Genomic DNA, 115,343 nt, shown 5'->3' on the forward strand with positions numbered 1-115,343 from the left:
CGGAAGTGGGGCGAATTATAGAGACATTAAATCGCCCGTCAACCGTTAATTTCAATTTCGCTGAAATTAGCTGTCACGGGCGCTTCATATATAGAAGAGCCTGCCATTCTCTCTATATAAGCTGCTAAAGCACCCCGGCCTCACGCAGCGCCATGACATCTTCGACCTTGAGCCCCAGGATGTTATGCAAGACCTCGTCGGTATGCTCCCCCAATAAAGGAGGAGCACGCCGGTATTCAACCGGGGTTTCAGACAATCGAATCGGGCTGGCCACCTGCGCGACGTTACCACCCAGAGCATGCGGCATGTCTATAGCCAGGCCACGCGCCCGAACCTGCGGATCTTCAAACACCTGGGCCAGATCATTGATCGGCCCACACGGCACACCTGCCGCCTCAAGCTCCTCGACCCACTGCGCTGTAGTCTTGAATACCGTCGCCTGGCGGATCAGGGGAATAAGCTCGGCCCGATTCGTCACTCGCAGCTTGTTGGTAAGGAAACGGGGATCATCCGCCCACTGCGCCTGCCCGGCCACTTCAGCAAACTTTCTGAATTGACTGTCATTACCGACCGTAAGGATGAAGTCGCCATCAGCAGTAGGAAAATCCTGATAAGGCACGATATTGGGATGCGCATTCCCCAAACGGCGCGGAGCAGTGCCCGTCGTGAGATAGTTCATCGCCTGGTTTGCCAGGCAAGCCACCTGCACATCCAGCAAAGCCATATCGATGTATTGCCCCACGCCACTCTGATCTCGATAAGCCAAGGCAGCCAGAATAGCGCTGGTCGAATAAAGGCCCGTCAGAATATCCGTCAACGCGACACCCACTTTCACAGGCCCGGCACCGCTTTCGCCTTCAGGTCGCCCGGTAAGGCTCATCAACCCGCCAAGCCCCTGGATCATGAAGTCATAACCCGCACGCCTGGCATAAGGCCCGCTTTGCCCGAACCCGGTAATGGAGCAATAGATCAGACGCGGGTTGATCGCCTTGAGCGCTTCGTAATCCAGCCCATAGGCAGCCAGGCCACCGACCTTGAAGTTCTCGATCAGGATATCGGAGCGCGCCGCCAGCTCACGCACCAGCTTCTGCCCTTGCGGCCGGGTGAAGTCGATGGTCACGGATTGCTTGTTGCGGTTGGCAGAGAGGTAATAAGCCGCTTCCGAGGTGTTCTCTCCTGCCGGGTCCTTCAGGAACGGCGGCCCCCATGATCGCGTATCGTCTCCATTGCCAGGACGCTCGACCTTTATGACGTCAGCCCCAAGATCCGCCAGGATCTGCCCCGCCCATGGCCCGGCCAGGACCCGTGACAGGTCCAGTACTCGAATATGCGAAAGCGCGCCCATTGCAGACTCCTTAATAGAAAGCCTGAATACCGGTTTGCGCACGCCCCAGAATCAACGCATGCACATCATGCGTACCTTCATAGGTATTCACGACTTCCAGGTTGACCAGATGGCGAGCAATACCAAACTCGTCCGAGATGCCATTGCCGCCCAGCATGTCGCGAGCCATCCGGGCGATATCCAGCGACTTGCCGCATGAGTTGCGCTTCATGATCGAGGTGATTTCCACCGCCGCGATACCTTCATCCTTCATGCGCCCCAGTCGCAGGCATCCCTGCAAGGCCAGGGTGATTTCGGTCTGCATGTCAGCGAGCTTCTTCTGGATCAACTGATTGGCAGCCAGAGGACGCCCGAACTGCTTGCGATCCAGCGTGTATTGCCGAGCGGTGTGCCAGCAGAACTCTGCCGCTCCCAAGGCCCCCCAGGAGATTCCGTAACGGGCCGAATTCAGGCAGGTAAAAGGGCCTTTGAGACCACGCACATCCGGGAAGATGTTTTCCTCAGGCACAAAAACGTTATCCATCACGATTTCGCCGGTGATGGATGCACGCAACCCCACCTTGCCGTGAATCGCCGGAGCACTCAGCCCGGCCCAGCCCTTCTCTAATACGAAACCGCGAATGTCGCCCTCATCATCCTTGCCCCAGACCACGAACACATCCGCGATCGGGCTATTGGTGATCCACATTTTATTGCCGGTCAGCCGATACCCGCCGTCGACCTTGCGGGCTCGGGTCATCATCGCGCCCGGATCAGAGCCGTGGTCAGGCTCGGTGAGGCCGAAACAGCCTATCCATTCGCCGGACGCCAGTTTTGGCAGGTATTTCTGTTTCTGGGCCTGGGTGCCGAACTCGTTGATCGGCACCATCACCAGAGAAGACTGGACGCTCATCATCGAGCGATAGCCTGAATCGACACGCTCCACTTCCCGAGCAATCAATCCGTAGCTCACATAATTCAAACCACTGCCGCCGAACTCTTCCGGGATGGTCGCCCCCAAAAGCCCTACTTCGCCCATTTCACGAAAAATCGCGATATCGGTCTGCTCATGACGGAAGGCTTCAAGGACCCGAGGAGCCAGCTTGCTTTGGGCGAACTGTTCAGCACTGCGCATAACCATGCGCTCTTCTTCTGTGAGCTGTTGATCCAGTAGCAGTGGATCGATCCAGTTGAAGCTTGCTTTACCACCCATGACTCACTCCTCGCGTTGTTCGCAAATGTTGTGGAGTGATCCTAGCCCCGCTTTCAGAGAGCGACAAACGACGATTACTCAAGGTCTTGTGCTAATTTCTCACTCCGTAACCCACAAAACAGCAATAGCTCCCAACAATGAGTGAGGCCAACGTACATGCGGCGAAAAATCCCCAGCACAGCCGCACTCGTCAGTTTCGAGTCTGCGGCTCGTCACGAGAGCTTTACCAAGGCGGCAAATGAACTTTCCCTGACCCAAAGCGCCATCTGCCGTCAGATCGGCAGCCTGGAAGAGTTCTTGGGGGTAGAACTGTTCCGACGCTCCAAGCGCGGCGTGAAGCTGACAGAAGCCGGCCTTTCCTACAGCCGTCGCGTTGCCGCACAACTGGATGCCGTTGAACGCGACACACTTTCGATCATGGGCCAGCAAGGGGCCAATGTGATTGAGCTGGCGGTCGTGCCCACCTTCGGCACGCAATGGCTGCTGCCACGGCTCAAGGATTTCCAGCAACACCACCCGCAAGTCACGGTCAACCTTACCAACCGCACTCGCCCCTTCCTGTTTGCCGACACCGATTTCGACGCCGCGATCTACTTCGGCGATGCCGACTGGCCAGGCACCGAGGCTTATCGCCTGATGGGCGAGAACCCCATGCCGGTATGCAGCCCGGCACTCATGCAAGGCCGCGATAGCCTGGATGCCCGGCACATAGCCGAGATGCCACTGCTGCAACAGACCACACGCCCTTACGCCTGGCGACAGTGGTTCAACGCGCAGAACATGAATATCGCACGTGACATGACGGGCCCTCGGTACGAGCTATTCTCAATGCTCGCCCAGGCAGCCATGCATGAGATGGGGATAGCCCTGATTCCGCCCTTCCTGATTCAGCGCGAGTTACAGGAAAAACGACTGGTCATTGCCAACCCTCACGCACTGCCGAGCATCAAGGCTTATCACTTGATGATTCCGGAGCGAAAAGTCGAATCAGCCTCTCTGCGAGCATTCAGAGACTGGCTGATCGCTCAAGCAGAGGGCTACAGGCTGCCGCCAGCAAGGGATTGAGCCCCGGAAGCAGAAAGTAGTGGCTATTCAAAAACACCTACAAACATAAGGTTTTGTCGCATAAAGACAACCTTGCGTCACGGTGGGAAAATTACACAAAGTGCTTTATTTACGTGCCCTTTAGCTGTTTTTGAAGAGTGAGGGCGCAATGCCTGAAAAAATCCTCTTTTCCACATTTTTCAGATGGAATCTCCTACAAGCCTTATAGATAAAGGCTTTCAGCCATTAATTGCGACAATAGGTCACAGGATGACTTGTAGTTAATTTATAGTCTCGTTACAGAATGTGTTGAAGCGCCCAGACTTCAATTGCAGAATGCTCCGCCCCCTGGCTTTCAAGGCCCGGGGACATGCTGATCGGCCACCCCAGACGCACCAGCCGTAGTGCGCTGGCCTATTTATGAAGATAAAGAGATCACGCAGGAGATTTGACGTGCACATTGGTGTTCCTCTTGAAACCCAAACGGGTGAAACACGGGTTGCTGCCACCCCGGAAACCATCAAAAAGCTGATCAGCCAAGGCCATAGAATCACTGTGCAAAGCGGAGCAGGCATTCATGCCAGCGTGCCGGACAGTGCCTATGAAGCCGCAGGCGCCACCATTGGTGGAGCAGGCGAAGCCTTCGCAGGTGAGCTGATCCTCAAAGTCACAGCCCCCAACGACAGCGAGCTGGCTCTGATAAAGAGCGGCACGATCGTCATCGGGATGCTTAACCCGTTCAACAACGAGACCATCGCCAGACTGGCCGAACGCGGCATCACCGCTTTCGCACTCGAAGCGGCACCGCGTACCTCCCGCGCCCAAAGCCTCGACGTGCTGTCTTCTCAAGCCAACATTGCCGGTTACAAGTCCGTGCTGCTGGCAGCTCATCACTACCCTCGCTTCATGCCAATGCTGATGACCGCTGCCGGCACAGTAAAAGCGGCTCGGGTTCTGGTACTCGGTGCAGGCGTTGCAGGGCTGCAGGCCATTGCTACAGCCAAGCGACTGGGCGCAGTAGTAGAAGCCTCTGACGTGCGACCTGCCGTCAAAGAGCAGATCGAGTCTCTGGGCGCCAAGTTCATCGATGTCCCGTACGAAACCGATGAAGAGCGCGAGTGCGCCGAAGGGGTTGGCGGTTACGCACGGCCAATGCCTGCGAGCTGGATGCAGCGTCAGGCTGTCGCCGTTCATGAGCGCGCCAAGCTGTCGGACATTGTGATCACGACCGCATTGATTCCCGGCCGCAAGGCACCGGTACTGCTCAGCGCCGAAACCGTGGCGCAGATGAAACCCGGCTCGGTGGTCATCGATCTGGCAGCGGCACAAGGCGGCAACTGCCCACTGACAGTGGCCGATCAAGTGGTGGTCGAGCATGGCGTGACCATCGTCGGGCACACCAACCTGCCCGCGCTGGTCGCAGCGGACGCTTCGGCGCTTTACGCCCGTAACCTGCTGGACTTCATGAAGCTGCTGTTCGACAAGGACGGCCAGTTGCAGATCAATCTCGAAGACGACATCGTCGCCGCGTGCCTGATGTGCCGCGACGGCCAAGTCATTCGCAAGAACGGCTGAGGACAAGACAATGGAAGAGTTGATCTCCCCTGGTATCTATAACCTGATCATTTTTGTACTGGCGATCTATGTCGGTTACCACGTGGTCTGGAACGTGACACCTGCCCTGCATACGCCGCTGATGGCCGTGACCAACGCCATCTCCGCCATTGTGATCGTCGGCGCCATGCTCGCCGCAGCCCTGACGGTCACGCCTCTGGGCAAGATCATGGGCACGCTTGCCGTGGCTCTGGCTGCCGTGAATGTGTTCGGTGGTTTTCTCGTCACCCGGCGCATGCTGGAAATGTTCAAGAAGAAAGCACCCAAGGCAAAAGATGAGGTGCAGAAGTAATGAGCATGAATCTGGTCACCCTGCTTTATCTGATCGCTTCGATCTGCTTCATCCAGGCCCTTAAAGGGCTGTCACACCCCACCACTTCCCGTCGCGGCAACCTGTTCGGCATGCTGGGCATGGGCCTGGCGGTGATTACCACCGTGGGCCTGGTCTTCAAGCTGGCTGCGCTTTCGACCGTCGAAGGCACCAGCGCGGGGATTGGCTATATCGTTGTCGGCCTGCTGGTCGGTGGCACGGCGGGGTCGATCATGGCCAAGCGTGTCGAGATGACCAAAATGCCGGAGCTGGTCGCCTTCATGCATAGCATGATCGGTCTTGCAGCGGTGTTCATCGCCATTGCCGCCGTTGTGGAGCCACAGTCTCTGGGCATCGTGCGCAATCTGGGCGACGCGATACCGGCAGGCAACCGTCTGGAACTGTTCCTGGGCGCAGCCATTGGTGCAGTCACTTTCTCCGGCTCGGTGATCGCCTTCGGCAAGCTGTCAGGCAAGTACAAATTCCGTCTGTTCCAGGGCGCACCCGTACAGTTTGCCGGACAGCACAAGCTGAACCTGATTCTCGGGCTGGCCACGCTGTTCTTTGGCCTGACGTTCATGTTCACCGGCAACCTGACAGCCTTCGCAATCATGCTGGCCCTGGCCTTCGTGATCGGCGTGCTGTTGATCATCCCGATTGGCGGCGCAGACATGCCGGTGGTCGTATCGATGCTCAACAGTTATTCGGGCTGGGCGGCAGCAGGTATCGGCTTCTCGCTGAACAACTCGATGCTGATCATTGCCGGCTCGCTGGTGGGTTCTTCGGGCGCGATTCTGTCCTACATCATGTGCAAGGCCATGAACCGCTCGTTCTTCAACGTGATCGGCGGCGGTTTCGGCGGCGCAACAGAAGCAGGCGGCCCGACAGGTGCCAAGGAAGCACGCCCGGTCAAATCCGGCTCGGCAGACGATGCCACCTTCCTGCTGACCAACGCCGACACCGTGATCATTGTTCCAGGCTATGGCCTGGCGGTAGCACGGGCACAGCATGCGCTGAAGGAGCTGACTGAAAAGCTGATCCATCACGGCGTCACCGTAAAATACGCCATCCACCCGGTTGCCGGACGGATGCCGGGACACATGAACGTGCTGCTGGCCGAGGCAGAAGTGCCTTATGACCAAGTGTTCGAGATGGAAGACATCAACTCCGAGTTCGGGCAGGCCGATGTGGTGCTGGTACTGGGCGCCAACGACGTGGTCAACCCGGCAGCCCGCAACGACCCCAAATCGCCGATTGCCGGGATGCCGATTCTCGAAGCCTTCAAGGCCAAGACGATCATCGTCAACAAGCGCTCAATGGCCAGCGGCTATGCCGGTCTGGACAACGAACTCTTCTATATGGATAAAACCATGATGGTGTTCGGAGATGCCAAAAAGGTGATCGAGGACATGGTTAAGGCTGTGGAAAACGCTTAGCCTCAATTCGCTTCAGAAAAGCCCCAGTGCGTTCTGCGCCTGGGGCTTTTTTACATTCCGCGTAACAGTGTTTTGCCTTGAAAGGCCCTGATTAGAGCCCTCCAATGCGACCTTGGTCGCGGGACGAAAAAAACCTGAATCTCTAGACTTGACCCTCGCTTCCACCTTCGAGACAGAATCCATGTACCGCGACCGTATCCGCTTGCCTTCTTTGATGAGCAAGGTAATGAGTGCAGCAGATGCCGCTGCCTTGATTGAAGATGGCATGACCGTCGGCATGAGCGGCTTTACCCGCGCCGGTGAAGCCAAGGCCGTTCCCCATGCCTTGGCCGAGCGCGCCAGAGTGTCGCCCCTGAAGATCAGCCTCATGACCGGCGCCAGCCTGGGCAACGACCTGGACAAGCAACTGACCGAAGCCGGCGTGCTGTCGCGTCGCATGCCTTTCCAGGTCGACAATACGCTACGCAAGGCAATCAACGACGGCACGGTCATGTTCATCGACCAGCATTTGTCCGATACAGTTGAACAGTTGCGCAACCGCCAGATCAAGGCGGTCGATCTGGCGGTCATCGAATGCGTGGCAATTACCGAAGAAGGCCACCTGGTGCTCAGCACCTCCGTCGGCAACTCGGCCAGCTTCGCAATCCTTGCCAAACAGGTCATCGTGGAGATCAACCTGTCCCAGCCGCTGGAGCTGGAGGGCCTGCACGATATCTATATTCCCAGCTACCGGCCGACCCGCCTGCCCATCCCGGTTCTGGAGGCCGATTCGCGCATCGGCAGCGGCGCCGTCAAGATCGACCCGGCGAAGATCGTCGGCATTGTCATCAGCGATCAGGCCGACTCGCCTTCTACAGTCCTGCCACCGGATACCGAAACCCAGGCCATCGCCAACCATCTGGTGGAATTCTTCAAGAAAGAAGTACGCGAAGAACGGCTGACCAACCAGCTAATGCCCTTGCAGGCCGGGATCGGCACCATCGCCAATGCCGTGATGCATGGCCTGCTGGACTCGCCGTTCCATGACATGACCATGTATTCCGAAGTGCTGCAGGACTCGACTTTCGACTTGTTCGATGCAGGCAAACTTAGCTTCGCATCAGGCAGCTCCATGACCCTGTCGGCCGCCAAGCACGAACAGGTGTTCTCGGACTTCAACCGCTACAAGTCACGGCTGGTGCTACGTCCGCAAGAGATTTCCAACCACCCTGAAGTCATCCGCCGCCTGGGCATCATTGGCATCAACACCGCACTGGAATTCGACCTGTACGGCAACGTGAATTCGACCCACGTGTGCGGCACCCGAATGATGAACGGCATCGGCGGCTCCGGCGACTTCTCGCGCAATGCCCACCTGGCCATCTTCGTCACCAAATCCATCGCCAAGGGCGGTTCGATTTCCAGCGTGGTGCCCATGGTGAGCCATGTCGACCATACCGAGCATGACGTGGACATCCTCGTCACCGAGCAAGGCCTGGCCGATCTGCGCGGCCTGGCACCTCGCGAGCGCGCACGGGTCATCATCGACAACTGTGTGCATCCAGACTATCGCGAGGCTCTGAATGAATACTTTGCAGCAGCCTGCGCCGTCGGAGGACATACCCCGCATATCCTGCGCGAAGCACTGAGTTGGCACATCAACCTTGAAGAAACCGGCCGCATGCTGCCAGCCTGAGGAACACAGTTGGAAGTGAGCAAGAGATTTCTTTGCTCACTTTCCGGCGTCATTCGACAAGGCTGAAAGAAACTGTACTTCTGTACCGGTCAAAAACCGGCTCAAAACACCCAATATCACCAAGACGGAACACAAAACGCACCAAATAAGTGCCAACCGGTACAGTTGCCCCATTTACGAACAAAACAGTGCCTATAAACAGTTAACTGAACCATCACAATACAAATGAACTGTGTCTGTAGATACTGGCCGACTGAGAGGAAGATAGGCACCAGTCAAGTCATTCTCTAAACCCGCCACAAGCGGAAGGAAGTCACACCATGGAACGTACAGTCAGTTCCGACCTGTTCAACGAAAGCACCGTCAACACTGCACAAGCTGCATGGCCTCTGCGCGTATTCGCCAACCTGATGCTCTGGCAGCGTCGCCTCTCCAGCCGCCATCAACTGGCTCGCCTGGACGCACGTTTGCTGGCCGACGCAGGTATCAGCGAAGCACAGCGTTACGAAGAGCTGAGCAAGCCGTTCTGGCGCTAACTCAAGCGCCCGCTGGTCCAGACCTCACCGGTCTCTCACCAGCACCCCGAATTGCTTAACACAAGGCCCGTCTCAGGCAACTGAGACGGGTCTTGTCGTTTACGGGCTGAAATATCCTGAACAGGTACAGTTTTAAAAATCAAAACAAATACCTGTACAGTTCCCACACAGATCGCGATTCGCCCAACGGCCCGTACAGCACAATGACAAGCTCATTACCGCTGGGATAGGCTAATGCCCACTCCGTCACACTCTGGAACTCCACCATGACTCTGCTCCGTATCATTGCCGCTGCCGCACTGCTGACAGCGGCTGCCAGTGCAAACGCCACCAGCTTCATAGTCACGACTGATGCAGTCGTCGGCGCAGTCGCTGCATCCAGCGAGGCAACCTCCGATGCTTCTTCCTCTTTGAGAGACGACAAGATCGTGCGAGCAGCCCGTGACGAAGCCGCCAGCTTCGTGGCCAGCGAAGGCGACATCCGAGGTGCTCAACTTGAAGGCGCGTTCCAGCACATCCGTCAGCAGTACCCGAACCTGGGTGCGACAGATACACAACTGGCCCAAGCCATTCTGGCCATCTGAACCGAGGCCTCAGGGGTAGCTCTAAGCAGGGCATTGCGCTAGCCTTGGGCCTCGTTTTGCCAGTCATTGAAAGTTATGCGTTTACTACCTCTTCTGTTTGCTGCTCCAATCGCCAGCCTGATCTGGGTCTCCCAGGCTCAGGCCTTCGATACGACGACACAGAGCCTGGTCATTACCGGATACGTCACCAGCCAGGTCACCACTGCTCCCTTTGACAGAAAACTGATAATGGCCGCTCAGGACGATGCGGCGGCGTTTGTGGCCACTGACGGCCAGATTCGCGGTGCGCGGCTGGAGTCGGCGTTGCGTACCCTGCGAAATACCCAGTCAAAACTTCATGCCAGCGACCTTGAACTGGCAGAAACAATCCTCGTCCAATAGTCACTTTTGACCTCTTTGCGTAACTGGAGACGTTACATGCGTACCCCGCTGATTGCCGCCACCCTTGGCCTGCTAGTCATGGCAGACATTGCCCAGGCCCAGACTGTCGTGGCCACGAGCAATATCATCGTTCGCGCTTTCGGTCGTTCCATCGACTTTACCTCGGATACCACCACTTCGATCCGCGACTCCAAGGTCGTGATCCAGGCCAAAGACGATGCCGCCAGCTACGTAGCCAGCGACGGTGATATTCACGGCGCTCAACTCGATGCCGCTTTCGATACCCTGCGCACCCGCGTGCCTGAAGCGCGTGATGCCAGTGACCGGACACTGGCCGAAGCCATTCTTGCTCTGTGAGACGTCTTGGCGCCTGGCTGCTTGCCGGCGCATTGTCGCTGGTCGCCCCGCATGCTCTTGCCAGCCTGACGCTTGAGCTGCAGACCGACGGCCTGAACCCTGCACAACAGCGTGCGAGTCAGACACTGCTCGATGAAGCCATGCGTGCCTTGCCGCCAAGCTTCATCAAGGACCTGGACCGGCGCGTTGAAGTGCGCTGGTCCGGCGATATGCCTGAAAACGCCTACGGCCAGGCTGCCGGACCCTACAGGCTTTATCTCAATACAAAACTGCTGGAGCCGTTGACTGACGGTTCGGCAGCCACCACTCAGACAGGACGCCCCCACGGCACAGTCCGGCGCGAAATGCTCGCCACGGTCCTGCACGAACTGACCCACGCCTACGACCGCGCCCGTCTATGGTCCTCGACACAACGCGCCCTGATATTCCGCTGCTCACGCCAGAACAGTTCAGCAGGCAACATTGGCCTGCCCGACAACTGCCGTGGCGAAACCGAGCGACGCTTTACCCTGAGCGATGACGCGCGCCTGCTGGACCTGGCAGGCTGGCAGCAATATGTCGGCCGACGCGGCGAGCGCGAGGAACACAACGGGCAGGTCGTACGCAGCCCGGACATCTACGAAACCACAAGCCCGCTGGAATTCGTGGCCGTGAACATGGAGTACTTCCTGCTCGACCCGGCCTATGCCTGTCGCCGCCCAGCGCTATATAACTACTACAAGGAACACTTCGGCTGGGCTCCGCCGCAGAAAGACGAATGCCCGGCCTTTTTCCCGTACCTGAATGCCGGCAGCGATTTCGGACGCGAGCCTTTGGGCAAGCTCGATCCGGAACGGGTCTATGAAGTCGATTACCTGCTGGCCGAAGCCAATCAGAACTGGGTAAGCCGCTGGGGCCACAGCATGCTGCGTCTGGTGATCTGCAAACCAGGCCGTCCGCGAGGCCCGGATTGCCGGCTGGATCTGGATCAGCATCTGGTCCTGTCTTACCGGGCATTCGTGGGCGATGTTCAGCTTTCCAGCTGGGACGGCCTGATGGGAGCCTATCCATCACGGCTTTTCGTGCTGCCGCTGGCCCAGGTCATCGACGAATACACCAAGACCGAACTGCGCAGCCTCGCTTCCGTGCCGATCAAACTGACTCGCCCCGAAATCGAAGGGCTGGTGCAGCATGCGGCCGAGATGCACTGGAGCTACGACGGCAACTATTACTTCCTGTCCAACAACTGCGCAGTGGAAAACCTCAAACTGCTGCGCAGCGGTACCCACAATCCCAAGCTCGTCGGCCTGGACAGCATCCTGCCCAACGGCTTGCTGGAAGTACTCAAAGGCCGGGGGCTGGCCGATACCAGCGTGCTGGACGATCCAAAGGAAGCACTGCGCCTGGGTTATCGCTTCGACTCCTATCGCGACCGCTATCAGGCGATGTTCGAGGTTTTGAAGAAACACCTGCCCATCAAGCAAGCCACTGTCGAAGACTGGCTGACACTGTCGGCCAAGGAGCGCAGCCAGTGGTTCGATAAAGCAGACCTGCGCACCAGCGCCGCCATTCTCCTGCTGGAGCAGGCAAGCTTGCGTCGACAACTGCTGCTGGCCCAGGACGAAGTGAAACAACGCTACCTCGGCGCGCGCGAACAGAAAGACGGTAGCGTCTCCCAGGCCTCAAAGACGCTACAGGAAATTCTCGCCAGTAGCGGTTTCCTCAGCCGTCCTGCCGAATTGCTGGGCAGCAGCGGCTACGGCTTGCCGCAGACTGGCGAGTGGCAGCGGCTTGAAGCGGAGAGCAGTCAGCGCCAGAAACAACTGAAGCGCCTGACCGGTGATCTCGACAAGGAAGTACGCGCCCTGCTTGAGCCCGAACGCGCCAGCGAGATCGCGGCCAACGAAGCCAACCTCAAACAGATGGGCGAGCATTTGCGCCAGCTACATAAAGCGGCGGGCGGATTGCAGTTGCCTTGAATCAGCGGGGCTTCTTTTTCGGTTTCAGGTACTTGGTCAGGCCCTGAAACCACATCACCAGAGCCGCGTTGCCCTTGATCTGGATATCTTTGTCCTGAATCCCTTTCATGAACGCCAGTTGCTTGTTACTGGCCTGCATCGTGGTAAACCCGAAGGCGGCGTCTCGAAAGGAAATGGCGAATGCAGGTTCGGCAACCACGCCACCGGCACTGCGAATACGCTGACCACTGACGATGAAATGGCGAGCAACCTTGCCATCGGCGGTCTGTAACTGGAAGGTCAGCTCCTTGTCGGCAAGCTGCTGCTGAAACGCAGGATTGGTACGGCTGGCCCGAGCCATCAGAAGGCCCAGCATCCAGAGCAGGAAACGAAACTTCATACACATTGCCTCAGCAAAAAGTCAGCCCGGTCAGAGCGAGTGGTGAGGCAGTGTAGCGGGTTATAGAGAGCAATCCTGTAGGACAATCGTGTTTTTTCGGCGAAGATCGAATCATTAAGCCAGAAACGCTGCCCCGCATGGAGAGCAGCGTTACCGTACAGAATCAGATCAGCGGATGCTGTTGATGCTGCCTTTGTTGCCCGTGACCTTCACATTCACCTTCTTGAAGATGAAGTAGTCCTGAACATTGACTTCATAGCGTGGCGCTACGATCAGATCGGCACCGGACGATTTGACCGCCTTGTAGGCAGCCGCAGCCTTGGTTGCCGAAACCGGGTCAGGCAGAGGCAAGCTCAGACTGCTACCACCACTTGCGCCACCATAAACAACGCCATCCGCGTAGCGATTATCGCCACCAAAGCTCAGGAAGTTGAACAGAATGTTGGTCGACGACTCGCCACTGATAGTGTCGCCCACTTTGACGTCAGCCTTGAGTTCCGTTTTGACCACACCTTCAAGCGGTGCAGTCGGCTGGCTCACGTTGTAACTCACGCAGCCACTGGTTGTGGCGATCAGGGTTGCAACGGCAGCAGTCATCCATAATTTTTTCATTCTTGATTCCAAGGGTCATTTTTAATGAGGTGCAGCAGGGGCGGCACTTTAAGGAAATGAGCCATTGGAAAAAGTCAGGAGATTCCTACACAAACAAAGACAAATAACACCTTGCGGTAGGAAATTTCTAACAATCAATCAAAAGCAGTGAGCGCAATCAAAAGCCCACTCGTACGGCCATATCTTGTTGGTCCAGGCGTAAAAAAACGGGCACCCCATCCAATGGGTGTGCCCGTTTCGATGACTGCTCGCCTCCCGCCAAGGCGCGCAGTGAGTGTTATGGATTGACGCTGTCTTTGAGAGCCTTGCCAGGCTTGAAGGCAACGGTATTGCTTGCTTTGATTTTCACCGGTTCTCCCGTTTGCGGGTTCTTGCCGGTGCGGGCACCGCGATGGCGTTGCAGGAATGTACCGAAGCCAACCAGAGTCACGCTGTCCTTGCGGTGCAGTGCGCCGGTGATTTCTTCAAGGATGGCGTTGAGGACGCGGTTGGATTGCTCTTTGGTGAGGTCCGCTTTTTCAGCAATAGCAGCTGCGATATCTGGTTTACGCATGTATGAAGCCTCTTTACGGTTTTTTGTTTTTATGTCCCGTACTGCTTATGCAAAGCAGCGACAAGGTGCCGCGACGGCTCTACGTAGCGGCAGACGTGAACGAGAATGGCATGCCGATGAAGCACGCGCCAGTACATGCGCAACGTTTATAGGACGAAAAAAGCGACCTATCCGACAAAACGACCCATATTCAGGCCAATAACGCGGGTAACGTCTTGTTCAGAGCCAGTTTTTCCATCACTGCCGCCCCGGTCAGCGCATAGCCCAGCAGTTGCCCTTCTGCGTCATGACACAAGGCTTTTATGTCGGCGCCTTGCCCTTCGACACTCCAGATGCCCTCCGTACCGCGAGGTGGAGGAGAAACCACCAGAGGACAAACCGGGGTTTTAACGGTAATGGGCATCGGGCCATATTTGACGCTGGTCGGCGTACCCGCCAGGGTTTGCGCCAAGGCACGGGCGCAGCTCATCAGCGGCATGACGTAAAGCAGGTTCAAGCCATCGACTTCAGCGCAATCGCCCAACGCATGGATATTGGCGTGGGTGGTTTGCAGGTGGCGGTCAACCACGACACCGCGCCCTGTCTGCAAACCCGCAGCAGCGGCCAGATCGACTCGTGGACGCAGGCCGATGGCCGAGACGACCAGATCGCAGGCGATCACCTGCCCGTCGGACAAATGCGCCTCAAGCCCCTGCTCATTGCGCTGAAGGCGGGTAAGGATCGGCCCCAGATGGAAACGGGCGCCGATGCCTTCAAGCCCCGCCTGCACGGCAGCCGCAGCAGCGGGAGGCAACAGGGTTGGCATGACCTGCTCGCAGGGCGCAACCAGATCGACCTCATAGCCACCCAGGATCAGGTCGTTGGCAAACTCACAGCCGATCAGGCCGGCACCAAGGATCAAGACCCGCTTCCTGCCTGCTGCCGCTGCACGGAAACGGGCGTAATCCTCAAGATCGTTGATCGGAAAAATGGCGTCCTGAGCATCGCCCTCGACAGGAACCCGAATGGTTTCTGCGCCCCAGGCCAGCACCAGATCGCGGTAATACACCGCCTCCTCGCCGATCCATAGCCGCTTATGCCCAGGATCGATGCCGCTGATGCGGGTGTGGGTGCGTACCTCTGCCTTGAGCTGATCCGCCATGGCACCCGGTTGCGCCATGCTCAGTTCGTCGGCTTCCTTGCTCTTGCCAAAGCCGGTGGACAGCATGGGTTTTGAATAGGAGCGGCCATCATCGGCCGTAATGAGCAACAGCGGGGTTTCGCCGTCCAGTTTGCGAAACTCACGGGCGAGGTTGTAGCCAGCAAGGCCGGTACCGATGATAACGACAGGTGCGCTCATTACTTCTCTCATCAAAAAATTGTGGGAGGCAGCTTGCTGGCGAAAAGGCCTGAAAACCGGCAGATATTCTGCGTCTGCACGCTGAAGTCGCCAGCAAGCTGCCTCCCACAAAGTGATTTAGGACCTTAACTGGTCGGCATTATTCTGCAGGATCAGGCGATTTCAATCATTTCAAAGTCGATCTTGCCGACACCGCAATCCGGGCAAAGCCAGTCTTCGGGCACATCTTCCCAGCGAGTGCCGGGCGCAATACCGTCATCAGGCCAGCCATCGGCTTCGTTGTAGATAAGGCCACAGACAATGCATTGCCACTTTTTCATGGTTCGGGTCCCTCGATTATCAGGCTAAATACTGGCGCAGCGGTCGATTGCCACCGGTCCGGGTGTCAGGAGTCAGATCCTCGCGAGGTTTGTACTGGCCATAGCACGCATATGCAAGCCTGTTTGTGCTGCCAGGTGCTCGGCCGGTCGTCGGTCAGGCCCGGCAATCATGCTAAGCTCGCCTTCCTCGATGACTGCCAATAATGGCTTACCGTGACCCAGCAAAACCCAGCATTACCTACCACCCTCTGGCTGAAACGCGAGCAACTGTCCGAGGTGCCCGGGCCGCAGGTTCTCGACTGGCTGTTCAATCAGGACTCTCTGACCCGCCGCCTGAACCGCCTGTCCGCAGACGGTTTCAGCGTCACGCTCCTGTTTGAAGGCTGGCAGCCGCTGCGCCCAGACGAATGCGCCGCTCTTGAGCTACCCGAAGCCAGCCTGGGCTGGGTGCGTGAAGTGTATTTGCGTGGTCGCGGCGAGAAGTGGGTATTCGCCCGCAGTGTCGCCGCCCGCAGTGCCTTGCTTGAAGGCGGCCTGAATATGGATGAACTGGGAACACGTTCGTTAGGCGAATTGCTGTTCAGCGATAAAGCCTTCGAGCGCGGCCCGCTGCAAGTCTGTCGCTACCCCGAAGCCTGGCTGCCCGAGGCGGATGTCGCCAGCGACTTGTGGGCGCGTCGTTCGCGCTTCAGCCGTGGCCCGCTGAGCGTGCTGGTCGCCGAGATTTTCCTGCCCAACCTCTGGAACGCGCTCAAGAGCGAGGAACACTCCTGATGTACCTGTCGCTGCTCAAATCCCTCAATCGCCTGAACCCTCGTGCCTGGGACTTCATCCAACTGACCCGCATCGACAGGCCCATCGGCGTCTACCTGCTGCTTTGGCCAACACTCTGGGCCTTGTGGATTGCCGGGGAAGGTTCGCCCTCACTGGCCAATGTGCTGATTTTCGTGACGGGTGTGTTTCTGATGCGTGCCGCTGGCTGCGTCATCAACGACTTCGCCGACCGCAAGGTGGACGGCCATGTAAAACGCACCGAGCAACGCCCGCTGGTCAGCGGCAAGGTCAGTTCCCGTGAAGCTCTGGCCTTGTTCGCCATCCTGGTGACCCTGAGTTTCCTGCTGGTCCTGCTGACCAACTCGACGACTGTCTGGTTGTCGTTCGGCGGTCTGGCGCTGGCAGCCTGCTATCCGTTCATGAAGCGTTATACCTATTACCCGCAAGTGGTATTGGGCGCCGCATTCTCCTGGGGAATGCCCATGGCATTCACGGCAGAAACCGGCACATTGCCTGCCGCAGCGTGGTTGCTCTACATCGCCAACCTGCTGTGGACCGTGGCCTACGACACTTACTACGCCATGGTGGACCGCGACGATGACCTGAAGATCGGCGTGAAATCCACCGCCGTGCTGTTCGGGGATGCCGACCGCATCATCATCCTGACACTTCAGGGGCTGGCGCTGGGTTGCCTGGTACTGGCGGGCATACGCTTCGAGCTGGGGGCTTGTTTCTATATAGGCCTGTTGGTGGCGACCGGATGCTTTGTCCGGGAATACTGGAGCACTCGCCTGCGCGACCGGGATGCCTGTTTCAAGGCATTCCTGCATAACCACTGGGTCGGGCTGGCGATCTTTCTGGGGATTGTGGCGGACTACGCACTGCGCTGATTTGCGGCCCCGTGCTAGCCTCATTCCAACATGTCACACGACTGCAATAATTCCGTTATCTAATGCGCCCCAAGACAGTTAAATGACAAGAGGTTCAAGCATGGCTGGCAGGAGCATCCTGATCGTTGACGACGAAGCCCCGATTCGTGAAATGATCGCCGTCGCATTGGAAATGGCCGGCTATGACTGTATGGAGGCCGAGAACTCCCAACAGGCCCATGCGATTATCGTCGACCGCAAACCAGACCTTATCCTGCTCGACTGGATGCTGCCCGGCACATCCGGTATCGAGCTGGCACGTCGCCTCAAGCGTGACGAACTGACCGGCGACATCCCGATCATCATGCTGACGGCCAAGGGCGAAGAGGACAACAAGATCCAGGGTCTTGAAGTCGGTGCCGACGATTACATCACCAAACCCTTCTCGCCGCGCGAGCTGGTGGCGCGCCTGAAGGCTGTACTGCGCCGCGCAGGCCCGAGCGACGGCGAAGCGCCGATAGAAGTCGGTGGTCTGCTGCTAGACCCGGTCAGCCACCGTGTAACCATCGATGGCAAACCGGCAGAAATGGGGCCTACCGAATACCGTCTGCTGCAATTCTTCATGACCCACCAGGAACGCGCCTACACCCGCGGCCAATTGCTGGATCAAGTCTGGGGAGGCAACGTCTATGTCGAAGAGCGTACCGTGGACGTCCATATCCGACGCCTGCGCAAAGCCTTGGGCGATGCTTACGAGAATCTGGTACAAACCGTGCGCGGCACCGGCTATCGCTTTTCCACCAAAAGCTGAGAGCCGTTTTCGTAGAGACACAGGGCATCCGCCAATGTGTACCCGTCAAGGATGTACTTTCAATTGAATCGTAACTGGCACGGTACGCTGATACGCCATATGTTGCTGCTGGTTACCGCCTGCCTGGTGGTCGGCCTGATAAGCGGCGAACATGGCTGGAGCCTGGCTATCGGGCTGGGGCTTTACCTGGCCTGGACCCTCAAGCAATTGCTGCGCCTGCATGAATGGCTGAGCAATCATGCGACTGACGAGCCACCACCTGATGGCTATGGCCTGTGGGGCGAAGTCTTCGACAGCATCTATCACTTGCAGCGCCGGGACCAACGTGTGCGTGGTCGCCTGCAAGCGGTCATCGACCGTGTCCAGGAATCCACTGCGGCGCTTCGGGACGCAGTGATCATGCTCGACAGCGAGGGCAACCTGGAATGGTGGAACCGCGCAGCCGAAACGCTTCTGGGCCTCAAGACACCTCAGGACAGCGGCCAACCGGTCACCAACCTGGTCCGCCATCCGCGCTTCAAGGAATACTTCGCGCTGGGCAACTACAGCGAACCGCTGGAAATTCCCTCTCCGACCAAGGACCACTTGCGCATCCAGCTGTTGATTACCCGTTATGGCAACAACGAACACCTGATGCTGGTGCGCGATGTGACGCGCATCCATCAACTGGAACAGATGCGTAAAGACTTCGTGGCCAACGTTTCCCATGAGCTGCGCACGCCGCTGACGGTCATCTTCGGCTATCTGGAAACGCTGCTCGACAACGTTGATGAGGTGAATCCGCGCTGGGTCCGGGCCTTGCAGCAGATGCATCAGCAAGGCGGACGCATGCAGACGCTGCTCAACGACTTGCTGCTGCTGGCCAAACTTGAAGCAACCGACTACCCCTCGGACAACCATCCGGTGGCGGTTGTGACACTGCTCAAGACCATCAAGGCCGATGCCAAAGCCTTGTCAGCCAGCAAGAACCATCAGATCACGCTTGATGTCGAAAGCGACATGCAGCTCAAAGGCAGTGAAACCGAGCTGCGCAGTGCGTTTTCCAACCTGATTTTCAATGCTGTGAAATACACACCGGCAGAAGGCAACATCCGTATTCGCTGGTGGAGCGATGAACGCGGCGCTCACCTGAGCGTGCAGGACTCGGGAATCGGTATCGAAACCAAGCATCTGCCGCGCCTGACCGAGCGGTTCTACCGCGTCGACACCAGCCGTGCATCCAATACAGGCGGCACCGGCCTGGGACTGGCTATCGTGAAACATGTACTGCTGCGCCATCGCGGCACTCTTGAAATCAACAGCGTGCCGGGCAAGGGCAGTGTGTTCACCTGTCATTTTGCAGCCATCCAGATGGCAAAACCCGGAGATGGGGATCCAGACTACTAGGCAAGCTGGCTTCTAGCCGCTACATTGCCTCGTTCATGGCGCCATTTTCTGTGCCGCACCACCCTACTTTGAATAAAACGGATTCCGCAAAACCCCACCATGGACCCTTCCCCTAGTATCAGCACGGCTTCACTCTTCGCCGATTTCGGCATGATTCTTTTTGCTTTGTTCCTGGTCCTGCTCAACGGCTTCTTCGTTGCAGCAGAGTTCGCCATGGTCAAACTGCGCTCGACCCGCGTCGAGGCCATCGCCAAGAAAAACGGCTGGAGCGGCCACATCCTGCGCACGGTCCACGGGCAACTGGATGCTTACCTGTCCGCCTGCCAACTGGGTATTACCCTCGCCTCCCTCGGCCTGGGCTGGGTTGGCGAGCCTGCATTCGCCCACTTGCTGGAGCCGTTGCTAGGAGCCATGGGCGTGGAGTCCGCCGAGGTGATCAAGGGCGTGTCGTTCTTCACGGCGTTCTTCATCATTTCCTACCTGCATATCGTGATCGGCGAACTGGCCCCCAAATCCTGGGCCATTCGCAAGCCGGAGCTGCTGTCGCTGTGGACCGCCGTGCCGCTGTATCTGTTCTACTGGATGATGTACCCGGCAATCTACCTGCTCAACGCCAGCGCCAACGCCATCCTGCGCATTGCCGGTCAGGGCGAGCCCGGCCCGCATCATGAACACAGCTACAGCCGCGACGAACTGAAACTGATCCTGCACTCCAGCCGAGGCCAGGACCCGAGCGATCAAGGCATGCGCGTGCTGGCTTCGGCGGTGGAAATGGGCGAACTGGAAGTCGTCGACTGGGCCAACTCCCGTGAGGATCTGGTTTCCCTGGACTGCAATGCACCGCTCAAGGAAATCCTGGCTCTGTTCCGCCGCCACAAGTTCAGCCGTTATCCCGTCTACGATGCAGAGCGTTCCGAGTTCGTCGGCCTGCTTCACATCAAGGACCTGCTGCTGGAACTGGCGGCGCTGGACCATATTCCGGAATCCTTCAACCTCGCAGAACTGATTCGCCCGCTGGAGCGCGTTTCACGGCATATGCCGCTGTCGCAACTGCTGGAGCAGTTCCGCAAGGGTGGCGCGCACTTCGCGCTGGTCGAAGAGGCCGACGGCAAAGTCATCGGCTACCTGACCATGGAAGACGTGCTGGAAGTGCTGGTCGGCGATATTCAGGATGAACACCGCAAGGTCGAACGCGGCATCCTGGCGTATCAGCCGGGCAAACTGCTGGTGCGTGGCGACACGCCACTCTTCAAGGTCGAACGCCTGCTGGGTATCGATCTGGACCACATCGAAGCCGAAACACTGGCTGGCCTGATCTACGAAACCCTGAAACGGGTGCCGGAAGAAGAAGAGCAGATGGAAGTCGAAGGCCTGCGCATCATCATCAAGAAGATGAAAGGTCCGAAGATCGTATTGGCCAAGGTGCTGAAGATCGATTGATTGATCATTCGTTCGCTCCTACCGTGGGAGCGAATTTATTCGCGAAGCCCTAATTCCCGCCCACGGCGAAATTGGGCAGGCTCTGGATCGGCGTGGCGAATTCATAGGGAATGGATTCCAGCGCCTGTCCGGTATTGCGCTGAATAACGAAATGCAGGTGCGGGCCGGTGCTGTTGCCGGTATTGCCAGACCGCGCCAGCGGGCTGCCAACGTGTACTTGCTGACCTTCCCTGACACTCACCGAACCGCGCATCAGGTGCAGATAGACGCCCATGGTGCCGTCGTCGTGCAGGATCCGCACGAAATTGCCTGACGGGTTCGAGCCTCTGCCGGTCTGATTGTTCTCGACCTTGACCACCGTACCCGAGCGCGCCGCAATGATAGGCGTGCCTTCGGGCATGGCGATGTCCATCGCGTAACGGCCTTTGGCGCCGTAATGGCTATATTTGCCGCCAGGCCCCTGCGTCAGGCGAAACGGCCCACCCACCCACGGCAAAGGGTACTTGTAGGCCTGCGTAGCCCGCTTCGGATCACCCAGAGTGGACGTCAGTATCGAGGCGTAGTTCATGGCCTTGCCCACTTGCCTTGGGCTCAGCACGATCATGCGCTCGTTGCTGCGTGCAGGCACCGTGCGGCGAATGGTTGATGACGACCCGTTGATCCCGAGCACGTTACTCAGGCCAGAGAGCTTGAGTTCGACCTCGACCGGCGCATACAGATCGTTGCGCACATAGAGGCTGTGAATGCCGCTTTCCTTCTTGACGCTCAAATGCACCTGTTTCTCGAAGTGTTCGACCATACGGTCCCGAAACACCACCACAGAAGCCCCGGCGGCAGGACGGTCGGAAAACGAAACGACGCCATCGGCATCGACGGTTTTATAGATCGTGACCGCACCGGCCGTTTGGCTAGCCAGCGTCAGGGCGATCAGGATCAGCAGGCGTTCAAGCATCAGAAGTGTTCTGGGTCATGGGAAACAGGGTCCAAGCCTAGCAGCGTTAAGAACAGAAAAGGACACTGGCGTATCAATCGGGCATGGCTCAAGCGTCAAGAAACACACGCCATGGTGCTGCTGCGCGGTGTGCCAGGCACACCGCACAGGTCAGAAGCCGTTACGAAAAGGTGTAATTTTTCAGGTAGGTCACGGAAAACAGGGCGTCAGGAAAATCCAGCTTCAAGCGAGGCAGTACGAATCCACCACAGGATCGGCAGGTATCGAGCACGGTAAAGAACCTGATATGAGTCAGGCGCGTCGTCGCCATATCCTCTTTCAGCACGGTTGCGATCAATCGCTCCGCATCAAGGTCACGGCTGAAATCCCGAATCACAGTGCGAGCGGCATCCCTGACCACCGGCAGGCTGGTAAACCGAGGGTCAGGCTGGCGGCTTGCCATTCGGGCACGGGCATCGCGGAATATGACCCCGTCAAAGATCTGCTCGGTCGTTTCAGCAGAATCGATCCGTAATTTAAGGCCTCTGGCTTTCTCTCCACCAGAAAGCGCGTAATACACGACCCGCTCCCCGGACTCGGTATAAACCTGGGCAAAGGAAAGATTGGCACCCTTGATCTGGCTCAGAATCGCTTTGGTAGCCTTGGGGGTAATAATGCTCTGCATATTCAGCTCTACCCATTTGCCTTTCGAGCCCGCTACCGGCAAAAGCCTGTTGAGAACTTCCAGGATATGCTGCTTTTCAGGCACGCTTCTCTGGGCAATCTTCATGAAGTCGGGAATGCACTGTTTGGCAAGTTCCACGAATTTCTTCTGGATTTCTTCGCCTGCAAGAATCTCACTGGCAAACCCCAGAAGTGCATTTTCCTGCCCATTGGCAATACACCACCGCGCATAGTCATCATAAGAAGCGATCTGCGGGGTCCAGGAAACTTTCCACGCATCCCGTTCAGACTCATCGAGCAGATCAAAGAGCAGACGTGCGATATTTTCCCGATCCGTCTCTATATTCGGACGCTCCCGCACCAATCGGTATTTCTCCGATACCCGGATGAACTCATTGATCTCGTCGACATCAGTAACGCGAGCGAACTTCAACTCAATGCGATTACTGGTGGGGGCTCGGGTCTTATAGAACGCACCCGTGTCAGGCTCGACGAAAATCCACTCTTTATCCGCAAGGTTGAGGCGCATACCGCGCAAGGCCCGAGTATCGCTGACCCCTTGGGCTATGGCCCCGAATTCAATAACCGGGGCAAACTCATAAACGAAGGCAGTATCTTCGGGGGCGTAATTTGGAGGTACACCCAATTTACCCTCAGCCGACAAGATCCCATCCAGCTCCGGCAGGTATACCGGTGCTTCAGGTAATGAGAAAAGCTCCCGCTCCTCCTCGGAAAGAGGCACGACCACTTTGCCTGCCGGTGCCGGTGCCTGCGCCGAAGTCGATGGCCCTGCTTCAGACGACTCGGCCCATTTGCAAAACTTCCCTTCATAGACAAAGACATCGAGGCTTTGCGAGGTTTCTCCAGCGCCTGTGGTCAGTGTGGCCAGAGTGAACTCACGGGCATCCATGGCATGGCTCGGGTATTTGCCGGTTCGCTTGGGAGAGGTTGACCCCGGCCTCAAGGGCTCTGGCGTCGGTGTTACCAGCTTTACACCTGTCGCGCAGGGCACCGACTCCAGGTTGCGACGAGGCCTGCACAGGTTTTCGATTTCACTCAGCCAGTCTGCATGGGAGGAGAGCTTACTGGCCGCAAGCTTGCGCATCGCAGCATCCGTAGCGCCAGCATTCAGATGATAAACCTCGCCATCGACCAGAATATCGAACACACCCTCCTCTCTTTCGATGACCTGTACAGCACAGTTTGGGGCAATACGCAGTTCAGAAAAGCCACCCACCTGCGACGTCACCGGCAACACGACCGGATAGTGGCCTGGGCCAATGCCCTCGTCGGCGGACGATATTGAAAACTCCAGCGGACGGTTTTTTGAAACAGATGTCAGCCTTTTCCCGAACACTGCATCGGACTCAGGATCGAGCAACCTGAAATCCGGCTCCTGCAGGGTCCCGACATTACGCACGACCACGTCGGACCGGCCATCGACAACAGCCCGCTTATCCTGTGCTTTAACCTTGGGGCGCCAAGGGTGCTCCGCGCTGTCCGCGATTCGGTACATGCCCTTGTCGAGGGTGATTCCGCTTTCCAGAAAGGCTTGCGAAGCAAAGACCTTTTTCAGTGAAGGCACTTGCTCCAGCAGTCTCGACCATCCAAGCCTGCCAACCTTCAGTGCGAACTTGCCCACATCGCGCACGACAAACAATGCACTTTGCTCTGCCAGCCCTGCGACCAGACGGGCCACCGCTTTACCCGTCAGCTTAAACACTGACAGAACGCTCATCTCACCGGCCTTCATGACAATCCTGGCCGTAGAGCCGGCGAATTGACCGGCCGGAATCAGTGCAAAAGCCACCTCCATCACACACCCGACGATGACACCGGCAGAGTGCTCACCATGGGCCAGATCAGTGGCACAGCCATAGAAAGGAATGAGCAGACGGGCCGTGATGTCGGCATATTCGCGCTCTTTGGCCCACAGTTGCTCCCACTGGGTAACATGTTCATGTTCGACCCTGCTTCCCTCCAGAAAACGGGTAAACAAATGGCTCGCAGCAACCTGCACAAAGGCTTCGAGCCTGGCCTGCTCACTACCTCCGGGCAGATGAATGAGTTCAGCGCAAGGAACCAGCACTCCCTGACGGGGATGATGGTAAACAGCCGAGGAACGTGAGGCAGTCCCCTTCAGATAAGCATCGCCATCCAAGGGCAATAATGGCGTGACCAGCGCCTTGGCAGCCTTGGCGGCATTGCGCTCTCTCTTCTCGACGGTTTCTACGATATTTCCGCTGAAGCCTCTGTCAGGCTCGATCTTGTACTGGAAACGCTGAGCGACTTTACGGATCACACCGCCAGCCGGGATCAACTCATAGAAAACCTCTTCGGCCTTATGATCGTGGAAGTCAGCTCGATGATCGCCCGGCTGGCAACGAACGAAAAGCCCGTGAACACCCTCTTCTGCACCAAACGCCACACGGCTCACTTCGCAGGTCGAGTTCAGCAGTGCTGTGCGATCTGTAACCTGCATCTCGGCCAGCAACCGGGCCATGACCCTGGCTTCAGCACGGGTCAGCTCTCGCTGGAATGAGTCGAACGCGCTGGCGTAGGCCTCGGGAATCGTCGGTTTGCCCTTTATATACGCCTCTCCCATCATCACCAGCTCCAGCACGGAAGCCTGCGGACGCCCGGCAGCCAGCAAGCGATCGATAGAGTAGGAATTCGCGATTGTGAAACCGTGCTCCTGCAGGATTGGCCAGCCGTGAACCTTGATGGAGAGCGGCCAGATCCGGCGATCGACATTTGCCTCGGTCAGCATTTGCTCGGCAAGACGCTTGCGATCCGGCGGCCTGGCGCTCAGCAAATCATTCAGCTCAGAGGCATGCAGTTCCTGCTGTGCCTTGAAGTAGCTCAGGGCCTGGCTGATTTGCGCAGCGCTTGCCTGATCCAGATTGTCAGCACCCGACCATTCAATACCGCCATGGGCAATGGCATATCGCAGAGCCGGAATAGCCAGCGTTCTTGCCCACAGGGCATGGACATTGGCATCGCTTGATTGGGTCAGCTCTGCGCTGATCCCGACCAGAGCATCATATTGGGGCGCAAGGGAATGGCCCGGCCGCATGCTTTCAAGCAGAGCAACGCCATGGATCAAAGCCACGCTTTGCAGAGATCGCCCGTATTGAAGGTGATCGGGGACGCCTTCCACCAACAACTCAGGCATCGCCTCGCGCACCAGCAGGTAAAAAGCATCTCAAGGACGGGGGGTGACACGCCGGGCTGGCGCGCCTTGATATCGGCCCGGACCTTTGCGCAAAGCTGCACATGGCTGTATTCACAGACCCACGCACCGCGAAGTGTCTTTGCCAGTGGCTCGGTAAAAGTCCGGGTTGCACCAAGGAAGTAATCGACCACGGCACGGCCCGCCAGCGCCTGAGTCACCAGAGGCGAGGCCTGTTCGTGTGTCAGGGCTCCGTACCACTGCATGCTGTTGAGCAGCGGAGCAAAGATGGATTTGAAGCGGGCGGTCTGGATCAGCGCATGCCAGGTTTGCGAAGGCCTCCAGCGCAGGACCCGTGCATCGCCATCCAGCCTGCACAACAAGCCAATACCCAGTTGCTGAAACAGATCGTCGACATTGCGCACTGTGCTCCAGGTGTCCAGAGGTGGGACATGCTCATTCAGTCCACGGCAGGTTGGCAGTGAATCGTCCAGTACACGACTCGATTGCAACTGCGACTGCAACAGCAGTGCGGCCAGTGCGATGGCTGACTCGAACGCCAGGCCTGAATATTTGCAGTGCAACTCGGTCCCCAGCGAGAGCGCACGCATGCCGGGCGCCCCCTTCGCATTGGCGATGGCCAGGGACAACCAGGCTTCGTCATCGGGGTTAGCGGCATAAGCCACCACCTTGCGATAAAACTCGGCACGGCTGGCGGAGGGTGTAGGCGTCAGGAAGTCGAGCTGCAAACCTTCACACGGCGAAGCAATCTGCGAACCCGCTTTCAGATAGAACTCAAGCAGCCACCATACTTCGATCGTTGCCAGCTTCTCTTCAAGCGCAGCCCATAAAGCTCTGTCGCGGTATTCGCCAGGCGGGATCAGTGCCGCGATGACGTCACAACACACACTCAACGCGCGCCGGGCCTTCTCGCCTCTTGATGCAGAGATGCCGTTATAAAGTGAGCGCCCGGAACTGCGCGCTATCCACTCCCCGACAGACATCAAGCGAGCCCCACGCTTGAACTGCACCATCCACAGACGCAGGTCTTCTGGCACGGATGTTAATAACCTGCCCAGTTCGGGATAGTCCTTGAGGCTAAGTACAACATCCGCGCTCTTGTAAGAGCGAAGTCCATACAAGTAATCCTCTAGCTGCGCCCTGGCCGTGTCGGTAGTGACCGTGGACTCATCGAGCCAGGCAATTCGTGCAAAAAACTGATGCACATGCCAGGGCGTTACTTCAGACAGAGACGTCTCCATTGCATCGGCGTACAGCTTCCAGGCCTTTTCGCTTTGGTAGACCAGAAACAGCTTCTGCCCCTGCGGCGACTTCGGGTGCGCAGGGCTGCTATTCGAGAAGCTCGTATCCCCGCCAAGCAAGTGCTGAAGGACGAGCCTGGCAACCCGAAAATGCTCATCGGGCAAGGCCTCGGCATCGACCATATAGTGTTCGGCAGGATCGACGCCCAGGGCTTGATGGATATTGAAGAACAATCGGCAGGAGCTGATGGTTTGAATATTCAGCGGTTGAATTGCGGTAAGCGTCATTTGGGTAGTCTCGTATGCATATGTCATGCGGCGAGACAAACCGAATAGGCAACAACCAGCCTCCGGAACCGGAAAGCTCGTATTTATTGCGCAGGAAAAGTCTGAAACAGAGGGGAGTTCATTCGCGGGAGATTATAGATATGGGGGTCTGGAAGACCGTCTCGCGGATAAATCCGCTCCTACTTTAGGAGCGAATTCATTCGCGAAGGGATCAAGATGCGCTGTCTGGAACACCGTCTTCGCGGACAAGTCCGCTCCTACTGTAGGAGCGAATTCATTCGCGAAGGGATCAAGATGAGCCGTCTGGAACAACGTCTTCGCGGACAAGTCCGCTCCTACCGTAGGAGCGAATTCATTCGCGAAGGGATCAGCAATCAGGCACCTGGAACGAAGTGCTTCTGGGCTGTGCCGCGGGCGATCAGGCGCGACAGATAGTCGAGCTTCTGTGCATCCTGGTCCACGAAGCGGAAGGTCACTTGCAGCCATTCGCTGTCAGGTTTCTGCTCGAAGGCCACAACGGCATGCAGGTAGCCGTTCAAACGCGCCACTTCATTGCTCTCGCCCTGTTCAAGGTCCAGAACGGCGCTGTCGAGAATCTGCGGCAGTGCGTCGGTGCGACGAATCAGCAACAGGGCTTCCTTCAGGCTCAGGGTCTTGATGACGCATGGCTGATTACCGTTTGGCAGGCGCAACTGGCCTTGCCCACGTCCTGCCGGCTCGGCGGCCTTGGCAGCTACGGGCGGAGCCTTGGCGATACCGGCCGATGCCTGGGCAGGCGCTCCACCGCGGACCACTTCGGCCTTGCCGCCGGTCAATGCGCTCAAGGAGTCATTGAGAGGCGAGTTCATGCGCGCCGGAGCACCGGACATCACCTGATCAAGCTTGCCCACCTTGGCCAGGGCTTTCTTGACCTTGGTCAGCAACTGCTCGTTGGTGAACGGCTTGCCGACGAAATCGGTTACGCCAGCCTGAATGGCCTGGACAACGTTTTCCTTGTCACCACGGCTGGTCACCATGATGAATGGAACGGTCTTGAGGTAACTGTCTTGCTCGCGGCACCAGGCCAACAGCTCCAGGCCCGACATTTCCGGCATTTCCCAGTCGCAGAGAATCAGATCGAAGGTCTCACGAACCAGCAATGCCTGGGCCTTACGCCCGTTGACCGCGTCCTCGGTATGAATACCGGGGAAATAATTGCGCAGCCCTTTTTTTACCAAGTCGCGGATGAAAGTCGCGTCATCCACCACTAATACACTGACTTTACTCATCTACGCTCCTGCGGGCGTGTTCACCTTGAAGGTGAATTGCGGTGTGCCAACACGCCCTTTGTTTCGGCAAGCATAGCGTTGACTGGTAGCCAACTGCCATATTGAATGAGACTGCGCCAGCATTTCAGATACGCGGGCGGATGCAGATATTAATCCCCTGAACGAAAAACGCCCAGCGCATGCTGGGCGTTTTTTTCGCAGGCAATCTTAATTATCGTCAGCCTTACCCGGAACATTAGAGGTTTCGCTCACGATGCCCTGCACTTCTTCTTTCATGCGCTTGAGACCCATGTGGCGAACATCCGTGCCACGCACCAGATAAATCACCAGCTCGGAAATATTGCGGGCGTGGTCGCCGATACGCTCCAGCGAACGCAGGACCCAGATCACGTTCAGTACACGGGAGATCGAGCGCGGATCTTCCATCATGTAGGTCGCCAGCTCACGCAGCGCAGTCTTGTATTCCCGGTCGATGACTTTGTCGTACTGGGCGACGGACAAGGCCAGTTCGGCGTCGAAACGAGCGAACGAGTCCAGCGCATCACGCACCATGTTACGCACCTGGTCGCCGATATGACGCACTTCGACATAACCACGCGGAGACTCGCCTTCTTCGCACAACTGGATGGCACGACGCGCAATCTTGGTCGCTTCATCACCGATACGCTCCAGATCGATGACCGACTTGGAGATACTGATGATCAGACGCAAGTCAGAAGCCGCCGGCTGCCGACGAGCGAGAATGCGCAGGCATTCCTCGTCGATATTGCGCTCCATCTGGTTGATCCGGTCATCGACTTCGCGAACCCGCTGAGCCAGACCCGAGTCGGCTTCGATCAAGGCGGTAACGGCATCGTTGACCTGCTTCTCGACCAGGCCACCCATTTCTAGCAAATGGCTGCGAACTTCTTCGAGTTCGGCATTGAACTGTTGGGAGATGTGATGTGTATGGCTGTCTTTGTGGATCATGCTGGGTGTCCTTGGAACGTCCGGTTAATTGCGAAAACGCAGCGGTGGTTCAGGGCTGACGAAGCACGTCCTAGCCGTAACGACCGGTGATGTAGTCTTCTGTCTGTTTTTTGGTCGGATTGGTGAACAATGTATCCGTATCACCGAACTCGACGAGTTTGCCCATGTGCATAAAAGCGGTGTAATCCGAGACCCGTGCCGCCTGCTGCATGTTGTGGGTAACGATCACAATGGTGTATTTCGATTTCAGTTCGTAGATCAGTTCTTCAACTTTCAGCGTCGAAATCGGATCGAGCGCCGAACAGGGTTCGTCGAGCAGCAGGACTTCCGGCTCCACGGCGATAGTGCGGGCAATCACCAGCCGCTGCTGCTGACCGCCGGACAGACCAAGCGCCGACTCATGCAGCCGGTCCTTGACCTCATCCCACAAGGCTGCACCTTTGAGTGCCCACTCGACAGCTTCATCGAGTACGCGCTTCTTGTTGATCCCTTGAAGGCGCAGCCCGTAGACCACGTTCTCGTAGATCGTCTTGGGAAACGGGTTCGGCTTCTGGAACACCATGCCGACGCGACGGCGCAGCTCTGCGACTTCCTCGCCCTTGCTGTAGATGTTGTGGCCATAGAGGTTGATGGCGCCTTCCACCCGGCAACCGTCGACCAGATCGTTCATGCGATTGAAGGTGCGCAACAGCGTCGACTTGCCACAACCGGACGGGCCGATGAAGGACGTCACCTTCTGCTTGGGGATATTCAGGCTGACGTCGAACAGAGCCTGCTTTTCACTGTAAAACAGGTTCAGGCCCGGCACTTCAATCGCCACGATTTCATCGGCCAGGTGCAAGCCCGACTTGTTACGCCCCAGGGCCGACATATTGACGCCGTGGTTTGAGCCTTCGTGTTGCATGGATTGCTCCTGTGCGAACTTTTCGCATCATCGAACCGCCCAGCCTGTGCGGGGCGGTACTTTCGGATCAGTTGTCGAGCGCCTTGTACTTCTCGCGCAAATGGTTACGAATGGCGACCGCCGACAAATTGAGCAAGGCGATCACCAGCACCAGCAGCAAGGCCGTGGCATACACCAGCGGGCGTGCAGCCTCGACATTGGGGCTCTGGAAGCCCACGTCATAAATATGGAAGCCCAGGTGCATGATCTTCTGGTCCAGATGCAGATAGGGGTAATTCCCGTCCAGCGGCAACGACGGCGCCAGCTTGACCACCCCCACCAGCATCAATGGCGCGACCTCGCCTGCGGCCCGGGCCACGGCCAGGATCAGACCGGTCATCATTGCCGGGCTGGCCATGGGCAAAACGATTTTCCACAGGGTTTCGGCCTTGGTCGCACCCAGCGCCAGTGAACCTTCACGCAGGCTCAAGGGGATGCGCGCCAGACCTTCTTCGGTGGCAACGATCACCACCGGCACCGCCAGCAGCGCCAGGGTCAGCGATGCCCATAACAGACCAGGCGTGCCGAAGGTCGGCGCGGGTAGCGCTTCAGGGAAGAACAGGTGGTCCAGAGAACCGCCCAGCACATAGACAAAAAAGCCCAGGCCAAACACGCCATAGACAATGGCCGGCACACCGGCCAGATTGTTCACGGCAATGCGGATCAAGCGTGTGACCGTACCCTGGCGCGCATATTCACGCAGATAGACCGCCGCCAGCACGCCGAACGGGGTCACGATCACGGCCATGATCAGCGTCATCATCACCGTGCCGAAAATGGCCGGGAAAATACCGCCTTCGGTGTTGGCTTCACGGGGGTCTTCGCTCAGGAACTCCCAGAGTTTCTTGAAGTAGAAACCGATCTTGGTGAAGAACCCCATGGCATTGGGCTGATAGGCATGCACCACTTTGCCCAGGCTGATCTCGACTTCTTTGCCGTTGGCATCGCGGGCTGTCAGGCTGTCACGGTCGAAAGCCTGATGCAGGCCGCCAAGCCGCTCTTCGATCACTTTGTAGCGGGCATCCAGTTCAGCCCGCTCGGCCGCCATGTCCGCCTGGGCAGTCGCGTCGAGCCGGCCTTCCAGCTCCAGCTTGCGGGCCTGAAGGCGCAGACGCTCGATACCGTGGTTGATGGCGCCAATATCTTTCTTTTCCAGGCTGTAAAGCTCGTCGGCCAGCTTCGCGACCCGTTTGATGCGCTCTTGCAACATCGGCCAGGCCGCTTCGCCTTCGGCCACAACAGTGCCGTTTTCCTTGACGTTGACCAGATAGCCATAGAAGTTGCCCCACTCACGACGCTCCAGTGTCATCAGTTCGGCAGGCAGGCTTTGCCTCGTCAGCCATTCGCCGACCACCCAGGTGAAATCGCTGGGGTTCACGTCACGGTTACCAACCTTGAACAACTCGCGGGTCATGAACTCGGGGCCGTTTTCCGGCACCGGCAAGCCAGCACCTTTGAGACGCGCGCGAGGCACCTGCTCCTGCTCGACCAGTTCACCGATCAATACATGCGGTGGCTGATCGGGAACATCGTATTGCGCATACACCAGATCCGCAGGCCAGAAGTGCCCAAGACCACGCACGGCAATCACGGCCAGCAGACCGATCGTCATGATGACCGCGATGGAAACAGCGCCCGCACTCAGCCAGACGCCTGGGGCGCCGCTTTTGAACCAGCTCTTGAGAGAGTCCCGTTTCACTAAGTTCTGCCTTCCTTAAAGCGACGAGTATTTCTTGCGCAGACGCTGACGGATCAGCTCTGCCAGGGTGTTCATGACAAAGGTGAACACCAGCAGCACCAACGCTGCCAGGAACAGCACGCGATAGTGGCTGCCCCCGACTTCAGATTCCGGCATTTCCACGGCCACGTTGGCCGCCAGGGTTCGCATGCCCTCGAACAGATTCATGTCCATGATCGGCGTGTTCCCCGTGGCCATCAGCACGATCATGGTTTCACCCACAGCGCGCCCCATGCCGATCATCAGCGCCGAGAAGATGCCGGGGCTGGCGGTCAGGATCACCACGCGAGTCAGGGTCTGCCAGGGCGTCGCGCCCAGGGCCAGCGAACCCAGGGTCAGGCTGCGCGGCACACTGAAGACGGCGTCTTCGGCAATCGAATAAATATTGGGAATGACTGCAAACCCCATGGCGATACCGACGACCAGTGCATTGCGCTGATCGTAGGTGATGCCCAGGTCATTGCTGATCCACATGCGCATGTCGCCGCCGAAGAACCAGTTCTCCAGATGCGGGCTCATGCTCAGGGAAAACCAGCCCACCAGCAGCACGACCGGCAGCAGAATGGCGCTCTCCCAACCATCGGGCACCCGCAGACGAATCGACTCGGGCAAGCGGGTCCACAGGAAACCCGCCAGCAGGATGCCGATGGGCGTCAACAGCAGCAGGCTGAAGATGCCAGGCAAGTGGCCTTCCAGATACGGCGCCAGGAACAACCCGGCGAAGAAACCGAGGATCACCGTCGGCATCGCTTCCATCAGTTCGATGACCGGCTTGACCTTGCGGCGCATGCCCGGAGCCATGAAGTAAGCGGTATAGATCGCAGCAGCAATGGCCAGCGGTGCGGCCAGGATCATTGCGTAAAACGCGGCTTTCAGCGTGCCATAGGTCAGCGGCGCGAGGCTCAGCTTAGGCTCGAAATCACTGTTGGAAGCCGTGGACTGCCAGACATACTGAGGCGCATCGTAGTTTTCATACCAGACCTTGCCCCACAGCGAACTCCAGGACACTTCCGGGTGCGGGTTATCCAGGGTCATGGGCAGCAACATGCCTGAGCTCTCGACCAGAATCTGGTTGGCCCGTGGCGACAACGCCAGGATTCCCGAACCTTCGACCACCTGATCGACCAGCAGGGTCCGGTGTGCCGTACTGTGGAACACACCCAGCTTGCCCGAAGCATCAAGCGCGATGAAACCCTTGCGACGTTGCTCGGCCCTGATCTGAACGATCGGCGCGTTGCTCATCTTGAAGTCACGAACGCGCATGAAGCGCTGCTCGCCATCGGTATCACGGGCCATGAACCACTGGCTCATGCCGCCCTTGGAGTTACCGATGATCAACGAAATGCCGCCCACCAGCTGGGAGCTGGCTGTGATTTCCGCGTTACCGTCTTCCAGCAGCTTATAGCGGCCATTGAGGGTGCGGTCACGCAGGCTGAACACGTCGGCCTGGGCACGACCATTGATCACATACAGCCATTGCTGACGAGGATCGATGTAGATGGCTTTGACGGCAGCGGACATCTGCGGCAGATCGATGCGGCTCTGCTCGCGGGTCATCTCGCCCGTCATCATGTTTTCTGTCTGCTCAAGCGCCAGAACATGCAACTGGGTTCCGGTGGAGCCCGCAATCTTTAGGTTGTCACCACTGGCACTGACGGTGACGTACTCAACCGCTCGGCCCTGATCGTCCAGCACCAACGGGGTTTCACCGTAAGGCCAGGCAATGCTCGGCGTGATGGTCTTTTTGTTGTCAGGATAGGTGGTCTGATAGGCGTGCTTGAAGATCAGCACCTGGCCGTTGGACAGACCCAGTGCAATCAGCGGCGCGCCGGGCTGGTCCTTGCCGATGGACGCAACGCTCACACCGGCAGGCAGCGGCAGGCTGATGCGTTGCAGCTCGCTGCCGTCCTTGATATCGAAGAAGATCACTTCACCCTTGTCGGAAACCCGCATCCCGATCTGGTTCTGTTCTTCGATGGCAATCATCAGCGGCTTGCCGGCGTCCTGCATCCAGGTAGCGTTCAGAGGCGTCTTCACGCTCAGGCTGGCACCCTTGAAAAGCGGCGCGACGACATAGGCGAGATAGAAAAAGATCAGGGTGATGGCGGCGAGCACGGCAAGGCCACCGATGGCGACATACCAGCGGGTCAGGCGATCCTTGAAGGCACGAACACGGCGCTTTCGCTGCATCTCGGGCGTATTGAAATCAATGCGCTGTGGAGGTGAACTCTGATTCATTCTCGATTTAGCCAGATCATTCATGCGCGCACACCGTAACGGCTCTGTATGACAAAAACATTACAGCAAGGTGACGCAAAAAAGCCCGCCACCCAGGAAAACCGGCAGCGGACTGTTCAATGGGTTGCGAGGCCAATCCTTCAGCCTCTCTTCGTGTTGCTGTTACTTGGAAGCGACACCCGAGGCACCTTGCAGGCCCAGATCAGTCAGTGCCTTTTCGACGACACGGGACGGCAATGGAATGTACCCGTCCTTCATCACCACTTCCTGGCCCTGTCTTGACAGTACCAGCTTCAGAAATTCGGCCTCCAGCGGAGCCAGAGGCTTGTTCGGTGCCTTGTTCACATAAACGTAGAGGAAACGCGACAGCGGATAAGTGCCGTTCAAGGCGTTGGCTTCATTGTCCTCGACAAACTCTGCGCCTTCTTTCTTGGCCAGAGGCACAGTCTTGACGCTGGAAGTCTTGTAGCCGATACCCGAGTAACCAATGCCGTTCAGCGAACTGCTGATGGAGCTGACGACCGAAGCCGAGCCTGGCTGCTCGTTGACGTTGGCCTTGAAGTCGCCTTTGCACAGTGCCTCTTCCTTGAAGTAGCCATAAGTGCCGGATACGGAGTTACGGCCAAACAACTGAATCGGCTTGCTCGCCAGGTCGCCGGTCACACCGACATCACCCCAGGTTTTGGCATCGGCCTTGGCACCGCACAGGCGGGTTACGGAAAAAATCGCGTCCACTTGCTGCATGGTCAGGCCTTTGACCGGGTTGTCCTTGTGAACAAATACGGCCAGGGCATCCACAGCCACCGGAATGGCGGTCGGCTTGTAGCCGTGCTTGAGTTCAAAGGCCGACAGTTCACCGTCTTTCATCTTGCGGCTCATCGGCCCCAGGTTGGCCGTGCCTTCCGTCAGGGCTGGCGGCGCAGTCGATGAACCGGCAGCCTGAATCTGGATATTCACGCTTGGGTATTCTTTCTTGTAGGCCTCGGCCCACAAGGTCATCAGGTTTGCCAGAGTGTCGGACCCCACACTCGACAGGTTCCCGGACACACCCGTTGTCTTGGCGTAAGGCTTGATCGCAGGGTCAACAGCAGCAAAGGAATTGGCCGCCGCAACTCCAGCGGCAACGAATGTCAGTGCGGTCATCAAGCTCTTGAGTGTCATGCCTTGCGCTCCTGCAGGGTATGTAGAGGGTCTTTGACCGTCCATCATTGGTTGGTCGTATGAACACTCTATGAATTGATTGTGACAATAAGATGAAAAGGCCGCCCCCCCTTTCGGGATGGCAGCCTTTATCGATGCCTCATACAAGACAAAATGCTTCAGCGAGAGGCGATCACCGCTTCCGGGCGATCAGATAGAGCCCCAGCGCCATACCCAGACCACTCAAGGCCGCCACATACCAGGCCGGCGCCATCGGGCTGGTCTTGAGCATGAGCGTCACGACCATCGGGGTCAGGCCGCCGAAAATCGCATAGGCCACGTTGTAGGAGAACGACAGCCCCGAGAAGCGCACCACAGGCGGGAACGCCTTGACCATCACGTACGGCACTGCGCCGATGGTACCGACGAACAGACCGGTCACGGCATACAACGGGAACAGCCAGTCCGGGTGCGCGGCCAGCATGTGATAGAAGGTCCAGGAACTGAGCAACAGACCTGTGCTGCCCAGCAGCAATACCAGACCCGCACCGATACGATCCGCAAGCGCACCCGCGCCAATGCAACCCAGGCTCAAAAGAACGATAGCCAGGCTGTTGGCCTTCAAGGCAGTGGCTGCCGTGAAGTCGTACTTGGTTTGCAGCAGAGTCGGTGTCATCAGGATCACGACGATGATCCCGGCCGACAGCAGCCAGGTCAGCAGCATCGACAGAACGACCGCACCACGGTGGTCACGCAATACGCCCTTGAGCGGCAACTCTTCGGCCAGTGCCTTGCGTTGTTGCAGCTCGGCGAACACCGGGGTTTCGTGCAGCAGACGACGCAGGTAGACCGACATCAGGCCGAATACACCGCCCAGCAGGAAAGGAATCCGCCATGCGTAGTCCGAAACCTCGACAGGGGTGTAGATGCTGTTGATCACGGTTGCGACCAGCGAGCCGATCAGGATGCCCGCCGTCAGGCCGGCAGTCAGCGTGCCACAGGCATAACCGACATAGCGGGCCGGAACGTGCTCGGACACGAATACCCAGGCACCCGGCACTTCACCGCCGATGGCCGCGCCCTGAATGACGCGCATCAACAGCAGCAGGATCGGAGCCCACATGCCGATCTGGGCATAGGTTGGCAGCAGACCCATGATCAGGGTCGGCACGGCCATCATGAAAATGCTCAGGGTGAACATCTTCTTGCGACCCAGCAGGTCACCGAAGTGCGCCATGATGATGCCGCCCAGCGGTCTTGCCAGATAACCGGCGGCAAAAATGCCGAAGGTCTGCATCATGCGCAACCAGTCGGGCATGTCCGCAGGGAAGAACAGCTTCCCGACAACGGCCGCGAAGAAGACGAAAATGATGAAGTCGTAAAACTCCAGCGCCCCACCCAGGGCTGAAAGCGACAAGGTTTTGTAATCGCTGCGGGTCAAGGGCCGCGCTGACTTCGCGGAATCTAACGGTACGGATGACATGACAAGGCTTCTCTTTGGGCTTTTCTTTGAATGAGCGAACGACAGCTACGCTGGCTGCGGCGGGGTGGCGTGCAGAAGCGATTGTCCGGGGCAATTGTGCAGATAGGCACCAAAATTGCGTGTACAGGCAGTCTTGTCACCTGTAAGGGTCAGGCAAGATAGCAAATTGTTTCAAAAAACACCTAGCGAGAAGCTGCATCAGGTAAAAAGAAAGCCGAATGGTCGTCGTATGGGGCAACGCCCGATATACTCGCAAACCGTCAAGCGCACTGGGAATCTGTGCAAAAACCTCTTTAGCCAGCGGCTTTCGCAGAGTTTCCCTTTTAGGGCCATACGCCAACCGAACATACAATGTTCACCTGCGTAGTTTTGAATGGCGCCTGTCAACCGCGGTAAAAACACTGAGAGTCATGGGTCAGAGGCACCCCAGGCATGATTGAGCTCGAACAAGAAGATCCAACCCCACAAGGCGACCTTGCCTTGCAAATTACGGCTCTGCCCCGTGAAACCAATGGTTTCGGCGATATTTTCGGCGGCTGGCTTGTTTCACAGATGGACCTGGCAGGCACCGCCATGGCCAGCAAGATCGCCGGGGGTCGCGTGGCGACCGTTGCGATCGACCGCATGGCATTCCTGGTTCCGGTCGCCGTTGGGGAACAGCTTTCCTTCTATACCCGCACACTGGAAGTCGGCCGCACCTCGATCAAGATGATGGTCGAAGTCTGGAGTGATGACCCGTTAAGCAGCGAATGGCGCAAGGTCACCGAAGCCGTCTTCGTCTTCGTGGCCATCGACAGCAGCGGCCGTACACGCTCGGTCCCGGCACGACGGTAAATTGTCGTTCGGGCAAAGACCGGCCGGTTAAGGCTAAACTCATCGACCTTGAAGCAGTCTATTTCTGTCACGGTCCTTGAGTGAGAACTTCGCATGCCAACACCGCAGGTTGAATCCGTAAAGTACGACGAGCTGAATTGCTGGCGTATCCGTCATGGTGATGCAGAGCTGCTGGTTGCCCAGCAAGGCGCGCATATCCTCAGTTATCAGGTCGCCGGGCAAGAGCCCCTGGTCTGGCTGAATGACGGTGCGCAATTCAAGCAAGGCAAGCCGATTCGTGCCGGCATTCCGATTTGCTGGCCATGGTTCGGCAGCCTGGAGCGCAACCCGCAAAGCGTGCAGGCCATGCGCCAGAGCAGCGAGCCTGCAAAGGCCCACGGAGAAGTCCGGACTCTGGACTGGGAACTGCTGGGGATTGGCGAAGATGGCGATGCGCTGCTGGTGGAATTTGTCCTGCCGCAGGCCGAAGGCCATTTACCTGGCTGGCCGCACAACGTAGCCCTGAAACTCAGCATCCGCCTGGACCACGCACTCAATGTCAGCCTGGTCAGCTATAACAGCGGGACCGAAGCCGTCAGCTTCAGTCAGGCCTTGCACACCTACTTCGCTGTCAGCGATGTACACCAGATCAGCATTCAAGGGCTCGATGGCCTGCGCTATATCGAAACCCTGGAAAACTGGGAAGAACGCCAGCAGAGCGGCGACCTGACATTCAGCGGCGAAACCGACCGCATCTACCAGGACACGCCCCCGCTGCTCAGCATTGTCGATCCAGAGTGGAAACGCCGGATTCTCATCCAGACCAGCGGCTCGAAGTCTGCTGTCCTGTGGAACCCGTGGATCGAAAAGACCAGCAAACTCGCCGATATGAAGCCCGATGGCTGGCAGCGCATGGTCTGTGTCGAAACCGCCAACGTGCTGGACGATATCGTGACCCTGGCCCCACAGGACATGCATGTCCTGGGGATCAGCATCTGGAGTGAAGCGCTCTAATCAGCGTTTATAGAAATAAAACTCGGCGAGCGGTGATCAGGCAAGGCGAAAACAGGCGAGGAACGGTCGGAGTCGCGCTCGACTTTACTGGCTGTAAATGAGCATTGCGATGGGGGCGCCCAGCCCGGACTCGCGCACGAGCCTGTTTTCAACGCAGCATGATCGCCGCGCAGCCAGTTTTCGGCCTTAAAGGTCCGAGTCGACCACGACTCGGACCTTGGATGCATCCATCGCATAGGCCGCATCGGCCAGATCGTTACTGACCTTCTCAATCTTCAGCGTACCCACTACCCACAAAGGTGTGTAGATATCATCCAGTTTCAGGCCTTTGGGGTAACGAACCAGCACCAGTTGGTTTGGAGGCGGTGGCGGCACATGGATGCAGGCACCTGGATAAGGGACGAGGAAAAATAAAGTGCTATGGCCTTTGGCATCGGTTTCCAGCGGCACCGGATAACCGCCGAGACGGGTCGTCTTGCCATTCATGTCGGCCACGGTCCTGGTCGAATACATGACCGCGGGCAGCCCTTTGCTCTGTTTCAAACCACCCTTGCTGTCGAAGGTCCCCATGGCTTCAGGAGAGTTATGGTCGATCTCGGGCATGGCTTCGAGGGCTTTCTGGTCCGACTTGGGCATGAGTTCGAGCCAGTCGGTCTCGGGAATCTCGGCATGTACAAGCCCGGATACCAGTAGCAGGGTCATCAATAGAAAACGACGCATCATAAAGCTCGGCAAAGTGGAAAATACTGCCGCGCATTCTAGCCCTCTGCGCACAGAGGGCCAGATGAAAAATCAGCTCTTCTTTTTAATCATGCCGTAGATAAACAGCAGGATGATTGCACCGACCAGTGCTCCCAGGAAACCAGCGCCCTCGCCCGCCTGATAGATACCCAGCGCCTGACCGCCATAAGTCGCGGCGAGAGAACCGCCGATACCCAGCAGGATGGTCATGATCCAGCCCATGCTGTCATCGCCCGGCTTGAGAAAACGCGCCAGCAGGCCAACGATCAAGCCGATAAAGATGGTTCCGATGATGCCCATGTATTTCCCCTGTCTGTGTTGAACACGCCAAGGCCTGATGGCAGCGTTGGCTTACTGCTATCTGAGAACACGGAGAGAGGATTGGTTCCAGGCCCCTTGAAAACAAAGGGCCGGGAATCAGGAGGCATTCAGTTTTGAATCAACGCCTCGACCAGCTTGACCTGGCGGTCCAGCGTCGCACGGTCGCAGCTGCGCACGGTGGCGTGGCCAACCTTGCGACCGGCCTTGAAGGCCTTGCCGTAGTGATGCAGGTGGCAGTCATCGATGGCGATGACCTTGTCCACGGCTGGCACTTCACCGATGAAGTTCAGCATGGCGCTCTCACCGACCTTGGCGGTGGAACCCAATGGCAAGCCAGCAACCGCCCGCAGGTGGTTCTCGAACTGGCTGCATTCGGCGCCTTCGGTAGTCCAGTGCCCGGAGTTGTGTACACGCGGCGCGATTTCATTGGCCTTAAGGCCGCCATCGACTTCAAAGAACTCGAAAGCCAGAACGCCGACGTAATCGAGCTGCTTCAGGACGCGACCGACATAATCTTCGGCCAAAGCCTGCAACGGGTGATCGGTGCTGGCGATGGAGATGCGCAGGATGCCGTTTTCGTGGGTGTTGTGAACCAGCGGATAGAAGCGTGTTTCACCATCGCGGGCACGCACGGCAATCAACGAAACCTCACCGGTGAACGGTACGAAGCCTTCCAACAGGCAAGGCACACTGCCCAGTTCGGCAAAGGTATCGACCACATCGGCAGCTGTACGCAGGACTTTCTGGCCCTTGCCGTCGTAACCCAGGGTACGGGTTTTCAGCACGGCGGGCAGGCCGATGCTGGCGACAGCAGCGTCCAGATCCGATTGCGACTGGATATCCGCGAACTCGGGCGTCGGAATGCCCAGGTCCTTGAACATGCTTTTCTCGAACCAGCGGTCACGAGCGATGCGCAAGGCCTCGGCGCTCGGATAGACCGGCACGAACTGCGACAGGAAAGCCACGGTTTCGGCTGGCACGCTTTCAAACTCGAACGTCACCAGATCGACCTCATCGGCCAACTGACGCAGGTGATCCAGATCGCCGTAATCGGCTCGCAGATGCTCACCCAACGCGGCAGCGCAAGCATCCGGTGCGGGGTCGAGAAAGGCAAAGTTCATACCCAGTGGCGTACCTGCCAGAGCCAACATGCGGCCCAACTGGCCGCCACCGATTACACCGATCTTCATGGAAAAACCTCAGGCGTGGCGCGGGTCTGGATTGTCCAGCACGCTGTCTGTCTGCTCAGTACGGAATTTCTTCAGCACTGCATGGAATTGAGGATGCTTGGCGCCCAGGATACTGGCGGACAACAGAGCGGCGTTGATCGCTCCGGCCTTGCCAATGGCCAGGGTTGCGACAGGAATACCTGCCGGCATCTGCACAATGGACAGCAGGGAGTCGACGCCCGACAGCATCGAGGACTGAACCGGAACGCCAAGCACAGGCAGGTGCGTCTTGGCAGCACACATGCCAGGCAAGTGAGCAGCACCGCCAGCACCGGCGATGATCACTTCGATACCACGGCCTTCGGCTTCTTCAGCGTACTGAAAAAGCAGATCCGGCGTCCGGTGGGCAGACACCACCTTGACTTCATAAGGGATGCCGAGCTTTTCCAGCATATCGGCGGTGTGGCTAAGGGTGGACCAATCGGACTTGGAGCCCATGATCACGCCAACCAGTGCGCTCATCGTCGTGCCTCTCATCGGGCGCCCGCAGGCGCATCAAAAAACAACAAGCCACGCGGGAGGACCGGCGTGGCTTGCTGTACGAATAATGGCCGATTCAACCGGCCAAAGGCCGCGCAGTATACCTCAAAGCGCAAGGATGACAGCCCCCCTGACGACCATCTGCATACGGACCTTGCCGACAGCCTGCAAAGCAGCCCCATGAATGACAAATCTGCTGCAGAAATTCCTACAGAGTGCGTCCGTGCCCTACTACCCCTCTCGAAGTAAAAGCCAACTGACAACCCCTCAACACTTCCTGTTACCTCTTTAACTCACCCACTTGATGAACGACACGTTTCATTCTGGAAAACACTGCAACTCTGTTAATGGATTAACTTATATGAAAATGAATTTCAAAAAATTCTCGGCCCTGCTCGGTGCATTGCTGTTAATAAACTTTCTGTCCGTCTGCGCCAGTGAAGCCCAGGAAAAGCGCCCGTTGTTCCTGTATGTATTCCTGCATGACGACATACCGGCTTCCGAGCGGGCCAACATAAAAAGTGATTACTTTTCATGGATGATCAAGGATCTCGAAAGCTTTACGGGCCGCAGGGTCTATCTCGATATCATCGAGAAAAAATCAGCGCTGAGCGGCTTTCGCTATCAGACCACTGACCTGCAAAGGGGTAAACAGGAATGGGATCGACTTGTGGATCGCCATATTCAGGAAAACAATCTGCCCCTGAACGGAACAACCAAATACCTGCTATTGACCCGCCACCCCATCAACGAAAAAACACTGGGTTATACCCGCGAGAGGCACTATGCAGCGATAGCCTCCATCAAGACATATACCACCGCCGCCCATGAAATAGGCCACATGCTGGGCGGTACTCATGAACACTCGGAAGTATTATTCAGGGGTGGCTGGTGGTGTGAAACCAATATAACGCCCACTCGCGAAAAGATAAGGTCCAATTGTTATATCTACAGCGACAGGAACAAGAAGACCATCGCCGAGCATTTGAGCGCATTCCCGTAAGGCCGGGTACTGCCTGCAAGGTCATCCGGCGCGGCGTAGCCTTCATTGGGCAGCGCCGCCCTCCAGCTTGCGCCATAACAATCGGACATTGGCCTTGCGCACCAGGGCGCAGCGGTACAGACGAATCTCCAGCGGGACATGCCAGTGCGGACCGCCGCACACCACCAGTTCGCCACGCTCCAGCTCGGCCCGCACGCTCAAATGCGGCACCCAGGCGATCCCCAATCCTTCGAGCGCCATGCCTTTCAGGCTGTCGGCCATTGCCGTTTCATAAACCGTGGTGAAACGCAGATTGCGCTGGCGCAGCAACAGATTCACCGAACGCCCCAGAAAGGCACCGGCGCTGTAAGCCAGCAGTGGCACGCTGTTTTCGCCTTCCATATCGAAAAGCGGCTGACCATTGGCGTCCGCAGCGCAGACCGGCAGCATTTCGGTGTGCCCCAGATGCAATGAAGGGAAGATCTCCGCATCCATCTGCAAGGCTGCATCCGGGTCATAGAATGCCAACATCAGGTCACAGCCACCTTCACGCAACGCATGCACCGCATCGCCCACGTTGGTTGCCACCAGCCGGGTCGCAATGTTCAAGCCATCATTGCGCAACTGGGCGATCCAGCGGGGAAAGAATCCAAGCGCCAGAGAGTGCGCCGCCGCCACCTGGATGACTTCGCCCTGCCCGCCTTCAAGATGATGCAGATGGCGCACCACTTCACCCAACTGCTCGACGACCGTGCGCGCCGTCACCAGAAACAACTGCCCGGCTGCCGTCAGTTCGACAGGGGTTCGCGAGCGGTTGACCAGTGTCAGCCCAAGCGCCGACTCCAGGCTGCGGATACGACGGCTGAATGCCGGTTGCGTCACGAAGCGACGCTCAGCCGCCTGGGAAAAACTGCGGGTGGCAGCCAGGGCACTGAAATCTTCCAGCCATTTGCTTTCCAGGTTCATTACGTCCTCCCGGACATTCGGGACATGAATGAAAGAAATTCGGTAGGAACGAATTTATTCGCGAGAGGCCCGCATAACACGAAGAAGATGCATCGCCTTCAATGACGTCTCGCGGATAAATCCGCTACCACTGCGCAACGTCCAGACAGGACATGCCCCCTTTAACAGGGACATTCACTTTGCACCTGCCAATTCATTCTGCCGCGCAATTTGCCAGATAACGTCGCCTCTGCGACAAAAACAATTACAAGTGCGACATTTTGTCCTGTTTACGTACAAAGAGAAACCCACGTCACATTCACATTATGCCGTTATTGCATAGGGCAGCGTTTAACAGCATTGGTCAATTTCAAGCTAAAACCCCAACATTCGGGGCGTTCCGGCATTGTTGTGCCTTATTTGAGACGATCTCTATCATGTCCTCGCCTGCATCACTGCGCATCGAAAAAGACCTGCTTGGTGTTCTCGAAGTACCTGCTCACGCTTACTACGGTATCCAGACCCTGCGAGCAGTGAACAACTTCCACCTCTCCGGCGTTCCGCTTTCGCACTACCCGAAACTGGTCGTTGGACTGGCAATGGTCAAGCAGGCGGCAGCTGATGCAAACCACACGCTCGGACACCTCAGCGATGCCAAGCACGCTGCCATCAGCGAAGCTTGCGCACGTTTGATTCGCGGCGACTTCCACGATCAGTTCGTCGTCGACATGATCCAGGGCGGCGCTGGCACTTCAACCAACATGAATGCCAACGAAGTCATCGCCAACATCGCTCTTGAAGCCATGGGCTTCGAGAAAGGCGAATACAAGCATCTGCACCCGAACAACGACGTGAACATGGCTCAGTCGACCAACGACGCATACCCGACGGCAATCCGTCTGGGCCTGCTGTTGGGTCATGACGCCATGCTCGCAAGCCTCGAAAGCCTGATCCAGTCTTTCGCAGCCAAAGGCGAAGAATTCAACCACGTACTGAAAATGGGCCGTACCCAGTTGCAGGACGCGGTTCCAATGACCCTGGGTCAGGAATTCCGTGCCTTCGCCACAACCTTGACCGAAGACCTGAACCGCCTGCGCACCCTGGCTCCTGAGCTGCTGACCGAAGTGAACCTGGGCGGTACCGCCATCGGTACGGGCATCAACGCCGACCCAGGCTATCAGAAGCTGGCGGTTGAACGCCTGGCGACCATCAGCGGCCATCCACTGGTTCCAGCCGCCGACCTGATCGAAGCGACTTCCGACATGGGCGCCTTCGTCCTGTTCTCCGGCATGCTCAAGCGTACCGCAGTCAAACTGTCGAAGATCTGCAACGACCTGCGCCTGCTGTCCAGCGGCCCACGCACCGGCATCAATGAAATCAACCTGCCAGCGCGTCAGCCAGGCAGCTCGATCATGCCAGGCAAGGTCAACCCGGTCATTCCGGAAGCCGTCAACCAGGTTGCCTTTGAAATCATCGGCAACGACCTGGCCCTGACCATGGCAGCCGAAGGCGGCCAGTTGCAGCTCAACGTCATGGAGCCGCTGATCGCCTACAAGATTTTCGACTCGATCCGCCTGCTGCAACGCGCCATGGACATGTTGCGCGAGCACTGCATCGTCGGCATCACCGCCAACGAACAGCGCTGCCGTGAACTGGTCGAGCACTCGATCGGTCTGGTCACTGCACTGAACCCTTACATCGGTTACGAAAACTCGACCCGTATCGCCCGCATTGCCCTGGAAAGTGGCCGCGGTGTACTGGAACTGGTCCGTGAAGAAGGCTTGCTGGATGACGCGATGCTCAATGACATCCTGCGTCCGGAAAACATGATTGCTCCGCGTCTGGCGCCACTGAAGGCCTGACCGAAAATGCCTTGCGTAACATGCTCACCAGGTTGAGGGCCTAGACACCCCTCACCTTTTGGGGGTCTGGGAGTGATTCTCCAGACCCTTTTTTTTGCCTGCTTGCTGACGACCAATAATAAGGAGTTTGGGCAGCTGAAAACCCCGTTTTTGCTGAGGTCCTGGCAAAGACATTCGTTTCGCACCGCAAATGAAGATTCAGTTACACAACAAAGCGGCTACAGACGTAAAAACTTTGCACCGGTATAGTGCGCCCCCTCAAAAGTAGCGAGGAATAACAAAAATGTTGGAAATGATTAACGACTTCCTCTCGGGAAAGGTCCTCATCGTCCTTATCGTAGGCCTTGGTGGTTACTTCACGATCCGCTCGCGTTTCGTTCAGTTTCGTCACTTCTTTCACATGTTCGCGGTGTTTCGCGACAGCTTGCGTAGCAGCTCGGGTCAACTGAGTTCGTTCCAGGCCCTGATGCTCAGCCTTGCGGGCCGCGTCGGAGCAGGCAACATCGCAGGTGTCGGCCTTGCCGTGACACTGGGCGGTCCAGGCGCAGTGTTCTGGATGTGGGTTACCGCGCTGGTCGGCATGTCCAGCAGCTTCATCGAGTGTTCTCTCGCTCAGCTCTACAAACGCAAGGACTCCGAAGGCCAGTTCCGCGGCGGTCCATCGTTCTACATCCAGCATGGTCTGGGCAAACGCTGGCTGGGTATGGTCATGGCGGTCTTGCTGATCATGACTTTCGGTCTCTCCTTCAACGGCCTGCAATCCCACGCCGTGACCGACTCGCTCAACAGCGCATTCGGCGTAGACCAGATGACCACCGGCATCTGCCTGGTCGTGCTGCTGGGCCTGGCGTTCATCGGTGGCATCAAGCGTATCGCTGCCATTTCCGACCTGCTGGTACCGGTCAAGACCCTGGCCTACATCGCGGTTACCATCTACGTCATCGCCATTCAGATCGACCACGTTCCAGGCATGCTGCTGACCATCGTCAAAAGCGCCTTCGGTCTTGACCCGGTGTTTGGCGGCCTGATCGGCAGCGCAATCGTGATGGGCGTGAAACGTGGCGTTTTCGCCAACGAAGCCGGTCTGGGCAGCGCCCCGAACGTTGCAGCCGTCGCTCAGGTCGACCACCCGGTTTCGCAAGGCGTGGTTCAGGCGTTCAGCGTATTCCTCGACACCTTCCTGATCTGCACCTGCACCGCCTTGCTGATCCTGCTGTCCGGTATCTATGACGTAGGCTACAGCGGCAACGGTATCGTTCTGGCGCAGAACTCTCTGGCAGCCGTAGTGGGCGACTGGGGCCGGATCTTCATCAGCGTTGCGCTGGCACTGTTCGTATTCACCTCGATCCTCTACAACTACTACCTGGGCGAAAACAGCCTGCGCTTCCTGGTAGGCGAGAAGATCCAGGCCATCGTCGGCTTCCGCATCGTGGTTCTGGCTCTGATCTTCTGGGGCGCAGTGGTTGACCTCAAGACGGTGTTTGCCTTCGCCGACATCGCCATGACCCTGCTGGCCTTCGTCAACCTGATCGCCTTGGCCCTGCTGTTCAAGGTCGCCATGCGCATCCTGCGTGACTACGATGAGCAGCGTAAGGCAGGCATCAAGGTTCCGGTCTTCGATTCCAGCAAGTTCCCGGATCTGGATCTGGACCGCAACGCATGGCCTGCCAACCCGACGCAACAGCCTCAAGCTGGCGTTGACGCAGCAGCCAAGCCTGTTTCACAAGCAAACTGACAACCGAAATGCCGCAGGAGAGAACCATGACTCATGATGCACCCCAACCCGCTCAGCGAGTGATGGTTCTTTACACCGGCGGCACCATCGGCATGCAAGCCAGCGCCAATGGCCTGGCTCCAGCGTCCGGTTTCGAGGCAAGGATGGCCGGGCAACTGGCCGAATTGCCTGAACTGGTCGTGCCGCAGTGGCGTTTTCGCGAGATGTCACCTCTGATCGACAGCGCCAACATGACGCCCGATTACTGGTTACGCCTGCGCGAAGCGGTGATCGAAGCCGTGGATGTGGATGGCTGTGACTCGGTGCTCGTGCTGCATGGCACCGACACTCTGGCCTACAGCGCTGCCGCAACGAGCTTCCAGTTGCTGGGACTCAATGCGCCAGTGGTTTTCACCGGCTCCATGCTGCCGGCCGGCGTGCCGGACAGCGATGCCTGGGAAAACGTCAACGGCGCCCTGCTGGCACTGGGTTCGGGTTTGTCGTCGGGTGTTCACCTGTACTTCCACGGTGAACTGCTGGTGCCAACCCGCTGTGCGAAGATCCGCAGCTTCGGTCGTCATCCGTTCGCACCTCTGCAACGCTCGCGTGGCGGCCAGGCTGCCTCGTCATTGCCTGAGGCACTGGATTATCGCCAGCCCAAGACGCTGGCAAATGTCGCGACATTGCCACTGTTTCCCGGTATCGGGGCAGCGCAGATCGATGGCCTGATCGACAGCGGCATCAAAGGTCTGGTGCTTGAATGCTACGGCAGCGGCACCGGCCCGAGCGATAATCCGGCGTTCCTTGCCAGCCTGGAGCGAGCACAACAACAGGGCATTTGCGTGGTTGCGATCACTCAATGTCATGAAGGCGGTGTCGAACTGGACGTCTACGAAGCAGGCAGCCGTCTGCGCGGCGTGGGCGTTCTTTCCGGTGGCGGCATGACCCGCGAAGCAGCGCTTGGCAAACTGCATGCGCTGCTGGGTGCTGGTTTGAAGATTGAAGAAGTCCGGCGTCTGGTCGAGCTGGATCTGTGTGGAGAGCTGCGTTAAGCAGCTCGTCACCACAGCAGGACCTAAAAGGTAGCAGCACTGCTACCTTTTTCATTTGCAACAAACACGGTATTCCCTCCTTCCTGCCACTTGATGACCTTGTTCGGGTCAGCCTCGCTGCGCACGATGCATTTCCACTCATAGCGGGTATTGTCGACAAGCCGGATCAGCCCTTTCCATACGGGATACTGGCTCACATCACTCAGGCGCACGGCCCGTGCGGGGTTCCACTCCCCCAGCTCGAAGCCCGACCCCACGACATAAACGCCCTCGCCGACCTGGGTCTCGCCCTTGTCGCAGCGAAACTGCACATCAACCCCTTTGGCCCGCCAGATCCGTATGGCACCGTTGTCGCCTGCCACCAATGCCTGGCTGAAACTGCCCGGCACACTTTCGCTCTTGAGGTTGGAGCCCAGCGCAACCAGCAGCATCTGTTGCGAGCCTGTCACTTCGGCAACCAGCCCCGAATAGTTGTCCAGAAAGCTGATCGCTGAATCGGCCTTGATACCCGCTGTACGGCGTATCTCTATCAACTGGCGCAGCAGTTGGCCACGTGGCCAGTCATACATGTCCGGCCAGTACACCGTTGGCGTTCCGGGGCTGCTGAGAATGTAGGCATAGGCCTGATCCCGAAGGTTTTCAGGCAAGGACCAGTGATGCTGGCCGCCGTTGGCTCCCGGCGAATAACCGGTGTCATGGTTATCCACAAAGGTCATGGCTGCTGCACGCCATGCAGGGTCGGGATTGCCGTTGAGGCCGTATCGCCATTCGGCGAGCCCCGCGTTTTGCATACGCTCCTTGAGTGCAAAGTCGAATACCGTGCAATGCGCCTGATCGGACCAGACTTTCAGGCCGTCCTGCCAGGTAGCGTTATGTCGCCAGTCATTGGCGGGATATTCGTTCGGCGCCTTCCAGAGTTCCCCCACGCAGAACTGCTGGTCACCGAAGGCTTTCATCCAGTTATCCACAGTCGTGGCGCTGTAGCCTTTTACAAAGTCGAAACGCAGGCCGTCGGCGGAGTAGTTGTCACGCAGGTTCAGGAACTCGTTCTTGAAGAGGTTGAACACTTCAGGCTTTTGCGTATTGAGATCGGCATCACCGCCCATGAACGGATCGCCATCGTCACACTGGGCGCAGCCATCACGCCAATCCGTCTTGTCGCTCAGGGTCTCCTTGAGCGCAGGCCCGACATGCTGGCGGTCCATATGATTGGGCACCACGTCATAAATCACTTTGACGCTGGCAGCACTCAAGGCATCGACCGCCTGCTTGAGCTCGGTATCGCTGCCATAGGCGCTGTTCTTGTCAAAGTCCTGCCAGAAATACCCCTCGCCACCACCTGAAGCACCACTCCCCGGATCGCTCCAGCGCGAAGTGTCACGCCAGGGCACAGGCATCCAGACCGAGGTAAAACCGTCAGCCCGAATCTGCGGAGCCATTGTTTTCAACGTGCTGTACCAACTGCCAGGGCTCGAACGACTGGAGTTCCAGTGAAACCCTTGCAACACGATTTCATCATTGCCGTCGTTGCGCGTGCCCTGAGGGGTATTGCCGCGAAGGTCATCTGCACTGGCGGCCTGCGTCACCAACAGCAGGATTGAAAGCGCACCGAGCCTCAAGAGCTTCATGGCGATACTCCTCGGGAAGAAGGAAGTTATCGCTAGATTAGGCCCGGCCCGGACGCCTGTAACCTGATAGAACTGACAGAACGTCCTTTCAATTCGTTACGGAAAAGCTCTTGTTTATTCCTGCTGCTGAAGTGCCCTCCTGACTTCCCACCTCGGCATCGCGAAGCATCGAATCCAGATTCCGCTCGATGTTCTCGCACAGCGCGACCATCTGGATTTCGTGCTCGCTGGCGCGAAACGGGCTTTGCAGGTCGGTGCCGATTTTTTCGATGGCCAGCAGCATGAAGCCCACCACTGTGGACGCCAATGGCGTGAACCAGCCCAGGGTTTCGACCAGCCCGATGGGCACGATCACGCAGAACAGGGTGATGAACAGCCTGGGGAATGCCACATAGGGATAAGGCAACGGCGTATTGGCGATACGTTCCATACCGCCCTGGCAGTTGGAAAGATCCACCATTGTCGACTCAAGACGAGCGAGGCGAATGCTGTCCAGACGGCCCGCCTTATACTCCTTGGCAATCAGTGCAGCGGAGGCATTGAGCAGGTCATTGGGGAAGTTATTGGTGTCCTGACGGCGCTCGAATTCCTCACGGGAAATCAACGCCTGCACATCGGCCTTGGTGATATCGCCCTTCAAGTGCGCCGACAGGGATTTCACGTAGGCCACGTGCCGGCGCAGCAGCAGCGCCTTGACCGGGTTGATACCGTCTTCATCCTCAATCAGCGTCAGCACCTGACGCGCGAAGCTGCGGGAGCTGTTGACCAGCGCACCCCACAAGGTCCGGGCTTCCCACCAACGGTTATAGGCGCTGGAGTTACGGAAACTGATCAAGACCACCAGCGCCGAACCCAGCAGGGTAAGGGGCATGGACGGCAGCGTGACCTTACGCTCCAGGTACAACATGAAGTCGACCGTGACAATCACATCCCAGATCAGCAGCCAGAAGAGCGACCACCCTACATAACCAAATGTCCTGCTCAGAAATCGAAACCTCTCCATGATCGCCTGCTGCAAAGCATCACCTCATCGATAAACGTGCGGGACTGCAAAGTTTCCCACCACTGCGCAAGGTTTGAATGCCACGGGCTCAGATGGTTCGTTTTTATCCGATCTCGAATATTTCCGTGCATACCGTGTGGAAGCGCCCCCCCTACCGCCAGACCTGACGCAATCTCTCCAGCGCATCGGCAATAGCGTCCTCTGGCACGCCTGCAAACCCCAGGACCAGTCCGGCACGGTTATCCACAGGCTCGGTGGAGTCCGGCAACCAATAACTGCTCAATGCCGTGATCTCGACTCCGACACTCTCGGCCTTTTCGATCAACTCCCGCTCACGGGTGAGGCTGTCCACTCTGACCGTGACATGCAGACCGGCCACGACTTTAGGCATCGCGCCACAGCCCGGAATATTCTCCGGCCAGCCCGCCAGCAGTGCATCACGACGGCTCAAGGCAGCGCGACGCATGCGGCGGATATGCCGTTGAAAGTGACCAGTGGCGATAAATTGCGCCATCACCATCTGGGTGCTGACCTCGGAGTGACGCATATCCACACCCCGACGCTGGCTGAACGGCTTGACCAGCCCCAAGGGCAAGACCAGATACCCCAGACGCAATGCCGGGAAAACCACCTTGCCGAAAGTACCGACATACAGAACCCGCCCTTCCCCATCCAGCGCCGCCAATGGTGCCAAAGGCGCGCCGCTATAGCGGTACTCGCCGTCGTAGTCGTCTTCGACAATCCAGCCCTGGGTCTTTTTTGCCCAGGCCAGCAATTCCAGGCGGCGAGCGAGGCTCATGACCACACCGGTCGGGTATTGGTGGGATGGCGTGACGTAAGCCAGCTTACAGTCGGTGTGTTCCAGATCCGCACAGCGCATGCCCTCCTCATCGACGGCAATGCCCTTCAACCTGCCTCCCGCAACGGCAAAGGCATGACCTGCCGCCCGATAGCCCGGGTTTTCCACAGCCACACCGTCGCCAGCCTCCAACAGCAACTGTGCACAAAGACTGATTGCCTGTTGTGCGCCACTGGTGATCACTATTTGTTCAGCCGAGCAATGCAGCCCGCGAGAAGAACGCAAATACAAGGCAACCAGCTCTCTAAGACGCCACTCTCCTGCTGCCTCGCCATAGCCCAAAAGCTGGAGGTCCGGCTTGCGCCAAAAAGCCGCATGCAGCTTGCCCCATATGGCAAAGGGAAAAAGATCGAAAGCCGGTACGCCCACTCGAAATGTGCGTGGCGCGCCCTTGATGGGAACATTCAGATGATGCTTTTGCAGAAGCTCCAACGCCGAGTTGTGGATAACTTGATCGGGTGCATCCTGAGGGTTTTCGGCAGAAAATGTGGATAAACCTGTGCGTAACCTTGTTGATAAGCCTGTGGATAGTTCAGTGGATAATTTTTTCACAGGCGAACGTTCAACAGGCACCGCCTTATCGGGTAACCGGGCGACGTAAGTCCCATCACCGATGCGGCCTTCGATAAATCCTTCGGCATACAGTTGATCGTAGGCACGCATCACGCTGTTGCGGGAAATAGACAACGACTGCGCCAGATCACGGCTGGCAGGCAAACGTGTGCCACTGGCAAGACCGCCATCGAGAATCCGCTGGCGCAAGACCTGATAAAGCTGCCGACTCAAGCCCCTGCGCCGATCCAGTTCGATACCGGCGAGGTTCAAAGGAAACGCGGGAGAGCCTGAAAGCATGGAATTGGTCCTATGAAATCTATCGGTAATGGCTCTTACAAGGAACCAATAGCTTGCCTAGGATTTAGCCATTAACCAAGGACATTGCCATGTACACGCCCAAAGCCTTCAGTGAGAACGACACGCTTGAGTTGCACGAGTTGATGGAGCAAACCCGCCTGGCGATTCTTGTCACCCAGGGCGAAGGCGGTTTGCAGGCCACTCATCTGCCGCTGTTGCTGCGCCGTGATCAAGGCCCCAACGGCACGCTTTACGGCCACCTGGCCAAAGCCAACCCCCAGTGGCAGGCGCTCGAAAACCTGACTGAAGCCATGGTGATATTCCCCGGTGGCGATGCCTATGTGAGCCCGTCCTTCTACCCGAGCAAGGCCGAACACGAGAAAGTCGTACCGACCTGGAATTACCTCGCGGTTCACGCCTATGGCCAGGCCGAAGTCTTCACCGATGCCCAGCGCCTGCACCAACTGGTTGGCAGCCTCACCGACAAGCATGAGTCCCGCCGTGCGCAGCCGTGGTCCATCAATGATGCACCGGCCGAGTACATCGAAAAGATGCTGGGCGCGATTGTCGGTTTCGCCCTGCCCATCGAGCGCTTGCAGGGCAAGCGCAAACTCAGCCAGAACCGCAGCGCCACGGATATTGCAGGCGTGCGCGATGGCCTGGCTGCCAGCCATGATCCGAAAGACCAGGAAATCGCTCGCTTGATGAGCTGAAGGAGAGAGTCATGACCGCTGTTCAAATCCGTCCCGTAACTGCCGACGATCACGGCGCATGGCTGCCGTTGTGGCAGGCCTATCTGCGCTTCTACAAGACTGAACTGGCCGATGACGTCAGTGACGTTACCTGGCAACGTATCCTGGACCCCGCCGAAACCACCAACTCGGCCTTGGCGTGGCTGGATGGCAAAGCCGTCGGCATGGTGAACTTCATCTACCATCGCTCCAACTGGAGCATCAAGAATGCCTGTTATCTACAGGACTTGATCGTGCCCCCCGAACAACGCGGTACCGGTATCGGCAGGCAATTGATCGAACATGTCTACGCTACAGCCAAGGCCAACGATTGCGACAAAGTACATTGGCTGACCCACGAAACCAACGCCACGGCCATTCAGCTTTACGAACGCATCGCCGAACGCGGCGGCTACATTCAATTTCGCAAGGCCCTTTGAGGCAGGAAGTCTGCTCATGTACGACACCCAACTCCACTGGCAGCCCGCGATACTTCCCGGCAGCAAGACTCTGGAAGGCCGCTTCATTCGCCTGGAAAAACTCGACCCGGCCCGCCATGGCGACGATCTCTGGCTTGCGCTCAATGGGCCGGACTCCGACCCGAAACTCTGGGATTACCTGCCTTATGGGCCGTTCAGCGAACGCGAGGCTTTCGACGTCTGGCTGGAGCGACATGCCAAGGACACTGACCCATGGTTCTACAGCGTGGTCGATCAGGCCACAGGCGTGACCGAAGGCGTGATCAGCCTGATGTCCATCGTCGCTGCTCATGGCCGGATAGAAATAGGTCATGTGACCTTTGGTGCCAGCATGCAACGCACCCCAAAAGGCACAGAAGCCATCTACTTGCTGGCCCGGGAAGCCTTTGCTCTGGGCAACCGCCGGCTGGAGTGGAAATGCAACGCCAATAACGCCCGCTCCCGGCGTGCGGCAGATCGCTTCGGCTTCAGCTACGAAGGGCTCTTTCGCCAGCATATGGTGACCAAGGACGTGAACCGCGATACCGCGTGGTATTCGATCATCGACAACGAATGGCCTGAACTGCAAAAGGCTTTCGAGGCCTGGCTGGCTGTGGATAACTTCAAGGATGGGCAGCAGATCAAGGGGCTGGAAGCGTTTCGCGGATGACCGGGAAATAAAAAAGGGGAGCCACATGTGCTCCCCCGAGGAAAATCATTGATCCGCGAAATGGCCTTTCGCGAATGAATTCGCTCCTACAGCGTTGCTGTCATTCGATCTCGACCAGGATCTCGCCAGGGTTGACCCGATCACCTTTGGCGACATGAATGGCGACCACCTTGCCGGCGATGGACGCCTGGACCTCGGTTTCCATTTTCATCGCTTCGGTGATCAGCACAGCCTGACCGGCCTTGACCGTATCGCCTTCCTTGACCAGCACATCGACAATGTTGCCTGGCATGGTGGTGCTGACATGGCCCGGTGCATGGGCTTGTTTGCGCTTGCTGGCTCCGCCGCCGACAAATTCGTTGAGCGGCTCGAACACCACTTCTTCCGGCATGCCGTCGATGGACAGATAGAAGTGGCGCTTGCCCTCCGCCTTGACGCCCACACCAGTGATATCCACACGGTAGGTTTCGCCGTGAACATCGATCACGAACTCGGTCGGTACGCCTTCTCCGCCCGCCTTGCCTACGCTGCCCGCTTCAGGAATCGGCAACAGCTCTTCAGGTTTCAGAGTCCCCGCAGCGCGCTCTTCGAGGAACTTGCGGCCAATGTCAGGGAACATGGCGTAAGTCAGCACGTCCTCTTCGGATTGCGCAAGATCACCGACCTCGCCACGAAGCTTGGTCATTTCCGGTTTGAGCAGATCGGCCGGGCGCACATCGATCAGGTCCTCGTTGCCGATGGCCTGACGACGCAGCCTGGCATCCACTTCACCCGGCGCCTTGCCGTAGCCGCCTTGCAGGTACAGCTTCACTTCGTTGGTGATGGTCTTGTAACGTTCGCCTGCCAGCACGTTGAAGAACGCCTGGGTACCAACGATCTGGGAAGTCGGTGTCACCAGCGGCGGATAGCCCAGATCCTTGCGGACACGCGGGATCTCGGCCAGCACTTCGCCCATACGGCTGAGAGCACCCTGCTCCTTGAGCTGGTTGGCCAGGTTGGAAATCATGCCGCCCGGCACCTGATTGACCTGCACGCGGGTGTCGACCGCCGTGAACTCGCTCTCGAACTGATGGTACTTCTTGCGCACGGCGTAGAAGTACAAGCCGATTTCCTGCAACAGTTCCAGATCGAGGCCGGTATCGAACTCGCTGCCCTTGAGAGCGGCAACCATGGACTCAGTACCCGGATGGCTGGTGCCCCAGGCAAAGCTGGAGATGGCCGTGTCGATATGGTCGGCCCCGTTTTCGACAGCCTTGAGCTGACACATGGCCGCCAGGCCTGCGGTGTCATGGGAATGGATAAAGACCGGCAGCGATTGCTCGGCCTTCAATGCCTTGACCAGTTCGCCCGTGGCGTAAGGGGTCAACAGACCGGCCATGTCCTTGATCGCCACCGAGTCGCAACCCATGGCTTCCATCTGCCGCGCCTGCTCCACGAAGGCGCTGATGGTGTGGACCGGGCTGGTGGTGTAAGCGATGGTGCCCTGGGCATGTTTGCCCGCCTCTTTCACCGCCTCAATGGCGACTTTCAGGTTACGCACATCGTTCATGGCGTCGAAGATACGGAACACATCGATACCGTTTTCCGCCGCCTTGGCGACAAACGCCTTCACCACGTCATCGCTGTAGTGGCGGTACCCCAGCAGATTCTGGCCGCGCAGCAGCATTTGCAGACGGGTGTTGGGCAAGGCCACACGCAACTGGCGCAGACGCTCCCACGGGTCCTCTTTCAAAAACCGCACACAGGCGTCAAACGTTGCACCGCCCCACACTTCCAGCGACCAGTAGCCGACCTTGTCGAGCTTGTCGCAGATCGGCAGCATGTCTTCGGTACGCATGCGGGTCGCCAGCAACGATTGGTGAGCGTCGCGCAGGATGGTGTCGGTGACAAAGATTTTCTTAGGCATGTTGGGGCTCCTTATAGCTGCAAGTTGCAAGCTACAAGCCTCAAGAAAAAGCCGATTCGCTCTTCCTTGTAGCTTGTCACTTGCAGCTTGCCGCTCAATTTTTTACAACCCTGCGTGGGCGGCGATGGCGGCAGCGATGGCCAGGGCCAACTCTTCGGGTTTGCGCTTGATCGAGTAATTGGTCAGTTCAGGATGGCTTTCAACGAAGCTGGTGTTGAACTGGCCGCTGCGGAATTCCGGATTGCGCAGGATTTCCTGGTAATAGGCAGCCGTGGTCTTCACGCCCTGCAGGCGCATGTCGTCCAGCGCACGCAGGCCACGGTCCATCGCTTCTTCCCAGGTCAGCGCCCAGACGATCAGTTTCAGGCACATCGAGTCATAGAACGGCGGGATCGTGTAACCGGTGTAGATCGCCGTATCCGTCCGCACGCCAGGCCCGCCGGGCGCGTAATAGCGAGTGATCTTGCCGAAACTGGGCAGGAAGTTGTTTTTCGGGTCTTCAGCATTGATCCGGAATTGCAGGGCAAAACCACGATGAATAATGTCTTCCTGCTTGATCGACAGCGGCAGACCAGACGCGATGCGGATCTGCTCGCGAACGATATCGATGCCGGTAATCTCTTCGGTGATGGTGTGCTCCACCTGAACCCGGGTGTTCATCTCCATGAAATACACCTCGCCATCGGCGAGCAGGAACTCCACGGTACCGGCATTCTCGTAACCCACTGCCTTGGCGGCACGCACTGACAGATCACCGATATAGGCACGCTGTTCGGGGGTCAGTTGCGGGCTGGGTGCGATTTCGATCAGCTTCTGGTTACGCCGCTGGATGGAGCAGTCGCGCTCGAACAGATGCACGACATTGCCGAAGCTGTCGCCGAGAATCTGCGCCTCAATGTGCTTGGGATTGACGATGCACTTTTCCAGGAAGACTTCCGCCGAGCCGAAAGCCTTGGTGGCTTCGGAGATCACCCGCGGGAAAGCCTGCTCCAGCTCGTCGCGGCTGTTGCAGCGGCGAATGCCACGGCCACCGCCACCGGAAGTCGCCTTGAGCATCACCGGATAACCGATGCGATCACCTTCAAGCAAGGCTTCCTGAATATCCGCGACGTTGCCTTCCGTACCCGGCGTGACCGGCACACCGGCTTTTATCATGCTGCGACGCGCTTCGGTCTTGTCGCCCATGCGGCGAATGACTTCTGCGGACGGGCCGATGAACTTCACGCCGCGCTCGGCGCAGATTTCCGCCAGTTCGGCGTTTTCCGAGAGGAAGCCGTAGCCGGGATGCAGTGCATCGCACCCGGTTTCCACTGCCAGGTTCACCAGCTTGCGCGGGTTCAGGTAACCGGCGAGAGGTTCAGCGCCAATGCTATAGGCTTCGTCGGCACGTTTGACATGCAAGGCATGGCGGTCGGCGTCCGAAAAGATCGCAACCGAGCGGATGCCCATTTCGGCGCATGCACGCACGATCCGGACGGCAATCTCTCCACGGTTGGCGATCAGGATTTTTGTTATCACTGGCATTTCCTCGACCATAAGGACAATCGAACCGGCAGAGCCGGTCGGCGCAAGGCCGCATTACGCAGTGTAGTTACTGTCTTTTTGTAACTGCGTATGTGGCTGAATGACGCAGGGACACCCTATGCCTGATCAGCGATTAATAAAAATGAGTAAAAATTGGGATAGGCATAAGCAAAAGCTTATAGTCAGTACTTAAGCCATTGGCAGGAGTTGTTGATCATGCGTAAGTCATTGATGCGTATGACATTGCGTCAGTTACGAATTTTCAATGAGGTGTGCGACCTGCGCTCCTACAGTCGCGCCGCCGAGGAAATGTCCCTCACTCAGCCGGCTGTCAGCCTGCAGATCCGACAGCTTGAAGAGCTGATCGGGCAGCCGCTGTTCGAGTATGTCGGCAAAAAACTCTACCTGACCGAAGCCGCCGAAGCGCTGCAACTGGCCAGCCGTGACATCTTCGGCCGCCTGGAAAGCCTGGATATGCAGCTTTCCGACATGCAGGGTTCATTGCAGGGCCAGTTGAAGCTGGCCATCGAGTCGAGCTGCAAATATTTCATCCCGCACGTGTTCGCAGCCTTCAAGCGCCAGCACCCGGAAGTCATCCTCAACCTGACCGTGGTCAACCGCGCCATGGTCATCCGGCGCCTGTCGGACAACCGCGACGATCTGGTGGTGATGTCCATGGTGCCGCAGGACATGGGCCTGGAGTTCCTGCCTTTTCTCAACAACCCGATTGTCGCCGTTGCGCCAGCGAGCCATCCGCTGTGTGATCGGGAGCAACTGAGCCTGAAAGACCTGGAGCCCTGGCCGCTGCTGATTCGCGAATCAGGGTCAGGAACACGAAGGGCCTGTGAGGAGTACTTCAAGGAAAAGCGCGTGCATTTCACCCAGACACAGGAAGTGTCATCCAGCGAAGCACAACGCGAATGCGTGGTCGCCGGGCTCGGGCTGGCGCTGCTGACCCGTCACGCCGTCAGCATGGAACTCGCCACCGGCGCCCTCAAGGAGCTGCCCGTGGCGGAGTTGCCGCTTTATCGCAGTTGGTGCGTGGTACAAGCCAGGGATAAACGCCTGTCTCCCGTCGCTCACGCCTTCCTTGCGTTCATCCGCACCGAACGTGCGCAGATCAGCCAGCTTGTCGAACGCTTCGACGGGCGTCCTCGGACGGCTGGTTAGCCTGCCAGTGGTTGCCGGTCATGCTGTCCATGTAATCGCAGAGGTCCTGATTGAGCTGCCGCGCTTCGCAGTAGCTTTCAATCGCGCGACGAAACTCCATTCGGCGCTGGTCTTCCTGTTGACGACGAGTCTTGACGGTGCTGTTGGGTAAGTCATCGTAATGCCGAGCCATGTCCTGCCTCCCAATACGTTGCGGGAGTACAGAGTGGCGCGAGGGCATGACGATCAGGCGGCGAATGCGTGACAAGTTGATGAAGGTTCGCCCCTCAATCCTCGTGGGCCTTCACCGACTTGGGCGACAGCCGCAGGCTGCGCAGACTGCGTTTGACGCTCTTGAGGTGGTTGACCAGGCTCGGGCCGCGAGCCATGGCGACACCCATCGCCAGCACATCGATCACGACCAGATGCGCGATGCGCGAAGTCAGCGGGGTGTAGATTTCGGTGTCTTCGTGTACATCGATGGCCAGATTGACCGACGACAGCTCGGCCAGAGGTGTCTGGCTCGGGCATAGCGTGATGAGCGTTGCGCCGCTTTCGCGAACCAGGTTCGCCGAAATCAGCAAGTCCTTGGAGCGGCCGGACTGGGAAATACACACCGCTACATCGGTCGGCTTCAAGGTCACCGCCGACATTGCCTGCATGTGCGGATCGGAATAGGCCGCAGCGCTCAGCAACAGACGAAAGAACTTGTGCTGGGCATCGGCCGCCACAGCGCCCGAAGCGCCGAAACCATAGAACTCCACCCGATTGGCGCCCGCCATGGCGGTCACGGCCAGTTGCAAGGCATGGGGATCGAGGTTCTCGCGCACTTCCATGAGGGTGTGCAGCGTGGTGTCGAAAATCTTCAGGCTGTAATCGGCAACCGAATCATCTTCGTGAATCGCGAACTGCCCGAAGCTTGCGCCGGCTGCCAGGCTTTGCGCCAGTTTGAGCTTAAGGTCCTGAAACCCCGTGCAGCCAATGGCACGGCAGAAACGCACGATGGTCGGCTCACTGATCCCGACGCTATGAGCAAGGTCAGCCATGGAACTGTGCATCACAGCCGCAGGATCAAGCAGCACATGGTCGGCTACCTTGAGCTCCGACTTGCGCAGCAAATTACGTGACTGGGCGATGTGTTGCAGCAGATTCAAGAGGCAGACTCGCTAGTGGTGCGGTTGGCGGGTTGTAGCTTTCTTGTAGTTATACTACATGACCTGCGAGCCGCCCAGTTAAACGAGCCCTGAACGTCATACACAAGCCTTTGAATGACAAATTCTTCTTTTTTGTGGGAATAATCCTACATTCCAGAGGACTGCTACCTCACCGGGATCGATCCAGCAAACCTGCCATCACCGAAGCTTCGATCGGCCGACTGATCAAATAGCCCTGAACCTCGTCGCAACCCTGCGCCTTGAGAAACTCCAGTTGTTTTTCGTTCTCGACACCTTCAGCCACGACCTTGAGCCCCAGGCTGTGAGCCATGGAGATGATCGCCTGAATGATTGCCGCATCTTCCGTGCCGTCATCCAGGCCGCGGATAAACGCCTGGTCGATCTTTACGTAATCCACCGGGAAGCGTTTCAGATAACTCAATGAAGAGTAGCCGGTGCCAAAGTCGTCGATGGCCAATTTCACGCCCAGTTCGCGCAACTGCTGAAAGGTCGAGATGATATGTTCGACGCTGTCCAGCAACTGGCTTTCGGTCAGCTCAAGCTCAAGCAACTGCGGAGCCAGCCCCGTTTCATCCAGCACTTGCCGCACCAGACTGACCAGCTTGCCCTGACGCAACTGGTGGACCGACAGGTTGACCGAAACGCGGATCGGCTCCAGCCCCTGACGCTGCCATTCACAAGCCTGCCAGCAGGCCTGACGCAGAACGAACTCCCCGATATCGCCAATCAGGCCGGTTTCTTCGGCCAACCCGATGAACTCACCCGGCGGCACCATGCCCCGTGTCGGATGGTTCCAGCGCACCAGCGCCTCTGCCGCATCCAGGCGACCATTTTCCAGCAGCATCTTGGGTTGATAGAAGACTTGTAGCTGGTGATCTTCAATAGCTTTACGCAACTGGATCTCCAGTTGCAGGCGCTCCAGAGTGCTGGCTCGCAGGCTTTCGGTGAAGAACTGGAAGTTGTTGCCGCCCAAGTGCTTGGCATGCCGCATCGCCATGTTGGCCTGGCTCACGAGTGCCGAGATTTCCCGGGCAGAGTCGGGCAGCAGACTGATCCCCACCGAGGCACTGATGACCAGTTCGTTGCCCGCCACCGATAAAGGCGTGCGCAGTTTGCTCAACAAACGGCTGGTGACCCGCGCAAGGCTGGAAAGGTTGGCATAGGCATCGAACAACACCGCGAACTCATCGCCAGACAGGCGCGCAATGGTGTCCGCCTCCGGCATGGCGCTGATCAGTCGACGGGCAACGTGCTTGAGCAACTGGTCCGCAACTTCATGCCCCAGGCTTTCATTGAGCAGCTTGAAACGATCCAGATTGATATGCAGCAGTGCCAGGCTTCTTCCGCCCTGACGCACACGCTGATTGGCTTCACGCAGGCGCTCCTTGAACTGCGAGCGATTGGCCAGCCCCGTCAACTCATCGAAATAGGTGAGGTAGCGCATGCGCTCCTCGGACTCACGATTAGCCGACAAGTCAGTAAAGAAGCCGACTATATGACTGACATTCCCTGCAATATCGCGCACGACATTCATTTGCAGCCATTGCGGATACAGCTCGCCGTTTTTACGCGCCTCCACCAGTTCGCCCTGCCAGCTTCCTGTCTGCTCCAAGGCATGGTGAATCGCCTGGAAGTGGCGGCGAGCATCGCGACTGCTGGCGATATCCATGACCTGACGCCCCACCACATCCTCAGGCGCGTAGCCCGTGAGCCGGGAAAAAGCCTGATTGATGGTGAGAATCCGGTACTGCGGGTCGAAAATCATGATGCTTTCGCTGACCGCATCGAAAACTTTCTCGGCAAGACGCGGCGGGCTTTTGCTCAAGGCCAGATTGGCCGCCTCCAGCTCCAGGGTGCGCTGCGCAACCCGCTCCTCCAGCCCGGCTTGCGCCTCGCGCAGGCTATGCTCGGCCTGGCGGCGCTGCTCGACTTCCCTGGCCAGGCTTTCATTAAGTTCATCGCCCTTGGCCTGGGCTTGCTGCAAGTGCTCGATCAGGGCCTGATTCTGAAAGCGCTGCAACAGGCTGCGCAGTATCAGGCGATTGATCTGCCAAGCCACGACGATCAGAGCAAACAACAGAATCAGGCCGAGCCAGCCCCAGCCGCGAAAGGGCACGTCGCCGCCCAGAAACAGATAAACGATCGGCGGCAACAGGCATGACAGGCTGAAGGTAAGGAACGCGGTGAGGCTGACGGCGTAGGCCACACTGGCACACAGCGTCGCACCACCGATCATGCCGAACACCCAGGCCTGTTGCTCGAAACTGGCCACAGGCACCAACGCCATGGCCGCACAAGCCAGCGTCAGGCCACTGACAGCGGCACCCAGCAGAAACATTCGTCGCCAGACAGGCCGGGCCTGACGCTCAGGGGATGCCGCCCGAAACGCGGCAACCTGGATGATTCGCAGGCCCACAAGTACCGCCAGCCAGAGCAGCCAGATACTGACGAGCACGTAGCGTTCAGGGCTCCAGAGCAGCCATGCGCAGACCAGACCACTGACAAGCATGAACAAGGTCGGCAGCAACGACCCCTGATAAAGCAGGCGCGTGCGCTCGACCCTCAACCGGGTAGCGAACTTCTTGCGAATACCCCGTCGGCTGGTGTCAGAAGCATCGTGGGCGCTGAAGCTGAAAGGCATGGCTGGGTTCTTGTATTTGATAGGGCCTTGGCGTGTGTCGAGCATACACAAGCGCTGAGCCAGACCAAACTGCCACTACCATAAAACTGTGACGTTCAAAGCATTGATCAGAGGGCATCAGGCACAACGGACGCTGTCTGTAGCCTGAGATGACCGATCGTCAGCATCGACGACTTTTTTATTACCCATGACAAAGCATGGTTTGCCCGCCATGGCGCAGCACCCTAGAATGCGTCGATGCGCGATGATCTCTCTCTCCTTCTCAATTCCCTCAACGATGCCCAGCGTCAGGCCGTAGCTGCCTCTCTGGGTCGTCAGTTGGTCCTGGCCGGCGCTGGTTCCGGCAAAACCCGTGTGCTGGTGCATCGCATCGCATGGCTGATGCAGGTCGAGCAAGCCTCCCCGCATTCGGTCCTGTCGGTGACATTCACCAACAAGGCCGCAGCCGAGATGCGTCATCGCATCGAGCAATTGATGGGCATCAGCCCGGCAGGCATGTGGGTCGGCACCTTCCACGGTCTGGCGCACCGCCTGCTGCGGGCACACTGGCAGGAAGCGGGGCTGGTACAAACCTTCCAGATTCTGGACAGCGACGATCAGCAACGTCTGGTCAAGCGCGTGATTCGCGAACTGGGGCTGGACGAACAGCGCTGGCCGGCACGTCAGGCCCAGTGGTTCATCAATGGCCAGAAAGACGAAGGCCTGCGTCCCAAACACATCCAGGCCAGCGGCGACCTGTTCCTGGGCACCATGAAATCGATCTACGAAGCCTATGAAATCGCCTGCCAGCGCGCCGGCGTCATCGACTTCTCCGAGCTGCTACTGCGCGCACTGGACCTGTGGCGCGATCATCCAGGCCTGCTGGCACACTACCAGCGGCGCTTCCGCCATGTGCTGGTGGACGAATTCCAGGACACCAACGCCGTGCAGTACGCCTGGTTGCGGCTGCTGGCACAAGGCGGCGACAGCCTGATGGTGGTCGGCGATGACGACCAGTCCATTTATGGCTGGCGTGGCGCGAAGATCGAGAACATTCATCAGTACTCGTCGGACTTCCCGGATACCGAAGTCATCCGCCTTGAACAGAACTACCGCTCGACGGCAAGCATTCTCAAGGCTGCCAACGGCTTGATCGTCAACAACAGCGGTCGCCTGGGCAAAGAGCTGTGGACGGACGTGGGCGATGGCGAGCTGATCAACCTGTATGCCGCCTTCAACGAACACGACGAAGCGCGCTACGTGGTCGAAACCATCGAAAGCGCCTTGAAGACCGGCCTTTCGCGTAACGATATCGCCATTCTGTATCGCTCCAACGCCCAGTCGCGAGTACTGGAAGAAGCCTTGTTGCGCGAGCGTATTCCTTACCGCATCTACGGCGGCCAGCGATTCTTCGAGCGCGCCGAGATCAAGAATGCCATGGCCTATCTGCGCCTGCTGGAAGGCCGTGGCAACGATGCCGCGCTGGAACGGGTCATCAACGTCCCGGCACGCGGCATTGGCGAGAAAACCGTCGAGGCTATCCGCGAGCATGCGCGCCACACCGATATCTCCATGTGGGAAGCAATGCGCCAACTGGTCGCCAACAAAGGCCTGACTGGCCGGGCAGCCGGAGCCTTGAACGTTTTCATCGAGCTGATCGAGAACCTGTCGGCCAAGGTCATGGAAATGCCCTTGCACCTGATGACCCAGACCGCCATCGAGCAATCGGGGCTGATCGCCTACCACCAACAGGAAAAAGGTGAAAAAGGTCAGGCCAGGGTGGAAAACCTTGAGGAACTGGTCAGCGCTGCGCGCAACTTCGAGAACAATGAAGATGACGAAGAGCTGACCCCGCTGGCGGCTTTCCTGGGTCATGCGTCGCTGGAAGCTGGCGACACTCAGGCTCAGGAGCACGAAGACAGCATCCAGCTCATGACCTTGCACAGCGCCAAGGGCCTGGAGTTTCCTTATGTCTTCCTGGTGGGCATGGAGGAAGGACTGTTCCCGCACAAGATGAGCCTGGAAGAGCCAGGCCGTCTTGAAGAAGAACGCCGTCTGGCTTACGTCGGCATCACCCGGGCCATGCAACAACTGGTGATGACCTACGCCGAAACCCGTCGCCTGTATGGCAGCGAGACCTACAACAAGGTGTCCCGTTTCGTTCGCGAGATTCCGCCCACGCTGATCCAGGAAGTGCGCCTGTCCAATAGCGTCAGCCGTCCTTTCGGTGGTACCCAGAAGGTCAGCAACAGCAGCCTGTTCAATGGCACCGGCATCCCCGAAACCCAGTTCACACTGGGCCAGCAAGTGCAGCACGCGGTATTCGGTGAAGGCGTGATCCTGAATTTCGAGGGCTCCGGCGCTCAGGCCAGGGTGCAGGTCAACTTCGCCGAAGGCAGCAAGTGGCTGATGATGGGCTATGCGAAGCTGGTTCCGATCTGATCGGACTCCGTAGGAGCGAATTCATTCGCGAAGAAAATATTCGCGAATGAATTCGCTCCTACGGCGGCGTATAAAGAAAATTCCCACAGAACTTTATTTCCTCGCCTACCGCCCAAATAGACAGGTCTTACGGGATTTGTGCAAAAACCCGAAACATTAACGCACTAGCCATGGACTGCCCTCCTGTGCAACATGGCGCGCATGCATTCATACAACGGGAATACCCTTATGCAACGTTTTCTAAGCATGGCTCTGGCGCTGTGCATCGGGCTCACCATGAGTCTGGATGTGAACGCCGCACGTTTCGGTGGTGGCAAGAGCATGGGCTCGGCACCGTCGCACCAGGCACGCCAGGCCGCTCCGGCTACTCCAGCCGCAGCCCCTAACGCTGCCGGTCGTCCGGCCGCTGCTGCCAGTGGCGCTTCGCGCTGGTTAGGCCCATTGGCCGGCATCGCTGCCGGTGGCCTGCTGGCTGCAATGTTCATGGGTGATGGCTTCAACGGCCTGCAGATCTTCGACATCCTGATCATGGGCCTCATCGCCTTCCTGATCTTCCGCTTCATTGCGCGTCGTCGCCAGCAGCAACAGCCGAAAATGGCCGGTGCCGGTGCTCCTTACCAGCGTGAAACCAGCCAGCCAGCGCAAAACTCTATCTTCGGTGGCGCTTCGTCGGCCCCTGCCGCTCCGGTCATCAACGCTCCGGCCTGGTTCAACGAAGAGCGCTTCCTGGAAGCCGCCCGTAGCCACTTCCAGTCGCTGCAGCAGCACTGGGATGCGAACGAGATGGACAAGATTGCCGAGTTCGTAACGCCACAAATGCTGCAGTTCCTGAAAAAGGAACGTGCTGACCTTGGCGATGCCTTCCAGTCGACCTACATCGACAACCTGAACGTCCAGCTGGAAGGTGTGGATGATCGCGCTGACAAAACCATCGCGACCCTGACCTTCTCCGGCATCTCCAAGACTTCGCGCTTTGATCAGGGCGAAGTGTTCAGCGAAAGCTGGAACATGGAGCGCGCCCAGGGCGACAACCAACCTTGGCTGGTTGCCGGTATTCGCCAGAACGGCTGATCCCAGGCATATCCAGCAGCACCGAACCCCGGACCTGTTCCGGGGTTTTTATTTTTAGTCACCTGCAGCTAACAAAAGCAAGTCTGAAAGGTCCCACGCTTGATGTGAATTGAAAGCAGGCCGACCAGGATTTTTCGTACAGAGCCTATCCGATCGGGTAGTTATTTTGAGAAAAGCTTTAGGCTACTGTATAACCCGCGCCATCAAGCTTAGAGGACCCATGTCGTGGAAGAAGTCATCGAACAACTGCGTGAACAAAACGAGCCGGTTCCGGTTCCCCTCGAACTGCCTGACGAGGACCAACTCGTCGAGATCGAGGAACAGCTGTTTATCAATATCCCTTACGTCTTCAAAGAATTTCTTCTGACCGTCAGCGACGTCGTGTATGGCAGCCTTGAGCCAGTCACCGTGACCGACCCTCAGTCACACACCTATCTGCCGGATGTAGCCGCGACTGCGTGGGATCTGGGTGTGCCTCGTGAACTGATCCCGATCTGCCAGGACGGCGACGACTATTACTGCGTCGAAGAAGACGGCACTGTGGTGCTGTGGTCCGGCGAAGAAGAGCTGGTGACCGAAGAGAACTGGGAATCTGTCTGGCACTGGGCACGGGATGTCTGGCTGGAAAGCTGAGACACCCCGCAAGAAGGTATCGCCGGGCTCAATGCCCGGACGACTCCTGATTGTTGTTGCCCAGCGTTTCCAGCAAGGCAATCTGCATCCGCGTATGCACGCGAATGAACCAGCGCCACAGCAATGCTGCAACCACCGCCGCAATCAACACGATCACCAGCAGCAGCTCGCTTGTCGGCAGAATGCTCGCCGACAGGGCTGCCAGCAGGATGAAGATCACCACCAGCGACAGCAACGGAATCACCTCCGCCACAACCTTGCGCACCCGCACGGTATGACGCCCGGCCATTTCCGGCTTCACGCCCATCTCGGCCAACAGCATCGATAGCGCCTTGAGCTTGCGGTACGCCGCAATCAGGAACGGCAGCGACAACAGTAAGGCCGCTCCGCAGATCCAGGCTTTCTGCTGGCCCACATCGCTGACCCATTCATTCATGTAAGCGCCAATGCGCCCGGCAAAATAGCCGCCGCTGAAGAAGATGGCAATCACCAGCGCCAGGTTGACCCCGACCTGCAGCAATATCCGCCGGATCATCGACGCCAGCACCGCGCCCTGCCCTTGTGGCTGGATGCTGCGCAGCCATTCGCCGTACATGCCGAACACTCGCGCCATCCGGCGAGGCACCACAGCAGCCAGTTTGAGCGACAGCGGGTCGGCAGCGCGGATCAGGTACGGGGTCAACAGCGTGGTAATGGCCGAAACCGCCACCGCCACGGGATACAGGAAATCACTGGTGACCTGCAAGGTCATACCCAACGCCGCGATGATGAAGGAAAACTCGCCAATCTGTGACAGCCCCATGCCAACGCGCAACGAAGTCCGGCCATCATTACCGGCAATGAAAGCCCCCAGCCCGCAGGACAGCATCTTGCCCAACACCACTGCGACGGTAATCAGCGCGATGGGCCATGCATATTCAAGCAGGACTTTGGGATCGATCATCAGGCCAATGGCAACAAAGAAGATAGCGCTGAACATGTCGCGAATAGGCTCGATAAGCCGCTCGATCTTCACCAGTTGACGGGATTCAGCCATGATCGCGCCAATCAGGAACGCCCCCAGCACCATGCTGTATTCCAGCTTCACAACCAGCAGACAGAAACCGAAACACAGGCCCAGTACGGTCACCAGCAGCATTTCGTTGCTTTCAAACTTCGCGACGTAGGACAGCAGGCGCGGCACCAGCAGAATGCCGACCACCAGGGCCACGATCATGAACAGCGACAGCTTGCCGACCGTGGAGAAGACTTCGCCTGAGCTGACCGAGCCGCTGACAGCAATCCCCGACAGCAAAGCGATGATGCCGATGCCCAGAATGTCTTCGACGATCAGCACCCCGAAGATGAGTTGGGCAAAGTGCTGGTTCTTCATCTTCAGGTCGTTGAGGGCCTTGACGATGATGGTGGTCGAGGAAATGGCCAGGATCGCGCCCAGGAACAGCGAATCCATGGTTTTCCAGCCAAAGAACTGGCCGATTTCGTAGCCGATCCAGATCATCAGGGCAATTTCGAGGAAGGCCGCAATGAATGCCGTGGCTCCCACCTTGAACAGCTTGCGCAGGCTGAACTCCAGGCCCAGGCAGAACATCAGGAAGATCACCCCAAGCTCGGCGAGGGTCTTGATGGTACCTTCATCGTGAATCAGCCCGACAGGCGGCGTATGCGGGCCAATGATGAACCCCGCCACGATATAGCCCAATACCACCGGCTGCTTGAGACGATGGAAGAGAATAGTCACCACACCCGCCACCAGCATGATCACTGCCAAATCCTGAATAAAATTGACGGCATGCATGGGTGTGGCTCCTTATTGAGAAATGATGCTTACCCCTCCCGAATAGCCAGCGAAGCTGAAAAATCGGAAGCTGCATCAAGAAAACGCGGCTAAAAGCGTAAGAAAAAACCCGATCCACGGGTTTTGGGAGAGTAACACTGCACCCGTCTAGAGAAAGCCGGTGCAATATATGGAAACAGATAGATTCGCAGGCGTGACGGCATTGCATCAGCCAACGTCCCGATAACTGTCGTTGCAGGTATTGAACCACCCCCCGTGAGCGTCAGCATAAGGCGCCACTCATGATGACCTTGACCGTGTGAGTACGCTATGGAACCCGGAAACGCCCAGCTGTCGATGACTGTATTGATGACCCCGGACATGGCCAACTTCTCTGGCAATGTACATGGCGGTACTTTGCTCAAGTATCTGGATGAAGTCGCTTACGCCTGCGCCAGCCGTTATGCCGGTCGCTACGTGGTGACGCTGTCTGTGGATCAGGTGATTTTCCGCGAGCCGGTTCACGTCGGTGAGCTGGTGACCTTTCTGGCCTCGGTGAACTACACCGGCAATACCTCGATGGAGGTCGGGATCAAGGTCGTGACCGAGAACATCCGCGAGCGCTCGGTGCGTCACAGCAACAGTTGCTTCTTCACCATGGTCGCGGTGGACGACAACCGCAAGCCAGCCAGCGTCCCGCCGCTGGAGCCGGAAACCGCCGAAGGCAAACGCCGCTTCATCCAGGCCCAGCAACGCCGCCAGATTCGCCAGGAGCTGGAAAAGCGTTATCAGGAGATCAAGGAAGAATCCCTGTAATACGTTGTTCACGAATGAATTCCCACTATGGGAATTCATTCGCCAAGACCATTACAACCGCACCGCCTCAAACCGCACCCGCGGATGGGCAATCCGGTCCTGCGCGCGCACCAGTTCCAGCTCGTAGCTGCCACAGGCCTGGGTTTCCAGCAGCACTTCATGCACTGCCGCAGCCGTGAACTCGAAAGCGGCCACCAGATCATCACCCAGCAGCACACGCGCCAGGAACAAGCCGGACGTCAGATCACCCACGCCCACCGGCTGACGCGGAAAGGCCAGCAGCGGACGACGCAGGTGCCAGCTGGCATCGGCGGTCACCAGCAACATTTCAAAACCATCCGCCGCCTTGCCGGGGTAATCCAGATGCTTGACCAGCACAGCCTTGGGGCCTCGCGCCAGTAACGATCTCGCCATGGCCAGGCAATCGAGAAGGGACTCGGGCTTGCGACCGGCAAAGCTGTCCAGCTCCAGCTGGTTCGGGCACATGAAATCCGCCACTGCCGCTGCTTCTTCCAGCAGAAAATCGCTGACCTCGGCCGGAACGATGCAGCCCTTCTCGGGATGCCCCATCACCGGGTCGCACAAATACAGCGCTTTGGGATTGGCCGCCTTGATACGCGCCACCCCCGTCAGAATCGCCCGCCCCTGCGCCGCGCTGCCCAGATAGCCGGAAAGCACGGCATCGCAGTTGCCCAGTTCACCAATTGCCGCAATACCCTCGATCAACGCCGGGATCTGCTGCGGAGCCAGCACTTCGCCGGTCCATTGCTTGTATTGGGTGTGGTTGGAGAACTGGACCGTATTGAGCGGCCAGACATTGACCCCGATACGCTGCATAGGGAACACCGCTGCGCCGTTGCCTGCGTGGCCGAACACCACATGGGACTGGATGGCGAGCAAGTGAGGTGTACGTTTCATGGGAGGATCCTGAACACGATGCAAGTGCAGTAATAAGAAATTTAAGTCGCGCAGTATGGCTGTAAATCACTTCGGGCAGTTAAGCTGAAGACTCCTGAGTAGGAGCACTCTGCCATGTTGACCCTGGGAAACATTTTCGTGCTGATGCTGTTCGCAAGTGCGGCAGCCTGGTTGTGGCATGCCCACGGTCTGCGCGAGCGAGCGCTGGAGCGGGTCAAACAGCATTGTGCCCGGCTCGACCTGGAACTGCTCGACGGCAATGTCGCTCTGCGTCGTCTGGCTTTCATCCGCGATGCTCAGGGCCACAAGCGTCTGGCCCGTATCTACGGCTTCGAGTTCACCGTCACCGGAGAACAACGTCACCCCGGTACGATCACGATGTTCGGTGCCCATTCGGCCCAGATCGAACTCGCACCCTACCCGTTTGAAATTAAAACGCCACCACCTAGCGCTGAAATCATCGAAATGAACAAGTGGCGCGAGACTCATCAGCAACGCAAGCAGTGAGCTAATTGCGTCTGCAACATGACGCTGTCCTGCGGCGTCGCAAAGATCAATTCCAGACGCGAATCCTGGCGCCACTCGCTGCCTTGCCATTCAAGTTGCGAGCCTTCCAGCCCATTGGCTGAAAACCAGCCGTCGGGGCTGTGGATAACCATCTTGGCGCGCCGCCACGTCAGGCTTTCCAGCCATTGCAGCAGCTTTGCCCGATCGAACTGCCGGGAAGGATGCCAGCGCCAGCCGATACTCCAGCCGTCCGGGCTCTCCTGGCTCTGACGGATCGGCTCGTTCGGATCATTCCAGACAGCAGGCAATTGCCCGAGGCCTGGGGGCAGAATGAGGTTATCCACAGCACGGTTATCCACAGCTCCGTGCTCCAGAAAACCGGGCAGTTGCGCCAACGCAAGCTGGCCTTGCTCAACCCAGATCAGCGAATGCTCCGGCAATGCCTCGGCCAAACGCCTGCGTGACGCATCGTCGATACCCTGCGCCTTGTTCATCACCACCAGACCAGCATCCGCCAACGCATCCTGCTGGGTAACCGGTAGCGGCTGACCTGCCGCCATGCTGATCGCATCGAGCACCATCACGCCAGGTTGCACACTGAGCACACCCAGCCATGGTGCCTGGCGCAACTGGGCCATGAGTTGTGCCGGATGCCCCAGGCCCGAAGGTTCGATGAACAGGCGGTCGGGCCTGGCCTTGCGCAGCAGGCGTCCCAGGCCGATCTGAAACGGCACGCCGTTGACGCAGCACAGGCAGCCGCCAGCCACTTCGCCAAGTGCGATACCATCGGCATCCACGGCCAACAGCGCAGCATCCAGACCGATCTGGCCAAACTCGTTGATCAGCACCGCCCAGCGCTCATCGGCCGGTTTCTGGCTCAGCAGATGCCTGATAAGGCTGGTCTTGCCGGCGCCCAGCGGGCCACCAATCACATGGGTCGGGATGTTCTGCAGCATCTGGAGTCGCTTCTGGAGAGTGTCGTTTGCAAACAATGATGAAGGAAAGCTGACAATGCGAGCCATCAGGCTGCCTGTTCGATTGGCGTTGATGCTGCTGACAATGGCATCGGGCAAGGTATTGGCCCAAGCGTGTCTGGTGCACAGCCAGGCTGAGAGATTAGACGTCAAAGTCTGTCAGGAAAACCTGAATATCCCGGAAGACCTGTTCCGCGACGGCTTCTGCCAACCGCAACTGGCAGGCCAGAAAACAGAAGTGACCTTCTCGCAGAGTTGCCCGGCAGGCGCCTTTGGCATATGCAGCAACGCACAGGTCGCCAATATGCCCTATCGCGAGAATATCCACTATTACGGCATCGCCAGCGACGCGCTTTACCTGAAGCCGTTTTGTGAGGGGCAAAGCAAGGGCAAGTGGCTGACGCCCAATTAGGCCAGCCAGTCCAGGGTCAGGATCAGACGCCGTTCGTTACGTTCCAGTTGCGGCGAACGATGCACCAGCCCCAGGCCCTCGTTGCCGCTCCAGCGCTCGCCCTTGAGCAAGGCCACTGCACCGCACTGGATTTGCTGGATACGACTCGGGTCCTGCGGTTCGGCTTCAGGACTGCCAAGTTGCTTGCGGTCGATGGCGTTTTCCTTGAGCCACTGGCTGCCGATCCCGGCATAGGTGGTGACCAGCCGCACCGGCACGTGATCGACGTGAAAACGCGGACACATGACTTTGTCCAGCGCCCGCAAGCGCAGGCCGACACATTCGGCGCCCAGCAGGCATGAATAAGCACTGACCAGCCATGACACGTCCGCGATGAATCCGTCATAGCCCTGCAAGTCGGCATAGCCCGAGGCCAGGCCTTGCAGATTGGGCTCGACATCACCGCCCTGCACTTCCAGAGTCATGGACTCAGACAGGGGCTCGTTCAGGGACAACAGCAATGCACCGAAGTCCTCGATATGCGCGGGCAACTGGCGCTGCCAGACAGACAGGTTGACGCCGTCTTCCAGCACCTGCCCCAACACTTCGGGCGTCTCGCCCTGCACCTGACGGGCACGGGGCTGAAACTTCAATACGGGTGCCAGCATCAGGCAGCCTCCTCGTCGTACCAGTCACCAAACGGGTCAGGCAACAGGCGCCAGCTCTCCGCGCCCATGGCCAGTTCGTCGTCGGTAAGCAAACAGTCATCCAGCTCTGCGATCAGTTGGGCGAAGTCGATGTTTTGCCCGATGAACACCAGCTCCTGACGGCAATCGCCGGTTTCAGGCGACCAGTTGTCCATGATCGACGTAATGTTCTCCTGATCCTGCGGCCAGTGCGCGCGACTCACGAAGCGCCACCAGCGGCCTGCAAAACCATGCCGCATCAGGCCGCCAGCCTGGGACCAGCTGCCCGCATCCTTGTATTTGCTCGCCAGCCAGAAGAAGCCTTTGGAGCGCAGCAGTTTGCCGTTGGTCCATGGGCGATCGATGAAGTTGAAAAAACGCTCTGGATGGAAAGGACGACGCGCCCGGTAAGCCGTGGAGGCGATGCCGTACTCTTCGGTTTCCGGCACATGCTCGCCACGCATTTCCTTGAGCCAGCCCGGCGCCTGGGAAGCTCGCTCGAAATCGAAACGACCGGTGTTGAGGATGGTCGATAACGGCACCTCGCCCATCACCATCGGTACGATCTCGGCATGGGCGTTGAGGCGCTTGAGGATGGCCATCAGTTCTTCACGTTCGCTGGAGCTGATCAGGTCGATCTTGCTGAGCAGGATCACATCCGCGAACTCGATCTGCTCGATCAGCAGATCGGTAATCGAGCGGTCATCCTCTTCGCCCAGGGTTTCGCCACGGGTCGCCAGGCTTTCGGAAGCCTGATAATCGAGCATGAAATTGACGCCATCGACCACCGTCACCATGGTGTCCAGCCGCGCCATGTCGGCCAGGCTCTTGCCCGCTTCATCGCGGAAGGTAAAGGTTTCGGCCACCGGCAAGGGTTCGGAAATGCCCGTGGATTCGATCAGCAGATAATCGAAACGCCCATCCTGAGCCAGACGGCTGACTTCTTCGAGCAGGTCTTCGCGCAACGTGCAGCAGATGCAGCCGTTGCTCATCTCGATGAGCTTTTCTTCGGCACGATTCAGGCTGACATCACGCTGAACTTCGCCGCCATCGATATTGATCTCGCTCATATCGTTGACGATAACGGCCACTCGCAGGTTTTCGCGGTTGCGCAGCACGTAATTGAGGAGGGTGCTTTTCCCGGCTCCAAGAAAACCGGACAAAACGGTAACAGGCAGACGATTGGGCATCAGGATTCTCGGGCCAGGTTGCAAGGCTTGCACCTTGTTGATATAGGCTGCACCGGGCCTGTTATCGACACCGTTGGCAGCCAGCTCTAATCACCCGACAATGTTATAGTATAACGATGCAAAATTGCCAACCTGTTCGACAAAGGGCATCTGCGTGAAACACATTTCAAAAGGCTTGTTCACGTTACTGATAATGATCAGCACGCAAATAATGGCGGCAGGCCCGCGGCCCGGCGTAGATATGGCGACCTGTACCCGCAGCGCGAACCTGCTGGCGTGCAGCGATGCGCAAGGCAATGGCTATAGCGTCTTCACCGCAGGTTCGACCACGTATTTGCGGGGCTATGAGGTGATTGGCAAAAAACGCTGGGCGCAGACCAACAGCCGGTTTGATCAGTTGACCTTCTTCACCGGCCTGGCCTCGAATGGCGATGCCTGGATAGGCACCATCCAGCGTATCGGCTGGACCACCATCACACGGGTTTCCAGCTCCGATGGCACACGCAGCAAGATCACTTGCAGCCGTCTGAATGGCTGCCACTGAGCAACGTCAGGCTTGCGCCTGTTTCTTCTGCTCCTGAACCCAAGCCATGTGGGAATCCAGCGGCGGGTTGCGCTGGAAGTAACGCTGCAAGCCCTCGAACAAACCATCGGCCACGGCCTGCTGATGGCGTGCAGTCACCAGTCTCTGGCTATCGCGGCTATTGGAGATGAACCCCGTCTCGACCAGAATCGAAGGCACGTCCGGTGACTTGAGCACCGCAAACCCCGCCTGTTCCACGCGCTTCTGATGCAGTGTGGTGATGCCTTCCAGGCTGCCCAGCACGGTATGGCCCAGTTGCAGGCTGGCGGCGATGGTAGCGTTCATCGACATGTCGAGAATCACCCCGGCCAGCATCGGGTCCTTGTCCTTGAGATTGAGCAACGAGGTGGCGCCCAGCAGGTCGGCGCCGTTTTCACGCTGGGCCATGAACCGCGCCGTCGCCGATGTCGCGCCGCCTTCGGACAAGGCAAACACCGAAGCGCCGGAGGCTGTCAGCCGCGGCGCAGCATCGGCATGCACCGAGATGAACATGTCGGCCTTGGACTTATGGGCAAACTCCACACGCTTGCGCAGGGGAACAAAGAAATCATCGTTGCGCACCAGCCGCACATCGAAGCCTTTCTCACGCTTCAAGCGCTTGGCAAGCAATTGAGCAATGGACAGCACAACGTCTTTCTCACGCTCGCCTCGGGAACCGACAGCGCCAGGGTCCTTGCCGCCATGCCCCGCATCGACCACCACCATGATGTCGCGCTTGGGATGAGCCTTGTCCGAAACCTGAGCCGGTGGAGGTGGCGCAACGGCAGCCATCTGCACCGGCGCGCTGGCAGTAGAACTCAAGTCCAGTACCAGGCGGTGCCCCTGCCCGCCTTCCGGCCCCAGCAGAAAACTGTTGAGCTGCACAGGCGCGGTGAGATCCAGCACGATGCGCGTGTCATCACCATGGCCGTAATGCCCGGAACGAATCGACTTGATCACCGTTCGATCCAGCGCCAATTGGCTGAAATCCCCGGTCAGCCGCGAACCGCTGACATCGATGATCAAGCGGTCAGGCGCAGCCAGCGTGAAAGTCTTGTATTGCACAGGCCCGCTCAAATCGAGCACCAGCCTCAGCTTGTCATCGCTGCGCCACAGTCGGGCATTGCGAATCTGCGTGGCGTAAGCCCCAAAAGGCAAGGCCAGCGCAGCGCTGGCCAGAAGCATATTGAGCAGGATTTGACGTCTGTGCATGGCAGGTCTCACGAAACAAGGCGAGCATCCAGGCTCATGAAAAGTATCACCGCAACAATAGTAATAATATAACACCACGTTACAAGTGAAACTTGAAGCCTTACATGAAGATTGGCGCTGTCGAGAAACCTGCAATCAGGGGCAGTAAGTGCATGACCGAAAAGAAAAATGTTCCACGTGGAACGTAATCAGTTTCGTGGAGCCACTGCACCGCATTGCGGCCCTAACCAGACAGCCCGTGTGTCCATGCTGCCATTCTGTTGCTGGCCTGTAGCGTTGAAGGTGCCGACCACTTTGGTGGTGAATTCGCGGTTACTGAGAAACTGGGCCTGCCCGGTACCTTGCGCCTTGGGGCAACTGAACTGGAAGTTCCAGGTCTGACCGTTACGTGCGGTGATCTTTTGCGAGCAGCCGGATTTTGGATCGGTAAGAGGAATATTGTCCGATTTGACCTGCGCCTCGGTCAGGCAGAATCGCACGCCTTGCCCACCCAGAGTGACGCCTTGTTTCTGCATCATCTGTTCCATCATGGCGCGCTGCTCGGGAGGCAGGTTTTTCAATTGGCCCAGCATCAGTTGCAGATCCGGCAGCGCCTGACCATCGACCTGCATGTTGCTGGAGGTCAGTTCCCACAAACCAGGTTGCAGCACCTGAGCATGAGCCACAGGTGCAGCCAGACAAAACATCAACGCCAACGCGCGTTTGTTCATTAAAAAGATTCCTCGTAAGAACATTACCCAGATAGGCCGCATCTTAGACGACATAAGCTGTAACCAGTTGCACCCGGATCAAAATAGCGACAATCCCGAGCGGCTATGGTCTGTTGTAGGCGCAAAGTTAAGGAGCATCGTTTACCTATGGATTTCCATAGCCCGTATTTCTTCGGCTACGTCCTGGCTTTCATTCATCTGGTGGGCGCAGTTGCTGCCATCCATGCATTGCTGACCGTGCGCACCGCGCAAGGCGCGATTGCCTGGGCGATGCCGCTGTTCTTCATTCCTTACTTCACCCTGATCCCTTATCTGGTCTTCGGGCGCAGTTCGTTTGATGCCTATATCAAGGCCCGGCGTGACGCCAACAGCGAAATGCGCAACGCTATCACCAACCTGAACTGGCGCCCCTGGATCGAAGAAGCCGTCGCCGCGCGCCGCTCGGATGCTTACGCATCGCTGCGCGCCATGCCCAAGCTCGGGCGCATGCCGGCTCTGGCCAATAACGAGGTCAAACTGTTGATCAATGGCAAGGCCAGCTTCGATGCCATGTTCGCGGCCATCGAGCAGGCCCGGCAGACAGTTCTGGTGCAGTTCTTCATCATTCATGACGATGACCTTGGGCGTCGCCTGCAAACGCTGCTGCTGAAGAAAGCCGCCGAAGGCGTGGCGATTTTCGTGCTCTATGACCGTATCGGCAGCCATGCCCTGCCCGCTTCCTACAGCGAAAAGCTGCGCGCAGGCGGTGTGCAGATCAAGGCCTTTGCCACCCATGGCGGCTGGCTCAATCGCTTCCAGATCAACTTCCGCAATCACCGCAAGATAGTGGTGGTCGACGGGCTGAAAGGCTATCTGGGCGGGCACAACGTCGGTGATGAATACATGGGCCTCAAACCGCCCCTGTCGCCCTGGCGTGATACCCATGTGCAGGTCATCGGTCCGGTGGTCGCCTGCCTGCAGGAGTCGTTCGCCGAAGACTGGTTCTGGGCCACCCGCGAACTGCCGCCCATGAACCTTCCCGAATCATTTCCTGAACAGGGCGTGCTGTGTCAGTTACTGGCCAGCGGTCCGGCCGATGCCCAGGAAACCTGCTCGCTGTTCTTTGTCGAAGCCATCCACGCGGCGACCGAGCGGGTGTGGATCACCAGCCCTTACTTTATCCCTGACGAAGCCGTCTCGGCAGCGTTGCGCCTGGCAGTGCTGCGCGGTGTGGATGTGCGACTGCTGCTGCCTTCGCGCCCCGACCATTACGTGGTGTACGCCGCCTCCAGCCTGTACGCCTTCGATGCCGTGCGGGCTGGCGTGCGAGTGTTCCGCTACAGACCGGGCTTCCTGCACCAGAAGGTGGTGCTGGTGGACAACGAGATCACCGCCATCGGCAGCGCCAATCTGGACAACCGCTCGTTCCGGCTGAATTTCGAGCTGATGCTGCTGACCGTCGATACGGACTTCGCCCGTGAGGTTGAAGCCATGCTGAGTGCCGACTTCAACCTGAGCCACGAGATATCCCTTCAGGAAAGCCGCGAAACCCGCCACCTGCACCAACTGGGCATGCGCGTGGCGCGGTTGATTTCGCCGATCCTGTAAATCACCGATAGATGTCTTCACGGGTCAACGGCAAACCGTTCCCGCCATCGGCAAAGGGTTTGACGGCCAGGATCTGGTGCAGATTGATCCAGCCCTTGGCGAATGCATACGCGCAACCTGCCAAGTATAGCCGCCAGATACGCAGGGTGTGTTCCGGCACCATGGCGGCAGCCTCGCTCAAGCGCGCCTCAAGGCGAGCACTCCAGTGCTCCAGCGTCCTGGCGTAATGCAGACGCAGGCTTTCGACGTCGACGATTTCCAGGCCTGCTTCACTGATATGCGCGCTGATCATCGCCAGATGCGGCAACTCGCCGTTGGGGAACACATACCGGTCGATGAACTCCCCAGCTCCACGCCCAACCGGACGGCCATCGGTGTGCAAGGCCGTAATCCCGTGATTCATCACCAGACCACCCTCCTTCACGGCACCAAACAGGCGTTGGGTGTAGAGCGGCAGGTTGCCGTGGCCCACATGCTCGAACATGCCCACGCTGACCACCTTGTCGAAACGCTGGTCTTGCGGCAGATCGCGGTAGTCGAGCAATTGCAGCTCGACCCTGTCCTGCAAACCCTCGGCCTTGACCCGCTCCCGGGCAAGCGCCAGTTGCTCGTGGCTAAGGGTGATCCCGAACACCTTCACCCCATACTCACGCGCCGCAAAACGTGCCAGACCGCCCCATCCACAACCGACATCCAGCAGGTACTCACCGGGCTTGAGGCGCAACTTGCGGCACAGATGCTGAAACTTGTCCTGCTGCGCCTGCTCAAGCGTCTCCCTTCCCGTCTTGAAGTAAGCGCAGGAATAAACCATCTCCGTATCGAGCCATAGCTGATAGAAGTCGTTGGACAGGTCGTAGTGATAGGAGATCGACGCCGCGTCGGTGGCTTTATCGTGCTGAGTGCGCACAGGAGAGATGGAGTCTTCATTCACCAGCAAGGCGTGAGTCAACTCGTCACAAACCCTCACGACTTCACTGATCGAACCTTCCAGTTCCAGACGCCCCTCCACGAAGGCGCTACCCAGCAGGCCGAGGCTGGGATGGGTGAAGTCGGAAACCAACATCGGGTCTTTGACGAAAATCGTGACACTGGGCGCAGGCCCCAGATCCAGCTCATGACCGTCCCAAAGCTTGAGACGCAATGGCAAGTGGAGATTCTGCAAGGCCGTTGGAAGTTGCACATTCATATGAGTTGCCCCCCTATCCAGAAGCTGGAGAAAGGTAGTCCAGACGGTTCAGTCAGAACCGAGGCTATTGGCATGAAAGAAAAACTACCGGGAACGGCCTTGTGCCCACTGATTCGAGCCAAACGTGCAGCCTTTCATGGATCACCCTAGTCTTGAATGACCATCAATTTGTAACAGAGTTCTTCGGGCTTGAGTGCCGTCTTACAATTTTAGTAGCGGCTCCTGAAAACGCAGCAAACGCCCGGCATTACCCAGCACCAGCAACGTGCTGAGGTTATGCAGCACAGCCGCAACCATGGCGCCAGCGACACCCAGCAGACCAAAGGCTGCCAGTGCAACAATAGCCAGTGTCCAGCCGAGGCCGATGATCACGTTCACTTGCAACGTCTGGCGACACAGGCGGCTAAGGCGTACGCAGGTGCCGAGACGACGCAAATCGCTGCCGATCAGCACGATATCCGCCGAAGCCAGCGCGATATCGGCACCACCTGCGCCCATGGCGACGCCGACAACACCTGCCTTCAAGGCCAGCGAATCGTTGATCCCGTCACCGACGACCATCGGTCTGAAGCCCTGGGCAATTTCACCCTTCACCCGGTTGAGCTTGTCTTCAGGCAGTGCCTGAGCCTGAACATCGACGATCCCCACTTCCCGCGCCAGATTGTCGGCCACGGTCTGGCGATCACCGGTCAGCAATAATTGCCGTCCCAGGCCCAGCTCGCGCAACTCGGCCAGCGCCTTGCTCGCCTCGGGCTTGAGGCTGTCCGACAGCAACAACCAAGCCTGGAATACCCCGCCCAGCGCCAGCCCGGCCAACGGGCCGTCATGCTCGGGCACCGCAGGCGTGGTAATTCCCAATTGCTCAAACAGCTCGGGACGTCCCAATGCCGCTTCGCCATGGGCTGTCGAAGCCACCACACCCAGGCCCTGACGTTCGCGAATATCGCTGAGCGCCAGCAGTTGATCCTTGTCCACCAGCCCGGCCAGTGCCCGGCTGACCGGATGGCTGCTGGCCGACCCGAGGCTGGCCGCCAACGGCAGCAGGTCTGCATACCCCGTGCTGTCCTGGATCGATTGAAGACGCAGGCTGCCAAACGTCAGGGTGCCGGTTTTATCCACAACCAGCGACGTCAGGTCCGCCAGCTCTTCGAGAAATGCCGAACTGCGGATCAGAATCCCGTGACGGGCCGCCACGGCAATGCCCGCAATGGCCGTGGCCGGAGCCGAAAGCACCAGCGCACAAGGACAGGCAGCGACCAGCACAGCCAGCATCGCCTGAGCATCCTGAGTGATGAACCAGGTCAGCGCGGCAATCAGCAACACCAGCACCATGTAGCTGCCGGCATAACGCTCCAGCAGACGAGTGATCGGCGGCTTGGAACGTTCCGCGCTTTGCATCAGCGCAATCACCTTGCCCAGCGTGGACTGGTCGCCAATGCGCGTCACCTCGATGCGCAGCAGGCCATCAAGGTTGATCGCTCCGCCGTAGACTTCCATTCCGGTCTGAGCTTCCAGCGGTATGGACTCGCCGGTAATGGAGGACGTATCGAGGCTGGCCTGACCGGAAATCACCCGGCCATCGGCAGGCACCCGATCACCGGCCCGCACCTCGACCTGATCGCCAGCCTGCAACGTCGAGTTGTCCACTTCATGAATGCTGCCATCGGCCTTGATCAACCGGGCGTGGCTGCGGGTCAGTTGGCCCAGCGCCTGAATGGCTTCCTGGGAACCGATCACGCTGCGCTCTTCCAGTACATGGCCGAAGATCATGATGATCGGCAGCAAGGCCGCCGTCATGAGGTCGCCTGTAGCCCATGCGCCCAGCATCGCCAGAGCAATCAACTGGTCGGTAATCCCGTGCAGGCTCGGGTGACGCAAACTGTGCCAGCCAGCACTGATCACCGGGATTGCCACCAGCAGCGAGGCCGCGCCCAGCAGCAACTGGCTGACGCCGGTCTGCTCAGGCGTAATCAGACGCCAGATCAGGCCCAGCCCCAATAAACCCAAAGCCAGCATGGCCAGGGTCAACTGACGGGCCGCGCTGCGTTGCTCCGCCCCGCTCAGCAGGCTGGCCGCTTCGGGTCTGGCGTGGGTGTGAACGGCTTCGCCACTCATTGTTCAGCTCCCTGAATGATCAGGCGGGAATCGTCTTTGGGGTCGACAGTAGTGACCGATCCGGCCTGACCGAGAATTTTCGGCACGCGCTCACGGTAGAGGCGTTGCAACAGACCAGGATCGTTGCGGTTCTGGATCGACTGCGCGAGGCTGGCAACGGTCGCGGTGTCGGTCTGGGCCTTGGCCAGTCGTTCCGACGCCTGGGCATGCGCCACCTGCAAGGTTCGGTCGGCTTGCTGGTTGGCAGCCTGAGTGAGCTTTTCCGCATCGTTATGGGCGTTGGCCACGGCCTGGTCCGCTTGCTGGCTGGCGGTCAGCACCGCATTAAAGGCGTTGACGGCGGCCTTGGGCAAGCTGGACTGCACATCCACCCGCGCCACCTCGATACCGACTCCAGCGCCTGTCGCCTCCAGTTCAGCCAGACGCTGGTTGATGCCGCGCACCAGATCGCCACGCAACCGCTCACGCCGTTCGGCAGCCTTGCTGTCAGCTCCGATAAGTTCGGGACGTGCAACCAGAATAGTGTCCAGATCTCGCGCCGCCGTCAGCGCCACGGCGCTGCGATTGACCAGCCGATCCAGTGCAGGCAGCACATGCTCGCTCTGGAGAACGAAAGCATATGGATCGGTCACCTTGTAGAACACCGTCACGTCGAGCTGGACGACACCCGCATCGCCCGTCAGCAGAAAGCCGGAGCCGGCCAGTGCATCGCTCATGGGCACGGCAAAGGTTGCGACCTCATCGGCCTTCTGGGCCTGAGGCGAGCGCAACAGGGTTTCCACCCGGCGCTCGATTACCCGATCCGCCGAAGGCAGCAGAACCACACGTTCCAGTGGCTGCGGCCAGGCAATCAGCAAACCGGCGTTCTGGATCCGCTCCAGCTCACCGAAGCGCATGACCACGGCACGGTTCTGGGGATCGATCTGTCGCACGTTGGAAGTCACCCAGCCCAGTGCCGCCAACAGCGTCACGCCATACAACCCCAGAAACGCCAGACGACTGGCCTGCAACCATGGGCTGTTGAACGCCGGACGCTGCGCTTCTGCCTCGACGCCTGAAGGCTCGCTCATGGCTGCGATCCACTCTTGCCGTCCAGTGTCGGCGGCCCGTCCACCAGCACCCGGAACGGCGCGGCATCGGTGCGCAGGATCAGCCTGGTGCCCGGCGTCACCACCGTGCCCAGCGTGTCGAGGGAGCGCAGCAGGTTGTAGAGCTGCGGCGAGCCCGCATAGGCGCGGCCATAGATCTCGGCGGCTTCGACCCGAGACTGAGCCTCGATATCCGCCGCCTTGACCGTGGCATCGGCTTCGACGATCCGCGCATCACGCTCGGCAGCCGAACGGATCTGCGCGGCTTCGCGCTTGCCGGCGGCCGTGCGCTCGGTGGCAATGGTTTCACGCTCGGCACGCATACGGTCGACCGTGGCGCTGAGCGTCACCGAAGGCAAGGTCAGGCGCTCCACGCCGACCTGCAGGACTTTCACGCCATAAGTCGTGAGCAACTGCTGCTCGATCTGCTGGCGCAGCTGGTTCTCGAAAGCCGTGATGTTCACTTTGCTGGCATCGGTATTGACCAGGTTCGACAAGTCGAAGCTACTGGCGGTGGTTTCCAGCGCCGAGCCGACGAAGGTGCGAATCTGCCGGGCAGCCTCATCGGGCTGGTTCTGTACGGCGCGCATGAAACGCTGCACGTTGTCCCCATCGCCCTGCACCTGCCACGCCACATAAGCCTGGACGATGATGCGCAGACCATCGCGGGTGCCCACATCCTGCAAACCGCTGGAGGTGGTGCGCAAACGCAGGTCCACAGGGATCGCCGCCTCGAACGGCGCAGGCCAGCGCCAGCTCAGGCCCGGCTCCAGCAAGACGCGGGACGGATTGCCGAAGCGGGTAATCACCGTCGCCTCCCCCGAACGAACCTGCACCAGACTCGCCGTGGCGACCGCAAATGCAATCAGCAATACCGCCAGCCCCATTCGCAGCCAGGGACGCTTCCCTGAGCCGACGGCTTCATCGTGATGATAGTGGTGATGCCCCCCATGGGCATGGTCGCTGTGGTCGTGATGATGGAACAGACTCAAGGGACGACTCCTTACTGAACGGCTTTACGCGGCGCCGTTGGGTCTGCCGGTGGGGTGAAGGTGCGAAGGTCGATGGTCGGCGCACTAGTGCCGCCCAGACGATGGTCGAGAACCAGCAGTCTGGCGCTGCCCAGGCCCTGGCTGAGCCGGGTCAGGTATTGCTCCAGCAGGAACGCTTGGCCCGCCTTGGCGTAGGCCTGTCGCTCGGCACTGAAACGCAGGTCCGCGCCTTGCGCCGTCGCCAGCACTTCACGTGCATTGGCACTGGCCTGGTCATGGGCGACGCTGGCATTGAGTTGCGCCTGATTGGCCTGGGCACTGGCCGCGCCGCGCTCGCGGGCGATCAAGGCCTGGGCGCTGATCTGCGCAGCCTGCACGGCATGGTAGGCATTGGCGGCACCGGCTGGTGGATGGATGGCTTCGACCACCGTGGCGAGAATTTCCACGCCACTATCGAGACGCTGCAAGTCGGCCTGGACCGCTTTGCCTATGTCTTCGGCCAGCCCTGTGCGTTGTTCGCCGAGCAGCTCATCCAGCGTGCGGGAAGCGAAGTCGTGGACCAGCACACGGCTGGCGGTGCTGCGAATCAGGGTCGGCACATCGGCACTGTTGTAGGTCGCGGCAAGCGCAGCGGCGTCGGTCAAGCCGATGCGATAGACAAAGCGCACATCCATGTTCACCACCTGGAAGCTCTGCTTGTCACCCGTGCTGCTGGCGATCACCTGGGATTTCTCGTTGATGTGGCTGGCGTCCCACAGGCGATTGGCGCTGGCGGGCGGCGGACCTTCGGCAGGGTCCAGAAGCTGTTCCACGGCACTGGCCTCGGAAACGCTGGTGGCCATCTCGTGAACCACGCCGTTTTCCACCGCCAGCACCTTGCCGAACGGCCATGGCAACCCGACATGCAGACCCGGCCCGAACACCTCGACCGGTTTGCCGAAGCGCTCATAAATCCCGCGCCCCTGCATTGAAATTTCATGCACGCCCGTAAGCGCCCAGCCCAAGGCAGCAACCACCGCCAGCACCGGCAGAAACGCACGCCGCATATAGCTCAGCGCCCAGATCTGGCGCAGGTCGATACCAAACCGGTTATGCAATTCATGCTGCAAAACCAGCAACGGCCGAGGCGGCCAGCGCAACAGATCGGCAATCAGGCTGCTGGCCATCAAGCGTGGCTCAAGACGCTCATTGCGCGGAGTGAAGAGCGACAGCAGCGCCCGAAGCAGGAATTCGACAGCGACCAACGCTGGCAGGATGCCGACCAGCACCGCCAGCCGTGGCGGCCAGACGCGATCCACGCTGGCAAAGAACAGACACAGCGCCCCGACCAGCAAGACCCCGATGACCATGCGGGTCAGTTGCGCCAGTTGCCCGGCTTCAGGCCATTGGGCGGTCTGTTCGTGACTGAACTGCCGCTCCAGCACCAGCAATCCGAAAGCCATCAGCAGCATGAGGCTGCCCGCCAGACTGGCGACAGATGACAGCTCGGTGCCGGGCAAGCTCAAGTCCCAGACCATGCGGATACATATCAGCGCCAGCAGCGACCAGCCGGCAAGCCACAATGCCGCGGTGCCCAAGTGTGCGAGCATGGATTCGCCAGCATCGCTGAGCCGGGTCAGCAGGCGCTCGTACCAACCGGCTTCGTCGATCTGCGGCAACGTCTGGCTCTGTTCAAGCGGCGCGAGTGTGCCCAGGGCACGAGCGCGCCAGCGGGCGATCCCCAGCGCCGATTGCAGTCCGGCTGCCAGCAACAACAAGGCAGCAGCACCGTTGACGAGCACCGCCATCCACAAGGAACTGGGGGAAAACAGATCGACGAACAGCGCCAGCAACAGCACCGTGATGCTCGTGCCGACAGCCAGGTACCTGAGCCGACTCAGGCGCTGTGCCTGTTGTGCAGCCAGTTGAAAGCGCGGCAAACCCTCAAGGCCTGCGCGCCCGATATCCAGATCAACCCGCATTGCTACCCCGGAACCTGACTAACCCCATGAATGATAGCGTTACGATATAACGCTTATCGTGAAACTTTCGTCAGGTGACTCCGCGTCTCTGGCCGCTACGAGCAAACAATATTGTTCAGCAGCCCGGCCTGCTATCTCTCAGAAGGAGAAGGCCAGACAGACATGGCCAAATCCACGATCTCAAACAGCTTCTGCCGATCCGCTCCGTCGCGTGCCTGTGCCGCCACTCCCTGAAGTATTGCCATGAAAAACCCCGCCAGAACCGCAGCGTCAGTGCCAGGAGGAAGTTCACCTTTCTGGATGCCTCCCCTGATCGTTGAGACGAAGTCGGTTTCCATGTCACGGCGAATTGCAGCCAGATGTTCGCGGACATCGGCAGCCGCTTCCGAACAACTGACCGCAGCCGTGGCGAGCAGACATCCGGAAGAACCTGAATTGGCTGTAAACACATCGACTGCATGATGCAATGAACCCAGAACGCTTTCACGAACTGTAGCGTTCGCATCAAGCTCCTTTCTGGAAGCCATTCCCTTTTTGACATACAGATCCACAACCTCCAGAAAAAGCTGTTTCTTGTCTCCGAAGGCGGCATAGATGCTTGGAGCGGTGACCCCCATTGCCTTGGTCAGCGTGGCCATGGACGTGGATTCATAGCCATGCTCCCAGAAAGCGAGCATTGCCTTTTCCAGTACGACATCGCGGTCAAAAGAAAGCGGACGTCCCGATTTTTTAGATTCGACTGTTTTCATAATGATCGCTATGAAATGTTTGACAGCGTCTGCGTGGCCGGGATAAAAGCATTTCGTAATGAACGCTACGAAATATAAGGCTTGAAAAATTATGTCACATAAATGGTTACAAGTTGGCCTGCAAGCAGACAACCCGTCGTGACGTCGAGCGTGGAAAGCCTATAGCTCACCCCCCTGAAAACAAAATGACGGTCTGACTCAAGCTTCCAGCCTGGGCACAGGTTCGTCCGTGCGAATAAATCTGTAGCTCCAGGTATGGAACATGCCAAGCAATGTAATCCGATATAACTGCGTGGGTTGCGGTATCTGCTGTAAAGGCCGGCTTGTACCCTTGACGCTGAACGAAGCCGAACAATGGCTGGCTCGCGGACACGATGTAGCGGTAATCCTGGAGGCCTTCAACGAGCTGACCTGGCCAGCCGATTCAAGAGAATATGCGCACAGCGCTGGCAGGTCGGTCGCGGTCAACGATGCCCAGAGCAGCATTCGCGTCATTGCGGTGTTCGCTGGCAATGCCCTTGAACAATGCCCGAATCTGCGTGCGGATAACCTGTGCGGTATCTATGAAGAACGCCCGCTGGTCTGCCGGATTTACCCGATGGAAATCAATCCATTCATCGAGGTGAACAAGGACAACAAGATCTGTCCGCCCGAGTCCTGGGAAAGCGGCGACATCCTGTGTACCGATGGCGTAGCCAATCCCGAACTTCAGGCACTGGTCAACCGCTCCAGGCAAGCCGACATCGTTGACGCTGCGGCCAAGATAGCAGTCTGCGCACAACTGGGCATCAAGGTGGCCAGTTGGAAGGAAGATGCATTCGCTGTCTACTTCCCGGAGCGTTTGCAACTGATCGATGCGATACGCAGCAGCAAGGAGGCCACCGTAGAGGACTGGAGAGAAAACTGGAAAGTACGGGTCGATGATCCGCAACTGCACGAGCGCCTGCTTGCACACCATATTCCGCTGGCCGCCGCGGATGACTGTGACTATATCTTTCACAAGTTGTAGCAAGGCAATGGCAAAAGCTCCTGGCGTTCAAGCCCGTGAGCACCCCGATTGGCGGGTTGAGCCGCCTGAAAGGCATGGCAAAATGATTGCTGAATATTGCATAGCGAATGGCTTCCAGACGTCACGCAAACTCAACTTCCTGACCGCTCATTCGCACCCGACTCGTCTGAAAGCCTTATGCCAAGCGGCGATGAGCGGGATGAGGCGGTCGAGCCGGTTCTGAAAACCTTCCCGCCCTGCCCTTCAAGTGCTGTATTCATTGACGATGAGCGGCATTTTTTTTCACCTATTTTGGAACAGCATCTCGTCTTTGTTATCTGTTGTGGGTAGTTTGCGTTCGGCAAGGAGTCGTTGGCGCGCCATTTTCTTGTGCAGGACGCACAGAATTACTCAGAGGCTTCACTTTTATGAATCGCAGGAATCTCCTTAAAGCTTCCATGGCGTTGGCCGCCTATAGCAGCTTGCCAGCCTCGGGGCTTTTTGCTGCGCGAGCGCTTGCCGCAGCTGCGGACGGCGAGATAGAACATTTCGATTTCCCGACATTGCAGGCTCACGCCAAACAACTGGCCGGCAAGGCCTATGTCAGCACCAAGCAGGTGCTGCCGCCGGTATTGGCGAACATGACGCCGCTGCAATTCAACGCCATCCGCTATGACGCCGCGCACTCCTTGTGGCATGACGTCAAAGGCCAGCTCGACGTACAGTTCTTCCACGTCGGCATGGGCTTCAAGACGCCCGTGCGCATGTACAGCCTCGACGCCAAGACCAAACAGGCGCGCGAAGTGCATTTCCGTCATGAACTGTTCAATTACGAGAACAGCGGCATCGACAAAAATCTGGTCAAGGGCGACCTGGGCTTTGCCGGATTCAAGCTGTTCAAGGCTCCACAAATCGCCGTCAACGATATCGTGTCGTTCCTGGGCGCCAGTTATTTCCGCGCAGTGGACGGCAACAATCAGTACGGCCTGTCAGCACGCGGTCTGGCCATCGACACCTACGCCAAGCGCCAGGAAGAGTTTCCCGACTTCACCAAGTTCTGGTTCGAGACGCCAGACAAGAATGCCACCCGTTTCGTGGTCTATGCCTTGCTGGACTCGCCGAGCGCCACAGGTGCCTATCGCTTCGACATCGATTGCCAGTCCGGTCAGGTGGTGATGGAAGTCGACGCACATATCAACGCGCGGGCCGACATCGAGCAACTGGGCATCACGCCGATGACCAGCATGTTCAGTTGCGGTACCCACGAGCGCCGCATGTGCGACTCGATTCACCCGCAACTGCACGACTCCGACCGGCTGGCCATGTGGCGCGGTAACGGCGAGTGGATCTGCCGCCCGCTGAACAACCCGACCAAACTGCAATTCAACGCCTTCTCCGACAAGGACCCGAAGGGCTTCGGCCTGGTGCAGTACGACCACAACTTTGCCAGCTATCAGGATACGGTTGTCTGGTACCACCGCCGCCCAAGCCTGTGGGTCGAGCCCACGACGCCGTGGGGTGAAGGCGAGGTCAGCCTGCTGGAGATCCCGACCACGGGCGAAACGATGGATAACATCGTGGTGTTCTGGACCCCCAAGGCCAAGGTCAAGGCTGGCGAGTCACTCAACTACGGCTACAAGCTGTTCTGGAGCCCGCTGCCACCGGTCAGCACTCCGCTGGCTCAGGTCAATGCGACCCGTTCGGGCATGGGCGGCTTTACCGAAGGCTGGGCACCGGGCGAGCATTACCCAAAATACTGGGCACGTCGTTTTGCAGTGGACTTCCACGGCGGCGGCCTGGATCGTCTCCCCGAAGGTACAGGTATCGAGCCAGTGCTCAAGGTTTCCCACGGCAAGGTCCAGGACTTCAACATCCTGGTGCTGCCGGACATCAAGGGCTACCGCATCACCTTCGACTGGTTGCCTGACAGCGACTCGGTAGAGCCGGTGGAAATGCGCATGTTCATCCGCACCGGGGATCGCACCCTGAGTGAAACCTGGCTGTACCAGTACTTCCCGCCTGCACCGGACAGACGCAAGTACCCGTAATGTTCTGAAACCCGTAACAGTTGCAGGACCGGATTTATCCGGGAAGACATGATTGCTGACGGTGAAGAGGCAGTGAATGCACTGGCCTCTTCCCGGATAAATCCGGTCCTGCCTGGTTTTGATCACCTCTAAAAGTTGACAGTATCGTGAACTGCGACTGATATATCCCTTGTCACGCCGTTGCGAGCATTCGCTCCAGACTTGTTTCCCCTCCTCAAGCTCATCCCCTTATCGGCCCGTCTGTCGCGGTCGAGGGCGGTAGCTATGCCCATCCGAAATTCCTGACGCTCTTCAGAAGGCCTACATCATGGAGTTGAACCCTGTGGACAATACGGGCGAGAAACCGTCGCTCCTGTCTTTCGATAAGTCGACCGTAGTGGTGCTGGTTGCCATCGGTCTGATTCTGGTCGAAACCTTTTCCGGCGCCCTGCGTTTCTATTTCGACAAGGTCGGCATCAGCCCGCTGCTCTATCTGCCCAAGATGGCCTGCGTCCTGCTGTTCGTCATGGAGTTGCGCACCCTCAAGGCCGGAAGACTGTTCTGGACATGCATGGTGCTGTGGCTGATTTACGCACTGCTGGCGATGCTGCACAGAGCCCATGTATTCAATCTGGCATTCAGCCTGTTCGCCTTGAGCCCGCTGTTTTTCGGGCTGGTGTGCAGCGAGCACCTGTTCCATCGAAGAAAGCTGCTCGGCTGGGCCATCGGCTTTTGTCTGCTGGCATCTCTGGTGGGGCTGGCGCTGGACAAGTTCACCTTCGTGCCCTGGAAAGGCTACAGCTACAGCGTGGGAGAAACGCAACTGAGCGCCAACACATCCTGGAGTTCGGATGAGGAAGACCGGGTCGCCGGGTTCGCCCGGATGTCCAGCCTGCTGGCCATACTCATCGCCATCTACAGCCTGTATCTGCTCATGTTCATCCGCTCGCGCCCGGTCCTCATGGTGCTGAGCGCAGTGGCGCTCTACGCGATTGTGCTGACCACCAGCAAAGGCCCAGCCGTCGCTTTTATGCTGACTCTGGGTTTGTTGCTGATCCAGCGCATGACCTGGATCTGCCGGCTTGCCTGCATCATGGCAGTCATGGCCGGTCTGCTGCTGCCGACGCTGGGCCTGCTGTATGACTTCGATGCCCGAACGGTCAGCAGCGGTGGCAGCTCGATGGCATCGCTGTATGACCGGCTGAACAATACCTGGCCCAACATCGTCGAAGCCATGACCTTTGCGGGCTGGGGCATTACCGGCGCGGGCTTCGGAATGGTCGGCAGTACGCTGACGATGTTCCCGGTTCCAGGTGCCGATATTTTCATGACCATCGACAGCAGCGTCATGTACCTGTGGGTGATGCTGGGCGCGACCGGGCTACTGCTGTATGCACTGCAGATTCCCATGTTCTTCGCATTGATCAACGATCAGAGCCACAAGGGTCGCATGTTGCTGGCGATCAGCTTTTGCTGCTGCCTGATCAGTTGGACCACGGACATCTTCGAGGTAGCGGTAGCCAACCTGTTCATCGGCCTGACCATAGGCCATGTGGTGTTCGCCAAGCGTGAAGAAGATGCTCTGGCAACCCGTTCACCGGAAATCCAGATCAGCACCCTCCCCGCGCAATACTGAGGCTTCAACATGAAAACCCTTGCATGCCTGCTGCTGGGTTGCCTGGCCGGTAACGCATCGGTGCAGGCCGAACCGGTATTTCTGGTCGGTATCGGCACCCATTTGATGAACTTCGACCAGCCCGTCCGGCAGCCGCTGAACCTTGCCGCGCAGGCAGGCTTCAACGCGGTCAGGGACGATATCTTCTGGTCGACCGCCGAACCCAGTCCCAATCAGTTGCGTATCGTTCCGCAATGGCGCAATTACCTGAACCTGGCCAGCGACCTGAACCTCAACAGAACGGCAATCCTGGGCTACAGCACCTACTTTCATGGCAATGCCAAGCCGCGCACGCCCGAAGTCACGGTGCCCTTTCTGAAATACGTCGATTACGTCAGCCGACAACTGGGCAACAAGGTCAGCTTTTACGAGGTCTGGAACGAGTGGGATCTGGACGGGCCAAAAGACCGCAAACTCAGTCTGGATTATGCAGACCTGGTGCGCAGCACCGTGCCGGTGATTCGCCAGAACACCCTCAATGCCAACGGCACTCCGGCAAAGATCCTGGCAGGAGCCATTACCCGCGACGGCATGAATGGTGGTTTCGCGGATGGCCTGATCGAAAGCGGCGTGCTAGATCTGGTGGACGGCCTTTCCCTGCATCCTTACGCCCATTGTTCCGCTACCAACGGCAATACGCCGGAAGCCTGGGTGCGCTGGATGACCCGCTACGAGCTGGACATCCGCACCCGTGTTGGCCGCGCTGTGCCGCTCTACCTCACGGAAATGGGCTGGCCCAGCCATCAGGGGCCTTGCGGCAAAAGTGAAGTGACCCAGGCCGTGTACATGGCGCGGATCTTTTTCCTGTCGCGCACGGTGCCCAATGTCAAAGGCCTGTGGTGGTACGACCTGCTCAATGACGGACCGAACCGTTACGACCAGGAGCACAACTTCGGAGTGCTCAATGAAGACCTCTCGCCCAAGCCCGCCTACACCATGATGCAAGCCATTGCGCCGGTCATCAGCAGCTTCACCTACGATGCACAGGCCAGCACCCTGAGCGACAGCACTTACCTGCTGTACTTCGACAAGGGTGATGAGCGTGTTCTGGTGGCCTGGGCAATCGGCGCACCGAAAGACGAAAAAATCATCAGCGACAAGCCCATGAGCGGCCCGGTGAGGCTGACCGATACCATCAACCCCGAACAGGGCCGCATCGACAGCAAGCAGTCATGGCAGTGCCAGGCAAGCCGCTGCTCGACCTCGGTCAGGCTGACCAACTTCCCCAAGATCATCAGCCTGAGCAGCAATCACTGATCGTGCGACACCGCTGATGGCTGAATGCGCTCGGCAAACTTGACCAGATCCGCCAATGAGTCCGCCTGCATCTTGCGCATGACCGAGCCACGCCGGACCTTGACCGTTATCTCGCTCACGTTGAGCCGGTCCGCAATCTGCTTGTTCAGCAGGCCGCTGACCACAAGGTCCATCACCTGCTGCTCACCGGCATTGAGGCTTGCATAACGCCGTTGCAACTCGGTTTCCACTGCGCTGGCCTGACGTCTTGCCCGGTCCCGCACCAAGCCTTGCTGGATGGCGTCCAGCAAATCCTGCTCGCGAAAAGGCTTGGTCAGAAACTCCAGAGCCCCCGCCTTCATCGCCCGCACCGACATGGGAATATCACCATGACCGGTGATGAAAATCACCGGCAGGCCGATGCCCCACTTCACCATATCACGCTGAAAATCCAGGCCGCTCATGCCCGGCATGCGCACGTCCAGAATCAGGCAACCGGGCGCATCGGGCCGCGAGGCGTCGAGAAACTCCTGAGTCGAGCCAAACAGCATGGAGCGCAGCCCGACCGAGGCCAGCAAGTCCTCCAGAGACGAGCGCACCGACTGATCGTCGTCGACCACGTAAATGATCGGTTCCTCGACCTGCGGGGTCGGAACGATTGTTTTCATCAGCTCTCCATCTTTGCGGTAGGCAGGGTGAAGTGAAACGTCGCGCCGCCTTGCTCGCCGGGTGTCATCCAGATGCGTCCGCCATGGGCTTCGATAATGGAGCGGCTGATCGCCAGCCCAATCCCCATCCCCTGTTCTTTGGTCGTGTAGAAAGCATCGAAAATCCGGTCGAGATGTTCCGCCGGAACGCCGATACCGTTATCGCGCACCGAAAATCCGATATCCGCGCCAGCGCTCCAGTCGACCACCACCTGCAACTGGCCATGGCCTGACTCAAGACCGCTCATGGCGTCCATCGCATTGAGCATCATGTTCAGCAACACCTGCTGGATCTGCACCCGGTCGGCCAACAGCGGAGGCAAGCCGTCGGGAATTTCCACCGTCAGGGTAATGCCCTGCTGGTTCATTTCACTATGGGCGAGGGAAACGATTTCGGCGACGGCATCGGCCACGCTCACCCACTCCTTGTGGGTCGGGGCCGGTTTCGCCAGCGCACGCACATGCACGATTACATCACTGGCCCGATTGGCATCACCGATCATGCGCTCGATGGCCTGTCGGGCCTTGGGCAGATTCGCAGGCTCGCTGGCCAGCCAGCGCAGCCCGGCATTGCCACTGGTGACAATCGCCGCCAGAGGCTGATTGACCTCATGGGCGATGGAAGCCGTCAGTTCGCCCAACATATTGACCCGGGCAATCTGCGCCAACTGGGTACGCGCCTCATGAACCGTCCGGACTGCCGCTGCCAGGCGCAATGCCAGATACGTCGTCATGGCGATGGCCAAGAGGCTGATACCACAATTGATCAGCCCCGCTTCGCTGGAGCGGGAAGTGGTCAGTTCATAACTGAGCACCGTCAGCCCCATACACGCCAGCGCGACCGCGATCACGCCGCCAGCGGGCATGAACCTGACAGCCATGAGCACCACGGCAATCTGAAAGACACCGACCGCGATTTCCAGATCCGTCAGCGTATCGGCAATCGCAATGGCCACCGCCAGGGCGAGCAATAAGGCCAGTCGAACAGCCATTGCCGCCTTGCCAAAGGTTTTCGACTCGCGCATTGCCCGTGTCTCGCTCGTTGATGAAAGCTGAATATGCCAGTTTTCCTGCAAAGCTTATGAAGGATTGTCGAGGCTGAACTGATCCAGCAATTCATCATAGGCAAAAAGCTCGGCATAGCGGCCCCACTGGGTGACGCTGCGCAAGGTCTGCATCGCATCGCCTTCGGACATGAAGTCTTCGAGCTGGTCACGAAAGCGTCGCGCAGGCGCGGTATGGGTTGCGCGATCATCCAGAACCCGGCGGATATGCGCCACCAGCGGCACGAAACTCAGCAGATGGTGGGCGAAGAGCTGCTTGCGCTCGTCGACATCCGCCAGCGCATAACGACGCGCAGCCGGCAGCAGGCGGATATCGCCACCCTTGAGTTCGGCAAAGCGCAGCAATTGCAGGACTTCGGCAATCGGGAACAGCTCATCGGCGTTGTAGTGCAGCGCGCTCGCCAGCTCCGGCAAATCCGCCGTGGCACCATAAGGCGGTGCATGAATCGCCTCGATCAGCCCGGCCAGCGCGTTGATTGATACCTGCGGCAGCACCATGCCCAACCCAGTCCCCGGAAAAACGCCCTGACGCAACTCGCCAGCGCCACTGTCCTGAGTCATGAGCACGTAGATCTCCTCGACCAGCGCCCTGAAAGACGGGTCCTGACGATTGCGCGGCTGCGGCAGGTCGACCTTGATTTCGCTGACCACCCGACCGGGGTTGGAGGAGAACAGCAGGATGCGATCACACATCAGCACCGCTTCGGCAATGTTGTGGGTCACCATCAGGATGGACTTGATGGGCATCCGGCCTTCCGACCACATGTCCAGCAGGTCGGTGCGCAAGGTTTCGGCGGTCAGCACGTCGAGGGCAGAAAAAGGCTCGTCCATCAGCAGCACGTCGGGGTCGATCACCAGAGCACGGGCCATGCCCACACGCTGGCGCATGCCGCCCGACAGCTCCTTGGGATAGGCGCTCTCGAAACCGTCCAGGCCAATCAGGTCGATGGCCGCCAGTGCGCGCTTGCGACGCAATTCGGCAGGCACTCGCTGCGCCTCCAGGCCAACCTCCACGTTCTCCAGCACTGTCAGCCACGGGAACAGCGCAAAGCTCTGGAAAACCATGCTCACGGTGGGTGCGCGCCCTTGCGGCCCGGCGGGGAAACTCACTTCGCCAGCGGTGGGCACCACCAGACCGGCAATCGAGCGCAGCAACGTGGACTTGCCCGAACCCGAGCGGCCCAGCAGCCCGATGATCTCGTTTTCGTTGAGCTTCAGCGTCACGTTATCGAGCACCAGACGCTCTTTGCTGGCCTTGCCGTAGACATGCCGGACGTCACGGACATCCACCAGGCAGCGCTTTTCGATAGTCATCATGGCTTCCACTCCTCAAACCAGGCTCAAACGCCGCTCGGCAAACCCGTACAGCGGGCGCCAGAGCAGGCGGTTGAAAGCAATTACAAACACCGACATCACGACAACACCCAAGGCAACCCTGGCAAAATCCCCGGCCTGAGTAGCGTTGGCGATATACGAGCCCAGCCCGGTCGCCTCCAGCGACTTGTCGCCCCAGGACACGGCCTCGGCCACGATGCTGGCGTTCCACGAACCACCCGAAGCGGTGAGCGCTCCAGTGATGTAGTAAGGGAAGATCCCCGGCAAGGCCACGCGCCGCCACCATTGCCAGCCGCGCATGTTGAACATCCCGGCCACCTCGCGCAGATCGGTCGGCAACGCGCTGGCCCCGGCGATCACGTTGAACAGGATGTACCACTGAGTCCCCAGGACCATGAGCGGCGAGAGCCAGATATCCGGGTTCAGGTTCAGCCCGACAATGGCGATGACTGCAAACGGAAACAGCACGTTGGCAGGGAACGCCGCGAGAAACTGCGCGACCGGTTGCAGGCGCTCAGCCCACGCCGGGCGCAGGCCGATCCAGACGCCAATCGGCACCCAGATCAGGCTGGCAATGACAATCAACAGGACCACACGCAACATGGTCGCCAGCCCCAGACCAAAAGCGTTCAGTGCGTCGTCCAGCCCCAGTGACGCACCGATGAAATGCATCAGCCAGACACTGCCAGACACACAAGCAGCCAACACCAGCATCCGCCAGAAGCCGTCAGCCAGACGGGAAGACTCCGGCCTGGATACCGCTTTGCGGGAGCGCCCCAAGGCCGTCCAGTCCATCGACATCAATACCCGCCATGGCACCGTGAACACCGTGCAGAGCGCCGGAATCAGACGCGAACGCCCCAACAGGCTGTACATCCACGAACGCGGACGCTTTTGCGAAGCCGTCTGCTCGAAACGAAACTTGTCAGCCCAGGCCACCACCGGCCGAAACAGCAACTGGTCGTAGCACAGGATCACCAGCGCCATGGCGCCAACCGCCCAGGCCACCGCTGCCATGTCCTTGCGGGCTATCGCCAGAGCCAGCCAGGAACCGATGCCCGGCAGGTTGATCTGGGTGTCGGCAACCGAAATAGCCTCACAGGCCACGACAAAGAACCAGCCACCGGACATCGACATCATCATGTTCCAGACCAGTCCCGGCATGGCGAATGGCAATTCCAGCCGGACAAACCGGAGCAACGGCGAGAAACCGAACTGACGACTGACTTCATTCAAATCGCTCGGCACCGTGCGCAGCGATTGATAGAAACTGAACGTCATGTTCCAGGCCTGGCTGGTAAAGATGGCAAAGACGGCGGCCAATTCCGCACCCAGTTGCCGACCGGGAAACATGCCCATGAAAAAGGTCACGGTAAATGCCAGAAAACCCAGGACCGGCACGGACTGCAAGATATCCAGCGCGGGCACAATAATCATCTCGGCCTTGCGACTCTTGGCCGCCAACGTGGCCACGATGAACGTAAAGATCAATGAAGCCGCCAAGGCAGCGAACATGCGCAAAGTCGTGCGCAATGCATAATCCGGCAACTGTGCCGGATCGAGCACCATGGGCGTGCTTTCCAGCGCGGCCAAGGGTTGCGTCATCTGATGGACACCGTGAAACACCAATACCGCGATCACCGCCAGAAGCAGCACGCAGATGAAGTCGGCCAGACCGGACACAGGGCTGCGTGTCGCACCGTATTTAATGGCTGGCAATTTTTTATCGGATTCAAAGACAGAGTTCATTGCTCACCTCGAACAATTGCGTACAGGCAAGGGCGGCAAGTATCAAAAGACCTGGCCGTGAGCGTTGAGCGGAAAGTTATGAAAAACAACAGTGCTCTATTACACGGCCAAGTTTATAGAAGTCCGTGAAATGCTTAAAACCTGCAAAAGTAGCCAATTAACAAACTTGCATATAACTTCCCTATACCAAGGTATATCGGTGCAGGGTCCTCTAAACCGATTGGGCAAGAACTATCCATATCATTGCCACACGCAACGACTACATTGAGTATTCAGCAAGGACTTCGCAGGGAAACCGGGCATGAGATTTGGGCTACTGGTCACAGGCTTTGTTCTGGCACTGCTGCAACCGACAGGGCATGCGCTGTCAGCTCCGTATCTGGCGGGAGGCAGCGAGTGGCGACCGTTCAGCTATGCGGATGAGCAGGGCAACCTGCAAGGGATATCCATCGACATCGGGCGGCGCGTGCTGGAGATGGCGAATATCGATGCAGAATTCGTTTCCTATCCGGTCAATCGTCTGCAAGCCATGCTGGACAAGGACCAGATCGACCTGAACTATGCCGACTCGCCCAGTTGGAACAGCCCCGAAGATTTAAAGCGCTATGTGTTTTCCATCCCGTACATGACCGTAAAGGAGCACCTGTACTTCGTCACGGATCACCCGGCAGCCACAACCCCTGTGGATAAACTGCACGACCTGACCATTGGCATGGTTCGGGGATATACCTATCGCGCACTGGAAACCGCTTTTGCCCAGAGGCGTGTTTCCAGGCTGGAAACCTCGCAGGACCTGGCACTGCTCGAACTGCTGCAAACCCGGCGTGTAGACACCGTGGCCATGATCGATGAGCTATACGATTACCTGATCGCCAGCCATCGAATCGACCCCGCCAACTTCCGCCAGGGCGCCCAACTCAGCGAAGCGCCACTGGCGATCAAGTTGCAGCGCAGGCACGCCGCTCTCCTGCCACAAATCAACGCCGCGATCCTCAACCTGCAACGTAATGGCGAAGTGGAGAGAATCCGCCAGTCATACCTGCCAGCCCTGTAGAAACCCGCCCAGGAGCGAATTCATTCGCTCCTGCCTATTACACCCGGAAATGGCTCACCATCATCTGCAACTGGTTGCCCAGGCGCGCCAGCTCTACGCTGGAGGCTGCGGTTTCTTCGCTGGCTTCGGCCGTCTGCTCGGACACATCGCGAACGTTCAGGATGCTGCGGCTGATTTCGTCAGCCACCGAACTCTGCTGTTCGGCTGCGGCGGCGATCTGCTGGTTCATGGCCTGAATGCTGGAGACCGTGCGTGTGATGCTTTCCAGAGAAGTACCAGCCTTGCGAGTCAGAGCGACGCTGCTGTCGGTCAGGCTGCGGCTGCCGAGCATGATATCGGAGACCTGACGGGTGCCGTTTTGCAGGCCTGCCACCAACGTCTCGATTTCCTCAGTCGATTGCTGGGTACGTTGAGCCAGACCACGCACCTCGTCAGCCACCACCGCAAAACCACGCCCGGCCTCACCGGCACGCGCCGCTTCGATAGCCGCGTTGAGTGCCAGCAGGTTGGTCTGCTCGGCCACCGCCTTGATCACGTCCATGACCTTGCCGATCTTGTCGCTTTCCTGCTCCAGTACCGTCATGGCATCGCTGGAGCGCAATACTTCAGCGGCCAGTTTTTCGATCTGGTGAATGGCTTCGCCCACCACCTTGTCACCTTCGCGAGCTTCCTGGTCGGCAGTCGAAGCTGCAACCGAGGCTTGCTCGGCGTTGCGCGCCACTTCATGCACCGTTGCCGACATTTCATGCATGGCCGTCGCGACCTGATCGGTCTCGACTTTCTGGCTGTTGACCCCGGCGCTGGTCTGCTCGGTCACGGCTGAAAGCTCTTCGGCAGCGCTGGCAATCTGGGTCACGCCATCACGAATTCCGGTAATCAGCTCACGCAGCGTGGTGCCCATGCGCTGGATGCCTTGTTGCAGCACGCCCAGTTCGTCGCGACGAGTCACCACCATGGTGTGGCTCAGGTCGCCCGAAGCAATGCGGTTCACGACTTCCAGGGTTTCCTGCAATGGGCGGGTGATCTGGCGAGTAATGATGATGGCCGCAAAAACACCGAGCAGCAGAGCAACCAGCGCACCGATGAGCTGGAGGCTGCGGGCCTGGGAAGTGTCTCGCTCAACCAGCGTTTTTTGCATGGCGTTAAGCTCGGTGCCCACTTTGAAGATCTCATCCCCAAGAGCAGTCATTTCCTTGCGCGTGGCATTGATGGCGCTGTCCGCGTCCTTGAAGCCCTGTACAGAGGTCTTGTAGGCGCGCAGGGTTGTTTCCAGTTGTGCGACCTTGTCGCCATGGGTCGCATTGAACGCAGCCTTGAGTCTGTCGACACCCGCGATGCTCGCCTCCAGTTGCTGGAATGCTGCCTGCTCGGTCTTTTCCGTCGTATTGCCGGTATAGCCGCGCACTTCGTAACGCACCAGTTGCACGTCCATACGAGCGCTTGCAATCAGTTGCAGCAGATCGGAACGCGCAGGATCGGAAGCGTCCATCTTGACTACGGACTCATTGATCGCAGAAATGAGGTCACTCGCCCTGGCTGCCGTTACTCCCATTTCCGCACGCACAGTGGCGCTGTTGCGATAGGCCGTGCGCATCTGGTTCAGAAGTTTTTCGTAAGCATTGAGCTGATCGCCCAGGCGCTCCAGAAGCTTTGCATTCGCCGGGTTGGTGAAGTTCTTCAGGATGGACTGCCGAGTGTTCTTGAAAGTATCCAGTTGAGTCTGAACATTCTGTGCAGCGGTATCGTCACCATCGGCGAGCATGTACTGCAAACGGGCCACACGCAGCACCGTCAGCTTGTTACCCAGCTCGGTGATATCGCCGATTCTGTCGGTGCGATAGATCAGCTTGTCGAGGCCGTTCCAGCCGACAAGGGCCAGCAACGCGGTAAAAATCAGAACCAGGCCAAACCCCAGAGCCAGCTTCATGTTGACGCTTATATTTGCAAAACTGCTGTTCATAAACTCTCCGTGATGTTCTTTCGATGCGCCCATGCAAAAGCTGAAGGTTTTATTTTTTTAAGCAGCAGAGTTGCGCGATAGGCGTATCGGCCTGCACGACCACAAACTTGATCAAAAAGTCAGGAGTCGGGTTAAAAAAATTTCTGGAATGCAGGCGGGGCAAGGCGCGCTTCAGGTTTCAGCGGCTCGAATTTGCTTCCACATAACCGCTGTAGGAGCGAATTCATTCGCGAACAACGGCATTGAAGGCGATAGATTTTCTTTGAATGTAAGCCGACGCCGACCTGAACCCGTTGGTGATTACTAAAAACCTGACACAGGTTCATCAGCCGGATCAGCCTGGCCAGTTACTGCTCGTGGCCCCGACAAAAATACCTGCCGAACCGGAGCCCGCTCCTGAGCCAGTCGCGACCTCAGCCACGGCAGAAGCCATCACCGAACCCGCTGCAATCGAACCGCCGCCACCACCCTCTCCTGCGCCCAGTGTCGATGACCTGCTCAAGGAGTTGCCTCTGGACAAGCTGGGCGATGACATTGAGGTTGTCACCAACGAAAGCACGGTCAGCTTTCGCATCAACAGTGAAATCCTTTTCCCTTCCGGCCAGTCCGACCTCAATCTGGGCGGCCTGAAGGTTCTGCAACACCTGATTCCCGTACTCGAAAGCGTCTCGCACAAAGTCATCGTGACGGGCCACACCGACACGCAGGACATCCGCAATTCCCGATTCCCTTCCAACTGGGAACTCTCCAGCGCCCGCGCAGGCAGCGTGGTGCGTTACCTGCAGAGCAACGGCATCAAAGGCAATCGGCTTGCGGCCGTGGGCTATGCAGACACGCAGCCCCTGGGCGACAACCATACTGCCCAGGGGCGCGCGAGTAATCGGCGGGTGGAACTGGTGCTGGAACGCTGAGGGTAAAGTTACCCACAGCCAGTTATCCACAGGTGGAGCGGATTACAGCTTGAACTTGCGCACCAGTGTTTGCAGATAACCACCAAGGCGTGCCAGTTCGACGCTGGAGGCAGCCGTTTCTTCGCTGGCCGCCGAGGTCTGCTCGGAGATTTCACGCACATTGATCACGCTGCGATTGATCTCTTCAGCCACAGCGCTCTGTTGCTCGGCGGCAGCAGCAATCTGGTGGTTCATGGATTCAATGGCCGACACCGAACGGGTAATGCTGCCCAGAGAAACACCAGCGCGGCGAGCCAGATCGACGCTGCTGTCTGTCAGCGAGCGGCTGTTTTCGAGAATACTGGAGACCTGCTGCGTACCGCCTTGCAGCCCGATGATCAATTGTTCGATTTCTTCGGTCGACGCCTGAGTGCGTTGCGCCAGGCTGCGCACTTCATCGGCCACCACGGCAAAGCCCCGACCGGCTTCACCGGCACGGGCTGCTTCAATGGCCGCGTTGAGCGCCAGCAGGTTGGTCTGTTGCGCCACGGACTTGATGACATCGAGCACAGTGCCAATCTTGTCGCTTTCCTGCTTGAGGCTCGTCATTGCCGAAGTGGAGTTACCGACCTCGCTGGCCAGTCGCTCGATCTGTTCGATGGCCTGCCCCACGACGCTATCACCTTCACGGGCTTCTCGCGTGGCGTTGACTGCTGCATCGGAAGCTTGCTCGGCATTGCGCGCCACCTCCTGAACGGTAGCGGTCATTTCGTTCATGGCAGTCGCCACCTGATCGGTTTCGACTTTCTGGCTGTTGACGCCGGTGCTGGTCTGCTCGGTAACTGCCGAAAGCTGCTCGGCAGCACTGGCAATCTGTACCACACCATCGCGCAAGCCGCCGATCAGTTCACGCAGATTAAGCGTCATGCGCTGCATGCTGCTCTGCAACAGGCCCAATTCATCACGGCGCACCACTTTCAGATCGTTACTCAGGTCGCCATTGGCAACCAGCTCGGCACTGCGCAGGGTTTCCATCAGCGGGACAACGATCAACCTGGTGATGACCCAGGCTGCCAGAATGCCAAGCAGCAAGGCACCCAACGCAGCACTGCCCAACACATTGCGCGCACTCAGAACATCGGCAGCACGCTGATCGGCCTGATTTTGCGCCAACTGATTGCTGGCCACGAACAAGGCCTTGATATCTTCGTTGAGCGCCGACTGGGCCTTGTTAGCCGACGCCTGAGCATCACTGAACATCCCGACGACCGAGCGGTAAGCCGTCAGCGCAGCCTGAAGTCGCTGCACACTGTCGGCCTGGGCACCAGGCATAAGCTGACCGAGTGTTTTCGCGTAGGCACTCGCCTGATCGATAGCCTCTTTAGCAGGCTGTTCAAGATCCGCCCTCAGGCTGTAGGTGTAACCGCGCAGTTGGAAACGCGCCTGCTGAACCAGCCTCTGCTCTTTATCCACAGCATCGCGCAGCGCCTGATCGCCGGAAGCAACGCTGGCTTCAAGCTTTGTCAGCTCGGCCAACGCTGCATCGGAGTGATTGCCAAAAACCGCTCGGGTCGCCTCACGGGCCTGAATGGCCTGGGTGAAGTCGCTGAAGTGTGCCCGATAGCGTTTCACCGACTCGTTGGCCGATTCGATATGTGGAACATTGTGTGGCGAATTGAAGGCCGAGCGGCTTTGGGCAAGGTGGCTATCAAGGCTGTCCAGCATCTTGACCACTGCTGCGGCGTGTTCGGCATCGAAAGTGATGGTGTAAGACAAGCGTGCGATACGCATGTCCCTGGCCAGTTCGTTCAGCTTGGCGATATCCAGAATTCTGTCACTGCGCTCACTTAACGATGTGATCCCCGACCAGCCAGTCAAGGCAATCAATATCGTCAGTACCAGCACCATGCCAAAGCCCAGCGTCAGTTTTGATCTGACACTGATGTTTTCCAGAACCCCGTTAACCGCTGCAAACATTGCCCCGCCTCCACGCCAACAAAGTCAGCATTTGAAGGTCTTATTACCTTCAAATGACAGTCGGCAAGGCAGTGTATCGGTTGAACAAGGTAAAACTGAACAGACATCTATACGGGAGACAGAAGCCAGCGTGAATTCACCGGCTGGTGCTATGTGGATATCTGCACATCATTCATGCTGGCATTGCGGGCAACCCGGTTTCGACCCGCCAGTTTCGCATGGTAGAGCTGCTGATCCGCACGCTTGATAAGTGCCGTCGTATTGGCATCGGTTGATTCGGACAGGCCAATACCGATGCTGACAGTGACCTGCCCGACCAGAGCAAAATCTGCATCGGCGATGGCGGCACGGATCTTCTCGGCGACAATGTCCGGGCTGCCCTGATTATCGAACTGCGGCAACAGCACCGCAAACTCCTCGCCGCCGTAGCGGGCAACGAAGTCTGTGGAGCGAGTGTTCTTCTCAATGAGTTGAGCCAGTTGGTACAGGACCTCATCACCGATGGCATGGCCATAAGTGTCATTGATCCGCTTGAAGTGGTCGGCATCGATGAACAGCAAGGCGAACGGGCGTCCGGTCAGTACAAAGCGCTGGCTGCACTCGATCAGTTTTTCATCGAACAGACGCCGGTTATACACCCCCGTCAGCGCATCGTGAGTCGCCAGTTTCAGCAACTCGGCATTGGCTTCGGTGAGGGCTGCCGTACGTTGCGCAACCGTGACTTCCAGCGAACTGTTGGCATCCTGCAGTTCGCGCTCCTTGCCCAGCAAGGACTGAGTCATGTTCTGTATCGACTGGCCGAGCTGAGCAATTTCCAGCACGGGATGGCTGAGAGGGAAAACCACGTCTGGCTGCTGATCCTGTACCTGCCTGGCTGACTTTGCCAGTTGCTCGATCGGCCGACTGAGGTACAGCGCCAGATAGTAAGCCGCCAATCCAAAGGCGACGGCGGCAATAAAGCCCAGCACGAGCAACCTGTAAAACAAGCTATGTGCGGGTTGCAGAGCCTGAGCCAAGGGCTGGCGAACCGCAACATACCAGGCCAGCCCTGAAATCGTCGGGGTTGGCACTTTTACAACGCTGGTCAGAAAACCATCGCCCACAAACCATCCCGGCTCCGGTGACTGAAGCAGTTCAGGGTGTTTTTCTCCGACACGCTGCTGTGGATAAAGGACATCACCCGCATGATCGACAATCAGCACTTCGATATTGTTCAGCATGTCTTCGCGCAAGACTGCCGCCTCGACAATCCTGGCCATCCAGCTCCAGTGCGCATGGGCGCTCAGCACCCCTACCACCGCGCCATCGGCATTACGGATGGGCGAGGCAAAATCGATGAAGCGCAGAGGTTCGCCACTGGGGTTGGGCAGTAACTTGGCCAGCAAGACCGCCTCATGAGGGTCGCCGGTGTAGGAACCTTGCAGACCCGCCTTGAACCAGGGGCGTTCCTTGACCGATAGGTTGACCAGAAGCCCATTCACGGCCTGCCTCACCCGCCCTTGTGTATCGGCAACGCCCATCCAGGCATATTCGGAATGGGACTGGCTGCGCAGCTCCATCGACCGCAGGATAGCCGGGTCGTCCAGATTGCCGCTCATCAAATGGGATTCCTGGCTGAGCAGGTGCATTTCCAGTTGCCGCTCATAGAGCTGCGCGCCCAGCAATGCAGCAGCCGATTTGGCGGTACTTAATGAAGTATTGGCACTCGCCTGTTTCATCTGTTCGGTAGCGATATGCCCGACATAGAAGCCGACACTCAAGAGCGTGAATAACGACAAGCCCGCACACCATAAGGTCAGGTGACTACGGAGACTGGCTTTGATCATGGGTGGGCATCTGATGGTGAGAATAGTGGCATGTTATGCCGAATATGACGGCCAAAGGGCAAGGAAAAAATTTGCTCGGAACAACCGTCAAGAAGGGCGTTACCGGCCCATGAAACTGCAACGGTTCAAGGGGATTGGGTCGTCCTGCAAACGGGCTGTCGCAGATTCATGAGTAAATCTCATGACTGTATTCGCCGGAACCACATAGTCCTGCTCAAGCGACTGGTTTACCTTCCCTACATTCGAGGTGATACAAGGCTCCTCACTCTTTTTGCGCTCCCGATAAAACGGATTACTGAATGCCACCGGAAAGCTTCAACGATCTATCTGCTTTTACCGTTGTCGCAACCGAGCGCAGCTTCACCAGAGCCGCTGCAAAGCTGGGCGTATCTCAATCGGCCCTCAGCCATACCATCCGCAATCTTGAAGCACGGCTTGGCCTGCGCCTGCTGACCCGTACGACCCGCAGCGTCTCACCGACCGAAGCAGGCGAACGTCTGTTGCGCACGGTGAAGCCACGCTTCGAGGAAATAGAGTCCGAGCTGGCAATCCTGACGGAAGATCGCGAGAACCCGGTCGGCACTGTCCGCATCACGGCCAGCGAACACGCCTCGATCACCATCATCTCGCCGGCGCTGATAAAGCTTCTTCCCCAATATCCGCAGATCAACGTCGAGGTGAACATCGATTCCGGCCTGGTCGATATCGTTGCCGAGCGCTATGACATGGGCGTACGACTCGGTGACCGGGTCGCCAAGGACATGATTGCAGTCAGAATGAGCCCTGACCTGCGCTGGGTTGTTGTCGGAGCACCGTCTTACTTTGCAAAACACCCACGACCGCAGGTACCTCAAGACCTGACGGCCCATAACTGCATCAATATCCGCTTTCCTACCCACGGCGACCTCTTTGCCTGGGACTTCGCCAAAGATGACCAGGAACTCAAGGTCAAGGTTGGCGGGCAACTGACCTTCAACAGCGTGGCCCTGCGACTGGACGCGGTACTGGCCGGGCTCGGGCTTGCGTACCTGCCAGAAGACCGGGTCGAGCAATTCATCGCCGAAGGAAAACTGATTAACGTCCTGGACGACTGGTGCCCGACCTGCCCCGGTTATCACCTCTATTACCCGAATCGCCAGTACTCTTCATGTGCGTTTTCTTTGGTAGTCGAGGCGTTGCGATATCAGGGGTGAACCTCGTCCGCCCCTTTAGATAGCGACGGCCTTGGTACGAAAACGCCGTAGCTGGCCATTCAACCCCACAGCAAGTTCGGACAGTTGCTGGCTGGCGGTGCGAGTCTGCTCGGCTCCGGTAGCGGTCTGTACCGACAGGTCGCGAATGCGCACCAGGTTGTGATCAATCTCACGGGCAACCTGAGCCTGCTCCTCGGCGGCGCTGGCAATCACGAGGTTGCGCTCATCGATCCCGTTGACGGACTGGGCAATGGCTTCCAGCGCAGTGCTGGCGGCCTGAGCCTGTTCCCGGGTCTGCTGTGCCTGATCGGCGCTGGTCAACAAGGCTTCAACGGTCTGGCCGGTGCCTTGCTGGATGCTGCCGATCATGGTTTCAATCTCACGAGTGGATTCGCCAGTACGCTGAGCCAACGCCCGCACCTCATCGGCGACAACGGCAAAGCCACGACCTGCATCGCCGGCACGTGCCGCCTCGATAGCAGCATTGAGCGCCAACAGGTTGGTCTGATCGGCCACAGAGCGGATCACGTCCAGTACCTGGCTGATATTGCGGGTCTGCTCTGCCAGTTGCCGGGCCTGAGTGCTGGCACCGAGGACATTTTCTGTCAGCACCTCGATAGCCCCAAGGGTATCGCCCAACTGGCGCTGCCCCTGACGTGCCGACTCCGCTGCCTGACGCGACTCGGCCGACGTGGTCGTCGCGTTGCCTGCAACCTCATCCACCGCCTGGCTCATTTCGGTCACGGCAGTAGCCGCCATCTCGATCTCACTGTTCTGCTGTTGCAGGCCCTGAGCGCTTTCCTGCATGACCGTGGTCATCTCTTCGGCGGCAGAGGCAAGCTGGGTCGCAGACTGACCGATATGCTCCAGCGTGTCGCGCAACTGGCCTTGCATCTGATGCATCGCCTGCAAAAGCTGCGCAGCTTCATCGTGGCCGTGGATATCCAGACGCTGGGTGAGGTCGCCATCGGCAATCTTGCTCGCGGCGGCAACGGCCTGGGAGATGGGACGCACAAGGCTGAGTGTCAGACGCCAGGCCAGCAAAAGAGTCATGCCGAGCGCAGTCAGGATTGCGATCCAGGTGATGGATTTGGCCTGACTGTAAGCAGCACCTGACTCCTCGGAAGATGCCTGAATACTGGCCTGATTGATTTTGCTCAGCGTTGCGGTGCGTTCGTTCATCTGAATGCCGAGTTGCGCCATGCTCGTCTGCATGATCTTGCGGGCATTCTCGATTTGGCCGGCAGTGATCAGGTCAGCTACCTGGTTGGCATCACGCAAATAATCACGATGAATCTGGCGCAGAGTGTCCACGGCCTGGCGCTCTGCATCGGAGTCCAGCAACTGTTGGTAGCGATCCAGACCTGCCTTGACCTCAACGCTCAGTTCTTCGATTTTCTTGCGCGTCGTCGCCAGAGTGGCCGCATCGGGGATAGCCAGCAGGCGTAATGATTCGATGCGGGTACGGGCAAGTTTCAAGGCGATATTGTCAGCTTCAACGATGCTGGGCACATCATTCGTCTCCATCCGTATGCCTTGCTTACGAATATCGGAAAGCTGGAGTAAACCAAAAAGTCCCAGCCCGGCGACAAGCGCCGCAAGAACGCCAAAACAGATAAGACTACGTGTCGCGATTTTAAAACTACGAAGGTTCATGATGGGCTCGCATCAGGCCTGCCAATCAATAAGTCAGCAGACTGCTATTGGGTTATTTAGTACATGGTCAGACAGAGAGCTGAACGCAGGCAGGCAAAGGGGAGAAGTGCAAAGCTCCCATTCGCCCAATGGACGCTGTTTGCTTAAACTCTTCGATCACGATTAAAACCGGGTCAATACTCAGGTTTTTTCATGACATTAAAGCGTCACACTTTCCATTGCCGAACTTTAATACTTTCATAGTTCCGTGAGCGGCTCACCCGGCATCGACGGGGTGCATTTCAGCACATTCGCCGAGGAATCATAGTGTCCCTGAATACAAATTTCAGTGTCCGCAGACTCCAGACACGCCAGAAAACTTAACACTTCATTCATCACGGCGCTGTGTCCACGAACGCTAAAAACAGTGTGCGCGCCACAACTCCAGACGCCTGTAAAATAGGATGATAATTCTAAAATTCTTTCTTCAATCACTCATTTCAACAATGTTGATCGAGCAAGGCTTGGCATGATCTTTCATGTTTGGCATTCTCACTAAAGATTTCACTTAGAAGCTCGCTATGCCTACTCTCGCTGCCTCTTGTGCCCAGGTAATCCTACGCCTGGCTACCACCCTGTCTGCGCCATCCATGGAGTTCCAACGATTTTATTCGGACGTAGAGATGAGCGTTCAGGAGGGGTCAAGGCTCAAAGTAACAGAGGCATCCCGCCTGGTTGCGGCAATCACTGAAGAATCCGGTGATCCCGAGACAGGATTGTATTCCTACGGTTTATTCCAGCCCGGCCAGTTGAACTCACAGCTGTACGCAATCATGTCCAGCTCAACCCTGGGCGAAGCGCTAAAGACGATGGGGCAATACTCCGTCCTGCTATCAGATGGTATGCCTGTCTCCGTAACTGAAGACGCAGAGACCCTGACCATTGAGTTTCTTCGCCTGGAATCGGTCAACGTTAACAGACAGTACATTGACTGCTGTCTGTCCACACAGGTGGCTTTGACGCATTGGTTATTGCCGTGGGACAAACCCATCCCTGTGGCAGCAGCCTTCAGTTACAAGCAACCGGAAGACTGCACAATGCTGGAGTCTTTTTTTGGAAACAACTTAACGTTCTCCAGCGACATCAACAGAATAAGCTACTCCCTGACCGACTGCGCGCGCCCCTTGAGCACCGCCAATCCGGCATTGAAAATACATCATTTGAATTACACGAATGAAGAGCTTTCTCTGCGCCAATATAGAATTTCCCCCATTGTCAGAAACCATATTTTTGTCTCCTTATCTTCGGGTAACTTGATGTCATTGGCCCAAGTGGCGCTCAAAATGAACTTAAGTACACGAACGCTTCAAAACCGACTCGATGATGAGTCTACGGGCTTTCAAAACCTTCTGGATGAGTGCCGACGGGAACTGGCGGACCAGCTTCTTTGCTTTACAGAGGCGACGATAATCTCCATCGCTGAAAAACTGAGCTTTCGCGACAGCAGCAGTTTTCACAAAGCCTGTAATCGCTGGTTTGGCTGCCCACCGGGGTTGTATAGAAGTAAAAGTCTCAGGAAGGCGGTTCACTGAGAATCAGTGAGTCGCACCTTGTATGGTGAGATGGAAGACACGGCTGTCAGCGACACCCGCTGGAGGAGTGATTGGGGATAACTCTTGGGGTGTATCAACTCTGTGGGTCTTAGCCTGGAAACTCTATAAAAGAGCTTCCAGGCTGTGACGGTTTTATTGCTGTGGACCCATCATGGTTTTACCATCTGTGGATAACTCACTCCACAGTCACAGACTTCGCCAGATTCCGCGGCTGATCAACGTCCGTACCTTTCAACACTGCCACGTAGTACGAGAGCAATTGCAGCGGGATGGTGTAGAGGATCGGGGCCAGGGCATCGATGATGTGTGGCATGACGATGACGTGGGTGCCTTCGCCGTTTTTCATGCCGGCTTGCTCGTCAGCGAACACCACCAGTTCACCGCCGCGTGCGCGGACTTCCTGGAGGTTGGATTTGAGTTTTTCCAGCAATTCGTTGTTGGGCGCGACGGTAACGACCGGCATGTCGTTATCCACAAGCGCCAATGGACCGTGCTTGAGTTCGCCGGCCGGGTAGGCTTCGGCGTGGATGTACGAGATTTCCTTGAGCTTGAGGGCTCCTTCCATCGCTACCGGGAACTGCGCGCCACGGCCCAGGAACAGGGTGTGGTGCTTCTCGGCAAATAGCTCGGCGACTTTCTCGACGGTGCTGTCCATGGCCAGTGCCTCACCCAGACGGGTCGGCAGGCGACGCAGTTCTTCGACCAGTTCGGCTTCGACACCTTCATCCAGTGTGCCTTTGACTTGCCCAAGGGACAGGGTCAGCAACAGCAGGGCAACCAGTTGGGTGGTGAATGCCTTGGTGGAGGCCACACCGATTTCAGGACCGGCCTGAGTCAGCAGGGTCAGATCCGACTCGCGGACCAGCGAGCTGATGCCGACGTTGCAGATCGCCAGGCTTGCCAGGAAGCCCAGTTCCTTGGCGTTACGCAGTGCGGCCAGGGTGTCGGCTGTTTCGCCAGACTGGGAAATCGAAACGAACAGGGTGTCCGGTTGGACCACAACCTTGCGATAGCGGAACTCGCTGGCCACTTCGACCTGGCAAGGAATGCCGGCCAGACCTTCGAGCCAGTAACGCGCAACCATACCGGCATGATAGCTGGTGCCACAGGCCACGATCTGGACATTGCGGACCTTGGCGAACAGTTCGGCAGCTTGCGGGCCAAAAGCATGAACCAGCACTTGTTGCTGACCCAGACGGCCTTCCAGCGTGCGCTGCACAACCTTGGGCTGCTCGTGGATTTCCTTGAGCATGAAGTGGCGATATTCGCCCTTGTCGGCCGCTTCGGCACCTTCGTGGTATTGCACGGTTTCACGGACCACCGGAAAACCATCCACAGTCCAGATCTGCACGCTGTCGCGACGGATCTCTGCGATATCGCCTTCTTCCAGATACACGAAGCGGTCGGTTACCTGACGCAATGCCAACTGGTCCGATGCCAGGAAGTTTTCACCAAGGCCCAGGCCAATCACCAGCGGGCTGCCGCTGCGAGCAGCCAGCAGACGATCCGGTTGTTTGGCGCTGATAACCGCCAGGCCATAAGCACCGTGCAGTTCCTTGACTGCCGCTTTCAGGGCGTCGGCCAGATCAGGGGTGTCCTTGAGCTTGTGGTGCAGCAAGTGGACGATGACTTCAGTGTCGGTATCGGAAACGAATACGTAACCCAGGCCTTTGAGGCGCTCGCGCAGGGCTTCATGGTTTTCGATGATGCCGTTGTGGACAACTGCCAGTTCGTCAGCTGAAAAGTGCGGGTGTGCATTACGCTCGCAAGGCGCACCGTGGGTGGCCCAACGAGTGTGAGCGATACCCAGGCGACCGTTCAGAGGCTCGCCTGCAAGTGCTTGCTCCAACTCACTGACCTTGCCCGAACGGCGACGACGCTCAAGGGTGCCTTCATTGCTGAAAACGGCTACACCTGCGCTGTCATAACCACGGTATTCAAGACGTTTTAGCCCTTCCAGCAGAATGGCTGTGATACTACGTTCAGCAACGGCGCCGACAATTCCACACATGGTTCTCTCCTAGCTGACAGCGGCACAAATCAGGGTAATGCCGCGGGCTTTTATCTGTTCGCGTGCCTCGTCGGGCAGGCGCTCATCTGTAATAAGGGTATGGATACTGCTCCAGGGCAGTTCCAGATTGGGAATCTTGCGACCGACTTTATCGGCTTCAACCATGACGATCACTTCGCGGGCGACTTCAGCCATGACCCGACTCAGGCCCAGCAACTCATTGAAGGTTGTGGTACCTCGAACCAGATCGATGCCATCAGCACCGATGAACAATTGATCGAAATCGTAGGAGCGCAGAACCTGCTCGGCTACCTGTCCCTGAAAGGATTCGGAGTGCGGGTCCCAGGTTCCACCGGTCATCAACAGCACCGGTTCATGCTCAAGCTCAGCCAGAGCGCGGGCCACATTCAGGGAGTTGGTCATCACGACCAGACCCGGCTGATTCCCAAGCTCGGGAATCAGCGCAGCAGTGGTGCTGCCACTGTCCACAATGATCCGCGCATGTTCGCGAATCCGCGACACTGCCGCACGGGCAATGGCTTGCTTGTATCTGGAAACAGGCTGACTGCTCTCGGCAATCAGTTCCTGAGGCAAGGTGATAGCGCCACCGTAGCGGCGTAACAACAGACCGTTGCTTTCAAGAGCAGCCAGATCCTTTCGGATCGTAACTTCTGAAGTTTCAAAATGCCTGGCCAGATCATCGACACTGACTTCGCCCTGCTCATTGAGCAAGGCGAGGATATTATGGCGACGTTGAGGTGTATTGCGTTTCGACATTTTGGCTTTAAGTTTCGATTCAAAAGATAACGAAAGCAATAAAACCCTATTATCGGAAGATGGTCAACCCGTAGGAGCGAATTCATTCGCGAATGGAGTTGTTTCGCGAATAAATGCACTCCTGTGGATAACCTTATGGTTTCTTGACCTTCACCGGACGCTTCCAGCCTTCTATGTTGCGCTGGCGTGCGCGAGCAACGCCCAACTGTTCGGCCGGAATGTCCTGAGTGATGGTGGAACCTGCGGCAGTGCTGGCTCCTGAAGAGATATCCACAGGCGCGACCAGCGAGTTATTGGAGCCGATGAATACGTCTTCGCCCAGAATGGTCTTGTGCTTGTTGGCGCCATCGTAGTTACAGGTGATGGTCCCTGCACCGATATTGGTTCTCGCTCCGATCTCGGCATCGCCCAGATACGTCAGGTGCCCGGCTTTTGCGCCGTCCCCGAGGTGAGCATTCTTGAGTTCGACAAAGTTACCCACATGGGCCTTGGCACCCAGCACGCTGCCTGGACGCAGACGGGCGAATGGGCCGGCATCACTGCCCTCTCCCAGAATCGCACCTTCGATATGGCTATTGGCTTTGACCACTACGCCTTTGCGCAGGGTGCTGTCCTTGATGACACAGTTCGGGCCGATGACCACGTCATCTTCAATGACCACGCGACCTTCAAGGATCACGTTGATATCGATCAGCACATCACGACCGACAGTCACTTCACCGCGCACGTCGAAACGTGACGGGTCACGCAGGGTCACGCCGGCAGCCATCACACGACGGGCCTCACGCAACTGGTAATGACGCTCCAGTTCCGCCAATTGCTTGCGGTCATTGGCGCCCTGCACTTCCATCGCGTCGTGGGGCTGTTCCGTGGCAACCACAAGCCCGTCACTGACCGCCATGGCAATCACATCCGTCAGGTAATACTCGCCCTGGGCATTGTTGTTGGACAAACGTCCAAGCCAGTCAGCCAGGCGTTTGCCGGGCACCGCAAGAATACCGGTGTTGCCTTCGTTGATCGCTTTTTGAGCTTCGCTGGCATCCTTGTGCTCGACGATGGCACAGACCCGGTTCTGTTCGTCGCGCACGATACGGCCGTAGCCTGTCGGATCGTCCAGGGTCACGGTAAGCAGGCCCAACTGCTCGGGTGTGACCAGAGCCAGCAAGCGCTGCAGGGTCTGGACTTCAATCAGCGGTACATCGCCGTAAAGAATCAGCACCGTGTCGGCGCTCAGTTCAGGCACTGCCTGGGCAACTGCGTGGCCAGTACCAAGTTGCTTGTCCTGCATGACGAAATTCAGGTCATCCGCCGCCAGACGTTCGCGCACGGCATCGGCGCCATGGCCGATCACTACATGAATACCGTTTGGGGATAACTGTCGTGCGCTGTGGATAACATGGCCAAGCATGGAATTACCTGCTACAGGGTGCAGGACTTTAGGCAAGGCCGAACGCATCCGGGTACCTTGGCCAGCGGCAAGAATAACGATATCGAGAGACATGAGGACTACCAACTGAGCGGTAACCAGCCCGGAACGGGCTGATCCTGAAAAAAGAAAAAGGGTAGCCGAGGCTACCCTTTTACTCAATCGCGCATTGAAACCAGCGGGGTTAGCCGCCGAACTTCTTGCGAATTTGCTGAACGGTGCGCAGCTGAGCTGCAGCCTCGGCCAGACGAGCAGTCGCAGATCCGTAATCGAAGTCCGCGCCTTTTTCGTTCAGGGCCTTCTCGGCAGCCTTGACGGCGGCCTGAGCAGAAGCTTCGTCCAGGTCGGCAGCACGTTGCACAGTATCGGCAAGCACCTTGACCATGTTCGGCTGAACCTCGAGGAAACCACCGGAGATGTAGAACACCTCGGCTTCCCCACCCTGCTTGATCAAGCGGATCGGGCCCGGTACCAGATTGGTGATCAGAGGCGCGTGGCCTGGAGCGATACCAAGATCACCCAGGTTACCGTGCGCAATCACCATCTCGACCAGACCGGAGAAGATTTCTCCTTCCGCGCTGACGATGTCGCAATGGACTGTCATAGCCATTTGCTTGCCTCAACCTGATTAGCGCCCGTTGCCGGGCGCCGGGATTACAGTTTCTTGGCTTTCTCGATAGCTTCTTCGATACCGCCGACCATGTAGAACGCTTGTTCTGGCAGGTGGTCGTAGTCACCGTTGAGGATGCCTTTGAAGCCAGCAATGGTGTCTTTCAGGGAAACGTATTTACCCGATGCACCAGTGAAGACTTCAGCCACGAAGAACGGCTGCGACAGGAAGCGCTGGATCTTACGAGCACGGTTTACCAACTGCTTGTCGGTTTCCGACAGCTCGTCCATACCCAGGATCGCGATGATGTCTTTCAGCTCTTTGTAACGCTGCAACACGTACTGAACGCCGCGAGCGGTGTCGTAGTGTTCCTGGCCGATGACGTTCGGGTCCAGCTGGCGCGAAGTCGAATCCAGTGGATCTACCGCTGGGTAGATACCCAGGGAAGCGATGTCACGGGACAGTACGACAGTTGCGTCCAAGTGGGCGAACGTGGTCGCTGGCGACGGGTCGGTCAAGTCGTCCGCTGGTACGTATACCGCCTGGATCGAGGTGATCGAACCGTTTTTGGTGGAAGTGATGCGCTCTTGCAGAGTACCCATCTCTTCAGCCAGGGTCGGTTGGTAACCTACTGCGGAAGGCATACGGCCCAGCAGTGCGGATACTTCGGTACCGGCCAGGGTGTAACGATAGATGTTGTCGACGAACAGCAGAACGTCGTTACCTTCGTCACGGAACTTCTCGGCCATGGTCAGGCCAGTCAGAGCAACGCGCAGACGGTTTCCCGGTGGCTCGTTCATCTGACCGTAAACCAGTGCCACTTTGTCCAGAACGTTGGAGTCCTTCATCTCGTGGTAGAAGTCGTTACCCTCACGAGTACGCTCACCCACACCGGCGAACACGGAATAACCGCTGTGCTCGATGGCGATGTTACGGATCAGTTCCATCATGTTTACGGTTTTGCCTACACCGGCACCACCGAACAGACCGACTTTACCACCCTTGGCGAACGGGCAAACCAGGTCGATAACCTTGATGCCTGTTTCCAGCAGATCGTTGCCACCTGCCTGTTCAGCGAAGGACGGCGCAGGACGGTGAATGCCCCAACGCTCTTCTTCACCGATAGGACCGGCTTCGTCGATCGGGTTGCCAAGGACGTCCATGATCCGGCCCAGAGTCGCTTTACCGACTGGTACGGAGATGGCTGTGCCGCTGTCGTTGACGTTCAGACCGCGCTTCAAGCCTTCGGTCGAACCCATTGCAATGG

General features: G+C 58.1%; 96 protein-coding genes and 2 pseudogenes (1 of these 98 running past the window's edge). 41 read left to right on the forward strand and 57 right to left on the reverse strand.

Annotation, left to right across the window (positions count from 1 at the left end):
• Nucleotides 1–124: 124 nt before the first annotated feature.
• Together ACODS3_RS08880 and ACODS3_RS08885 are read right to left on the reverse strand one after the other, a co-directional pair.
• On the reverse strand, nt 125–1,345 hold the full coding sequence (locus tag ACODS3_RS08880; protein ID WP_304574238.1) for a CaiB/BaiF CoA transferase family protein: 1,221 nt from the start codon (nt 1,343–1,345) through the stop codon (nt 125–127).
• Nucleotides 1,346–1,355: 10 nt separating this feature from the next.
• Nucleotides 1,356–2,537, reverse strand: coding sequence for an acyl-CoA dehydrogenase (locus tag ACODS3_RS08885; protein ID WP_201019708.1), 1,182 nt, complete (start codon nt 2,535–2,537; stop codon nt 1,356–1,358).
• 156 nt (nt 2,538–2,693) lie between these two features.
• On the opposite strand from ACODS3_RS08885, the gene ACODS3_RS08890 reads away from it, so the two are divergent.
• The 10 genes from ACODS3_RS08890 (at nt 2,694) to ACODS3_RS08935 (ending at nt 12,432) form a co-directional block, all read left to right on the forward strand.
• On the forward strand, nt 2,694–3,602 hold the full coding sequence (locus tag ACODS3_RS08890) for a LysR family transcriptional regulator (protein WP_489034000.1): 909 nt from the start codon (nt 2,694–2,696) through the stop codon (nt 3,600–3,602).
• 432 nt (nt 3,603–4,034) lie between these two features.
• The gene (locus ACODS3_RS08895; protein ID WP_201019710.1) at nt 4,035–5,156 is read left to right on the forward strand and encodes a Re/Si-specific NAD(P)(+) transhydrogenase subunit alpha; all 1,122 of its coding nucleotides are present in this window, start codon (nt 4,035–4,037) and stop codon (nt 5,154–5,156) included.
• Between the two features lie 10 nt (nt 5,157–5,166).
• Nucleotides 5,167–5,487: an NAD(P) transhydrogenase subunit alpha part 2 gene (locus ACODS3_RS08900; protein WP_122315087.1), complete on the forward strand. Its 321-nt coding sequence runs from the start codon at nt 5,167–5,169 to the stop codon at nt 5,485–5,487.
• Nucleotides 5,487–6,941, forward strand: coding sequence for an NAD(P)(+) transhydrogenase (Re/Si-specific) subunit beta (locus tag ACODS3_RS08905; protein WP_201019711.1), 1,455 nt, complete (start codon nt 5,487–5,489; stop codon nt 6,939–6,941). Before ACODS3_RS08900 ends, ACODS3_RS08905 begins: the two co-directional genes overlap by 1 nt.
• A gap of 181 nt (nt 6,942–7,122) precedes the next feature.
• On the forward strand, nt 7,123–8,616 hold the full coding sequence (scpC, locus tag ACODS3_RS08910; protein ID WP_201019772.1) for a succinyl-CoA:acetate CoA-transferase ScpC: 1,494 nt from the start codon (nt 7,123–7,125) through the stop codon (nt 8,614–8,616).
• 320 nt (nt 8,617–8,936) lie between these two features.
• Nucleotides 8,937–9,152 carry a DUF1127 domain-containing protein gene (locus ACODS3_RS08915; protein WP_122315090.1) on the forward strand — a complete coding sequence of 72 codons (216 nt, stop codon included), beginning with the start codon at nt 8,937–8,939 and terminating at the stop codon, nt 9,150–9,152.
• Between the two features lie 266 nt (nt 9,153–9,418).
• Nucleotides 9,419–9,736 carry a DUF2388 domain-containing protein gene (locus ACODS3_RS08920; protein ID WP_201019712.1) on the forward strand — a complete coding sequence of 106 codons (318 nt, stop codon included), beginning with the start codon at nt 9,419–9,421 and terminating at the stop codon, nt 9,734–9,736.
• A gap of 75 nt (nt 9,737–9,811) precedes the next feature.
• Complete coding sequence (locus ACODS3_RS08925) at nt 9,812–10,117, forward strand: DUF2388 domain-containing protein (protein ID WP_201001229.1); 306 nt, start codon at nt 9,812–9,814, stop codon at nt 10,115–10,117.
• Nucleotides 10,118–10,153: 36 nt separating this feature from the next.
• Nucleotides 10,154–10,474 (forward strand): DUF2388 domain-containing protein, encoded by a 321-nt coding sequence (locus ACODS3_RS08930; protein WP_025262532.1) that lies wholly within the window; start codon nt 10,154–10,156, stop codon nt 10,472–10,474.
• A complete protein-coding gene (locus ACODS3_RS08935; protein WP_489034001.1) occupies nt 10,471–12,432 on the forward strand; it encodes a DUF7844 domain-containing protein in 1,962 nt (653 codons plus the stop codon). Before ACODS3_RS08930 ends, ACODS3_RS08935 begins: the two co-directional genes overlap by 4 nt.
• A 1-nt stretch (nt 12,433) precedes the next feature.
• Here ACODS3_RS08935 and ACODS3_RS08940 read toward each other — a convergent pair whose 3' ends face one another.
• From ACODS3_RS08940 to ACODS3_RS08960, 5 genes are all read right to left on the reverse strand, one after another.
• Nucleotides 12,434–12,811: an SCP2 sterol-binding domain-containing protein gene (locus ACODS3_RS08940; protein ID WP_489034002.1), complete on the reverse strand. Its 378-nt coding sequence runs from the start codon at nt 12,809–12,811 to the stop codon at nt 12,434–12,436.
• Nucleotides 12,812–12,979: 168 nt separating this feature from the next.
• Nucleotides 12,980–13,423: a hypothetical protein gene (locus ACODS3_RS08945; protein ID WP_201019715.1), complete on the reverse strand. Its 444-nt coding sequence runs from the start codon at nt 13,421–13,423 to the stop codon at nt 12,980–12,982.
• Nucleotides 13,424–13,700: 277 nt separating this feature from the next.
• On the reverse strand, nt 13,701–13,976 hold the full coding sequence (locus ACODS3_RS08950; RefSeq protein WP_025262535.1) for an HU family DNA-binding protein: 276 nt from the start codon (nt 13,974–13,976) through the stop codon (nt 13,701–13,703).
• 190 nt (nt 13,977–14,166) lie between these two features.
• Nucleotides 14,167–15,315 (reverse strand): NAD(P)/FAD-dependent oxidoreductase, encoded by a 1,149-nt coding sequence (locus ACODS3_RS08955; protein WP_304574234.1) that lies wholly within the window; start codon nt 15,313–15,315, stop codon nt 14,167–14,169.
• A gap of 152 nt (nt 15,316–15,467) precedes the next feature.
• The gene (locus tag ACODS3_RS08960; RefSeq protein ID WP_198727897.1) at nt 15,468–15,635 is read right to left on the reverse strand and encodes a rubredoxin; all 168 of its coding nucleotides are present in this window, start codon (nt 15,633–15,635) and stop codon (nt 15,468–15,470) included.
• A 213-nt stretch (nt 15,636–15,848) separates the two neighbouring features.
• On the opposite strand from ACODS3_RS08960, the gene ACODS3_RS08965 reads away from it, so the two are divergent.
• The 5 genes from ACODS3_RS08965 to ACODS3_RS08985 all read left to right on the forward strand — a co-directional run bounded on the left by ACODS3_RS08965 (nt 15,849) and on the right by ACODS3_RS08985 (nt 20,915).
• Entirely contained in the window at nt 15,849–16,409 is a 561-nt protein-coding gene (locus ACODS3_RS08965; protein WP_489034003.1) for a chorismate--pyruvate lyase family protein, read from the forward strand.
• Entirely contained in the window at nt 16,409–17,299 is an 891-nt protein-coding gene (gene ubiA / locus ACODS3_RS08970; RefSeq protein ID WP_201019718.1) for a 4-hydroxybenzoate octaprenyltransferase, read from the forward strand. Before ACODS3_RS08965 ends, ubiA begins: the two co-directional genes overlap by 1 nt.
• Before the next feature lie 100 nt (nt 17,300–17,399).
• Nucleotides 17,400–18,089: a phosphate regulon transcriptional regulator PhoB gene (gene phoB / locus ACODS3_RS08975; protein ID WP_025262540.1), complete on the forward strand. Its 690-nt coding sequence runs from the start codon at nt 17,400–17,402 to the stop codon at nt 18,087–18,089.
• Between the two features lie 51 nt (nt 18,090–18,140).
• Nucleotides 18,141–19,475, forward strand: coding sequence for a phosphate regulon sensor histidine kinase PhoR (gene phoR / locus ACODS3_RS08980; protein WP_201001243.1), 1,335 nt, complete (start codon nt 18,141–18,143; stop codon nt 19,473–19,475).
• Nucleotides 19,476–19,574: 99 nt separating this feature from the next.
• Nucleotides 19,575–20,915, forward strand: coding sequence for a hemolysin family protein (locus tag ACODS3_RS08985; RefSeq protein ID WP_201001244.1), 1,341 nt, complete (start codon nt 19,575–19,577; stop codon nt 20,913–20,915).
• A gap of 49 nt (nt 20,916–20,964) precedes the next feature.
• Here ACODS3_RS08985 and ACODS3_RS08990 read toward each other — a convergent pair whose 3' ends face one another.
• From ACODS3_RS08990 to ACODS3_RS09035, 10 genes are all read right to left on the reverse strand, one after another.
• A complete protein-coding gene (locus ACODS3_RS08990) occupies nt 20,965–21,867 on the reverse strand; it encodes a peptidoglycan DD-metalloendopeptidase family protein (protein WP_201019719.1) in 903 nt (300 codons plus the stop codon).
• A 160-nt stretch (nt 21,868–22,027) separates the two neighbouring features.
• On the reverse strand, nt 22,028–25,705 hold the full coding sequence (locus tag ACODS3_RS08995; RefSeq protein WP_489034004.1) for a deaminase domain-containing protein: 3,678 nt from the start codon (nt 25,703–25,705) through the stop codon (nt 22,028–22,030).
• A complete protein-coding gene (locus ACODS3_RS09000) occupies nt 25,633–27,252 on the reverse strand; it encodes a hypothetical protein (RefSeq protein ID WP_489034005.1) in 1,620 nt (539 codons plus the stop codon). The genes ACODS3_RS08995 and ACODS3_RS09000 overlap by 73 nt, the downstream gene beginning before the upstream one ends.
• Before the next feature lie 374 nt (nt 27,253–27,626).
• Entirely contained in the window at nt 27,627–28,520 is an 894-nt protein-coding gene (locus tag ACODS3_RS09005; protein WP_201001249.1) for a response regulator, read from the reverse strand.
• A gap of 207 nt (nt 28,521–28,727) precedes the next feature.
• Nucleotides 28,728–29,489, reverse strand: a complete 762-nt coding sequence (gene phoU / locus ACODS3_RS09010) for a phosphate signaling complex protein PhoU (RefSeq protein ID WP_201001250.1) — start codon at nt 29,487–29,489, stop codon at nt 28,728–28,730.
• 70 nt (nt 29,490–29,559) lie between these two features.
• Nucleotides 29,560–30,393 carry a phosphate ABC transporter ATP-binding protein PstB gene (gene pstB / locus ACODS3_RS09015; RefSeq protein WP_201001252.1) on the reverse strand — a complete coding sequence of 278 codons (834 nt, stop codon included), beginning with the start codon at nt 30,391–30,393 and terminating at the stop codon, nt 29,560–29,562.
• Between the two features lie 67 nt (nt 30,394–30,460).
• Entirely contained in the window at nt 30,461–32,131 is a 1,671-nt protein-coding gene (gene pstA / locus ACODS3_RS09020) for a phosphate ABC transporter permease PstA (RefSeq protein ID WP_201019721.1), read from the reverse strand.
• A gap of 15 nt (nt 32,132–32,146) precedes the next feature.
• Nucleotides 32,147–34,180, reverse strand: a complete 2,034-nt coding sequence (locus tag ACODS3_RS09025; protein ID WP_304574241.1) for an ABC transporter permease subunit — start codon at nt 34,178–34,180, stop codon at nt 32,147–32,149.
• 390 nt (nt 34,181–34,570) lie between these two features.
• Complete coding sequence (locus ACODS3_RS09030; RefSeq protein ID WP_201001256.1) at nt 34,571–35,569, reverse strand: phosphate ABC transporter substrate-binding protein PstS family protein; 999 nt, start codon at nt 35,567–35,569, stop codon at nt 34,571–34,573.
• A 172-nt stretch (nt 35,570–35,741) separates the two neighbouring features.
• On the reverse strand, nt 35,742–37,031 hold the full coding sequence (locus ACODS3_RS09035; RefSeq protein WP_201001258.1) for an MFS transporter: 1,290 nt from the start codon (nt 37,029–37,031) through the stop codon (nt 35,742–35,744).
• Between the two features lie 432 nt (nt 37,032–37,463).
• Between ACODS3_RS09035 and ACODS3_RS09040 the strand changes: the two genes are divergently transcribed.
• Both ACODS3_RS09040 and ACODS3_RS09045 read left to right on the forward strand, forming a co-directional pair.
• Nucleotides 37,464–37,865 (forward strand): acyl-CoA thioesterase, encoded by a 402-nt coding sequence (locus tag ACODS3_RS09040; RefSeq protein ID WP_025262552.1) that lies wholly within the window; start codon nt 37,464–37,466, stop codon nt 37,863–37,865.
• Between the two features lie 93 nt (nt 37,866–37,958).
• Nucleotides 37,959–38,858 carry a D-hexose-6-phosphate mutarotase gene (locus ACODS3_RS09045; protein WP_201019722.1) on the forward strand — a complete coding sequence of 300 codons (900 nt, stop codon included), beginning with the start codon at nt 37,959–37,961 and terminating at the stop codon, nt 38,856–38,858.
• A 186-nt stretch (nt 38,859–39,044) separates the two neighbouring features.
• On the opposite strand, the gene ACODS3_RS09050 is transcribed toward ACODS3_RS09045, so the two are convergent.
• The 4 genes from ACODS3_RS09050 to purE all read right to left on the reverse strand — a co-directional run bounded on the left by ACODS3_RS09050 (nt 39,045) and on the right by purE (nt 41,611).
• Nucleotides 39,045–39,578 (reverse strand): DUF3299 domain-containing protein, encoded by a 534-nt coding sequence (locus ACODS3_RS09050; RefSeq protein ID WP_489034006.1) that lies wholly within the window; start codon nt 39,576–39,578, stop codon nt 39,045–39,047.
• A gap of 72 nt (nt 39,579–39,650) precedes the next feature.
• A complete protein-coding gene (locus ACODS3_RS09055) occupies nt 39,651–39,899 on the reverse strand; it encodes a GlsB/YeaQ/YmgE family stress response membrane protein (protein ID WP_117167855.1) in 249 nt (82 codons plus the stop codon).
• A gap of 128 nt (nt 39,900–40,027) precedes the next feature.
• Complete coding sequence (locus ACODS3_RS09060; RefSeq protein ID WP_201001261.1) at nt 40,028–41,110, reverse strand: 5-(carboxyamino)imidazole ribonucleotide synthase; 1,083 nt, start codon at nt 41,108–41,110, stop codon at nt 40,028–40,030.
• 9 nt (nt 41,111–41,119) lie between these two features.
• Nucleotides 41,120–41,611, reverse strand: coding sequence for a 5-(carboxyamino)imidazole ribonucleotide mutase (gene purE / locus ACODS3_RS09065; RefSeq protein ID WP_025262557.1), 492 nt, complete (start codon nt 41,609–41,611; stop codon nt 41,120–41,122).
• A 322-nt stretch (nt 41,612–41,933) separates the two neighbouring features.
• On the opposite strand from purE, the gene ACODS3_RS09070 reads away from it, so the two are divergent.
• Nucleotides 41,934–42,632, forward strand: a complete 699-nt coding sequence (locus ACODS3_RS09070) for a hypothetical protein (RefSeq protein WP_489034007.1) — start codon at nt 41,934–41,936, stop codon at nt 42,630–42,632.
• Nucleotides 42,633–42,674: 42 nt separating this feature from the next.
• On the opposite strand, the gene ACODS3_RS09075 is transcribed toward ACODS3_RS09070, so the two are convergent.
• Nucleotides 42,675–43,577 carry a LysR substrate-binding domain-containing protein gene (locus ACODS3_RS09075; protein ID WP_201001263.1) on the reverse strand — a complete coding sequence of 301 codons (903 nt, stop codon included), beginning with the start codon at nt 43,575–43,577 and terminating at the stop codon, nt 42,675–42,677.
• A 416-nt stretch (nt 43,578–43,993) separates the two neighbouring features.
• On the opposite strand from ACODS3_RS09075, the gene aspA reads away from it, so the two are divergent.
• The 3 genes from aspA (at nt 43,994) to ACODS3_RS09090 (ending at nt 48,184) form a co-directional block, all read left to right on the forward strand.
• Entirely contained in the window at nt 43,994–45,418 is a 1,425-nt protein-coding gene (gene aspA / locus ACODS3_RS09080; protein ID WP_201001264.1) for an aspartate ammonia-lyase, read from the forward strand.
• Nucleotides 45,419–45,701: 283 nt separating this feature from the next.
• Nucleotides 45,702–47,153 carry an alanine/glycine:cation symporter family protein gene (locus tag ACODS3_RS09085; protein ID WP_489034008.1) on the forward strand — a complete coding sequence of 484 codons (1,452 nt, stop codon included), beginning with the start codon at nt 45,702–45,704 and terminating at the stop codon, nt 47,151–47,153.
• Between the two features lie 26 nt (nt 47,154–47,179).
• Nucleotides 47,180–48,184 (forward strand): asparaginase, encoded by a 1,005-nt coding sequence (locus tag ACODS3_RS09090; RefSeq protein ID WP_489034009.1) that lies wholly within the window; start codon nt 47,180–47,182, stop codon nt 48,182–48,184.
• Nucleotides 48,185–48,207: 23 nt separating this feature from the next.
• Here the strand turns inward: ACODS3_RS09090 and ACODS3_RS09095 are convergent, their stop codons facing one another.
• The 3 genes from ACODS3_RS09095 to pdxR all read right to left on the reverse strand — a co-directional run bounded on the left by ACODS3_RS09095 (nt 48,208) and on the right by pdxR (nt 52,526).
• Entirely contained in the window at nt 48,208–49,812 is a 1,605-nt protein-coding gene (locus tag ACODS3_RS09095; protein WP_489034010.1) for a glucan 1,4-alpha-maltotetraohydrolase domain-containing protein, read from the reverse strand.
• 88 nt (nt 49,813–49,900) lie between these two features.
• Nucleotides 49,901–50,815 carry a bestrophin family protein gene (locus ACODS3_RS09100; RefSeq protein WP_489034011.1) on the reverse strand — a complete coding sequence of 305 codons (915 nt, stop codon included), beginning with the start codon at nt 50,813–50,815 and terminating at the stop codon, nt 49,901–49,903.
• 151 nt (nt 50,816–50,966) lie between these two features.
• Entirely contained in the window at nt 50,967–52,526 is a 1,560-nt protein-coding gene (gene pdxR / locus ACODS3_RS09105) for a MocR-like pyridoxine biosynthesis transcription factor PdxR (RefSeq protein ID WP_489034012.1), read from the reverse strand.
• Between the two features lie 89 nt (nt 52,527–52,615).
• Between pdxR and ACODS3_RS09110 the strand changes: the two genes are divergently transcribed.
• The 3 genes from ACODS3_RS09110 to ACODS3_RS09120 are packed head-to-tail and all read left to right on the forward strand — an operon-like array spanning nt 52,616 to nt 54,385.
• Complete coding sequence (locus tag ACODS3_RS09110) at nt 52,616–53,239, forward strand: FMN-binding negative transcriptional regulator (RefSeq protein WP_489034013.1); 624 nt, start codon at nt 52,616–52,618, stop codon at nt 53,237–53,239.
• Nucleotides 53,240–53,250: 11 nt separating this feature from the next.
• A complete protein-coding gene (locus tag ACODS3_RS09115) occupies nt 53,251–53,697 on the forward strand; it encodes a GNAT family N-acetyltransferase (protein WP_489034014.1) in 447 nt (148 codons plus the stop codon).
• A gap of 16 nt (nt 53,698–53,713) precedes the next feature.
• The gene (locus ACODS3_RS09120) at nt 53,714–54,385 is read left to right on the forward strand and encodes a GNAT family N-acetyltransferase (protein ID WP_201019730.1); all 672 of its coding nucleotides are present in this window, start codon (nt 53,714–53,716) and stop codon (nt 54,383–54,385) included.
• Between the two features lie 100 nt (nt 54,386–54,485).
• On the opposite strand, the gene oadA is transcribed toward ACODS3_RS09120, so the two are convergent.
• Together oadA and ACODS3_RS09130 are read right to left on the reverse strand one after the other, a co-directional pair.
• The gene (oadA, locus tag ACODS3_RS09125) at nt 54,486–56,291 is read right to left on the reverse strand and encodes a sodium-extruding oxaloacetate decarboxylase subunit alpha (RefSeq protein WP_489034015.1); all 1,806 of its coding nucleotides are present in this window, start codon (nt 56,289–56,291) and stop codon (nt 54,486–54,488) included.
• Nucleotides 56,292–56,393: 102 nt separating this feature from the next.
• Entirely contained in the window at nt 56,394–57,809 is a 1,416-nt protein-coding gene (locus ACODS3_RS09130; protein WP_201001283.1) for an acetyl-CoA carboxylase biotin carboxylase subunit, read from the reverse strand.
• Nucleotides 57,810–58,031: 222 nt separating this feature from the next.
• Between ACODS3_RS09130 and ACODS3_RS09135 the strand changes: the two genes are divergently transcribed.
• Nucleotides 58,032–58,985, forward strand: a complete 954-nt coding sequence (locus ACODS3_RS09135; RefSeq protein ID WP_201019731.1) for a LysR family transcriptional regulator — start codon at nt 58,032–58,034, stop codon at nt 58,983–58,985.
• On the opposite strand, the gene ACODS3_RS09140 is transcribed toward ACODS3_RS09135, so the two are convergent.
• The 3 genes and pseudogenes from ACODS3_RS09140 to ACODS3_RS09150 form a co-directional block, all read right to left on the reverse strand.
• Complete coding sequence (locus ACODS3_RS09140) at nt 58,936–59,157, reverse strand: PA3496 family putative envelope integrity protein (RefSeq protein ID WP_074569067.1); 222 nt, start codon at nt 59,155–59,157, stop codon at nt 58,936–58,938. The genes ACODS3_RS09135 and ACODS3_RS09140 overlap by 50 nt on opposite strands.
• 53 nt (nt 59,158–59,210) lie before the next feature.
• Nucleotides 59,211–60,118: pseudogene (gene hexR, locus ACODS3_RS09145) on the reverse strand (transcriptional regulator HexR).
• 169 nt (nt 60,119–60,287) lie between these two features.
• Entirely contained in the window at nt 60,288–62,780 is a 2,493-nt protein-coding gene (locus tag ACODS3_RS09150) for a putative bifunctional diguanylate cyclase/phosphodiesterase (protein ID WP_304574224.1), read from the reverse strand.
• 237 nt (nt 62,781–63,017) lie between these two features.
• Between ACODS3_RS09150 and uvrD the strand changes: the two genes are divergently transcribed.
• From uvrD to ACODS3_RS09165, 3 genes are all read left to right on the forward strand, one after another.
• Nucleotides 63,018–65,201 (forward strand): DNA helicase II, encoded by a 2,184-nt coding sequence (uvrD, locus tag ACODS3_RS09155; protein ID WP_489034016.1) that lies wholly within the window; start codon nt 63,018–63,020, stop codon nt 65,199–65,201.
• Nucleotides 65,202–65,429: 228 nt separating this feature from the next.
• A complete protein-coding gene (locus ACODS3_RS09160) occupies nt 65,430–66,272 on the forward strand; it encodes a Tim44 domain-containing protein (RefSeq protein ID WP_201019735.1) in 843 nt (280 codons plus the stop codon).
• Between the two features lie 225 nt (nt 66,273–66,497).
• Complete coding sequence (locus tag ACODS3_RS09165) at nt 66,498–66,905, forward strand: SMI1/KNR4 family protein (RefSeq protein WP_025262580.1); 408 nt, start codon at nt 66,498–66,500, stop codon at nt 66,903–66,905.
• 28 nt (nt 66,906–66,933) lie between these two features.
• Here the strand turns inward: ACODS3_RS09165 and ACODS3_RS09170 are convergent, their stop codons facing one another.
• Nucleotides 66,934–68,700, reverse strand: a complete 1,767-nt coding sequence (locus tag ACODS3_RS09170; protein WP_489034017.1) for a cation:proton antiporter — start codon at nt 68,698–68,700, stop codon at nt 66,934–66,936.
• A 309-nt stretch (nt 68,701–69,009) separates the two neighbouring features.
• Here ACODS3_RS09170 and ACODS3_RS09175 point away from each other — a divergent pair, with 309 nt between their 5' ends.
• Nucleotides 69,010–69,495 carry an acyl-CoA thioesterase gene (locus tag ACODS3_RS09175; RefSeq protein ID WP_025262582.1) on the forward strand — a complete coding sequence of 162 codons (486 nt, stop codon included), beginning with the start codon at nt 69,010–69,012 and terminating at the stop codon, nt 69,493–69,495.
• A 51-nt stretch (nt 69,496–69,546) separates the two neighbouring features.
• Here ACODS3_RS09175 and pdxY read toward each other — a convergent pair whose 3' ends face one another.
• Nucleotides 69,547–70,413, reverse strand: coding sequence for a pyridoxal kinase PdxY (pdxY, locus tag ACODS3_RS09180; RefSeq protein ID WP_304574222.1), 867 nt, complete (start codon nt 70,411–70,413; stop codon nt 69,547–69,549).
• A gap of 114 nt (nt 70,414–70,527) precedes the next feature.
• Between pdxY and ACODS3_RS09185 the strand changes: the two genes are divergently transcribed.
• Nucleotides 70,528–70,920, forward strand: a complete 393-nt coding sequence (locus ACODS3_RS09185) for a DUF3301 domain-containing protein (protein ID WP_201001294.1) — start codon at nt 70,528–70,530, stop codon at nt 70,918–70,920.
• Here ACODS3_RS09185 and ACODS3_RS09190 read toward each other — a convergent pair.
• The gene (locus ACODS3_RS09190; protein ID WP_489034018.1) at nt 70,902–71,876 is read right to left on the reverse strand and encodes a CobW family GTP-binding protein; all 975 of its coding nucleotides are present in this window, start codon (nt 71,874–71,876) and stop codon (nt 70,902–70,904) included. The genes ACODS3_RS09185 and ACODS3_RS09190 overlap by 19 nt on opposite strands.
• Before the next feature lie 55 nt (nt 71,877–71,931).
• Here ACODS3_RS09190 and ACODS3_RS09195 point away from each other — a divergent pair, with 55 nt between their 5' ends.
• Entirely contained in the window at nt 71,932–72,306 is a 375-nt protein-coding gene (locus ACODS3_RS09195; protein WP_489034019.1) for an NADH:ubiquinone oxidoreductase, read from the forward strand.
• On the opposite strand, the gene ACODS3_RS09200 is transcribed toward ACODS3_RS09195, so the two are convergent.
• Nucleotides 72,303–72,953 (reverse strand): DUF1826 domain-containing protein, encoded by a 651-nt coding sequence (locus ACODS3_RS09200; RefSeq protein ID WP_489034020.1) that lies wholly within the window; start codon nt 72,951–72,953, stop codon nt 72,303–72,305. The two genes, ACODS3_RS09195 and ACODS3_RS09200, sit on opposite strands and share 4 nt — an antisense overlap.
• A complete protein-coding gene (gene zigA, locus ACODS3_RS09205; protein ID WP_201019740.1) occupies nt 72,953–74,161 on the reverse strand; it encodes a zinc metallochaperone GTPase ZigA in 1,209 nt (402 codons plus the stop codon). Before zigA ends, ACODS3_RS09200 begins: the two co-directional genes overlap by 1 nt.
• Nucleotides 74,162–74,354: 193 nt before the next feature.
• On the opposite strand from zigA, the gene ACODS3_RS09210 reads away from it, so the two are divergent.
• Nucleotides 74,355–74,705: a glutamine synthetase gene (locus ACODS3_RS09210; protein ID WP_489034021.1), complete on the forward strand. Its 351-nt coding sequence runs from the start codon at nt 74,355–74,357 to the stop codon at nt 74,703–74,705.
• Between the two features lie 6 nt (nt 74,706–74,711).
• Here ACODS3_RS09210 and ACODS3_RS09215 read toward each other — a convergent pair whose 3' ends face one another.
• Nucleotides 74,712–75,935 carry an N-acetylmuramoyl-L-alanine amidase gene (locus tag ACODS3_RS09215; RefSeq protein WP_201019741.1) on the reverse strand — a complete coding sequence of 408 codons (1,224 nt, stop codon included), beginning with the start codon at nt 75,933–75,935 and terminating at the stop codon, nt 74,712–74,714.
• 188 nt (nt 75,936–76,123) lie between these two features.
• Nucleotides 76,124–76,645, reverse strand: coding sequence for a DUF3617 domain-containing protein (locus ACODS3_RS09220; RefSeq protein WP_201019742.1), 522 nt, complete (start codon nt 76,643–76,645; stop codon nt 76,124–76,126).
• Between the two features lie 147 nt (nt 76,646–76,792).
• Between ACODS3_RS09220 and cls the strand changes: the two genes are divergently transcribed.
• Nucleotides 76,793–78,232, forward strand: coding sequence for a cardiolipin synthase (cls, locus tag ACODS3_RS09225; protein ID WP_201019743.1), 1,440 nt, complete (start codon nt 76,793–76,795; stop codon nt 78,230–78,232).
• A 1-nt stretch (nt 78,233) separates the two neighbouring features.
• On the opposite strand, the gene cfaB is transcribed toward cls, so the two are convergent.
• The 6 genes from cfaB to ACODS3_RS09255 all read right to left on the reverse strand — a co-directional run bounded on the left by cfaB (nt 78,234) and on the right by ACODS3_RS09255 (nt 86,323).
• The gene (gene cfaB, locus ACODS3_RS09230) at nt 78,234–79,418 is read right to left on the reverse strand and encodes a C17 cyclopropane fatty acid synthase CfaB (protein ID WP_201019744.1); all 1,185 of its coding nucleotides are present in this window, start codon (nt 79,416–79,418) and stop codon (nt 78,234–78,236) included.
• Nucleotides 79,419–79,619: 201 nt separating this feature from the next.
• Complete coding sequence (locus ACODS3_RS09235) at nt 79,620–81,533, reverse strand: cation-translocating P-type ATPase (protein ID WP_489034022.1); 1,914 nt, start codon at nt 81,531–81,533, stop codon at nt 79,620–79,622.
• Complete coding sequence (gene hflK / locus ACODS3_RS09240; RefSeq protein ID WP_489034023.1) at nt 81,530–82,603, reverse strand: protease modulator HflK; 1,074 nt, start codon at nt 82,601–82,603, stop codon at nt 81,530–81,532. Before hflK (ACODS3_RS09240) ends, ACODS3_RS09235 begins: the two co-directional genes overlap by 4 nt.
• Nucleotides 82,600–83,613, reverse strand: coding sequence for a protease modulator HflC (hflC, locus tag ACODS3_RS09245; protein WP_489034024.1), 1,014 nt, complete (start codon nt 83,611–83,613; stop codon nt 82,600–82,602). The genes hflK (ACODS3_RS09240) and hflC overlap by 4 nt, the downstream gene beginning before the upstream one ends.
• An 11-nt stretch (nt 83,614–83,624) precedes the next feature.
• A complete protein-coding gene (gene hflK, locus ACODS3_RS09250; protein WP_489034025.1) occupies nt 83,625–85,574 on the reverse strand; it encodes a protease modulator HflK in 1,950 nt (649 codons plus the stop codon).
• 131 nt (nt 85,575–85,705) lie between these two features.
• Nucleotides 85,706–86,323 carry a TetR/AcrR family transcriptional regulator gene (locus ACODS3_RS09255; protein WP_201019749.1) on the reverse strand — a complete coding sequence of 206 codons (618 nt, stop codon included), beginning with the start codon at nt 86,321–86,323 and terminating at the stop codon, nt 85,706–85,708.
• A 262-nt stretch (nt 86,324–86,585) separates the two neighbouring features.
• Here ACODS3_RS09255 and ACODS3_RS09260 point away from each other — a divergent pair, with 262 nt between their 5' ends.
• From ACODS3_RS09260 to ACODS3_RS09275, 4 genes are all read left to right on the forward strand, one after another.
• A complete protein-coding gene (locus ACODS3_RS09260) occupies nt 86,586–87,332 on the forward strand; it encodes a YkgJ family cysteine cluster protein (protein WP_489034026.1) in 747 nt (248 codons plus the stop codon).
• 407 nt (nt 87,333–87,739) lie between these two features.
• Nucleotides 87,740–89,359, forward strand: coding sequence for a glucan biosynthesis protein D (locus ACODS3_RS09265; protein ID WP_489034027.1), 1,620 nt, complete (start codon nt 87,740–87,742; stop codon nt 89,357–89,359).
• A gap of 307 nt (nt 89,360–89,666) precedes the next feature.
• Complete coding sequence (locus ACODS3_RS09270) at nt 89,667–90,974, forward strand: hypothetical protein (RefSeq protein ID WP_489034028.1); 1,308 nt, start codon at nt 89,667–89,669, stop codon at nt 90,972–90,974.
• 9 nt (nt 90,975–90,983) lie between these two features.
• Nucleotides 90,984–92,270 carry a glycoside hydrolase 5 family protein gene (locus ACODS3_RS09275; protein WP_489034029.1) on the forward strand — a complete coding sequence of 429 codons (1,287 nt, stop codon included), beginning with the start codon at nt 90,984–90,986 and terminating at the stop codon, nt 92,268–92,270.
• Here ACODS3_RS09275 and ACODS3_RS09280 read toward each other — a convergent pair.
• Genes ACODS3_RS09280 through ACODS3_RS09295 form a run of 4 tightly spaced genes read right to left on the reverse strand, consistent with a single transcriptional unit; the run spans nt 92,264 to nt 96,960 of the window.
• Complete coding sequence (locus ACODS3_RS09280; protein WP_489034030.1) at nt 92,264–92,917, reverse strand: response regulator transcription factor; 654 nt, start codon at nt 92,915–92,917, stop codon at nt 92,264–92,266. The genes ACODS3_RS09275 and ACODS3_RS09280 overlap by 7 nt on opposite strands.
• A complete protein-coding gene (locus ACODS3_RS09285) occupies nt 92,917–93,981 on the reverse strand; it encodes a sensor histidine kinase (protein ID WP_489034031.1) in 1,065 nt (354 codons plus the stop codon). Before ACODS3_RS09285 ends, ACODS3_RS09280 begins: the two co-directional genes overlap by 1 nt.
• A gap of 54 nt (nt 93,982–94,035) precedes the next feature.
• On the reverse strand, nt 94,036–95,337 hold the full coding sequence (locus tag ACODS3_RS09290; RefSeq protein ID WP_201001326.1) for an ABC transporter ATP-binding protein: 1,302 nt from the start codon (nt 95,335–95,337) through the stop codon (nt 94,036–94,038).
• A gap of 12 nt (nt 95,338–95,349) precedes the next feature.
• Complete coding sequence (locus tag ACODS3_RS09295; protein ID WP_405046122.1) at nt 95,350–96,960, reverse strand: ABC transporter permease; 1,611 nt, start codon at nt 96,958–96,960, stop codon at nt 95,350–95,352.
• A gap of 445 nt (nt 96,961–97,405) precedes the next feature.
• On the opposite strand from ACODS3_RS09295, the gene ACODS3_RS09300 reads away from it, so the two are divergent.
• Entirely contained in the window at nt 97,406–98,158 is a 753-nt protein-coding gene (locus ACODS3_RS09300) for a substrate-binding periplasmic protein (protein ID WP_201019757.1), read from the forward strand.
• A 37-nt stretch (nt 98,159–98,195) separates the two neighbouring features.
• On the opposite strand, the gene ACODS3_RS09305 is transcribed toward ACODS3_RS09300, so the two are convergent.
• Nucleotides 98,196–99,113, reverse strand: a complete 918-nt coding sequence (locus ACODS3_RS09305; protein WP_445177110.1) for a methyl-accepting chemotaxis protein — start codon at nt 99,111–99,113, stop codon at nt 98,196–98,198.
• Nucleotides 99,099–100,151: pseudogene (locus ACODS3_RS09310) on the reverse strand (methyl-accepting chemotaxis protein); the annotation flags it as partial. The pseudogene ACODS3_RS09310 and the gene ACODS3_RS09305, both read right to left, overlap by 15 nt.
• Nucleotides 100,152–100,414: 263 nt before the next feature.
• Between ACODS3_RS09310 and ACODS3_RS09315 the strand changes: the two are divergent.
• Nucleotides 100,415–101,029, forward strand: a complete 615-nt coding sequence (locus ACODS3_RS09315) for an OmpA/MotB family protein (protein WP_489034032.1) — start codon at nt 100,415–100,417, stop codon at nt 101,027–101,029.
• A gap of 42 nt (nt 101,030–101,071) precedes the next feature.
• On the opposite strand, the gene ACODS3_RS09320 is transcribed toward ACODS3_RS09315, so the two are convergent.
• Nucleotides 101,072–102,985 (reverse strand): HAMP domain-containing methyl-accepting chemotaxis protein, encoded by a 1,914-nt coding sequence (locus ACODS3_RS09320; protein ID WP_489034033.1) that lies wholly within the window; start codon nt 102,983–102,985, stop codon nt 101,072–101,074.
• 149 nt (nt 102,986–103,134) lie between these two features.
• Entirely contained in the window at nt 103,135–104,811 is a 1,677-nt protein-coding gene (locus ACODS3_RS09325; protein ID WP_201019760.1) for a sensor domain-containing diguanylate cyclase, read from the reverse strand.
• A gap of 299 nt (nt 104,812–105,110) precedes the next feature.
• Between ACODS3_RS09325 and ACODS3_RS09330 the strand changes: the two genes are divergently transcribed.
• On the forward strand, nt 105,111–106,004 hold the full coding sequence (locus ACODS3_RS09330) for a LysR family transcriptional regulator (protein ID WP_489034034.1): 894 nt from the start codon (nt 105,111–105,113) through the stop codon (nt 106,002–106,004).
• Nucleotides 106,005–106,019: 15 nt separating this feature from the next.
• Here ACODS3_RS09330 and ACODS3_RS09335 read toward each other — a convergent pair whose 3' ends face one another.
• Nucleotides 106,020–107,660 (reverse strand): methyl-accepting chemotaxis protein, encoded by a 1,641-nt coding sequence (locus tag ACODS3_RS09335; protein ID WP_201019762.1) that lies wholly within the window; start codon nt 107,658–107,660, stop codon nt 106,020–106,022.
• Nucleotides 107,661–108,322: 662 nt separating this feature from the next.
• Between ACODS3_RS09335 and ACODS3_RS09340 the strand changes: the two genes are divergently transcribed.
• A complete protein-coding gene (locus tag ACODS3_RS09340) occupies nt 108,323–109,231 on the forward strand; it encodes an AraC family transcriptional regulator (RefSeq protein ID WP_304574208.1) in 909 nt (302 codons plus the stop codon).
• Nucleotides 109,232–109,427: 196 nt separating this feature from the next.
• On the opposite strand, the gene glmS is transcribed toward ACODS3_RS09340, so the two are convergent.
• The 5 genes from glmS to atpD form a co-directional block, all read right to left on the reverse strand.
• The gene (glmS, locus tag ACODS3_RS09345; RefSeq protein ID WP_489034035.1) at nt 109,428–111,263 is read right to left on the reverse strand and encodes a glutamine--fructose-6-phosphate transaminase (isomerizing); all 1,836 of its coding nucleotides are present in this window, start codon (nt 111,261–111,263) and stop codon (nt 109,428–109,430) included.
• 9 nt (nt 111,264–111,272) lie between these two features.
• Complete coding sequence (locus tag ACODS3_RS09350; protein WP_201001365.1) at nt 111,273–112,040, reverse strand: DeoR/GlpR family DNA-binding transcription regulator; 768 nt, start codon at nt 112,038–112,040, stop codon at nt 111,273–111,275.
• A gap of 133 nt (nt 112,041–112,173) precedes the next feature.
• The gene (gene glmU / locus ACODS3_RS09355) at nt 112,174–113,541 is read right to left on the reverse strand and encodes a bifunctional UDP-N-acetylglucosamine diphosphorylase/glucosamine-1-phosphate N-acetyltransferase GlmU (protein ID WP_201001366.1); all 1,368 of its coding nucleotides are present in this window, start codon (nt 113,539–113,541) and stop codon (nt 112,174–112,176) included.
• Between the two features lie 109 nt (nt 113,542–113,650).
• Complete coding sequence (locus ACODS3_RS09360; protein WP_025262613.1) at nt 113,651–114,076, reverse strand: F0F1 ATP synthase subunit epsilon; 426 nt, start codon at nt 114,074–114,076, stop codon at nt 113,651–113,653.
• Between the two features lie 44 nt (nt 114,077–114,120).
• On the reverse strand, nt 114,121–115,343 hold the 3' portion of the coding sequence (gene atpD, locus ACODS3_RS09365; protein WP_201001367.1) for a F0F1 ATP synthase subunit beta. 154 nt of this gene lie beyond the right edge of the window; only the last 1,223 of its 1,377 coding nucleotides appear in the window; the start codon falls outside the window, past its right edge; its stop codon occupies nt 114,121–114,123.

The organism is Pseudomonas sp. FG43 (assembly GCF_057809175.1).

Excerpts from the sequence above, each read along its gene's own strand:
- ACODS3_RS09000 (WP_489034005.1), bottom strand. The coding sequence starts at position 27,252 with ATGACGCTTACCGCAATTCAACCGCTGAATATTCAAACCATCAGCTCC.
- ACODS3_RS09045 (WP_201019722.1), top strand. The coding sequence starts at position 37,959 with ATGCCAACACCGCAGGTTGAATCCGTAAAGTACGACGAGCTGAATTGC.
- cls (WP_201019743.1), top strand. The coding sequence starts at position 76,793 with ATGGATTTCCATAGCCCGTATTTCTTCGGCTACGTCCTGGCTTTCATT.
- scpC (WP_201019772.1), top strand. The coding sequence starts at position 7,123 with ATGTACCGCGACCGTATCCGCTTGCCTTCTTTGATGAGCAAGGTAATG.
- ACODS3_RS09190 (WP_489034018.1), bottom strand. The coding sequence starts at position 71,876 with ATGCTGCAGAACATCCCGACCCATGTGATTGGTGGCCCGCTGGGCGCC.
- ACODS3_RS08890 (WP_489034000.1), top strand. The coding sequence starts at position 2,694 with ATGCGGCGAAAAATCCCCAGCACAGCCGCACTCGTCAGTTTCGAGTCT.
- ACODS3_RS09300 (WP_201019757.1), top strand. The coding sequence starts at position 97,406 with ATGAGATTTGGGCTACTGGTCACAGGCTTTGTTCTGGCACTGCTGCAA.
- ACODS3_RS09150 (WP_304574224.1), bottom strand. The coding sequence starts at position 62,780 with ATGCCTTTCAGCTTCAGCGCCCACGATGCTTCTGACACCAGCCGACGG.
- pdxR (WP_489034012.1), bottom strand. The coding sequence starts at position 52,526 with ATGCTTTCAGGCTCTCCCGCGTTTCCTTTGAACCTCGCCGGTATCGAA.
- ACODS3_RS09200 (WP_489034020.1), bottom strand. The coding sequence starts at position 72,953 with ATGCTGGCACCCGTATTGAAGTTTCAGCCCCGTGCCCGTCAGGTGCAG.
- ACODS3_RS09265 (WP_489034027.1), top strand. The coding sequence starts at position 87,740 with ATGAATCGCAGGAATCTCCTTAAAGCTTCCATGGCGTTGGCCGCCTAT.
- ACODS3_RS09335 (WP_201019762.1), bottom strand. The coding sequence starts at position 107,660 with ATGAACCTTCGTAGTTTTAAAATCGCGACACGTAGTCTTATCTGTTTT.
- oadA (WP_489034015.1), bottom strand. The coding sequence starts at position 56,291 with ATGCCTAAGAAAATCTTTGTCACCGACACCATCCTGCGCGACGCTCAC.
- hflK (WP_489034023.1), bottom strand. The coding sequence starts at position 82,603 with ATGAGCGAGCCTTCAGGCGTCGAGGCAGAAGCGCAGCGTCCGGCGTTC.
- ACODS3_RS09305 (WP_445177110.1), bottom strand. The coding sequence starts at position 99,113 with ATGGTGGTGACTCGTCGCGACGAACTGGGCGTGCTGCAACAAGGCATC.
- ACODS3_RS09035 (WP_201001258.1), bottom strand. The coding sequence starts at position 37,031 with ATGTCATCCGTACCGTTAGATTCCGCGAAGTCAGCGCGGCCCTTGACC.
- ACODS3_RS09005 (WP_201001249.1), bottom strand. The coding sequence starts at position 28,520 with ATGAGTAAAGTCAGTGTATTAGTGGTGGATGACGCGACTTTCATCCGC.
- ACODS3_RS09340 (WP_304574208.1), top strand. The coding sequence starts at position 108,323 with ATGAGCGTTCAGGAGGGGTCAAGGCTCAAAGTAACAGAGGCATCCCGC.
- ACODS3_RS09090 (WP_489034009.1), top strand. The coding sequence starts at position 47,180 with ATGACTCATGATGCACCCCAACCCGCTCAGCGAGTGATGGTTCTTTAC.
- ACODS3_RS08960 (WP_198727897.1), bottom strand. The coding sequence starts at position 15,635 with ATGAAAAAGTGGCAATGCATTGTCTGTGGCCTTATCTACAACGAAGCC.
- ACODS3_RS08915 (WP_122315090.1), top strand. The coding sequence starts at position 8,937 with ATGGAACGTACAGTCAGTTCCGACCTGTTCAACGAAAGCACCGTCAAC.
- ACODS3_RS08885 (WP_201019708.1), bottom strand. The coding sequence starts at position 2,537 with ATGGGTGGTAAAGCAAGCTTCAACTGGATCGATCCACTGCTACTGGAT.
- ACODS3_RS09160 (WP_201019735.1), top strand. The coding sequence starts at position 65,430 with ATGCAACGTTTTCTAAGCATGGCTCTGGCGCTGTGCATCGGGCTCACC.
- ACODS3_RS09330 (WP_489034034.1), top strand. The coding sequence starts at position 105,111 with ATGCCACCGGAAAGCTTCAACGATCTATCTGCTTTTACCGTTGTCGCA.
- ACODS3_RS09325 (WP_201019760.1), bottom strand. The coding sequence starts at position 104,811 with ATGATCAAAGCCAGTCTCCGTAGTCACCTGACCTTATGGTGTGCGGGC.
- ACODS3_RS09030 (WP_201001256.1), bottom strand. The coding sequence starts at position 35,569 with ATGACACTCAAGAGCTTGATGACCGCACTGACATTCGTTGCCGCTGGA.
- ACODS3_RS09120 (WP_201019730.1), top strand. The coding sequence starts at position 53,714 with ATGTACGACACCCAACTCCACTGGCAGCCCGCGATACTTCCCGGCAGC.
- ACODS3_RS09060 (WP_201001261.1), bottom strand. The coding sequence starts at position 41,110 with ATGAAGATCGGTGTAATCGGTGGCGGCCAGTTGGGCCGCATGTTGGCT.
- ACODS3_RS09360 (WP_025262613.1), bottom strand. The coding sequence starts at position 114,076 with ATGGCTATGACAGTCCATTGCGACATCGTCAGCGCGGAAGGAGAAATC.
- ACODS3_RS09100 (WP_489034011.1), bottom strand. The coding sequence starts at position 50,815 with ATGGAGAGGTTTCGATTTCTGAGCAGGACATTTGGTTATGTAGGGTGG.
- ACODS3_RS09070 (WP_489034007.1), top strand. The coding sequence starts at position 41,934 with ATGAACGACACGTTTCATTCTGGAAAACACTGCAACTCTGTTAATGGA.
- ACODS3_RS09110 (WP_489034013.1), top strand. The coding sequence starts at position 52,616 with ATGTACACGCCCAAAGCCTTCAGTGAGAACGACACGCTTGAGTTGCAC.
- ACODS3_RS08920 (WP_201019712.1), top strand. The coding sequence starts at position 9,419 with ATGACTCTGCTCCGTATCATTGCCGCTGCCGCACTGCTGACAGCGGCT.
- ACODS3_RS08930 (WP_025262532.1), top strand. The coding sequence starts at position 10,154 with ATGCGTACCCCGCTGATTGCCGCCACCCTTGGCCTGCTAGTCATGGCA.
- ACODS3_RS09285 (WP_489034031.1), bottom strand. The coding sequence starts at position 93,981 with ATGCGCGAGTCGAAAACCTTTGGCAAGGCGGCAATGGCTGTTCGACTG.
- ACODS3_RS09085 (WP_489034008.1), top strand. The coding sequence starts at position 45,702 with ATGTTGGAAATGATTAACGACTTCCTCTCGGGAAAGGTCCTCATCGTC.
- glmS (WP_489034035.1), bottom strand. The coding sequence starts at position 111,263 with ATGTGTGGAATTGTCGGCGCCGTTGCTGAACGTAGTATCACAGCCATT.
- pstB (WP_201001252.1), bottom strand. The coding sequence starts at position 30,393 with ATGCAACACGAAGGCTCAAACCACGGCGTCAATATGTCGGCCCTGGGG.
- ACODS3_RS08985 (WP_201001244.1), top strand. The coding sequence starts at position 19,575 with ATGGACCCTTCCCCTAGTATCAGCACGGCTTCACTCTTCGCCGATTTC.
- ACODS3_RS09140 (WP_074569067.1), bottom strand. The coding sequence starts at position 59,157 with ATGGCTCGGCATTACGATGACTTACCCAACAGCACCGTCAAGACTCGT.
- ACODS3_RS09260 (WP_489034026.1), top strand. The coding sequence starts at position 86,586 with ATGCCAAGCAATGTAATCCGATATAACTGCGTGGGTTGCGGTATCTGC.
- ACODS3_RS09175 (WP_025262582.1), top strand. The coding sequence starts at position 69,010 with ATGGAACCCGGAAACGCCCAGCTGTCGATGACTGTATTGATGACCCCG.
- purE (WP_025262557.1), bottom strand. The coding sequence starts at position 41,611 with ATGAGCGCACTGGTTGGCGTGATCATGGGCTCCAAGTCCGATTGGTCC.
- pdxY (WP_304574222.1), bottom strand. The coding sequence starts at position 70,413 with ATGAAACGTACACCTCACTTGCTCGCCATCCAGTCCCATGTGGTGTTC.
- ACODS3_RS08940 (WP_489034002.1), bottom strand. The coding sequence starts at position 12,811 with ATGAAGTTTCGTTTCCTGCTCTGGATGCTGGGCCTTCTGATGGCTCGG.
- ACODS3_RS08950 (WP_025262535.1), bottom strand. The coding sequence starts at position 13,976 with ATGCGTAAACCAGATATCGCAGCTGCTATTGCTGAAAAAGCGGACCTC.
- ubiA (WP_201019718.1), top strand. The coding sequence starts at position 16,409 with ATGTACCTGTCGCTGCTCAAATCCCTCAATCGCCTGAACCCTCGTGCC.
- ACODS3_RS08995 (WP_489034004.1), bottom strand. The coding sequence starts at position 25,705 with ATGCCTGAGTTGTTGGTGGAAGGCGTCCCCGATCACCTTCAATACGGG.
- hflK (WP_489034025.1), bottom strand. The coding sequence starts at position 85,574 with ATGCGGGTTGATCTGGATATCGGGCGCGCAGGCCTTGAGGGTTTGCCG.
- ACODS3_RS08925 (WP_201001229.1), top strand. The coding sequence starts at position 9,812 with ATGCGTTTACTACCTCTTCTGTTTGCTGCTCCAATCGCCAGCCTGATC.
- phoB (WP_025262540.1), top strand. The coding sequence starts at position 17,400 with ATGGCTGGCAGGAGCATCCTGATCGTTGACGACGAAGCCCCGATTCGT.
- ACODS3_RS08990 (WP_201019719.1), bottom strand. The coding sequence starts at position 21,867 with ATGCTTGAACGCCTGCTGATCCTGATCGCCCTGACGCTGGCTAGCCAA.
- cfaB (WP_201019744.1), bottom strand. The coding sequence starts at position 79,418 with ATGAATGTGCAACTTCCAACGGCCTTGCAGAATCTCCACTTGCCATTG.
- ACODS3_RS09135 (WP_201019731.1), top strand. The coding sequence starts at position 58,032 with ATGCGTAAGTCATTGATGCGTATGACATTGCGTCAGTTACGAATTTTC.
- ACODS3_RS09255 (WP_201019749.1), bottom strand. The coding sequence starts at position 86,323 with ATGAAAACAGTCGAATCTAAAAAATCGGGACGTCCGCTTTCTTTTGAC.
- uvrD (WP_489034016.1), top strand. The coding sequence starts at position 63,018 with ATGCGCGATGATCTCTCTCTCCTTCTCAATTCCCTCAACGATGCCCAG.
- ACODS3_RS09215 (WP_201019741.1), bottom strand. The coding sequence starts at position 75,935 with ATGCACAGACGTCAAATCCTGCTCAATATGCTTCTGGCCAGCGCTGCG.
- ACODS3_RS09280 (WP_489034030.1), bottom strand. The coding sequence starts at position 92,917 with ATGAAAACAATCGTTCCGACCCCGCAGGTCGAGGAACCGATCATTTAC.
- aspA (WP_201001264.1), top strand. The coding sequence starts at position 43,994 with ATGTCCTCGCCTGCATCACTGCGCATCGAAAAAGACCTGCTTGGTGTT.
- ACODS3_RS09050 (WP_489034006.1), bottom strand. The coding sequence starts at position 39,578 with ATGCGTCGTTTTCTATTGATGACCCTGCTACTGGTATCCGGGCTTGTA.
- ACODS3_RS08900 (WP_122315087.1), top strand. The coding sequence starts at position 5,167 with ATGGAAGAGTTGATCTCCCCTGGTATCTATAACCTGATCATTTTTGTA.
- ACODS3_RS09185 (WP_201001294.1), top strand. The coding sequence starts at position 70,528 with ATGTTGACCCTGGGAAACATTTTCGTGCTGATGCTGTTCGCAAGTGCG.
- ACODS3_RS09275 (WP_489034029.1), top strand. The coding sequence starts at position 90,984 with ATGAAAACCCTTGCATGCCTGCTGCTGGGTTGCCTGGCCGGTAACGCA.
- ACODS3_RS08880 (WP_304574238.1), bottom strand. The coding sequence starts at position 1,345 with ATGGGCGCGCTTTCGCATATTCGAGTACTGGACCTGTCACGGGTCCTG.
- ACODS3_RS09040 (WP_025262552.1), top strand. The coding sequence starts at position 37,464 with ATGATTGAGCTCGAACAAGAAGATCCAACCCCACAAGGCGACCTTGCC.
- ACODS3_RS09095 (WP_489034010.1), bottom strand. The coding sequence starts at position 49,812 with ATGAAGCTCTTGAGGCTCGGTGCGCTTTCAATCCTGCTGTTGGTGACG.
- phoR (WP_201001243.1), top strand. The coding sequence starts at position 18,141 with ATGTACTTTCAATTGAATCGTAACTGGCACGGTACGCTGATACGCCAT.
- ACODS3_RS09055 (WP_117167855.1), bottom strand. The coding sequence starts at position 39,899 with ATGGGCATCATCGGAACCATCTTTATCGGCTTGATCGTTGGCCTGCTG.
- ACODS3_RS08945 (WP_201019715.1), bottom strand. The coding sequence starts at position 13,423 with ATGAAAAAATTATGGATGACTGCTGCCGTTGCAACCCTGATCGCCACA.
- phoU (WP_201001250.1), bottom strand. The coding sequence starts at position 29,489 with ATGATCCACAAAGACAGCCATACACATCACATCTCCCAACAGTTCAAT.
- ACODS3_RS09170 (WP_489034017.1), bottom strand. The coding sequence starts at position 68,700 with ATGCATGCCGTCAATTTTATTCAGGATTTGGCAGTGATCATGCTGGTG.
- ACODS3_RS09235 (WP_489034022.1), bottom strand. The coding sequence starts at position 81,533 with ATGAGTGGCGAAGCCGTTCACACCCACGCCAGACCCGAAGCGGCCAGC.
- ACODS3_RS08905 (WP_201019711.1), top strand. The coding sequence starts at position 5,487 with ATGAGCATGAATCTGGTCACCCTGCTTTATCTGATCGCTTCGATCTGC.
- ACODS3_RS09350 (WP_201001365.1), bottom strand. The coding sequence starts at position 112,040 with ATGTCGAAACGCAATACACCTCAACGTCGCCATAATATCCTCGCCTTG.
- ACODS3_RS09210 (WP_489034021.1), top strand. The coding sequence starts at position 74,355 with ATGATCAGCACGCAAATAATGGCGGCAGGCCCGCGGCCCGGCGTAGAT.
- ACODS3_RS09115 (WP_489034014.1), top strand. The coding sequence starts at position 53,251 with ATGACCGCTGTTCAAATCCGTCCCGTAACTGCCGACGATCACGGCGCA.
- glmU (WP_201001366.1), bottom strand. The coding sequence starts at position 113,541 with ATGTCTCTCGATATCGTTATTCTTGCCGCTGGCCAAGGTACCCGGATG.
- ACODS3_RS09075 (WP_201001263.1), bottom strand. The coding sequence starts at position 43,577 with ATGAACCTGGAAAGCAAATGGCTGGAAGATTTCAGTGCCCTGGCTGCC.
- zigA (WP_201019740.1), bottom strand. The coding sequence starts at position 74,161 with ATGCCCAATCGTCTGCCTGTTACCGTTTTGTCCGGTTTTCTTGGAGCC.
- ACODS3_RS09295 (WP_405046122.1), bottom strand. The coding sequence starts at position 96,960 with ATGACGCAACCCTTGGCCGCGCTGGAAAGCACGCCCATGGTGCTCGAT.
- ACODS3_RS09270 (WP_489034028.1), top strand. The coding sequence starts at position 89,667 with ATGGAGTTGAACCCTGTGGACAATACGGGCGAGAAACCGTCGCTCCTG.
- ACODS3_RS09025 (WP_304574241.1), bottom strand. The coding sequence starts at position 34,180 with ATGCAGGACGCCGGCAAGCCGCTGATGATTGCCATCGAAGAACAGAAC.
- ACODS3_RS08955 (WP_304574234.1), bottom strand. The coding sequence starts at position 15,315 with ATGAGCGCACCTGTCGTTATCATCGGTACCGGCCTTGCTGGCTACAAC.
- ACODS3_RS09320 (WP_489034033.1), bottom strand. The coding sequence starts at position 102,985 with ATGTTTGCAGCGGTTAACGGGGTTCTGGAAAACATCAGTGTCAGATCA.
- ACODS3_RS09195 (WP_489034019.1), top strand. The coding sequence starts at position 71,932 with ATGCGAGCCATCAGGCTGCCTGTTCGATTGGCGTTGATGCTGCTGACA.
- ACODS3_RS09290 (WP_201001326.1), bottom strand. The coding sequence starts at position 95,337 with ATGATGACTATCGAAAAGCGCTGCCTGGTGGATGTCCGTGACGTCCGG.
- ACODS3_RS09220 (WP_201019742.1), bottom strand. The coding sequence starts at position 76,645 with ATGAACAAACGCGCGTTGGCGTTGATGTTTTGTCTGGCTGCACCTGTG.